At 50.5% G+C, this 95,043-nt stretch carries 83 protein-coding genes, 2 tRNA genes and 1 pseudogene (1 of these 86 cut by a window edge); 33 read left to right on the top strand and 53 right to left on the bottom strand.

Translation table 11 applies throughout. The annotated features are described in order from the left end of the window. On the top strand, window positions 1-1,194 hold a 1,194-nt coding region (locus KSO86_RS06805), incomplete at its 5' end, for a DUF5979 domain-containing protein (protein ID WP_216431964.1). 454 nt (window positions 1,195-1,648) lie between these two features. Here the strand turns inward: KSO86_RS06805 and KSO86_RS06800 are convergent. Continuing rightward, window positions 1,649-1,792, bottom strand: a pseudogene (locus KSO86_RS06800) (pyrimidine dimer DNA glycosylase/endonuclease V); the annotation flags it as partial. A gap of 122 nt (window positions 1,793-1,914) precedes the next feature. After that, window positions 1,915-1,988 (bottom strand) — tRNA-Met (locus KSO86_RS06795). A gap of 155 nt (window positions 1,989-2,143) precedes the next feature. Here KSO86_RS06795 and KSO86_RS06790 point away from each other — a divergent pair. From KSO86_RS06790 to KSO86_RS06780, 3 genes are read left to right on the top strand one after another with little or no spacing between them, the layout of a single operon-like run. After that, a complete protein-coding gene (locus KSO86_RS06790) occupies window positions 2,144-2,533 on the top strand; it encodes a GntR family transcriptional regulator (protein WP_216379224.1) in 390 nt (129 codons plus the stop codon). Continuing rightward, complete coding sequence (locus KSO86_RS06785; RefSeq protein WP_216379223.1) at window positions 2,530-3,279, top strand: ATP-binding cassette domain-containing protein; 750 nt, start codon at window positions 2,530-2,532, stop codon at window positions 3,277-3,279. Before KSO86_RS06790 ends, KSO86_RS06785 begins: the two co-directional genes overlap by 4 nt. After that, entirely contained in the window at window positions 3,276-4,016 is a 741-nt protein-coding gene (locus KSO86_RS06780) for a hypothetical protein (protein ID WP_216379222.1), read from the top strand. The genes KSO86_RS06785 and KSO86_RS06780 overlap by 4 nt, the downstream gene beginning before the upstream one ends. Window positions 4,017-4,078: 62 nt before the next feature. Here the strand turns inward: KSO86_RS06780 and KSO86_RS06775 are convergent, their stop codons facing one another. Beyond that, entirely contained in the window at window positions 4,079-7,132 is a 3,054-nt protein-coding gene (locus KSO86_RS06775; protein WP_366493558.1) for a UPF0182 family membrane protein, read from the bottom strand. A gap of 141 nt (window positions 7,133-7,273) precedes the next feature. Between KSO86_RS06775 and KSO86_RS06770 the strand changes: the two genes are divergently transcribed. Beyond that, entirely contained in the window at window positions 7,274-7,822 is a 549-nt protein-coding gene (locus tag KSO86_RS06770) for a PPA1309 family protein (protein ID WP_216379220.1), read from the top strand. Window position 7,823: 1 nt separating this feature from the next. Here the strand turns inward: KSO86_RS06770 and KSO86_RS08705 are convergent, their stop codons facing one another. Further along, window positions 7,824-8,933: a YlbL family protein gene (locus tag KSO86_RS08705; RefSeq protein ID WP_216379219.1), complete on the bottom strand. Its 1,110-nt coding sequence runs from the start codon at window positions 8,931-8,933 to the stop codon at window positions 7,824-7,826. 147 nt (window positions 8,934-9,080) lie between these two features. Between KSO86_RS08705 and KSO86_RS06760 the strand changes: the two genes are divergently transcribed. After that, window positions 9,081-10,448 (top strand): zinc-dependent metalloprotease, encoded by a 1,368-nt coding sequence (locus tag KSO86_RS06760; RefSeq protein ID WP_216379218.1) that lies wholly within the window; start codon window positions 9,081-9,083, stop codon window positions 10,446-10,448. Window positions 10,449-10,525: 77 nt separating this feature from the next. After that, a complete protein-coding gene (locus KSO86_RS06755; protein WP_216379217.1) occupies window positions 10,526-11,497 on the top strand; it encodes a hypothetical protein in 972 nt (323 codons plus the stop codon). Here the strand turns inward: KSO86_RS06755 and KSO86_RS06750 are convergent. Next, on the bottom strand, window positions 11,468-13,474 hold the full coding sequence (locus tag KSO86_RS06750; protein ID WP_216379216.1) for an ATP-dependent helicase: 2,007 nt from the start codon (window positions 13,472-13,474) through the stop codon (window positions 11,468-11,470). The genes KSO86_RS06755 and KSO86_RS06750 overlap by 30 nt on opposite strands. An 87-nt stretch (window positions 13,475-13,561) precedes the next feature. Next, entirely contained in the window at window positions 13,562-14,440 is an 879-nt protein-coding gene (gene nudC, locus KSO86_RS06745) for an NAD(+) diphosphatase (protein ID WP_216379215.1), read from the bottom strand. Window positions 14,441-14,498: 58 nt separating this feature from the next. Here nudC and glgX point away from each other — a divergent pair, with 58 nt between their 5' ends. The 3 genes from glgX (at window position 14,499) to KSO86_RS06730 (ending at window position 18,178) form a co-directional block, all read left to right on the top strand. Beyond that, window positions 14,499-16,682 (top strand): glycogen debranching protein GlgX, encoded by a 2,184-nt coding sequence (glgX, locus tag KSO86_RS06740; RefSeq protein ID WP_366493554.1) that lies wholly within the window; start codon window positions 14,499-14,501, stop codon window positions 16,680-16,682. Between the two features lie 63 nt (window positions 16,683-16,745). Next, window positions 16,746-17,954, top strand: coding sequence for an MFS transporter (locus KSO86_RS06735; RefSeq protein ID WP_216379214.1), 1,209 nt, complete (start codon window positions 16,746-16,748; stop codon window positions 17,952-17,954). Between the two features lie 41 nt (window positions 17,955-17,995). After that, window positions 17,996-18,178: a hypothetical protein gene (locus KSO86_RS06730; RefSeq protein ID WP_216379213.1), complete on the top strand. Its 183-nt coding sequence runs from the start codon at window positions 17,996-17,998 to the stop codon at window positions 18,176-18,178. A gap of 206 nt (window positions 18,179-18,384) precedes the next feature. On the opposite strand, the gene KSO86_RS06725 is transcribed toward KSO86_RS06730, so the two are convergent. Together KSO86_RS06725 and KSO86_RS06720 are read right to left on the bottom strand one after the other, a co-directional pair. Next, a complete protein-coding gene (locus KSO86_RS06725) occupies window positions 18,385-18,711 on the bottom strand; it encodes a hypothetical protein (protein WP_216379212.1) in 327 nt (108 codons plus the stop codon). Between the two features lie 10 nt (window positions 18,712-18,721). Next, window positions 18,722-18,961 carry a hypothetical protein gene (locus KSO86_RS06720; RefSeq protein ID WP_216379211.1) on the bottom strand — a complete coding sequence of 80 codons (240 nt, stop codon included), beginning with the start codon at window positions 18,959-18,961 and terminating at the stop codon, window positions 18,722-18,724. 264 nt (window positions 18,962-19,225) lie between these two features. Between KSO86_RS06720 and KSO86_RS06715 the strand changes: the two genes are divergently transcribed. Together KSO86_RS06715 and KSO86_RS06710 are read left to right on the top strand one after the other, a co-directional pair. Beyond that, entirely contained in the window at window positions 19,226-20,371 is a 1,146-nt protein-coding gene (locus KSO86_RS06715; RefSeq protein ID WP_216379210.1) for a sensor histidine kinase, read from the top strand. Then, window positions 20,364-21,023 (top strand): response regulator transcription factor, encoded by a 660-nt coding sequence (locus tag KSO86_RS06710; protein WP_216379209.1) that lies wholly within the window; start codon window positions 20,364-20,366, stop codon window positions 21,021-21,023. The genes KSO86_RS06715 and KSO86_RS06710 overlap by 8 nt, the downstream gene beginning before the upstream one ends. Before the next feature lie 33 nt (window positions 21,024-21,056). Here the strand turns inward: KSO86_RS06710 and KSO86_RS06705 are convergent, their stop codons facing one another. Next, complete coding sequence (locus tag KSO86_RS06705; RefSeq protein ID WP_216379208.1) at window positions 21,057-21,266, bottom strand: hypothetical protein; 210 nt, start codon at window positions 21,264-21,266, stop codon at window positions 21,057-21,059. A 344-nt stretch (window positions 21,267-21,610) separates the two neighbouring features. Here KSO86_RS06705 and KSO86_RS06700 point away from each other — a divergent pair, with 344 nt between their 5' ends. The 8 genes from KSO86_RS06700 (at window position 21,611) to glgB (ending at window position 35,095) form a co-directional block, all read left to right on the top strand. Further along, window positions 21,611-22,981: an FtsX-like permease family protein gene (locus KSO86_RS06700; RefSeq protein ID WP_216379207.1), complete on the top strand. Its 1,371-nt coding sequence runs from the start codon at window positions 21,611-21,613 to the stop codon at window positions 22,979-22,981. A gap of 10 nt (window positions 22,982-22,991) precedes the next feature. Next, window positions 22,992-23,714, top strand: coding sequence for an ABC transporter ATP-binding protein (locus tag KSO86_RS06695; RefSeq protein ID WP_253280605.1), 723 nt, complete (start codon window positions 22,992-22,994; stop codon window positions 23,712-23,714). Window positions 23,715-23,875: 161 nt separating this feature from the next. Further along, entirely contained in the window at window positions 23,876-24,982 is a 1,107-nt protein-coding gene (gene trpS, locus KSO86_RS06690; protein WP_216379205.1) for a tryptophan--tRNA ligase, read from the top strand. 167 nt (window positions 24,983-25,149) lie between these two features. Further along, window positions 25,150-27,516, top strand: a complete 2,367-nt coding sequence (locus KSO86_RS06685; RefSeq protein ID WP_216431962.1) for a glycogen/starch/alpha-glucan phosphorylase — start codon at window positions 25,150-25,152, stop codon at window positions 27,514-27,516. A 190-nt stretch (window positions 27,517-27,706) separates the two neighbouring features. Next, window positions 27,707-29,788, top strand: coding sequence for an alpha-1,4-glucan--maltose-1-phosphate maltosyltransferase (locus KSO86_RS06680; RefSeq protein ID WP_216431960.1), 2,082 nt, complete (start codon window positions 27,707-27,709; stop codon window positions 29,786-29,788). Beyond that, entirely contained in the window at window positions 29,785-31,479 is a 1,695-nt protein-coding gene (gene treS / locus KSO86_RS06675; protein ID WP_253280604.1) for a maltose alpha-D-glucosyltransferase, read from the top strand. The genes KSO86_RS06680 and treS overlap by 4 nt, the downstream gene beginning before the upstream one ends. After that, window positions 31,476-32,873, top strand: coding sequence for a hypothetical protein (locus tag KSO86_RS06670; RefSeq protein WP_216379202.1), 1,398 nt, complete (start codon window positions 31,476-31,478; stop codon window positions 32,871-32,873). The genes treS and KSO86_RS06670 overlap by 4 nt, the downstream gene beginning before the upstream one ends. Before the next feature lie 38 nt (window positions 32,874-32,911). Next, window positions 32,912-35,095, top strand: a complete 2,184-nt coding sequence (glgB, locus tag KSO86_RS06665) for a 1,4-alpha-glucan branching protein GlgB (RefSeq protein ID WP_216379201.1) — start codon at window positions 32,912-32,914, stop codon at window positions 35,093-35,095. 151 nt (window positions 35,096-35,246) lie between these two features. On the opposite strand, the gene KSO86_RS06660 is transcribed toward glgB, so the two are convergent. The 3 genes from KSO86_RS06660 to KSO86_RS06650 form a co-directional block, all read right to left on the bottom strand. Then, a complete protein-coding gene (locus tag KSO86_RS06660) occupies window positions 35,247-36,140 on the bottom strand; it encodes a sugar ABC transporter permease (RefSeq protein WP_216379200.1) in 894 nt (297 codons plus the stop codon). A gap of 2 nt (window positions 36,141-36,142) precedes the next feature. Next, window positions 36,143-37,759: an ABC transporter permease subunit gene (locus KSO86_RS06655; protein ID WP_216379199.1), complete on the bottom strand. Its 1,617-nt coding sequence runs from the start codon at window positions 37,757-37,759 to the stop codon at window positions 36,143-36,145. Window positions 37,760-37,827: 68 nt separating this feature from the next. Next, window positions 37,828-39,060, bottom strand: a complete 1,233-nt coding sequence (locus KSO86_RS06650; protein WP_216379198.1) for a sugar ABC transporter substrate-binding protein — start codon at window positions 39,058-39,060, stop codon at window positions 37,828-37,830. Between the two features lie 319 nt (window positions 39,061-39,379). Between KSO86_RS06650 and KSO86_RS06645 the strand changes: the two genes are divergently transcribed. Next, window positions 39,380-40,390 carry a LacI family DNA-binding transcriptional regulator gene (locus tag KSO86_RS06645; protein ID WP_216379197.1) on the top strand — a complete coding sequence of 337 codons (1,011 nt, stop codon included), beginning with the start codon at window positions 39,380-39,382 and terminating at the stop codon, window positions 40,388-40,390. A 20-nt stretch (window positions 40,391-40,410) separates the two neighbouring features. Continuing rightward, entirely contained in the window at window positions 40,411-42,105 is a 1,695-nt protein-coding gene (locus KSO86_RS06640) for a glycoside hydrolase family 13 protein (protein WP_216379196.1), read from the top strand. Here KSO86_RS06640 and KSO86_RS06635 read toward each other — a convergent pair. Genes KSO86_RS06635 through KSO86_RS06625 form a run of 3 tightly spaced genes read right to left on the bottom strand, consistent with a single transcriptional unit; the run spans window position 42,102 to window position 45,076 of the window. Next, the gene (locus KSO86_RS06635) at window positions 42,102-43,031 is read right to left on the bottom strand and encodes a tetratricopeptide repeat protein (RefSeq protein WP_216379195.1); all 930 of its coding nucleotides are present in this window, start codon (window positions 43,029-43,031) and stop codon (window positions 42,102-42,104) included. The genes KSO86_RS06640 and KSO86_RS06635 overlap by 4 nt on opposite strands. Window positions 43,032-43,035: 4 nt before the next feature. Further along, entirely contained in the window at window positions 43,036-44,043 is a 1,008-nt protein-coding gene (locus KSO86_RS06630) for a DUF8094 domain-containing protein (RefSeq protein ID WP_216379194.1), read from the bottom strand. Then, window positions 44,036-45,076 carry a hypothetical protein gene (locus KSO86_RS06625; RefSeq protein WP_216379193.1) on the bottom strand — a complete coding sequence of 347 codons (1,041 nt, stop codon included), beginning with the start codon at window positions 45,074-45,076 and terminating at the stop codon, window positions 44,036-44,038. Before KSO86_RS06625 ends, KSO86_RS06630 begins: the two co-directional genes overlap by 8 nt. Window positions 45,077-45,219: 143 nt before the next feature. On the opposite strand from KSO86_RS06625, the gene KSO86_RS06620 reads away from it, so the two are divergent. Then, the gene (locus KSO86_RS06620; RefSeq protein WP_216431958.1) at window positions 45,220-46,368 is read left to right on the top strand and encodes a coiled-coil domain-containing protein; all 1,149 of its coding nucleotides are present in this window, start codon (window positions 45,220-45,222) and stop codon (window positions 46,366-46,368) included. A gap of 20 nt (window positions 46,369-46,388) precedes the next feature. Here the strand turns inward: KSO86_RS06620 and KSO86_RS06615 are convergent, their stop codons facing one another. The 21 genes from KSO86_RS06615 to argS all read right to left on the bottom strand — a co-directional run bounded on the left by KSO86_RS06615 (window position 46,389) and on the right by argS (window position 64,807). Then, a complete protein-coding gene (locus KSO86_RS06615) occupies window positions 46,389-47,177 on the bottom strand; it encodes an alpha/beta fold hydrolase (protein ID WP_216379191.1) in 789 nt (262 codons plus the stop codon). 54 nt (window positions 47,178-47,231) lie between these two features. After that, window positions 47,232-47,489 carry an Rv1322 family protein gene (locus tag KSO86_RS06610; protein WP_308164974.1) on the bottom strand — a complete coding sequence of 86 codons (258 nt, stop codon included), beginning with the start codon at window positions 47,487-47,489 and terminating at the stop codon, window positions 47,232-47,234. A gap of 29 nt (window positions 47,490-47,518) precedes the next feature. Next, the gene (gene nucS, locus KSO86_RS06605; RefSeq protein WP_216379189.1) at window positions 47,519-48,214 is read right to left on the bottom strand and encodes an endonuclease NucS; all 696 of its coding nucleotides are present in this window, start codon (window positions 48,212-48,214) and stop codon (window positions 47,519-47,521) included. A gap of 67 nt (window positions 48,215-48,281) precedes the next feature. Then, window positions 48,282-48,683, bottom strand: a complete 402-nt coding sequence (locus tag KSO86_RS06600) for a DUF2550 family protein (protein ID WP_216379188.1) — start codon at window positions 48,681-48,683, stop codon at window positions 48,282-48,284. A gap of 6 nt (window positions 48,684-48,689) precedes the next feature. Then, complete coding sequence (gene atpC, locus KSO86_RS06595; RefSeq protein ID WP_216379187.1) at window positions 48,690-48,938, bottom strand: ATP synthase F1 subunit epsilon; 249 nt, start codon at window positions 48,936-48,938, stop codon at window positions 48,690-48,692. Then, the gene (atpD, locus tag KSO86_RS06590; RefSeq protein WP_216379186.1) at window positions 48,938-50,398 is read right to left on the bottom strand and encodes a F0F1 ATP synthase subunit beta; all 1,461 of its coding nucleotides are present in this window, start codon (window positions 50,396-50,398) and stop codon (window positions 48,938-48,940) included. The genes atpC and atpD overlap by 1 nt, the downstream gene beginning before the upstream one ends. 36 nt (window positions 50,399-50,434) lie before the next feature. Beyond that, window positions 50,435-51,346: a F0F1 ATP synthase subunit gamma gene (locus tag KSO86_RS06585; RefSeq protein ID WP_216379259.1), complete on the bottom strand. Its 912-nt coding sequence runs from the start codon at window positions 51,344-51,346 to the stop codon at window positions 50,435-50,437. Between the two features lie 2 nt (window positions 51,347-51,348). Continuing rightward, complete coding sequence (atpA, locus tag KSO86_RS06580; protein ID WP_216379185.1) at window positions 51,349-52,974, bottom strand: F0F1 ATP synthase subunit alpha; 1,626 nt, start codon at window positions 52,972-52,974, stop codon at window positions 51,349-51,351. Between the two features lie 46 nt (window positions 52,975-53,020). Next, window positions 53,021-53,836 carry a F0F1 ATP synthase subunit delta gene (locus tag KSO86_RS06575; RefSeq protein ID WP_216379184.1) on the bottom strand — a complete coding sequence of 272 codons (816 nt, stop codon included), beginning with the start codon at window positions 53,834-53,836 and terminating at the stop codon, window positions 53,021-53,023. Beyond that, window positions 53,836-54,396 (bottom strand): F0F1 ATP synthase subunit B, encoded by a 561-nt coding sequence (gene atpF / locus KSO86_RS06570; protein WP_216379183.1) that lies wholly within the window; start codon window positions 54,394-54,396, stop codon window positions 53,836-53,838. Before atpF ends, KSO86_RS06575 begins: the two co-directional genes overlap by 1 nt. A 5-nt stretch (window positions 54,397-54,401) precedes the next feature. Continuing rightward, on the bottom strand, window positions 54,402-54,611 hold the full coding sequence (gene atpE / locus KSO86_RS06565; protein ID WP_216379182.1) for an ATP synthase F0 subunit C: 210 nt from the start codon (window positions 54,609-54,611) through the stop codon (window positions 54,402-54,404). A gap of 27 nt (window positions 54,612-54,638) precedes the next feature. Continuing rightward, the gene (gene atpB / locus KSO86_RS06560; RefSeq protein WP_216379181.1) at window positions 54,639-55,469 is read right to left on the bottom strand and encodes a F0F1 ATP synthase subunit A; all 831 of its coding nucleotides are present in this window, start codon (window positions 55,467-55,469) and stop codon (window positions 54,639-54,641) included. 152 nt (window positions 55,470-55,621) lie between these two features. After that, window positions 55,622-56,041 carry a hypothetical protein gene (locus KSO86_RS06555; RefSeq protein ID WP_216379180.1) on the bottom strand — a complete coding sequence of 140 codons (420 nt, stop codon included), beginning with the start codon at window positions 56,039-56,041 and terminating at the stop codon, window positions 55,622-55,624. Beyond that, window positions 56,031-57,188 (bottom strand): MraY family glycosyltransferase, encoded by a 1,158-nt coding sequence (locus KSO86_RS06550; protein ID WP_216379179.1) that lies wholly within the window; start codon window positions 57,186-57,188, stop codon window positions 56,031-56,033. The genes KSO86_RS06555 and KSO86_RS06550 overlap by 11 nt, the downstream gene beginning before the upstream one ends. Further along, window positions 57,188-57,823, bottom strand: a complete 636-nt coding sequence (locus KSO86_RS06545) for an L-threonylcarbamoyladenylate synthase (RefSeq protein ID WP_216379258.1) — start codon at window positions 57,821-57,823, stop codon at window positions 57,188-57,190. Before KSO86_RS06545 ends, KSO86_RS06550 begins: the two co-directional genes overlap by 1 nt. Window positions 57,824-57,825: 2 nt before the next feature. Then, window positions 57,826-58,662, bottom strand: coding sequence for a N5-glutamine methyltransferase family protein (locus KSO86_RS06540; RefSeq protein ID WP_216379178.1), 837 nt, complete (start codon window positions 58,660-58,662; stop codon window positions 57,826-57,828). Between the two features lie 3 nt (window positions 58,663-58,665). Continuing rightward, a complete protein-coding gene (prfA, locus tag KSO86_RS06535) occupies window positions 58,666-59,781 on the bottom strand; it encodes a peptide chain release factor 1 (protein WP_231699969.1) in 1,116 nt (371 codons plus the stop codon). Between the two features lie 135 nt (window positions 59,782-59,916). Beyond that, window positions 59,917-60,129, bottom strand: coding sequence for a 50S ribosomal protein L31 (gene rpmE, locus KSO86_RS06530; RefSeq protein ID WP_091278596.1), 213 nt, complete (start codon window positions 60,127-60,129; stop codon window positions 59,917-59,919). Window positions 60,130-60,321: 192 nt separating this feature from the next. After that, window positions 60,322-62,019, bottom strand: coding sequence for a transcription termination factor Rho (gene rho, locus KSO86_RS06525; RefSeq protein ID WP_216431968.1), 1,698 nt, complete (start codon window positions 62,017-62,019; stop codon window positions 60,322-60,324). 220 nt (window positions 62,020-62,239) lie between these two features. Further along, window positions 62,240-63,121 carry a GHMP family kinase ATP-binding protein gene (locus KSO86_RS06520; RefSeq protein ID WP_216379177.1) on the bottom strand — a complete coding sequence of 294 codons (882 nt, stop codon included), beginning with the start codon at window positions 63,119-63,121 and terminating at the stop codon, window positions 62,240-62,242. A gap of 15 nt (window positions 63,122-63,136) precedes the next feature. After that, the gene (argS, locus tag KSO86_RS06515) at window positions 63,137-64,807 is read right to left on the bottom strand and encodes an arginine--tRNA ligase (protein ID WP_216379176.1); all 1,671 of its coding nucleotides are present in this window, start codon (window positions 64,805-64,807) and stop codon (window positions 63,137-63,139) included. A 149-nt stretch (window positions 64,808-64,956) separates the two neighbouring features. Between argS and KSO86_RS06510 the strand changes: the two genes are divergently transcribed. Further along, window positions 64,957-65,032 (top strand) — tRNA-Arg (locus KSO86_RS06510). A 110-nt stretch (window positions 65,033-65,142) separates the two neighbouring features. On the opposite strand, the gene KSO86_RS06505 is transcribed toward KSO86_RS06510, so the two are convergent. The 4 genes from KSO86_RS06505 to KSO86_RS06490 form a co-directional block, all read right to left on the bottom strand. Beyond that, complete coding sequence (locus KSO86_RS06505) at window positions 65,143-65,916, bottom strand: glycerophosphodiester phosphodiesterase family protein (RefSeq protein WP_216379175.1); 774 nt, start codon at window positions 65,914-65,916, stop codon at window positions 65,143-65,145. 6 nt (window positions 65,917-65,922) lie between these two features. Then, the gene (locus KSO86_RS08700; RefSeq protein ID WP_216379174.1) at window positions 65,923-66,957 is read right to left on the bottom strand and encodes a M23 family metallopeptidase; all 1,035 of its coding nucleotides are present in this window, start codon (window positions 66,955-66,957) and stop codon (window positions 65,923-65,925) included. Between the two features lie 93 nt (window positions 66,958-67,050). Next, window positions 67,051-68,082 (bottom strand): hemolysin family protein, encoded by a 1,032-nt coding sequence (locus KSO86_RS06495; RefSeq protein WP_216379173.1) that lies wholly within the window; start codon window positions 68,080-68,082, stop codon window positions 67,051-67,053. After that, window positions 68,079-69,386 carry a hemolysin family protein gene (locus KSO86_RS06490; RefSeq protein WP_216379255.1) on the bottom strand — a complete coding sequence of 436 codons (1,308 nt, stop codon included), beginning with the start codon at window positions 69,384-69,386 and terminating at the stop codon, window positions 68,079-68,081. The genes KSO86_RS06495 and KSO86_RS06490 overlap by 4 nt, the downstream gene beginning before the upstream one ends. 203 nt (window positions 69,387-69,589) lie before the next feature. On the opposite strand from KSO86_RS06490, the gene KSO86_RS06485 reads away from it, so the two are divergent. Beyond that, a complete protein-coding gene (locus KSO86_RS06485; RefSeq protein WP_216379172.1) occupies window positions 69,590-73,303 on the top strand; it encodes a multifunctional oxoglutarate decarboxylase/oxoglutarate dehydrogenase thiamine pyrophosphate-binding subunit/dihydrolipoyllysine-residue succinyltransferase subunit in 3,714 nt (1,237 codons plus the stop codon). Between the two features lie 122 nt (window positions 73,304-73,425). Continuing rightward, window positions 73,426-74,043: a GDSL-type esterase/lipase family protein gene (locus KSO86_RS06480; protein WP_216379171.1), complete on the top strand. Its 618-nt coding sequence runs from the start codon at window positions 73,426-73,428 to the stop codon at window positions 74,041-74,043. A gap of 3 nt (window positions 74,044-74,046) precedes the next feature. Here the strand turns inward: KSO86_RS06480 and KSO86_RS06475 are convergent, their stop codons facing one another. The 4 genes from KSO86_RS06475 to KSO86_RS06460 all read right to left on the bottom strand — a co-directional run bounded on the left by KSO86_RS06475 (window position 74,047) and on the right by KSO86_RS06460 (window position 80,488). Next, entirely contained in the window at window positions 74,047-74,826 is a 780-nt protein-coding gene (locus KSO86_RS06475; protein WP_216379170.1) for a heme ABC transporter ATP-binding protein, read from the bottom strand. A gap of 1 nt (window position 74,827) precedes the next feature. Next, entirely contained in the window at window positions 74,828-75,877 is a 1,050-nt protein-coding gene (locus KSO86_RS06470) for a FecCD family ABC transporter permease (protein ID WP_216379169.1), read from the bottom strand. A 3-nt stretch (window positions 75,878-75,880) separates the two neighbouring features. Then, window positions 75,881-76,948, bottom strand: coding sequence for a heme/hemin ABC transporter substrate-binding protein (locus tag KSO86_RS06465; RefSeq protein WP_216379168.1), 1,068 nt, complete (start codon window positions 76,946-76,948; stop codon window positions 75,881-75,883). An 81-nt stretch (window positions 76,949-77,029) separates the two neighbouring features. Beyond that, window positions 77,030-80,488, bottom strand: coding sequence for an HtaA domain-containing protein (locus KSO86_RS06460; protein ID WP_216379167.1), 3,459 nt, complete (start codon window positions 80,486-80,488; stop codon window positions 77,030-77,032). A 394-nt stretch (window positions 80,489-80,882) separates the two neighbouring features. Between KSO86_RS06460 and KSO86_RS06455 the strand changes: the two genes are divergently transcribed. Beyond that, the gene (locus KSO86_RS06455) at window positions 80,883-81,947 is read left to right on the top strand and encodes a DUF5692 family protein (protein ID WP_216379166.1); all 1,065 of its coding nucleotides are present in this window, start codon (window positions 80,883-80,885) and stop codon (window positions 81,945-81,947) included. Between the two features lie 273 nt (window positions 81,948-82,220). Here KSO86_RS06455 and KSO86_RS06450 read toward each other — a convergent pair whose 3' ends face one another. Beyond that, on the bottom strand, window positions 82,221-83,261 hold the full coding sequence (locus tag KSO86_RS06450; protein WP_216379165.1) for a hypothetical protein: 1,041 nt from the start codon (window positions 83,259-83,261) through the stop codon (window positions 82,221-82,223). Window positions 83,262-83,429: 168 nt separating this feature from the next. On the opposite strand from KSO86_RS06450, the gene KSO86_RS06445 reads away from it, so the two are divergent. Together KSO86_RS06445 and KSO86_RS06440 are read left to right on the top strand one after the other, a co-directional pair. Continuing rightward, a complete protein-coding gene (locus KSO86_RS06445; protein ID WP_216379164.1) occupies window positions 83,430-84,665 on the top strand; it encodes a DUF5692 family protein in 1,236 nt (411 codons plus the stop codon). A 147-nt stretch (window positions 84,666-84,812) separates the two neighbouring features. Next, window positions 84,813-85,778, top strand: a complete 966-nt coding sequence (locus KSO86_RS06440; protein WP_216379163.1) for an SPFH domain-containing protein — start codon at window positions 84,813-84,815, stop codon at window positions 85,776-85,778. A gap of 155 nt (window positions 85,779-85,933) precedes the next feature. Here KSO86_RS06440 and KSO86_RS06435 read toward each other — a convergent pair whose 3' ends face one another. The 8 genes from KSO86_RS06435 to KSO86_RS06405 form a co-directional block, all read right to left on the bottom strand. Continuing rightward, window positions 85,934-86,515, bottom strand: coding sequence for a P-loop NTPase family protein (locus KSO86_RS06435; protein WP_216379162.1), 582 nt, complete (start codon window positions 86,513-86,515; stop codon window positions 85,934-85,936). A gap of 104 nt (window positions 86,516-86,619) precedes the next feature. After that, window positions 86,620-86,694, bottom strand: a complete 75-nt coding sequence (locus KSO86_RS08755) for a 50S ribosomal protein bL37 (protein WP_372443439.1) — start codon at window positions 86,692-86,694, stop codon at window positions 86,620-86,622. 119 nt (window positions 86,695-86,813) lie between these two features. Beyond that, complete coding sequence (locus tag KSO86_RS06430; protein WP_216379161.1) at window positions 86,814-87,095, bottom strand: hypothetical protein; 282 nt, start codon at window positions 87,093-87,095, stop codon at window positions 86,814-86,816. Then, complete coding sequence (locus tag KSO86_RS06425; protein ID WP_216379160.1) at window positions 87,092-87,700, bottom strand: sigma-70 family RNA polymerase sigma factor; 609 nt, start codon at window positions 87,698-87,700, stop codon at window positions 87,092-87,094. The genes KSO86_RS06430 and KSO86_RS06425 overlap by 4 nt, the downstream gene beginning before the upstream one ends. A gap of 113 nt (window positions 87,701-87,813) precedes the next feature. After that, window positions 87,814-88,974: an N-acetylglucosamine-6-phosphate deacetylase gene (locus KSO86_RS06420; protein WP_216379159.1), complete on the bottom strand. Its 1,161-nt coding sequence runs from the start codon at window positions 88,972-88,974 to the stop codon at window positions 87,814-87,816. Then, window positions 88,971-89,747, bottom strand: coding sequence for a glucosamine-6-phosphate deaminase (locus KSO86_RS06415; RefSeq protein ID WP_216379158.1), 777 nt, complete (start codon window positions 89,745-89,747; stop codon window positions 88,971-88,973). The genes KSO86_RS06420 and KSO86_RS06415 overlap by 4 nt, the downstream gene beginning before the upstream one ends. Window positions 89,748-89,786: 39 nt before the next feature. Continuing rightward, window positions 89,787-90,458 carry an N-acetylmannosamine-6-phosphate 2-epimerase gene (locus tag KSO86_RS06410; RefSeq protein ID WP_216379157.1) on the bottom strand — a complete coding sequence of 224 codons (672 nt, stop codon included), beginning with the start codon at window positions 90,456-90,458 and terminating at the stop codon, window positions 89,787-89,789. After that, window positions 90,458-91,378 (bottom strand): ROK family protein, encoded by a 921-nt coding sequence (locus tag KSO86_RS06405; protein ID WP_216379156.1) that lies wholly within the window; start codon window positions 91,376-91,378, stop codon window positions 90,458-90,460. The genes KSO86_RS06410 and KSO86_RS06405 overlap by 1 nt, the downstream gene beginning before the upstream one ends. Before the next feature lie 119 nt (window positions 91,379-91,497). Between KSO86_RS06405 and KSO86_RS06400 the strand changes: the two genes are divergently transcribed. The 4 genes from KSO86_RS06400 to rsgA all read left to right on the top strand — a co-directional run. Next, on the top strand, window positions 91,498-92,256 hold the full coding sequence (locus KSO86_RS06400) for a FadR/GntR family transcriptional regulator (protein WP_216379155.1): 759 nt from the start codon (window positions 91,498-91,500) through the stop codon (window positions 92,254-92,256). A 66-nt stretch (window positions 92,257-92,322) separates the two neighbouring features. Next, window positions 92,323-92,835, top strand: a complete 513-nt coding sequence (locus tag KSO86_RS06395; RefSeq protein ID WP_216379154.1) for a DoxX family protein — start codon at window positions 92,323-92,325, stop codon at window positions 92,833-92,835. Window positions 92,836-92,862: 27 nt separating this feature from the next. Continuing rightward, window positions 92,863-94,212 (top strand): 3-phosphoshikimate 1-carboxyvinyltransferase, encoded by a 1,350-nt coding sequence (gene aroA / locus KSO86_RS06390; RefSeq protein WP_253280602.1) that lies wholly within the window; start codon window positions 92,863-92,865, stop codon window positions 94,210-94,212. Between the two features lie 6 nt (window positions 94,213-94,218). After that, a protein-coding gene (rsgA, locus tag KSO86_RS06385; RefSeq protein ID WP_216379153.1) for a ribosome small subunit-dependent GTPase A crosses the window boundary here: on the top strand, window positions 94,219-95,043 show its 5' portion. Its footprint extends 201 nt past the window's final position; the window shows 825 of its 1,026 coding nt (coding positions 1-825); it begins with the start codon at window positions 94,219-94,221; its stop codon lies beyond the right edge, outside the window.

The following is a 95,043-nucleotide window of genomic DNA, read 5'->3' as shown; positions in this document are numbered from 1 at the left end:
AACATTTCTATTAATGGCAAAGTAACTGCCGGAAATGAAGTAACTTTCGCAGTTACTGATGGCGCAAAAATCGAAGTTAAGGCTGTCAACGATTACACTCTACATAAGGGCACTTTCAAGTTGGCTAAGAAGGTCACCGGTGACTACACTCCCGCTGCTGGCGAGAAGTTCAAAGCTGCTTATCAGTGTGGAGACAACGATGCTGTAACAGTTGAGTTACCTGCTGACGGCACTGAGATTGCTGGACCGGTTTTACCGGTTGGTACATCCTGCACTGTAACTGAGCTTGACGGGGCTGATCGTACTGGCTATGCTCGTTCTACTTCTTTTACCGTTAACGGCAAGAACGGAGCCATTTTCACGATTGCTAAGGATAGTAATACTAAGGCTGTTGTGGAGAACCATTACACCCGTCTAGTCGGAGGCTTCACTGTTGCCAAATCGTTCACTGGCGATGGCATGCACAAGGCTCCAGCTCAAGTTGAGTTTGAGTACAAATGTGTTGATGCAACTGGCACAAAATCAGCTTCTACTAAGAAACTAATTTTAAATGCTGATAACCACTGGACTGCATCAGTGTCCAATGTGCCAACCGGTTCTTGTACCCTAACAGAAAAGGACGCATCGGTTTCTGATACTAATTTGTCCACCAACATTTCTATTAATGGCAAAGTAACTGCCGGAAATGAAGTAACTTTCGCAGTTACTGATGGCGCAAAAATCGAAGTCGCTGTTACTAATGAGTACACGCGTCACGTAGGCTCTTTGCAGATCGAGAAAAAACTGAACGATCAAGCTCCCGCATCAGCAAAGAATCTTGAGTTCATGTTCAATTACAAGTGCACTACTGATCTGGAAGAAGAGACCCTTTCAGGCACTGTAAAGACAAAAGTTGGTAGTCCTTCTCTAATTGAGAACATACCTACTGGTGCTACTTGCGAGGTCACTGAAACTCGCGGGATGTACAGCATTGATGGCTATTCCTTAGCTTTTCCGAAGGCCCAGACAAAGCAAGTTACCAAGGTTGGAGAAACTGTTGTATTCGTGTTTACGAATACTTACATCCCAGCTCTAAAATTGCCTAAGACTGGCCTCGAAATCAGTTTCGGTATTGGTTTAGCTGGATTCTTAGTTGTTGGAGGTTTAACACTGCTAGCAGTTCGCAGACGTAAGATTACTAACCCTAACAGCTAAACCTCTGTCATTAGGAGCGATTGTCTTGTCGCACTAGTACTACGTTCCCGTGAGGAAAACATGTCACCATGTTTTCCTCACGGGAATACTTTTTATCAAGACCTAACTAATGGAAAAAAGAAACTATTTCTTTCTACAACAAGGCAAAAGAGTCTCTTACCGCTTTCCATCTGATAACTCTTGACAAGACAGTTTTAATGTGAGTTTCCTAGTTTCTGGTATACACCTTATTTATTTTCTTATCTGTGACAGATAATGCCAATCTTTTAAAGATCATCTGGATACCGATCGACCTCACAAAATTTAGCAGATTTGGGCTACCATATACTTCTTTCTCGACAGACGTAGATCTTGATTCGAAATTTCCTTGTCACGTTTAATCACCACGACTGAAATATCTGTGAAGATCAAACACAGCTATAGCCTATGGCAGTTTTCGACACATTTTATCTTGAGCCCGGAATCTCTCCAGCTGTGGATGATGCCGATACCCTTTCGTTAACCCAGCAAGCACCTTTTGGGCCAATAATCCCTCACGCCACCCAGCAATAAGCGCTGCACGATCAAGCTGACTGGGACGGATACTCCACAACCGCATAATTTCTCCCAAAATAGAGGCCTAGCGTAGCACGAGGACATCGCTCCTCGGAATAACAAACTAGCTATTTAACATAATAAAAACAAAGGGACGGAATCTTAACGATTCCGCCCCTTTACTAGTTGCGGGACCAGGATTTGAACCTGGGACCTCCGGGTTATGAGCCCGGCGAGCTACCGAACTGCTCCACCCCGCGTCGGTAGTTACTAGCTTATTGTCCATAAGGACTGAGGTCAACATGAGAGACGGTGCCATACCTCACGTCACCAAAAACTAACCAATGAGTTTAGGGTTGACAACCACTTAGTTACATGGTTAATTAGTCATGTAACTAACCAAGGAGGTGAAGGAATGAATGATGGTCAACACAACCTCATATTCAATTCCACAACCCCGATCTATCTGCAAATCGCACAACATATTCGCGAACAGATACTCGACGGGCAATTAACCGCGGGCAGCCAAATCATGTCAACAACCCAATACGCCACGACGTATCGCATCAACCCAGCAACCGCGAACAAGGCCTTCAACCTTCTCCAATCCGAAGGCCTGATATTCAAGCAACGAGGCATCGGCATGTTCGTTACCGACGACGCCGCCGCAATCCTCAAACGGCGTGGCCAAGAATCCTATCTTCGCGCCACCCTCGCCCCAGCAATAGCTGAAGGCCGATCCCTTGGATTTACTGACCAAGAAATAACAAATTTCGTCAACTCACTCCTAGAGGAGGAACAATGACACCACCATTGAAAGTGATGACCGAAAACGCCGGATATTCTTATTTCCGCCACCGCGCACTCGAATCAGTCTCAACCACATTTGAAGCCGGAACCATCACCGGCCTCCTCGGCCGCAACGGCTGCGGGAAATCCACTCTATCGATGGCGCTAGCCGGTCAACTTAAGCACACCGGCTTCGTCCAGATGCAGTGGGACGGACAAACATCGTCGTCGCCAATCTGGAACAACCGTGACCTCATGCGTCACGTTGCCCTTGTGTCTGACGAAACCTCCGTTCTCACCGAACAGAAAATGAACAACACGATTGACCTGTGGCAAGCCACCCGGCCAGACTTTGACCGCGACTTCTGCCTCGAACTTCTGGATCAATGGACGATCAACCCGAAGCGTAAGCCTAAGAAACTCTCCCGCGGCCAAAAATCGGCTTTCTTTGCTTCTCTCGGCCTTGCTTCGCGGTGCCCATTGACGATTTTCGACGAAGTACATATCGGAATGGACGCTGTTGTCCGGCAAGAATTCTACGATGCCTTATTAGCCGATTACGTCAAACATCCCCGAACTATCATCATCTCTTCACACCTCGTCAACGAAATCGAGGACATTATCGAAAACGTGGTCATCCTCGATCACGGAAAGCTCCACGAAGTCGGCAACGCGGATCACTTACGGGCAAAATACTCCACCGAATCAGGCCTGGCATCGTTAACCGATGTTCTCATCGCATCTACCCGGAGGAACTCATGAAACTCATACCACGTCTCATTTTTACTCGACAGCTACGCACAGTAACACTATGGATCGTGCTGGCTATTGTTGTCGCATATATCTATAATCTATGCGCCTTATCCGTATTCGGATTGAACAGTGGAATTGCACTCGGCGATAGATATTTTAACGTTCTTATGACCACTCCTTATTCTGCTGGCTATAGCGCCCCATCGACGATAGTCAGTTCAACATCGCTCGGACTATCCGGCGCGGTACCGTTCGTTATCGTTGGCTTGTTTATTTCTATCGTTGGAGAAAATGCCCGTGCATGGCTTGGCGCTGGTTTAGAACGACGCACAATCTTCATCGCTTATCAGACACTCATCGCACTAATAACTGTAGTAATGACTAGTGTTACAACCCTGATCATCGGTTTTGCATCGTTAACAGGCTCCGCAACAGTTAACGGTTTGTCACTCTTCACGGTGCTCTACACGTTCTTGCTCTATCTAGGAATTCTTGAGCTAGTCTTGCTAGGATGCACTATTTTTCTACGGCTCCCTTTATGGCTTGCTATAACCATAGTTCTAGGCGTGCCTTTTGCCTCAGCTTTCCTCATCGGAAACGTTGCCAGTGGAGTGCTTCATATATCCATCGATCTGGATCTATCCAATAACACCCCGCTACTGACCGTCGTGGTTCTAGGTGTCAGCCTAGTCATGGCGCTACTATCCTGGGCGTTCCTTGCTCGCCTTCCCATGCGGCGCGGATAACTAAGAGACAGAAACAAAGATGGCGAGCATTATGCTCGCCATCTTTGTTTGCTAACTACCTATCACGGTTGCTTTTGGGCATCAACCTTTTGTTGAGCTTCCGCAGCCCGGGTAATAGCTTCGTTGAGTTTCTTCTGAGCCTCACCATATGCTGCCCAGTCACCTGACTTCAATGCTACGTCTGCACTCTTAATCGCATCCTTCGCATCATTCAAAGCCGTGCTGAGATCGGCAGCTGGCGTACCAGATGGAGCCGACGGCCCAGCCGGTGCTGGCTTTACAGCTGGATCTGGCTTATCCGCATTCTTATCAGCCGGGTCTGGCTTAGCCGGAACCTTCACTTTATCGCCATCAACAGGTGCTGCCTTATCGCCAACGATATTGGCATCGCCAGCATTAACGCCCGAATCACCAGCAAAGACCATGTCGAGCGATTCTTGCAACGTTGGTGCGAAGCCTACCGAATCGCCGAACAACGTTAGTACGTACTGCAAGGTTGGATACTGAGTACCCTTCGAGGCTTGAACATAAACGGGCTGAACATAAAGCAGACCGCCGCCAACTGGCAAGGAGAGCAAGTTACCTTCGATAACCTTCGTACCACCTTGACGCAACAAGTTCAGATCTGTTGAGACCTTCGGGTTAGCAAACATCGTGTTTTGTGCCTGACCTGGGCCTGGAACAGTCAAATCACGCGGAAGTTCTAGCAACCGCAACTTGCCATATCCCGGAGCGATCTTTCCAGTCTCATTACCAGCATTCGAATCAGCAGCCAAGAAGCCCGTCATCACGTTACGCTTCGTATTTCCACCTGGAATATACGCAGTGGACAACGAGAACGACGTTTCTGTTTGACCTGGCATCTGCAGTGTCAAATAGTAAGGCGGCTGTGCTGGAGCGCTCGAATCATTTTCCGACTGTCCGGTTGGTTCACGCGGAATCTGCCAGAAGTCACCACCAGAGTAGAAGGACAATGCGTCATCTACGTGGTAGCGAGAAAGCAGGCTGCGCTGGACATTGAACAAGTCCTTCGGATAACGCACGTGTGCAATCAAATCACCTGGCATATCCTTCAGCGGTGTTACCTGACCTGGGAAAATACCTTGCCATGCCTTGAGGATCGGATCTTTTTCATCCCACTGGAACAGCGTGACTTTACCGTCATAAGCATTAACAACGGCTTTCACCGAGTTGCGAATGTAGTTGATTTCGTTTGTTCCACCAGCAACCAACGCGCCCGAACGGTTCGTGGCATCGCGTGTTGTCTCATCTAGAGTTTCACGAGCCGAGTACGGATAGTTGTTCGACGTCGTATAGCCGTCAATAATCCATACCAACTCAGATGGCGTATCTGGATTCGAATCCATATCCACTACTGCCGGAACAGCCTTGGAATCAAGGGTTAAATATGGAGCAACCTTCGCTACCCGCTTGTGCGGATCACGGTCAAACAAAATCTGGGAGTTACTAGTGACGCGATCAGAGAAGAATAATTCCGTAGAGCGATACTTGATTGCAAACATCAGCTTCGACCATACATCACCGATTGATGGTCCACCATTACCAGTGTACGTTGTATTGACCTGGCCGTTAGGAGCGTCGTCGTTCGGATAATCCAATTCCCACGGCTCGGTCTTTTCTGGCGCACCAACAATGGAGTAATCCGGAGACTGTTGACCGAAGTACACGCGCGGCTCAAACTTGCCAAGCTCACCTGTGGACGGAATACCTGCTTCCCAGAAAGCTGGATCTCCCTTGGAGGTCACTGTGTTGCCATAAGCTGCGGCAACACCGAAGCCATGGGTAAAGACAGTGTGGTCATTAACCCATGACCGGCGTTCATTATCGAGGCCTTCAAGATTCAATTCGCGAACTGCGATCACGGTGTCGCGCAGTTCGCCGTCGATCGTGTAACGGTCAACCGTTAACGGAGCCTTGAACGAATAATACTGACGGTTTTGCTGCAACTGGTTGAACGACGGATCAACGATATTCGGATCTAGTAGGCGAATCTGAGCAGTCGTCTGCGAATCTTCGCGCAACTGACCAGCTTCAACCGTTGTTCGCGCTTCATACTGCTGAGTCTCCACATCGGACAAACCATAGGCTTCTAGCGTTGCATCAATGTTTCGCTGAATATAGGTAGATTCTAGCTCGGCAGCATTCGGATCAACCTTGAACCGCTGGAGCAAAGCAGGATAAGCGAAATTCACAACTAACGCGACGGCAAATACGGATGCAATACCAACAACAGCTGGCTTCCACCGCCGAATAATTCCCGCATAGAGGAACATAACCGCAACCAGGGCTGCGGCAATAGCCAAAATAGTTAGACCAGGCTGTGAAGCGTTGATATCAGTATAGGTAGCACCAGAGAAACGTTGCTTGTTTCCTAGCAGAAGGTTGTAACGATCAATCCAGTAATTACCAGCAAACAAAAGCGCACCGATCGCTAGCAAAATTCCGGCATGGAGCTGAGCCTTGCTCTTCAAGTGTGGTTTATTTCCGCGGAACACAAATGCTCCGTTAAACCAATATCCCATCATTGATGCAACCAGCGAAAGCACTAACAACGTACTCAAGAAGCCGAGGACAATTTGTATCGCCGGCAGAGAGAAAACGAAGAATGAAACATCTAAACCATATTCTGGGTCAGTTTCACCAAACGATGTCCCGTTAAACCACAACAAGAATGTTCGCCAGCTACCCGCCAAACCGAGGCCAAAGAACAAACCAACCACCAGCGGAATCAGGACGTATGTAGTTATGGAATGGTGCCGTAACCAGTTCACGTTCTTCGCTAGTGGGTTCGTAGAGACGACGACGTCGTCAGTCGATGACGCCTTCCCTAATGCAACCCGCAGATTAATAGCAAAAACAACGGCAGCTAAGAGAGTACCAATAACCCCCAACCCAATTGCGGCGCCATACTGAGTCCAGAAGACCCGAGCCGCGCCAATCTGATTGAACCAAGCCATTTCAGTCCAAAACTCAGCAATAATGACTAGCGCAAATACAATGACAGCTAGCACAATTAACGTAGGAGTGAACGCACCGCCCGGAAGTTTGCCAGACTTAGGCGCAGGGCGCGACACATTCGGCGTCGATGATGTCACAACATTATCCTTTACAACGGTTTCCATCTGCGAGCATACGCAAATTCTACTTATAACCGTATCCTACTTACTTCTAGTTCCCAAGGGTGATTGAGATGTTACAGATATGCCGGTGGAGAACAATATGGAACAATAAAGGATATGACCAATGAATTATCTGCAGAACACCGATCATTACGAGACGCCACCCTTGACATCGAACGCCATGTGGCATCCGGTGGTTGGGATGGCCCGATTCGCATGTTTGCACTGATTCGCGCGCAAGCCGCATTAGCACAGAATCCAGAGCTGGCCAATGAATTACCGGCCGATGTACATGCCCAATCAATTACTGATCCACATCTTCTCTTCTCGGTTGAGCAAGAAGATCTGCCCCAGGCTTCCTCACTGGAAGAGTTACTAGGACAAATCGTGTGGCCCCCAGAAGTTGATGGTGCCGCGCTCGCGGTAGAACGCATCGTGCTACCGCCGTCGGCCGAAAAAGATATTCCGGAAGATCCCGCCCAGGCGCAACGCTTCCTCCAACAACATCCCGAACGCGAAGACGTGCGAATGGTAGTCGCGGCAATGCGTGACGGGGCAACATGGAGCGTTATCCGAATGCGCTCGCATGACGCAGACGCGGATGTTCTTTCTGGCGAAAACCTTGTTGAGGGCTTAACGGCCGCGTTACAAACGACTTTCGAATAGGCTACTTCGCCAGATCCATAACGGGCGCCTTAACCGCAGAGCACGGCGTCAAATCTGACGTATCTTCTTCCCCGATGGCTTTCACCGCAGCGATGGAATCATCGATTGTGCGAACAGCCCATACCCGCATTCCTGCTGGAATATGTCCACGCGTTTCGGCACAATTAGCTGCTGGTGCCAAGAAGTCATGTGCTCCGGCGTCGTGCGCGCCAACAAGCTTTTGGGCAATACCCCCGATTGGTTGAATAGATCCGTCCCAAGCTAGGGCACCCGTACCTGCAATCCGATGATCGGCTCCCAGCGACCCCGGGGTGAGCTGATCATAGATCGCAACCGAGAAAATATTTCCCGCACTCGGGCCACCGATTCCGTCTACTAGATAATGCGCTTGAGCAGGTAGGGAAACGTCTGTTACTGAAATAAAGACGCCCATCATTGAGCCAGGACGAACAGCGCCGTCGAATTCTGGCGGTCGCGCCACAGTGGTGACATGCTTATCGAGGTTCTTGCCGTTTCTTTCTACCGTGACGGCAATATCAGACCCTGGCTCGACTGTGGCGAGTATCTTGGAAAGCTGACTAAAAGAAGCAATAGCTTCTGGCTTATCCATCCCAGCAGTTCGCACTGCTTTAATGATATCGCCTTCTTCAACATCCGCATTCTTATTGGTGCTACCAGAAATCGTTAACGTCATTTTCACGTCAAGACCAGCACGTTCCATAGCAACCGCAGCAGCAGTATCTTGCGAGGATGTCATCATCTGTTTGTCACGTGAGGAGACATCGTCGTTTGTCTCCTGCGGAGCATACAAGGCACGAACCGGGAGCACCCTCGAGCCCGGATCAAATAGCGCCCGGGCAACTATTCCCCCACTAGCACCATAATCAGGATTACCGTAAGCGGACACGGTAGTCATAAAAAGATGAGTATCTGACGGATACGTTGTCTGACCAGAAACTTCCACCATGCGCTGACCGTCATACAATGCAGTCACATCGTTTGCCGGACCGGGGCCCATAACGATAAAACTTGATGGCATTACGACGGCTCCCACCGCGAATAGTCCAAAGATTACTGCGGGAACTGCTGGTGATTTTGCACGCCTGCTCACTTTTTTCACCTTACTATCATGCCTCACAATAACGAGAAGAACGACATCAAACTTTTATTCGTTCGCCCAACGCGCACCACAACCATTATCTTGTACGGATATCGTATTGCCAGTTAGGCTATAGGCAGGAATATTAAAGGAGACAATATGGCCGAGCATGATAATGAACAATGGGAAGAAATGTTGCGGGCAATCATGGGCGATGCTGCCGATGAGGTCATACGCTCTATGAAAGATTCTGGAATTGACCCGTCTGCTATGGGCATGATGGTCAGTCCAGATCAGATGCACGCTGTTACTTCCCAGCTCAAAGCTATGCTCGGTTCGTCTGGTGAAGGCCCGGTTAATTGGAAAATTGCTGAAGAAGTTGCTCGCGATACGATTATTCGCTCACATATGGATAATCTGACGGCGGCAGACGGAGACAAAATTCGTTCTGCGCTGTCGGTTGCGTCATTGTGGCTTGATGCGGTCACCGATATTGATCCGACGACGGGCCCGAACCTGGCTTGGACACGACTGGACTGGGTGGCTCATTCTCTGCCTACATTCCGCAAGCTACTAGATCCGCTAGGGACGAATATTAACCGTGCTTTTGGCGACGTTATGCGCCAACAACTGCAGCAGCTTCCTCCGGAAATGGCTGGAATGATGGGCGATCCAAGTAATTTATTGACCAATATGGTGTCCTCATTTCTTGGGATGCAATACGGCACGGCGTTAGCACAGCTGGCAGTCTCCTCGTTTGGTACGGCTGATATTGGTCTACCGTTGCTAGAAGGCTCCTCGGCTGCTCTGGTGAGCTCAAATATTGCCGATTTTGCTAGTGATCTTGAGATTTCCGACGACGACGTTCGCATGTACATTGCAGTACGCGAAGCAGCTGCAGCTCGACTCTTTACCTCAATACCTTGGCTTCGTCCACGTATTATTGACACGGTTGGCGAATACGCGCGCGGCATCGAAATCGATATGTCCTCAATTGAAGAACAGGCTCGTTCCCTAGATTTTGCTAATCCCGAGGCAATGCAGGAACTGGATTTCAGTGGCGTTTTCTCCCTCGAGCAGTCCGAATCACAAAAGGACGCATTGGCACGACTTGAACATCTTTTGTCACTCATCGACGGTTGGGTGTCTGCAGTTTCTGCCCGGGCAGTACTGGCTTATATTCCGAGTGCAGCTGCTTTGCGAGAAATGTTTGCGCGCCGAAATGCTACGTCACATCCAGCGAAGGCAGTGTGGGGTTCTCAGCTTGGTGTTGAACTAGCACCGCGTGATTTGCGTGCCGCTGTTGCTTTTTGGGAGCGGGCGACTGCTGAGCGCGGAGACCAAGGACGCGATCAGTTGTGGTCGCATCCGGATTTATTACCTTCTGCAGATGACCTACATAACCCGGATGGTTTTTTCTCTGCCGAATCGGCGGCTATCGAAGACGAGCTAGATTCATTCCTAGCGGAGTTGTTTGATGACGCCGATGGCGGTGATGATACCTCATCTCAGCAGCACGAGGACTAAGTTTTCCACCCCTGTGGACTACTTTTCTTAGCCGGTAGTTCTTCCTTTTATGCTGGTGCCAACGTTAAGGAGGCACCATGCAGATCATTCCGGGACTGCCCGTTGTGTGGCGAGAAACTGACCAGTTGCAGATCGGGTTAGACCCGCGTACCGGTATTATCCTGTCCGGACTGACCAAAAATGAGCGTACTTTCGTTGATTCATTATCAGTTCCACAATCTGATTTTGAACTGGCTAGTCGCGTCAAACGACTGAATCTAGCGTCTGCTCGGGTTAAAGAAATAATTTCTATGCTCACTAAGGCGCATGTTTTAACCACGTCAGATATGACTATTCCCGATGCCACATCCGGCGTCCGGTTGCATGGTAGCGTGCCTGATCGCCGCTGCGATGCTCATATCGTTTTTGTTCGCGGTGACTACGTGAGTATGGTGGCAGCTCTCATTATTGCCGACGCCGGTATTGGCCATATCACCTGCCGGGATTCATCTGCTGTTGCTCACCTTGATCATCCCCGATTAGCCACAAGATTTACTGGCTTGCCGCGCTATCTTGCGTGGGATAATGTGTTCCATAATCAGAATCATCAATCGCTGGCATCGTCTCAGCCTACCGCCGTGGTGATTTCTCACCCGTACGTGATCAACCCTGCCACTACTGCCGGCTGGCTTACTGCTGGTACTCCTATTGTTCATGTGTGCACCGAGGAAGTAGATCTGGTTGTTGGGCCAACAACTATTCCGCATATTTCGGCTTGTTCGTCATGCGTTTATCTACACCACGTAGATGCGGACGACGCATGGCAGCGCCTTGCGATGCAAGTGTTTGGACGCAGTGAAGTATTGGCCGATATTTCTTCTATGGAGCTAGCTGGCGCATACGTTGCCCGAGAGATTCTTGCCCTCGTTGATCAGCAAAAGCCATCCCTATTTAATGCGCTCATACGTATTGGACCACAGCCCCGATTACCACTCACCTATCAGGTTCTTCCCCATCCTGATTGTGGATGTCAGGCGGAGCTAACGGCGTCCGACACCGGAACCGAGTGAGGTGCGGTTGACGATCTCAAGAACTGCTTCACCGAAATAGGATAGCTTCATAGCGCCAACGCCTTTGACGCGTCCCAGTTCCGCCAAGTTACGCGGCTTAGCGATAGCAATATCCCGCAACACTGAATCATGGAAGATCAGATACGGCTTACGTTGAGATTCTTCGGCCACTCGAGAACGCCACTGTACAAGCTCCTCATACAGCCCCATATCTTGAGCGTGCTTCGTCTCAAATTCGCGGGCCAGCTCTGCCGACTTTTTCCGAGCCTGAGTTGCACGTGATTGTTCTTGCGGCCAGATATCGTCCAAGAACCGCGAACGCTTGCGATCTGCACGCCCGCTATTAGTACGCGCATAGGAAATCGCTAGTTCTTCTTTCGCACGAGTAATCCCGACATAGAGCAATCGGCGTTCTTCTTCGATTCCGGCCGATCCTTTCGCAAGCGAAATAGGCATCAGGCCTTCACTCATGCCCACTAAGAACACGGCTTTCCATTCCAGGCCTTTAGAGGCGTGCAACGATGCCAACGTCACTGAGTTCGATGTCGGTTCGTTCATAAGCTCAGCACGTTCGGTCATTTCAGCTAAAAATTCGCTGATCGATGCATCTCTTTTCTCTTCCATCGCAGCAGCAAGCTCACGCAGCGTATTGAGAGCATCCCAGCGTTCCCGAATTGCACCACGACCAACGGGTGGTTCAGGCCGCCAGCCTACTTGTTTGAGCGCATCAACCACGGTGTCTTCTAGACCCTTGTGCTGCGGCAACCGGGCCACTGAGCGCAAGGTAACCATTGCTTCTTTGACGTCTTTACGCTGGAAGAAACGTTCGGCGTCTTTAATCGACACCGGGATACCTGCTTCGTTCAACGCTGTTTCAAATACTGCAGACTGGGCGTTGGTTCGATAAAGGATGGCAATATCTGAATACTTCATACCGCTGGCAGCCAAAGATAAAATCTTCCCGGCGATTTCTGAGGCTTCTTCGGCATCGTCTTGGTATATCGAAAAACTCACCGGCCTTCCCGATGGCAACATGGACGTCAAATGTACTGCCCCATCTATCTGCCCGTGACTAATAACCGTATTAGCCGCCTCAACTATTTGCGGCGTCGACCGATAGTCACGGTTCAGTGTCACGATATTTGCTTGTGGGAAATGCCGTGAAAATTCCGCAAGATATGTTGATTGTGCACCCGCAAACGAGTAAATAGTCTGGGCTACATCGCCCACCACACACAGGTCTTTGCGGTCTCCTAACCACAACTGCAGCAATCGATATTGCATCGGCGAAACGTCCTGAAACTCGTCCACCACAAAATGCTGATACTGGTGCCGAATAATCGACGCTATCTCGGGCTCATCACTCATGATGCCGATCAGTAACAAAATAACATCTTCAAAATCAATAACGCCCCGCTCCGCTTTTGCTTCTTCATAGCGCGAGATCAGGTGAGCGATATCGGTGTAAGTTGTTCCTGCAATATAGTCACGTTCTTCTTCACCGGCTCGCACCACGTATTCTTCTGGTGGGCACAGTGTTACTTTCGACCACTCAATTTCGGCCGCAAAATCTCTAATCGCCGGCTTATTAGTATCAAATCCCAGCGATGCGGCAGCTCCCGATACCAGTGCCAGTTTCGATTCTTTGATCTCTGGAACATGGCCTCCGATTGCTTGGGGCCAAAAATATCTCAGCTGCGATAACGCCGCCGAGTGAAAAGTTCGAGCGTTAACCGGACGCACCCCTAAATCACGCAACCGAGTGCGCATTTCTGACGCGGCCTTGGTAGTGAACGTAACCGCAAGGATATTGCGCGGATCATAGGCACCACTGTGAACACCATAAGCAATTCGATGCGTTATAGCGCGCGTTTTACCTGTCCCAGCACCAGCCAACACCGCCATCGGCCCATGCACATGCCGAGCCACCTCGCGTTGATCAGGATCTAACGCATCAAGCAACTGTTCAACCTGCACTGGCTCTCTCCTTTTATCTACCATCCACTGACTTTGATTCTAACGGTATGCTCCGACATAAAACCCGATACACCGTCTGTCTGTGGATTACGCCAATTCTCCACCCAGCCAGTGCTCGATGAGCGCACGTCCAACTGACGCAGCTGCCGGTAAGGTTAATTCCCCACTGGACACGCGTTCACGCAACTCATCTCTATCAACAAAAAACGCTTCTGCTATTTCTTCCGCGTCCGGGCGGGGCGTCCTCTCTTGCGTCCAGCCATAAAACGCCATCATAAGCGAACGCGGGAACGGCCACGGTTGCGACCCTACGTAACGCACATCGTCGACGTCGATCCCAACCTCTTCGCGAACCTCACGTCGCACGGCTTCTTCGAGCGATTCTCCCGCTTCTACGAAACCTGCGAGAACAGAAATCCGCCCCTGCGGCCAGCGCGCATTACGCGCCACCAGCAACCGATCCGCCGGATCAAGAACGCCCATAATAACAGCCGGATCGGTACGCGGGAACACAATATGGTTGTTCGAGCACACCCGTTTGCGGCCCCAATCCACTGCCGTCAAGGGCTCGCCACACGCCTCGCAAAATCGTGTCCGCCGATGCCAAGCCGTTAACGCTAGCGCGCCCCACACCAGCGTCATCTCGTCCGTAGGCAGATCACTCACCAGCTGACGGATATCCACATAAGACACTGATTCACTTACTTGATCACTGCACCCATCGAGTCCGTCGTCGTCGATCGCAAAATAATCGTGGTCCGCATCAGATGCCAAATAGCACCAGTGAGGAACGACGTCGGCAACCGGAAACCATGCTACGTGACCCGTTCGCAACGCAATTTTGCCGTCGCACACTCTCGCAACAACAGCGCGAGTTGGATCAATTTCGTCACCTACCGACATCCATAAATCCCTGCTATACCAACGTTCTTTCAACGGATCATAGGCTCGTGTTAGTTCATCCACATCTCAAGCCTACCCCGTTAATCCCCAAAAACCCCGCAAATTTGCCACAATATAAGGCGTGACTATTACTGATATGCCATACCGCAACGCTCCATTTGCGCAGCCAGCCCGACAAACTCCACCTCGACTAGGCGCTCATGTGGTTGATGACGGTGTCGATATTGCTGTTGAAGCACCACATGCTTCGTCCGTCTGGGCGTGCTTTGTGGACCCCGAATCGGCTACCGAATACTGTGTTGCGTTGCATCGTGGCATGTACGGCGTATGGTCTGGTTACGTTGAGGGTATCCACGTCGGTCAGCTCTATGGCATCCGCGCCGACGGACGCTGGGATCCGCCAGCCGGCCACGTTTATAATCCGGCTAAGTTACTGCTTGATCCATATGCCCGCGCAGTGGGACGATCCCCGCAGTTACACCCTGCCTTGTACGGACATGTTGTTGCCGACGACGGCACACCCCACCCTACTGAGCGCGACGAACGCGACTCGGGCACATACGGCCCACTCGGGGTTATCCTGCCAGATACTCCGGCTTCGACTACTCGCCCACAGATTCCGTGGGATGAGACGGTTATTTATGAAGCTCACGTGGTGGGATTAACGAAAACGTTGCCTGGCCTGCCCGATGAACTACGTGGCACCTATGCTGGGCTTGGCCATCCCGTCACAATTGACTATCTGACGTCGTTGGGTATCACCGCAATCGAACTGTTGCCTATCCATGCCAAAATGAGCGAACCGTTCTTAACTCGCAAAGGTTTGGAAAACTATTGGGGCTACAATACGCTCGGATTTTTTGCGCCGGAGCCGAGTTACGCCACCGAAAGTAGCCAGCAGGCTGGCGGGCAAGCAGTTCTTGACGAGGTTAAGAATATGGTGGCCGCGTTACATGCGGCTGGTATCGAGGTGTTGCTCGACGTCGTCTACAACCATTCGTGTGAAGCCGGCGCAGATGGCGTCACGGTTTCGTGGCGAGGACTTGATTCGTCACTGTACTATCGCCATGATTCCGCTAATCCAGGAGCATTAAAAGACACCACTGGGTGTGGCAATTCCTTCGATTTCCGGCGTTCTGCGGTTATCCGGATGACGTTAGATTCATTGCGCTACTGGGTTGAGGTGATCGGCGTTGATGGTTTCCGTTTTGATTTGGCGGTGACGCTGGGCCGTGAGGGTGATAGTTTCAACCCGAACCATCCGTTGTATATCGCGATGGCAACCGATCCGGTACTCAGTACCGTCAAGCTAATTAACGAACCGTGGGATGTGGGCTATGGCGGTTGGCGTACCGGCCAGTTCCCGGTGCCGACAGCGGATTGGAACGACCGATTCCGCGATACGTTACGCTCATTTTGGCTCAGTGAACCGGCGGCGATCATGCACGGCGGACACGGTAGCGATCTGCGCGATTTAGCCACTCGTATGGCAGGTTCTGCTGATTTATTCGGCCACGGTCGGATTCCTGGTGGGCGCGGAGTTCATGCGTCGGTTAACTTTGTGACGGCACATGACGGTTTTTCACTCAACGATCTCACCTCCTATTCGCATAAACACAACGATGCGAACCTCGAGGATAACCGTGACGGTTCAGATAATAATTTGTCCTGGAATCATGGTGTGGAAGGTACCGCGCCTGAGAATATTTCCGCGATGCGACGTAAATCAGCACGCAATTTAATGGCCTGCTTAGTTTTGGCTGCTGGCACCCCGATGCTCACTGCTGGGGACGAAATCTTAAAAACTCAGCATGGTAACAATAATGCGTACTGCCAAAATTCGCCGTTATCGTGGCTGAATTGGGATCTTGGTGAGGATGAGGCGAATATGTTGGCAACGACGTCGTTCTTGCTGCAGCTACGTCGGGAACATGCAGTGTTCCGCCCAACCCAGTTCTTTACCGGCAGTCCACGTGAGGGCGACGCACTACGTGACATGGAATGGCTGGATGCTTCTGGCAACCAGATGCAGGACTACACATGGTTTGATCCCCAAGCCCGGTTGGTGCAAATGTTGCGCTCGGGGCGCGGAATGGGCCGCGATGCGTTGGTGATTATTAACGGCCAGGCGCAGGCTCAGCAGGTCACGCTTCCGTGGGGACGCGGTACTGATTTTGAGTTGATGTGGGCCAGCCAATGGGAACGCCCGCGCGACCACACGGAGCATATTGCACCCGGTGGGCATCTCACCCTCGCTCCGTTCTCAGTTGCAGTACTGCTAGGCGAAATACTAGAAAACAACTGAACCAATGAATAGAACGGCCCTTCGACAAATTTAACAATATCGCCAGCAAGAGGAGCGCACGCGATGCATCCAGATTTTAATAAGCTGTGGTTCGCCCGTGCCTCGTCTGATGCTGGAGAAGCACTTGCAACTGGTGCACTGTCATTGGCAGCGGTAACGCTTCTTTCAGTGTCTTCGCTTGAGCTTTCGCTACTTTCCGCAATCCCTGGCTTTATTAGCGCGTTCGTCATGATCGCTGCTGGACCGTGGCTTGAATTCAGAGCCAAACGGCCACTCATGATATGGATTGATATTTTGCGTGCAGGCATCCTCGCAACCATTCCTATCATGCTCGTTTTCCAATCGTTTTCTTACGTTCATCTACTATTTGTGGCAGTTGTGCTCTCAACGCTCTCAAGTCTTTTCTTGCCGGCTTCAATGGCACATCTCAAAGATCTTATTCCTGCTGAACAGCGCGTATCTGCCTTTAGCAAATTCGAATCAACTATCTGGATCTTCACCACGTTCGGACCAATGATCGGCGGGTTCATCACTCAGCTTCTGGGCGTTGGCATTACCCTATTATCGCAAGTCATAGGCCTGCTGGGATCAGCTTTTGGACTGAGCAAGATTACTACCCCGGAAGGGAAACCTCCGGCTCATTCAAATGCGCCTTATAAACAGCAACTCAGTGAAGGTTTTCGTTATATCGCATCAAAGCCTATACTGCTCACGCTTTTAGGAAATGCCACGTTATTTGCTGGGTTCCTTGCATTCATCTACCCGTTGGAGATCTTGCTCTTGCTAGATTCTTGGAAACTATCACCTATTGAATTTGGTATAGCTCTTACTGTTCCCGGCTTTGGCGGGATACTCGGCTCAACCTTTGCCGGACGAATAACCAACACATTAGGACAGCGGCGTGTTCTCACCTATATCGGAATGCTACGTTCGCTTCCTATCTTCGTCATTCCTTTCCTTCCTGGAACAACAGTAGGCTTCGCCATCTACTTGTGTGCGAATTTCTTCCTCATGTTTCTCGCAGCTCTCTTCCGTCCCGCATACGCTACCGTGCGGTTAACCGAAACTGACGATCACCTCATCGCGCGAGTCACTACCGTATTCAGCCTGTGCTCGAGAATCTCCGGCCCCTTACTCACAATCGCCGGCGGCATCATCGGCCAGTTCTGTGGAATCCCCACCGGAATCTTCATCGGTGCTTGTGGTTTACTGATAGCAAGCACTATCCTGCCATGGAGCACATGGCACACACCAACAACCCCGTCGTCGTAAATTCTCCCAGCCAGTAGCACAAGCCCGGAAGAGTAGTCATCATGAAAAACAATCGGCCTCAGTATATTGTGATGCGTTTCGATGACGTAGAAAACGCGGTCAGTATAGATAATCAGGAAGAGACTGTTGCAGACGATGTGATCGCTCAACTAACTCACCAGTTTGCCGACAATTACGAACAGGCACTGCGCGAACTTGCCTGTCAAAGTCCCCACCACGGATGAGAACAGCTAAGCAGTGAAAATATTCGGTAAACAAGCCAAGCCTCGCCCTATTCCCAATCACAGTACTACTAGGTCAGAATCCGGGAAATCGCGCACAAAATCTCGCCCAGCGTAACGGTGGCACTCTATATCGCGCTACCGTGCTGAATACCGAGATTTCGCCCGCCCAAACTAGCAGAGTTCACCTTCGAGCAAGCGGCTCACGCCTAATCGCTCACTAGCGCGTCTTGACGACTACGTTTAGCGAAAATATACATACCCATGATGAGGAGTACAGCAAGCCGCGTCCATGACGAGTTCTGAATGGCAACTACGCCAACAGTTCCGGTCACATAAAGTAAAGAATAGAGTAGCTCTCGTTTTTGTTCTTTCAGTCTTTCCTTGATTATCCATCCAAGGACAAGCACTAACCCGATGATTTCTGCAATAACAACCGGGTCGCTCCACCCAGTCCGCGTAACGTTCGATGACACGGAGATAAGTACCCCTGCCCACATAATTTCGGGGCCTATACTGCGCAATAGATTCGGCAACGTGCTCTCCTTATTTTTTACGCTTAGTTTTGCGCCAATGATTCTGTGCTAACGCGTTCCACCAGAATAAAATCACGCCAGAAACATATGTCAGCAAAGCAAGACCAACACCTACAGCCACTTTTAGCGCAGTTGATTGAGGTGCAGTTACCACATCCCAACTAGCCCATAAGGCCAGCGGGATCATGATCGGCATCGCAAAGAGCGAATACTTCCAATACTTCACATCAAACAAATGCAGACGACTCATGTGTTTATCCTTTCACATACATACTAGGGCGTTCAACCAATTTTGTGAACGAAGCAACCAAAATAGGCTACTGATTTAAATAAAGCATGTTACCGGATATCTATGACACCGATATTCGTCAGGGTATTGAATGACAAAACTGTCCTAGCGACGATCAGTGTTACCTTTAACTAACGTGAGCTACCAAGAATTCATCATAATCATGACGCTGCTACAGAGGTACCTGTAGCATGCTTTTATATCCGGATATGCCATAGTGTAAGAGTGCAAACACGTAAATCTTTTTATAGCATTGGGCAAATAACAGAGAATTCCACATCAGTTTCAACGCCACTACGCGCAATACATACACCGATTTATTTACTCCTGGCTACGCTTAGTGTGTTGGCAGAAATCGGATTGAACCCAGCAGTTCTTCGGCTTGACCAGCCACAGTTGTGGATCATTGTCGTTTTTGGAATTACCCTTACAGTGAGCGCGTGGAAATATTCGGCACAAATCCTTTACATACTCATTTTCCTCGCGTCATCTTTTTGGCCAGCCACATCACACCTAGCCTTACCTGCCTTGGGTGTTTATCTGATTTGTATTACTTGGATGATCCGCAAGCGGTGGATTCCAGCGCTCATCACGCTTGCATTAACCGGATGTATGTTCCTAGATTTCAGCGAGCCCCTACGCCCCCAATTCTTTCGTGAAATCGTGATGTTTGTATCGATAACATCTATTGGCACAGCCCTCTGCTTCCTAGTAAACCGGGTAAAGCTCTCTGCACAAAACCTAGAGGAAGCTCGTCAAGCAAGTGCGACTATCCGCGCAAATCTCGCTGCCGAACTTCACGACACGATCGCGAAAGATTTAGCACAGATCGCTATCACTGTACAAAACATTAGCCTGAACCATCCGCATCTAGCCCACGAGCTTGATCCCCTATCCCACATGGCACAAAACGCCGCACACCGGATCCGCCCGATAATCCTCAACCTTGACTCGCATGCACAACAGCAAAGCCTCGACGAAGCGATCACCATGTCCGCTACCATGCTCACCACTCGTTCGATCACACTCAATATCGATAGCGAATCTCACCTTGATGCCAAACTAGACCATCAAACCATCAACCTTACTTCACTATTTGTCCGTGAAGCTGCCACCAACGCACTCAAATACGCACCGCCTAACACTATCGTCGACCTCATCATCGAACTAAGCTCAAACACTATCAGCCTAACCATGCGCAACGACATCGCCGAACAGAATATCCCTACCCACCTCACCGGGGGTTATGGACTAGCAAATCTCCAACAACACATTCACACCAGTGGCGGAAACCTATCCTTCTTCCGCCACGATAACGAATGGGTTATCATCGCCACCCTCCCCCTAACCCAAGGAAATCATTATGAGTGACACTCTTCGCCTCCTGATCGCGGACGACGACGAAATAATCCGTGAAGGACTAGCAAATCTACTCGACCACCAAGAGGGTATCGCCGTCGTCGCAACCGCATCGAACGGAACTGAAGCACTTGCGACAATTGCACACACGCAACCCGATATCGCCCTCATTGACGTTGATATGCCCACCCTCGACGGAATTGAAACAGCGAAAATCTTAGCTAACGACTACCCACACATCACCGTCGTCATACTCACCGCGTTCGAACACGAAAACTCTCTCGCACAATCGCTAGCAGCAAACGTGCGCGGATTTCTCACAAAAGATATCCCAGCCCCACAACTAGCCACACTACTCAAGCAAGCACATGCAGGTATGAATGTGCTCAGCCCGCGTCCCATCCACCTGCTAACCCAAACCTATATTGAAACCCAAGCAACCCGGGAAGACTACCAAGAATTCATCGCCACAATCGAAAACCTCCCGCACTATCTCAGAGTAGTCTTCGATCTCGTTATCAAAGCAAAACCCAACAAAACAATCGCCAAAACACTCAACCTCAGCGAAGCAACCACCCGCTCCTATATCAGCGAACTATTCACCCTCACCGGTTTTAATAACCGCGGCGAACTCACCATCACCGCACTCAAAGCCGGATACTAGTAGCGCAAACCGTCAAGATAGCTATACCTCTGACTAGACGCTAGAAGCCCCAAATTTCGCTTTTCTTTTGAAATCAACAAGATAAGCAACGCAAAAAACGAGCAACGATAGATAGCCAGGCAAGCCTGTTTCAATGACGTCAAATATATAAAGCACAGAAAAAACAAAAGCGGCTAAACCTGAGAAAAACATGACGAAAGCAAGGAAAGTTTTCATTCGCTGAGAGTCCTTCTCGATCTTCACATCACTGACACTTATAGGAATATTTTATCGAAGACCGATAGAAAAGCAATATTCTCATAGAACCAGATAATAACCCAACTAGCTATGAGACACATCCATGCACAAGCAAGCACTCGCACCACAAAAGATGTACACGAGGGCTACCCATGTATTCCACCAAAAATAGGGATGAACCCCACGCAGATTCCCACCTACTTTACTGAGAAAACTGACTGTATTGGTCGGAAGTTATCTCAATGGGGGAAAATGAAGGTTGAGTCCCATTATATCGTTTCATATACTGAATAATTGACGTAAATGCACACTATGTGACAACCATAAACTTTACAACGAGGCCGGGCAATATGCTGAAAGAGATTCGCGATTTCATTCCAATGTTCGTAGCAACCCTCAGCATTTCCTCCATTTCTTGTTGCCTCATCACGCTGTCCCTGAGCACGACTATCGCAGGCGCACAGTTACCAACTGGCCTAGCTGCAGAGCAATTCTCCGTTCTTGGAGGCTTCCAGATGGCGTTGACTATTATGGCAATACTTTTCTGCGTTCCAACTATTATCCGGCTAGCGGTCGAGGAAGATTCGAGAAGAATTGCGCTATGGCAAGTCATTGGCGCTTCTCCATCTGCAGCACGATTACGGTACGTTACTTTAGCCTGCCTTGCGGCTATTATCGGCTGTGTGCTTGGCACTGTACTCGCAATGTCACTATGGGATTTCTACATAGTTCTGATTCAGAAAACTGGACTTCTCCCAGCTGATTCAGGTTACATACATCAAAGCATATGGGCAATCGTGTTCGCACCGATTACATCACTTCTCACCGTCATTCTTCCGTTAGTTTTAACGACTCGCTCTCTACTCAAACTCGATCCTGTTATCGCAGTAAATGGCCCTCTTGCGAATCCAACTGAACGCCAGTGGGTGCGCTATCTTTTCTCTTTCCTCGTGACGGGAGGAATGATCGCATCTTATATAGCAATATCAAAGGTACCTATCACCACCAGCTCTGAGATTCTTAGCGGTTTGATCAGCGCTTACTGGGGAATCGGACTTGGGCTATTACTCGCGTTTGGCATAACAAGCAAAGCGATAGTTAAGTCCACGATCACATTCATTGGACTATTCCGCCCATTTAATATTTTTGATAGCTGGATGATTGCGTTAACCTCTGCGAAGCGCCGAGCATTCCGCTCTACAGCGTTCATCACTCCGCTAGTTTTGGCAGCAACATCAGTCGGCCTAGTATTTGGCATGATCGCCCAAACACGTAACGTAATGTCCGCAATTGGAGCCTCCGAGGAGAGCCTTCAAGTCAGCCCTAGTTCCCAGATTCTATTAATTTTCAGCACACCAGTTATTCTGGCAGCGGCAAGCGGAGTATTAGCTGTCTACTTAACAAACCGTTCTCGAGTGCACGACATTGCACTACTACAGGTTCTCGGTTGCAAGCCTTCGACCATCACATTCGCAGCATTTCTAGAATCCCTTATTTATCTACTGGTCGCATCCTTAATCAGCACAGTGATCCTTTTTATCAACAGTCTAGCTATGGGTTTGGCGCTCTCGGCTGGGCCAGTTCCAGATACGCAATCGAGTGGCATACCTCTTGAAACATACATTCTTTTAACCGCTGGATTTTTACTGATAACACTTTTTACCGAAATCTCAACTCTGATTCAATCTCGCTCACTAAATATGCAAGCTATTGTCCGATAAGAGGTTTAAGATGCAACCCATAGTCCACGTAGAAGCTCTATCGAAGAGTTTCCCACTAAACAAGAATGAACCAGTACACGTGCTGAAAAACTTATCGTTCCAGGCTCAAGCAGGAGAGTTTGTGTCTATTGTTGGCCCGTCAGGGTCTGGCAAAACTACCTTTCTTTACTGCATGTCTGGACTAGAACAAGCAGATTCCGGGATAGCAAAACTATGCGGCAGCGATGTAGTGTCCGTCTCCAGAAAGGAAAGAAGCGCGATACGTCGTAAGAACGCAAGCTTCATATTTCAAGATTACAATCTGATTGACTCGATGACAGCGCTTGAAAACGTCAAACTTGGCCTTCGTTTCAATAAAAAACGACTCTCCGCAAAAGCTATCAAAAAACTATTCGACCGCTTCGGTCTTTCGGATAAGTTAGATTCTTATCCAGCACAACTCTCCGGAGGTCAACGACAGCGAGTTGCAATTGTCCGGTCTCTCGCGGTACGACCAAAAATTCTTTTTGCAGATGAGCCCTCGGGAGCACTCGATTCAGCCTCAACGCGCCTACTTCTCGATCAACTCGCCCAGTTACATAAAACTGGGACCACTGTAATCATGGTTACCCATGACCTTGCAGCTGCCGCTAGAGCAGACAGAGCCATAGTTTTACGCGATGGTATCATCCATAGCGATATACTAAGCCCCACCGCCGAACAACTATTTTCACTCATGGGTTCAACTGACTGATCTGCCCAAAAGTTGCCACTAGGAAAACCACGTCGTTTTTGACTTTAGATAACTCTTACCTGTCCGCCGTCGTAAGAACCTTCGCCAGATCTCCGTGAAACGTCACGCTTCACAACTATGTGAAACAAAAAGTCGTGGCACGGCACGCTAGACTAGATGGCATGAGTGAAAATAATGCGCAACTCGCCCTGGAGACGGCAACGTCGGATGCTTCACTCGAAGCTACCCGCCAGATGAGCGAGAAAATCAACCTAGCTATTGACGAAGATCCCTCGAAGTTCCGGGTGCTGACCGGCGCGCGGCCAACTGGGCACCTGCATATCGGCCACTATTTCGGCACCCTGCAAAACTGGCGTAAACTGCAGCAACGCGGCGTCGATACTTGGTTACTGATTGCTGATTATCAGGTGATTACGGATCGCGATGAGGCCGATTCGATCCGCGAGCGCACCATGTCCCTCCTGACCGATTATCTCGCGGTGGGCATGGATCCCGAAGAAACCGTATTCTTCGCACACTCTCAAGTCCCCGAACTCAACGAACTTGTTTTGCCATTCCTGTCGGTTGTTTCCGACGCCGAACTGCGCCGCAACCCTACAGTTAAAGCCGAGTATGAGGCAACGAACGGCCGGCCAATGTCTGGCCTACTGCTGACCTACCCGGTTCATCAGGCTGCCGATATTTTATTCTGCAAGGCTAACTTGGTTCCGGTTGGTAAAGATCAACTTCCGCATTTGGAGCAGGCCCGCGTGATTGCTGATCGTTTCGAAAAGCGTTACAACAAGGGTAAGAAGGCAAAGCGAATCTTCCCGCGCCCGCACGCACTCTTGTCCGATGCCGCACATGTGCTTGGTTTAGATGGTGAAAAGATGTCGAAGTCGCGCGGCAACACGATCGAGTTGCGAATGAGTGCCGATGAGACGGCTAAGAAGCTCAAACGCGCAGTAACCGATTCAGATCGGCATATCACCTACGATCCAGTTAATCGCCCCGAAGTTTCTAACTTGTTGCTTATTGCTTCGATGTGTACCGGGCGCGCCCCAGAAGTTATCGCCGAAGAGATTGGCGACGGCGGTGGCGGCACCTTGAAGAAGGTCGTAACCGAAGCACTCAATGAGCACCTCGCTCCTATTCGTGCGCGACGCGCTGAACTAGAGCAAGATCCTGAGTATTTGCGTAGCGTGCTGATGCGTGGCATTGAGCGTGCGCGCGAGCAGGCACAAGAGACTCTCGACGACGTCCACAACGCACTTGGCATGACCTACTAACCACCTACGCGTAGGACTTTTGAACTATAGCTGTGGTTAACTAGTACCGAAACCACTGCAAAGAATAAAAGTCCTACGTGAAAAAATTTTCGCAACGTTACATCTACGCTACGATTACGATGTAAGGAATCGGGCTAACTGCCCGCAACAGTCCTGAAAGGGAAAACATGACCCGTCCTGATACTACTTCAGCAATCGGCATGCAGATGCGTGCCGTGTCCGGTCGCAACGAGCATTCCGGAACTCCGATGGAATACTGGTCGGCTACGTCTAACGCCGTCGTCGACCGTATCGCAGACAACTGGCAGCGCACCGAAGAAACATACAACGCTACCCGTATGCAGCACTATTTCTCCGCTGAGTTCCTCATGGGCCGTGCGCTCCTGAACAACCTCACCAACCTCGGAATGGTCGATGAAGCCACCGAAGCTCTCAACGCTTTCGGGCAGAACCTTTCCGACGTTCTCGAAGAGGAACACGATGCCGCACTCGGAAACGGTGGTCTTGGCCGCCTAGCAGCATGCTTCCTTGATTCGTGTGCAACGATGGATCTGCCAGTGCGCGGCTACGGCATCCTTTACCGCTACGGCCTTTTCCGCCAGCTGTTCAATGATGGCTTCCAAGAAGAAGAGCCAGACGCATGGATGGAAGAAGGCTACCCCTTCGTTATTCGCCGTGAAGAAGAACAGCGCATCGTCAAGTACGCTGATCTCGATGTTCGCGCAATTCCTTACGACATGCCGATCACCGGCTACGGCACCAAGAACGTCAACACCTTGCGCATGTGGAAGGCTGAGCCAACCAAGGAATTCGACTACGACGCCTTCAACTCCCAGCGCTTCACCGACGCTATCGTTGAGCGCGAGCGCGTCCACGATATTTGCCGTGTTCTTTACCCGAATGACTCCACTTACGAAGGCAAGGTCTTGCGTGTTCGCCAGCAGTACTTCTTCTGCTCGGCATCATTGCAGGCAATCGTCGACAACCATCTAGCACATCACGACACCCTGGATGACTTCCACGAATTCAACTGCATCCAGCTCAATGACACCCACCCAGTTCTCGCAATTCCAGAGCTCATGCGCCTACTGCTCGACGAGCATGGATACTCTTGGGAAAAGGCATGGGATATTGTCTCCCACACCTTCGGCTACACCAACCACACCGTGTTGGCAGAAGCCCTCGAAACCTGGGAAATGACAATCTTCGATCGTCTCTTCCCACGTATCAGCGAAATCGTGCGCGAAATCGATCGCCGGTTCCGCGAGGAACTCGCTGCCGGCGGGTATCACCCGGGCAAGATCGAATACATGGCACCAATCCAGGGCAATCGTGTTCACATGGCTTGGATCGCCTGCTACGCCGCATACTCCATCAACGGTGTTGCCGCGCTGCACACCGAGATTATCAAGAAGGACACGCTCCACGACTGGCACGACATCTGGCCAGAACGGTTCAACAACAAGACCAACGGTGTTACCCCACGCCGTTGGCTCAACCAGTGCAACCCACGTCTAGCATCACTCCTGACTGAACTGCTCGGTTCAGATGCTTGGGTACGCAATCTTGATGAGCTCAAGAAGCTGGAACACTTTGGTGACGACGACGCCATCTTGGATCGCGTTAATGACATCAAGGCAGCTAATAAGGCTGATTTCGCAGCGTGGATCAAGAACCGTCAAGGCGTCAGCGTTAATCCAGATGCTATCTTCGACGTTCAGATCAAGCGCCTACACGAGTACAAGCGTCAGTTGATGAACGCACTGTACATCTTGGATCTCTACTTCCGGTTGAAGGACGATCCGACTCTTGACGTTGCCCCACGCCTGTTTATCTTCGGCGCGAAGGCAGCTCCTGGCTACGTGCGCGCTAAGGCAATCATTAAGCTCATTAATGAAATCGGCCGATTGATTAACAATGACCCAGACATGGACGGCAAGATTCAGGTTCTGTTCGTGGAAAACTACAATGTTTCGCCAGCAGAGCACATTATTCCAGCCGCTGATGTTTCCGAGCAGATTTCTACTGCCGGTAAGGAAGCATCTGGAACATCAAATATGAAGTTCATGATGAACGGTGCGTTGACGCTCGGTACTCTCGACGGCGCAAACGTTGAGATCCTTGACTCCGTAGGCGAAGAAAATGCCTACATTTTCGGTGCTAAGGAAGAAGAGCTTCCGGAGCTTCGCGCGAACTACAACCCACGCGCCACCGCAGAGCAAACCCCTGGTTTGAAGCGGGTACTGGATGCGTTTGTTGACGGCACGCTCGACGACGGCGGAACCGGAATGTTCCATGATCTGCTCAACTCGCTCTACGAGCCAAGCTGGGAGCCAGCTGACATCTACTACGTACTCGGTGATTTCGCTTCTTACCGCGAGACTCGTGACCGGATGGCTGCTGATTACCGAGATCGTCGCCACTGGGCCAAGATGACGTGGAAGAATATCGTTGAATCGGGCCGGTTCTCTTCGGACCGCACCATCGGCGATTACGCCCGCGAAGTGTGGAAGATTACGCCACACACGATCTGATTAGTTGATCTGATCAGCGCTTAAACCAATGCTGGTGGGATTGGCACAGCCAATCCCACCAGCATTTTTATGTAAAAACCAGAGCTGGGGAGAGAACACCTCGCCCTCATCAAAAGAATTTAAATATCAACCAGGCACCAAAACGTCTAATAATTTTTGAGACGTAGGTAACTAGATTAGACTAGGTGTTGTGACTACTTCGCAACGTAAAACCAGACCAGCTCGCAAGACTTCTCAGCAGCGAGTACGCGCTCCTAAGCAAACGCCAATCCCGGCTATTAGCCGCATCCCTATCGTTGAGGTAACTCCTCAGTTGCTCGATGGAACAGCTCCAGTGAAGGCGACTGTTAACGAGTCGTTCCCGGTACAAGCCACTGTTTTCCGGGAAGGACACGATAAGTTCGCAGCCGCAGTCGTCTTAGTTGACGCTAATGGGCATGTTCTTCAAGAATCTCCGATGCGTGACGTCTCCCCTGGCCTGTTCCGTTACGAGGGCTGGCTAACACCACGTGCGCCTGGTGCTCATCGCTTTTACGTTGAAGCATGGTCTGATCCGTATGCTACGTGGTTGCATAATGCAGAAATCAAAGTGCCAGCTGGAATCGATATTCCACTCGTATTCGCCGAAGCAGAACTCTTGTTCAAGAAGGCAGTTAAGGCCGCTCCGGTACGGTCTGCCGAACGCGCTGCCGTACGCGAAGCTCTGACGGTCATCTCCAAGAAACGTGCACTGCCCGAAATCAAGCTAGCTGCTGCCCGAGCGCCTGAAGTTCAAGAAGCACTAGCTAAATATCCAGTTAAAGAACTGGTGTCTCGCTCGAAAGAATATCCGCTCTTCGTAGATCGGCAGCGCGCACTTGTCGGATCATGGTATGAGATCTTTCCACGCTCTATCGGTGCTAAAAAGGATCCGGCAACCGGCAAATGGACATCGGGTACCTTGCGCACCGCGGCCACTGATCTGGATCGTATCGCCGGGATGGGCTTCGACGTCGTCTACCTAACCCCGATTCATCCAATCGGAACGTCGAATCGCAAAGGCCGCAATAACTCACTTACTGCACAACCAGGCGATCCGGGTTCACCGTATGCCATTGGGTCAGCTGACGGCGGTCACGATGCCATCGATCCGACGCTCGGCACCTTCGAGGATTTTGATGCTTTCGTAGCAAAAGCTCATAAGCTGGGCATGGAAGTTGCCATGGACGTAGCCTTGCAGTGTTCCCCGGATCATCCGTGGGTAACTGAACATCCTGAGTGGTTTACCACCCGCGCTGATGGGACGATTGCTTACGCCGAAAACCCGCCGAAGAAGTATCAAGATATCTATCCATTAAACTTTGATAATGATCCAGAAGGTATCTACCAAGAGATCAAGCGCATCCTTGAACTGTGGGTTAGCCACGGAGTTACTATCTTCCGAGTCGACAATCCGCATACCAAGCCGGTGGCATTCTGGCAGCGGCTCCTTGGCGAATTCCGCCAAAACCATCCGGACATTATTTTCCTAGCAGAAGCCTTCACCAACCCGCCGATGATGCAAACCCTTGGCACAGTCGGATTCCATCAGTCCTATACGTATTTCGCGTGGCGTAATGAACGCCAAGAAATTGAGGAATACCTCTGGGAAATCTCGCACGAGTCAGCACATCGTCTGCGCCCAGCTTTCTGGCCCACAACCCACGATATTCTCACCCCGTATATGCAACGCGGTGGAATCCCAGCGTTTGCAATCCGCGCGATTCTGGCGGCCACCGGTTCGCCAACGTGGGGAATCTACAACGGATACGAGCTCGTGGAGAATATTGCGCGCCCAGATGCCGAAGAACAGATCGACAACGAGAAATACGAGTACAAGCCCCGCAACTATGCGGTTGCTGAACATAACGGCATGTCCACATTGCTGAAACTACTCAATTCGATTCGCAACAAGCATACAGCTTTGCAGCGGTTACGCAATGTCACAATTAATGCCACCTCGAATGACAAGATCGTGTCGTTCACTAAGATTGCCCGCCCCGAGGAAACTCCGGATGGCACACTGGATGCGGTTATCGTCGTCGTCAATCTCGATCCGTACGCATCCCGGGATGCTAATGTGTATCTTGACCTCTCCCCGTTTGATATTTCGCCGCGATGGGATAACGGACCAATCCTCGAGGTTACTGACGAAATGAACGGCGAAACCTATCTGTGGAACGAAGCTCCATACGTACGTCTTGATCCGCACGGTCAAGTTGCCCATATTCTATCTGTGAAGGTGTTACCTTGACCAAATCCGCTATCAATGTGCCACCGCTCGACCGACCGGGCATCGTGCCTGATCCCAACTGGTTCCGCACCGCCGTCTTTTACGAGGTGTTGTTGCGCGCCTTCGGCGATACACACGGCACCGGAACCGGTGATTTTCGTGGTCTGATCGATCACCTCGATTACCTGCAATGGCTCGGCGTTGACGCACTGTGGATTCCACCGTTCTATCCGTCCCCGATGCGCGACGGCGGATACGATATTTCGAACTATACTGCGGTTAATTCTGAATATGGCTCGATGGAGGATTTCGCCGAGCTCGTCGAACAAGCACACGAACGCGGTATTCGGATCGTGATCGACGTCGTCGCCAACCACACATCCGATCAGCACCCGTGGTTCCAAAGCTCGCGGGCAAACCCGGACGGCCCCTACGGCGATTTTTATGTGTGGCGAGACACCGATGAGGACTACGCCGATGCGCGCATTATTTTTATCGACACCGAAGCCTCAAACTGGACGTTCGATCCGGTTCGCCGGCAATACTTCTGGCACCGGTTCTTCTCCCATCAGCCAGATCTTAATTTTGAAAACCCGGCTGTACAGGACGCCATTATCGACGTCGTTAAGTTCTGGTGCGAGATCGGCGTCGACGGATTCCGCCTAGATGCTATTCCGTATCTTTTCGAAGAAGAAGGAACGAACTGCGAAAACCTACCGCGGACACACGAATTCATTGCGCGGCTGCGGCGGGAAATCGATGAGGCCTACCCGGGGCGAATCTTCATTGCTGAAGCCAACCAGTGGCCGGAGGACGTAGTCGAATACTACGGCACCGATGAGAATCCGGAATGCCACATGTGCTTCCACTTCCCCGTCATGCCGCGAATCTACTATGCGTTACGCGACCAGCGCGCCACCGCTATTCGCGAAATCCTCAAAGCTACCCCGGATATTCCAGCCGGCGGGCAATGGGGAACGTTCTTGCGCAACCACGACGAGCTGACCTTGGAGATGGTCTCCACCGAAGAGCGCGCAAAAATGTATGGCTGGTATGCCGAAGACCCGCGTATGCGCGCGAATGTTGGTATTCGACGCCGATTGGCTCCGTTGCTGGGTAACTCCCGAGCCGAATTGGAGTTAGCGAACGCGTTGCTGCTCTCGCTGCCCGGCTCACCTTGCCTCTACTACGGCGATGAAATCGGCATGGGAGACAACATTTGGCTCCCTGACCGCGATTCCGTCCGCACCCCAATGCAGTGGACGCCCGATCGCAATGCCGGTTTTTCCGATGCTGACCCGGGTCAACTGTATTTACCGCTCGTACAATCACTTGCCTACCACTATCAAAGCACCAATGTGGAATCCCAGCTGGCGCAGTCCTCCTCGCTGTTGCATTGGATGCACGGAATGTTGCGGGTACGTTCGCAATATCCGGTCTTAGGCAATGGCTCGTTTGAGTTGCGCGATGCCGACGACGAATCCGTCCTAGCTTTCACCCGTGTGAATGACGATCAAGCAATCTTGTGCGTGATGAACTTGGCTAACACTGCCCGCGCCGCAAAGGTCACGGTTTCCGAGTTTGCTGGTTATGCGGTGCGAGACGTGTTTGGCGGGGCGCAGTTCCCTGCTATTGGCGAGGGTGGCGACTACCATATGACGCTCGGTTCTCGTGACTTTTTCTGGCTCGAGTTAACAAGGGATCCGCAATGATAATCGATTTCTCTCATGTTATTGCTGAGCTAAAGCCGTGGATCGGCGGGGCACGCTGGTTCCGCGGCTCGCAAGCCGAACAGATTACTGCACTGGCAAGCTGTGCCTTACCGTCAACTGCCGACGATTCCCAAACCATTATCCACGTGCTCGATATCGACGGCCTTGTTTTTAGCGTGCCGTTGACCTATCAAATTGGAGCCCAAGAAGGCGCCGGACTCATCGGGATAATCGATGGAGGTAACAGCGATTTCACGGCAGTGACGATATTCGATGCTACTGACCACCCCCATGGACAATCCGATCTCTACGCGTTGCTCGGTGGGACGACGGCGAACACTTCTGACCCGGCATTCACCGTGGACAATGCTGGCGAAAACCTAACACTCCGTCTCACCCCGGCCCGCGATTGCACTCAATTGCCACACCCAGTTAGTGCACACAAACTCACATCCGAGCAGTCAAATACGTCGATTATTTACCGCTACGATTCCGGTCTCTCCGGAGATCCCGTCGGCTTGATATGCAAGCTATTCCGTGTGGTCAATGCGGGACACAACCCAGATGTTGAACTACAGCAAGCCCTCGATGCTCGGGGTGTTTCCAGCGTGCCACGCCAATATGGTTCAGTTATTGGATCGTGGCCGGGCGTAGATTACGCTGATCTGTTCGTCGCCCAAGAATTCCTTGCCGGCTCAGTAGATGCTTGGCAAGTTTTCACCGACGAATTAAACACGCATGGACCGGTCATGTCTCCCCCGCAGCGAGAACGAATCACCGCACTCGGAGCCATGACTCGCGAGATTCACCAACAGTTAGCCCAACGTTTCGGAACGCGGAAGATTTCGCCTGAGTCCGTCGTCGAAACATGGAAAGAACGCGCATCCCAAGCGTTACGCGACGCCCCGCAACTCAGTAATACGCAAGCCGATATTTTTGCCGTTTACGACGACGTCGCCCACATCGATTGGCCACTCGGACAACGCATCCACGGAGACTATCACCTGGGTCAAGTCCTCGATGTTCCACACCGCGGCTGGGTGGCATTGGATTTCGAAGGCGAACCATTACGCCCCTTGGCGCAGCGGACGGAACCTGATCTGGCGTTACGCGATGTTGCCGGCATGATTCGATCGTTCCATTATGCTGCTGGGTCGGCTGCCAAATCCGGTGCTGATAAACACCAATGTGACGTGTGGGCGCACGAAGCTCGCACCGCGTTTCTGGATGGCTACGGAGTTTTAGATGCTACCGCTATGCGTCTTCTGAATGCACTCATTTTAGACAAAGCTCTCTATGAAGTCAGCTACGAAGCAATTTCACGCCCACATTGGATCGATATTCCTCTCGCCGGAGTAAAAACTGCACTTTTCTTTTCAAAACATACCGATTAATAGATGTACATCACACAAAAACATGGGAAAATAGATTTATGAACGCACAATTAGAACCAATTCATGTTGGCACCGATATCCTCGATGCCATCTCCAACGGCTACTATCACGCACCACACGATATTCTCGGACCGCATTCGGACGGCAATAACGTGACAGTGCGCGTCATTCGGCAACTAGCAGACGAAGTTACTGTTATTACTCCGAATGACGAATATCCGGCTACCCACGAATACAACGGTGTATGGGTTGCGGTATTGCCTGGAAAAGATATTCGCGACTATCGCATTCGTGCCCGCTATGGAGACTTCGATTCTATCGGCGACGATGGATATCGTTTCTTGCCAACTGTTGGTGAAATGGACATCTACCTCTTTAACGAGGGACGCCATGAGCGCCTCTGGGAAGTCATGGGTGCGCATCTACGAACCTACGAGACTTTGATGGGCCCAGTTTCTGGAACTGCCTTTGCAGTATGGGCTCCGAATGCGAAAGCTGTGCGCGTCGTCGGCGATTTCAATGCGTGGAACGGGACCGTCTCTGCCATGCGCACGATGGGCGCATCGGGCGTGTGGGAACTATTCGTCCCGGGTGCCAAAGAAGGCGCCCGCTACAAGTTTGAAATCCAATATTCGGACGGCTCCTGGCATCAGAAGGCCGATCCTTTTGCGCGCCGTACCGAGGTTCCACCGTCAACCGCATCCATCATTACGGATACCCATTTTGATTGGAACGACGACGAATGGGTCACTAAACGTGGCGAAATCGATCCACACACGGGTCCAATTTCCATTTACGAAGTACACCTCGGCTCGTGGCGGATGGGTCTCGATTTCAAAGACCTAGCAGAACAGTTGATCGGCCACGTCAAGTACTTGGGCTTCACTCACGTTGAGTTCATGCCGCTGGCAGAGCATCCGTTCGGTCCATCGTGGGGATACCAGGTTACTGGCTACTACTCCCCAACCGCTCGCTTTGGAAGCCCTGATGAGCTCCGTTATCTCATCAACGAACTACATAAGGCTGGCATCGGCGTCATCATGGACTGGGTGCCTGCCCACTTCCCGAAGGACGATTGGGCGCTGGCCCGATTCGATGGCACTCCACTGTTTGAAGATCCAAACCCGTTACGTGGCGAACATCCAGACTGGGGCACATATGTGTTCAACTTTGGACGTAACGAAGTGAAGAACTTCCTGGTAGCCAATGCGCTTTACTGGCTCGAAGAGTTCCATATCGACGGTATCCGCGTTGACGCCGTTGCATCTATGCTCTACCTTGACTACTCACGTCAAGCTGGACAATGGGAGCCGAACCAGTACGGTGGCCGAGAAAACCTCGAAGCAATTTCGTTCATTCAAGAAACGAATGCTACCGCCTACCGAAACCATCCAGGCATCATGATGATCGCAGAGGAATCCACCTCATGGGAAGGCGTCACCCGGATGACCACCGAAGGCGGACTCGGATACGGCCTAAAGTGGAATATGGGCTGGATGAATGACACCCTGCGCTACATGCAAGAAGAGCCAATCAACCGGCGCTGGCACCATGGCGAAATCACCTTCTCCTTGGTGTACGCATTCTCTGAGCAGTTCGCATTGCCTATCTCGCACGACGAAGTCGTTCACGGAAAAGGCTCTCTATACGAGAAGATGCCTGGCGACGCTTGGCAAAAGCTAGCTGGTGTACGATTGCTGTTCGGTTATCAGTGGGCGCATCCAGGCAAGCAGCTTTTGTTCATGGGTCAAGAGTTTGCTCAGATCTCGGAATGGAACGAAGGCAAGGGTCTTGATTGGTGGTTGATTGACAATCCAAATCATGACGGTGTTATGTCCTGCTTAGCTCGGTTGAACCAGGTCTACAAAGAGCATCCAGCCTTGTGGTCGGACGATTTCACTCAGCGTGGTTTCGAATGGATTGATGGATCCGACGGCGACAATAACGTCCTAACATTCATCCGTAAGTCCTCAATTGACGACGACGTCGTTGTTGCCGCGATCAACTTCGCCGGTACACCACACATGGACTACCGAATCGGCTTACCAGAAGCTGGTGAATGGGAAGAGATCGTCAACACTGACGCCCTCGAATACGGCGGTTCTGGCGTTGGGAACATGGGCGCAGTCCACACCGAAGACGTGCCGTGGAACGGCCGGGCACAGTCCGCACTAGTCCAGTTGCCACCGCTCGGCGTCGTCTATCTGACACCGAAGAAGTAACATACTAGATCAGTTGAGGGGCTCAGGTTCATTAAGAACCTGAGCCCCTCAACTATGCCATACCCCAGATACTGTCTGAGAGAATCGCTTCAGCTAAGAACATAAAATGGCGGGATGAGCGCAATGCTCATCCCGCCATTTAACTTGAGGCTTAGCCCTTCACAGCGCCACCGGTCAAACCAGAGACAATGTACTTTTGCAAGAACAAGAAGAGCAACAGAATCGGAACAGCAGCGATGATGGAACCGGCTGCGAACCAGTCCCAGTTCTTTTCGTTGCCGCCAACCCACAGGTTCATACCGACTGCTAGCGTCCAGTTCTCTTGGGAGGTGAGAATTGTACGCGCCAAGATGAAGTCGTTGAAGGAGCTAATGAAGCTCAACAACCCCACAACGGCTAGAATCGGAATTACGAGTGGCATAATGATGGTCCAGTACACCTGAGCGTGCGTAGCACCGTCAATCTTTGCAGCTTCATCTAGTTCCATCGGAATGGAATTAAAGAAGCCATACATAAGGAAGGTGTTAGCACCTAATGCACCACCGAGGTAAACACAGATCAGCGCTAACTTCGAGTCAATACCGAGTACTGGGAAAACATCTCCCAGGGTGGTTAGCAACAAGAAGATCGCAACGAAGGTCAACAGCTGAGGGAACATCTGAATAACCATCAAGGACATCAGCGTCATCCTGCGGCCGGAGAACCGGAAACGAGAGAACGCATAAGCCGCTGCGGCACCCATCAGAACTGTTCCGATAGCAGTAGAGATACCAACGATCAGAGTGTTCGAGAACCACGTCCAGAACATTGTGTCTGACAATTCAGTGAAATTTTGTGCCGACACTGATGAGAACATCTTGTTCGCACCCGTAAGAGTGGTTTTGATATTCGGATTTAGCGCTGCCGAGATAATGTACAGGATTGGAAATGCCGCATAGAGCACTGCCAAAATTGCGATGACATGCCGGAAACCAGTCTCACGGAACCATTTCCCGAACGGAACTTTATTTGCTGTTACCGCTGGAGCTACAACAGTTTTTTCCATGATCACAGCGCCTCCATCGACTTAGACTTCTTAAAGGAGTAGAGCGATACCGATCCAACGATCAAGAAGATAACTAGCGACATTGCCGCAGCCAAACCGTAATTAGGTGCGGCCTCACCGGTCAAACCGGCGATCTTGTAAACCATCGAAATCAAAATATCAGTATGTCCAACTGGAACAGACGCATCGCTCATTCGTGGGCCTCCTCCGTTCAACATGTATATCAAGTTGAAGTTGTTGAAGTTGAAGGCGAATGAAGCAATAAGGAGCGGGGTTAGCGAAATCATTAGCTGTGGCAACGTCACGTTACGCCACACCTGGAACGAGGTCGCTCCGTCTATTTTAGCTGCTTCAGTTAGCTCCCCAGGGATCGCTTGCAAAGCACCGGTAACGATCAAGAACATGTATGGGAAGCCCATCCACAAGTTGACCAGGATTACCGAAACTTTAGCCATCGTCGGATCTGTCAGCCACGGAATTTCTAGGCCAAGCATCTGGTTGAAGAAACCATAGCTACGATTCATCAAACCTGCAAACAAGAACGCCGTCATGAATGATGGGAATGCATACGGCAGTAGCAGCAATGTTCGATAAATCTTGCGTCCTTTCAATCGTTCGTCGTTCAAAACGATTGCTAAGGCCATACCCAACAAGAATGTCGTAACAACAGACATGAACGCGAAGATGACGTTCCAAACGAGAACTTGGAAGAACGGCTGAGCGTAACGGCTATCACCGAAGCCCTTGACGAAGTTATCGAATCCGACGACGACGCGCCAACCGACATTGATGGTTGATCCGTCTTCAGCTTCAAAGAAACCTGTCTCTTCATTGGCTTTAAAGACAGTTCCCGTTGATAGGTCCGTCATGGTGTCAGCGTCAGCATCATATTTCACGGTTGAAATGAACTGATAGCCAACGGTACCGGTCTGCGTTCCGATAGCTCCCTCATCAGGGTCGTTGCCGATTGGAACACGAAGCTGGGTAACCTCATCTTGCCGTGCACCAAGTTCAGATAATGGAACAAGGGTGTAGCCAGATACTTCAGTAATTTGAGTTCCGGAGAACTTTCCAGCTACTTCAGAAAGCTGCTCTTTTTCAGTTCCAGCTTTCAAGACTTTTTCTTCCGGGTCAATAACAGCGAAGCCGAGTTCCCCGTCTTTCTCGACTACTGCGAGTGGGTACTGAGGAGAATTCTCGACACGTTGAGATGAGTTTTGCAAAAGAATGGACTCGATAGCAGTCTGCTTATCCAATGTGTGCTGATGCCCGTAGTTTGTGAAGGCGATGTATGCGGTGTATACGATAACGAACGCCTGGAAGATCAGCAAGAATACGAGACCTGGAGCCAAATACTTCAATGCTAAAGTGCGGCGTGAAAAATACACCCAGTCTAAAGCAAGGAGCAAAACTACCATGAGGCTTCCAAGCGTAAGGGACCCTACGCCGAAAGCGGTGAAAATAATAAAAATACCTAGTGCGTTGACGATACCCATCAACACGAGTTTGGTTATGAAGCCAGCTCCCCATTTCGTTGCGGAAGAGTCAAGCTTGGCCCGTTCTACCCGTTGTGCTGCGCGTTTCTTCGACGCCTCGCTAGGCTTGATCATCTGCGACATCTTATTCTCCTGATAAGAGGGCGGCCTCGCCATACCATGTGACGACGAGGCCGCTACTCTTAGCTAGATCACTTCTTGGCGATCTCGGTTTCGATGTCTGAGATCATCTTTTCCCAAGTTGCGGTTGCATCTCCGCCACCCATTACCTGAGCTTCGGTTGCGCCCCAGAAGCCCCATACAGCACCCATCTGTGGGAGTGCTGGCATTGGCAGACCAGCTTCGCCAGCCTTAGCAAATCCAGCGGCTACTGGATCAGACTTGATCTTCTCTGCAGAGGCCTTAAGAGCTGGGGTACGCTGACCAGCTTGGTAAAGTGCGTCCTGAACCTCTTCGGTACCAACATAGTTGACAAGGAAGTCAGTTGCGAGGAGCTGGTTCTTGGAAGTTGCTGAAATGAAACCGCCCTGAACACCAACGAATGGAGCAGCAGGCATATCACCAGCAGATGGAATTGGATCAACAGCAACGTTCATGCCATCGAAATCGCCGAGCATCCATGGACCACCAAGAATGAATGGAACTTCGCCGTTCTTGAAGGCTTCGACGACGATATCGTAGGTCCATGCAGTAGAAAGCTCACCGGCAGCAGACTTATCTGCCAACCACTGAGCGAATGCTGCACCCTTTTCGCCACCGAGGTTAAGCTCAGGTGTGTAGTTGCCATCAGCATCGGTCTTGAATACTGGACCGGTAAAGGAGGACTCGAATGGGTACATGTGGAACGGATCGCCCTTTTCGCCAACCTGAACCATAAATGGAGTCTTAGCGCCAGTGGCCTTGCCTGCAGCAATCATTTCATCGAATGTTGCTGGAGTTGGATCCTTGGCGAGATCTGCATTGCGGATAATAGCGATGTTCTCTACTGCATAAGGAACACCGTAGGTCTTACCGTCGTACGTAAAGCCCTTAATAGCAATATCTGAGAATTCGCTTGCCTTGTCACCCAACTCAATTGGAGCAACAATACCGTTAGTAACAAATTCGCCCAACCAGTCATGTGCACCGAATGTAATATCTGGGCCCTTACCAGTTGGAACCTGGGCGGCAAACTCGGAACGGATCTGATCGTTTTCCTTAACAACCAGTTCAACCTTGTTTCCAGTAGCTTCTTCATACTTATTAGCAGCAATTTCAAATGCTGGTTTACGGTTATCATCTACCCAAACGGTAAGAGCTGCATCCGACTTACCTTCAGACGCTTTTGTCTTGCCGTCATCCTTAGCCGAATCATTGGAACCACAGGCCGCTAGACCTGCGATTGTCATTCCCGCAACTGCTACTAGTGCAATGCCACGACGCATATTAATCTCCTCAAGTGTTAAACTTTGGCATCTATAAGCTTCACGCGAGCACTTCTTAAATTGAGCGACGCTGCTCACATGCCGTGATAACAAGTATAGTGACGAATATTCCTTATGCAACATTTTGCACAGCACGTGTAAGAAAATTATTCATTTGTTATCAAAAAGTAGCTTTGCACAGTGGTTCACAAGGGGTCATTTAGGTAGAAATTCCTTGCAAAACGAGCAGTTCAACTCTGGTTGCCGGTATCGTAAGAGACCGGGTGTAAAATTATTTCTGCAAACTTTCTACCCGCAAGTCTCAAGCAAAGGAGCTCACATGGCGAAGCGGATTCGACTAGCGGATCTTGCGACTCAGGCAGGTGTATCAACAGCTACTGTTTCTCGCGTTCTTAATGGTAAACATTCAGTAGCACCTGAAACACGGCAGGCAGTACTCGCCGCACTGGACTTGCTGGGGTATGAGCGTCCTGATCAGCTCCGCGAGCGCAACGGCGGACTTATCGGTCTGATACTGCCCGAACTGACTAATCCTATTTTTCCGCAATTTGCACAGTCCCTCGAAGGTATCATGACGTTACATGGCTATACCCCACTCGTTGGGACCCAAATTGCTGGTGGTGCGACCGAAGATTCATATGTGGAAGCAATGCTAGAGCACCATGTCGATGGCTTAATATTCGTCTCTGGACTCCATGCTGACTCAACCGCCAATCTCGAACGTTACCACCGCATTACTGCCCAGGGAGTCCCCTTCGTAACTATGAACGGATACAATCCTGGACTCTCAATGCCTGATTTTTCTGCCGACGATGCTTCTGCCATCCGTCAAGCAATCCGGCATCTGGTTGGCTTAGGACACCGGAAAATAGGGTTAGCCACAGGCCCACTACGCTTCGGACCAGCTCGCACAAAAACAGAAACTTTCTTAGAAACGATGGCACGAGTTCTTCCTCATGAAACTCCCTGCCACGCTCACACCCTATTTACTGTCGAAGGCGGGTTTTCAGCCTGCGCCGAGCTCGTATCGCAAGGATGCACCGGAATCATCTTCGCTTCTGACATTATGGCTTTTGGAGCTATCCGCTACTGCCAGTCATCTGGCATGAGGATTCCAGAAGACCTATCTATCGTAGGATTCGATGATTCGCCGTTGAATGCTTTTACAAATCCTCCGTTGACAACGTTACATCAACCAGTAAAAGCCATGTGCGACGCTGCAGTCACCACTCTTCTTGGCATGATTAGTGGCACCCATTCGCCAATTGGTCCCCTACTCTTTGATCCTGAGCTCATTGTTCGTGAATCTACCGCACTCCCTCATCGATGACACTAGTTGGAAGGAAAACTGTGATAATCCATCAGCAAACAACCCCGAAACAATGGTGGCAAGACGCCGTCATTTATCAGATTTATCCGCGCTCATTTGCGTCGTCACGTGGAAGAATTGGGGATCTTGCCGGAATTAGTTCACGTCTGGAATACGTAGCTAACCTAGGGGTCGACGCGATTTGGCTTTCCCCGTTTTACCTCTCGCCTCAAAAGGACGGTGGGTACGACGTCGCAAATTATCGGTTGGTGGATCCTCTGTTCGGCACGAACGACGACGCAGCTGACCTAATCGCCACAGCTCATCGTAACAACTTGAAAATTATCGTCGATCTGGTCCCTAACCACACCTCAGACCAGCACGAGTGGTTCCAAGCGGCTCTTGCTGGTGACGAAGTTGCCCGAGCTTGCTACTACTTCCGCGATAGCGCAGACGGCAATCCACCAAACGATTGGATCTCCATCTTTGGAGGTTGTGCTTGGACTCGCGTCTGTGACCGTGCAGACGCCCCTGGCAGTCCTTGGGAAAGCGATACAAGCTGGTACTTGCACCTTTTCGACTCGTCACAGCCTGACCTGAATTGGGATAACCCTGAAGTACGCGAGGAATTTGATAATATTCTGCGTTTTTGGCTCAACTTCGGAGTTGATGGTTTCCGCGTAGATGTCGCTCACGGCTTAGCTAAGGATCCAGCACTACCAAACTGGCAGTATCACTGGGATATGGTTGCCGGCGGCTCTGAGATTCCAGAAAACGTTCCCCGACCCCCAATGTGGAACCGACCCGAAGTCCATGAAATCTATCGGCGCTGGCGCTCGGTCCTTGACGAATACGGTCCAGACCGGATGCTGGTAGCTGAAGCATGGGTAGACAGCGAAGAAGACCTAGCAAAATATGTCAGGTCAGACGAGATGAGCCAAGCTTTCAACTTTGCATTCCTGCTGACTCCGTTCACTGCGCATGATCTGCGCGAAACGATTTCAACTTCCCTTGGTGCAATGGATTCGGTTGGTGCTCCAACTACCTGGGTATTATCGAATCACGACGTCGTCCGGGCCACCTCACGCCTCGGCTTGTCACACACTGGTAAAGGACCCAACGGCATTCGTTCATGGGAAGAACAACCAGACGTAGAACTCGGCCACCGGCGTGCACTTGCCGCTCACCTACTACAGGCAGCGCTACCTGGTTCAACGTATATTTATCAAGGCGAAGAGCTGTCATTGCCCGAGCACATGGATCTACCAGACAACGTTCGCGAAGATCCTGCATTTTTCCGGACGCAGGGACGTGAAGCCGGACGCGACGGCCAGCGTGTTCCAATGCCATGGGAAGCAGACCAGCCTGCATTTGGATTCTCTCCTAACGGAGAAAGCTGGCTACCGCAACCAGCTCAATGGGCAGACATTGCGGTAGATGTGCAAGCAGACCAGCCTCATTCTTCCCTCAACCATTTCAAACGTATGATTGCTCTGCGTAAAACACTCGCTATGGGGACAGCACAGCTGGTCGATCAAGAGCCACAAGCAGATTACCTGCATTACGTTTCCCAACGAAACGATCGCGCAGATATTCATATCGTCGTAGCATTTGATAATCCTGTTTCGTTACCTGAAGACGCCAATCTTCTGATCGCGACCTGTGAAATCTCGGATGGCATTCTCCCTGCTAATTCTGCCGTTTGGTTCGAACAGGACACCGAACGGGTGAATTAAAACAGTATGTTGGTCAGCGCTCTGCGAGTTTGTTGAACTAATTCAGAGTGCTGACCGACGACGTCGAACAACTCTAACAACCGGGTGCGGGCTTTATCTCGGTCATCTCCGCTAGTGGCTTTAACCACTTCAAGAATGCGAGCAAAGGCTGACGTAGCATTTCCCGAAGATAATTCCACATCAGCAAGTTGCAGGTGCACCTCAACCTCAGTAAATGGAGCTACTGTATTAGCACTATCCACAGTCGTTGCTAGTACAGAAGCCGGTGGATTGATGTCTTGTACTCGTTGCAAAAGTTCTACTTGGTGAAGAGCTACCTTGGCTTCCTCATCACCTGGGTTCTCTTTTAATGCCTTGCTATAGGCGGCGTGAGCGTCGTCGAGGCGTCCAGCTTCGAGAGCAGCAAGGCCTTCTTTGTGCAGTGGCGGGATCTCGGGTTCCGGGACAACACCCTTTGGATCCCCATCTAAAACTGCAGTTAAACCGTATTGAGTAGCCGCTTCCAGTAGTTTTGTCACAGTCGCCTTCAGTGATTGCTCATCTGGCAAGCCTTGAAACAGCGGAACTGGTTGGCCTTGTAACATAGCGATAGCGGTCGGAACGGCATTGACGCCAAAGGCCCCTGCCACTCCACGTTCCACGGAAGCATCAACCACCGCCAACTGAAGTCGTCCAGCATAACTTTCGGTCACTTGTTTCAATTGTGACACCAATGTCAGCGAATGCTCTGATTCAGGGGCCGAAAAAACGACGACGACTGGCAAACTCATCGATGTTTGTAGTACTTGTTCCAGATTCTTTTCCGTGACATCAACTACCCACGGGCCTGGAATTGTTTGCGAAGGCGATTGTGCTCCTGTTTGTTGTTTCTCTTCGTTTTTTAAGGTCGAGAGATCAAATACGCCACTAGTATCTAGCATGCTCATGTTCTTATTCTGCTTTCGTTACGCTAACTAATGCGGGTACAGAGCCGCCAATCATATGGACTGGTTCTTTTGAACCTTTTGGCGGTACATAGAACGCCACTGACGTGGAATATTGAGCAACAACTGGCTTATCCACCGTGATGACTCCGTCTTTCTTCCCTTCACTCAAAGCCCCGATCAACGATCCGAGTTTTAGTGTTGCACCATCCTTCGTACGAGTAACGGTCATGTCATAGCGCAACTCCCCAACCATCACGATTCCGCCATCTTTTGTTGACACAGCACGAATGTCTTTGTTGGGAACGGAGAATGCTATCTTCGCCTCGCCCAGCTGGTTGAGCGCCGCAGTTAAATCACTGGCTTGCTTTGCAGTCTGCTCGTATAGCGGATCGCCCTCGTTGAACTTAACGTCTCCCATTTGCCGAGCATTAGCATAGCTTGCATACGCATCAAGCACTCCTGCCGGATCAGTAACAAAATCGTCAGCATTCATAGCTAAATAGCCTTTGCTATCGTTTTGTGTATTTGTAATTTCGATCTTTGGCGGAGATGGGAACATATCAATAGCTGCCCATAGCTGGTAATTTTCTCTTGCAGTAGCTTGCTGCCATACTGCAATGGTTCCAATACCACGTGGGGTTTTACTGACATCGATCGCCATTAAAGTTCGCGGAAAAGCAACACCTGATGCCATAGTCGCTTCTTTTGGATCAAGTGCGAAAGGCGTTGGCGCAGTCGCTTCAGTTGCGCTAGCAAGGCTATATTCGGCTTTTCGCTGAGTTAGTAGCGGGCCTGCAATCCTGTTCCCTAAGGCATCCACATCATGGTTTTTATCTGCTTGAGACAGCGCCTCAGACACTTCATCAACGAGTTCAGAATATTTTTGCGCAGAAATGATATTCCCGGTTTTCGTGGCTGTCTCTGGCTCTGGTAAAGAGTTGTCCTGAGCACAACCAGTAAGACCAAGAACTCCCGCTGCAAGTAGCACAATAATTAGTCGTGAGTTACGCATTGTCTTCCTCTTTCTGTTGTGGACCCCAAGAAAAATTCCATAGCGCACGCCAATCTTGCGAATTCGTTTCATCTGAAGAACTTTGCAAGCTTTCCACTTCGGCAGGCTCATCCGGCGTATCATCTTCTCCTGTAGTTTCTGGCACTAAAGCTTGAAGATCACCTGTTTCAGTGGCAAGCAAGATGCGGTCTTTCGGATCTAGCTCCCGACTACGGAACATCTCACTATGGCTCGTTCCAGGTAGAATCGAGGCACCTAGAGCCGAACCTGTGTGCAAGCGTTGAATGTCTCGTTCGGTTTCAGGATCTGCCAAGTTTCCATCAAACGATGTCATAACTGACGGCATCCGATCCACATGAGCTCGCGAACGCAGTTTCACAGAAGACTTCTTAGTTGCTTTCCGACGAGCCAGCTCTTCTTGGTACCAATTAAGAAGCAAAAGCGATCCGATTAGGGTAATCAAAGCGCCAACAACATAGAAGACGGCAGGATTTCCAATATCGCGGACACGAACCCACTCCAAGGTAATTTTGGGAGCTTTACCGTCAGACGTCGTCGCTATCAGTGCTTTCCCGTCTATCTGCCGAGCATCTAAGATAATCTTTGCGCTATCTTCAGCTTGTCCATCTTTGCTCCACATATCCGAGCCAGCTAGAGAAAATTTTTCCGCGTTAACTGCATCTTCGACTGCCTGTGCACCTTCGTCACTACCTGCATCTGTTTTTACAGCGAGAGCATTCCATGAAGCCAGCCCAGTCACAGTAACTGAGGCCGCTTGATCAACAAACGCATCGACATCCACCGGATTCCCCAGTCCCCAGTGAATTTCACTGCCCGGCGCGTCTAAAGTGACCTTTACCTTGTCATTGACGAGCGTCAATACCCCAGGAGCAGTTTTCACGAAAACTGCAGAATCATCAGCAGTAGAAAGTTTGACATTCACCTCGTTTTGCTGAGCCATGGAGACCACAAAAGTACCAACCATCATCGCAACTCCAGCGATGAGGGCTATCATTCCAAGAATTCGCTTCATTCTTCCGCTTTCCTCGGCTACACACAGTATGTAACGATTAAATAACGATACCTTATTCGGACGACTTCGACACTCTGATGTGAGTTAAGTGACCTCCGGAAGGTAGTCTTAAGCTACAACATCTATTATATGGAGGAATTGACGTGGCAGAGGAACCTCTATTTCCAGTCGTCATGCGCGGTTATGATCGCGCACAAGTTGAAGAGCAGATTAACAGCCTAGAATCGAACCTTTCGCAGACCCGGGCTCAAGTAGCACATTTAGACGAGGAAGTTCTTAAGCTTTCAGCGCAACTTGCACAAGCTCAATCAGCACTGAAAGAAAACGATCGTCCGTCCTACTCTGGGCTCGGAACTCGCGTGGAACGTCTGCTCAAATCTACCGAAGAACAGGCACTAGATCTTATGACCCGGGCACGCAGTGAGGCCTCCGCAATCGTTTCGTCGGCCGAGGAACGTGCCGACAAGTTACGCGAAGCTGCGCAACTGGATAGCCAAAAGACCCTTTCTAAAGCACAGACCGAAGCAACTGCTGAGCTAGAAAACGCACGCGCCGAAGCCGAATCCATCACTGTGATTTCTCGCCGTACAAGCGAGGAAATCGTTTCCTCTGCAGAACGTGAAGCCGCGCGACTACGCACTCAGTCTTCTGCTGATTGTGCAGCTATGCGCTCTACTGCTGAGCATGAGGCATCGCAGATGATTGCCGATGCACAGGCAGAAGTTGCCAAGCTTCGTGGCGACACAGAAACTGAGCTTTCCGAATTGCGTGCCTCGGTGACCACCGAAATCGCCCAAGCAAAGGCAGATCTTGAGCGAGAACTGACCGAAGCCAAGGCACACAGTGAACAAACTATTGCCGATGCTCAGCAAGCTGCAGCACAAAAGCAAGCTGAGGAAAACGCCAGACTGACTGCCCAGATGAATGACATGGTGCAAAAGGCAGAAGCAGACGCTCATAGTGCTGAAGAGCGGCTCATTCAAGCGACGCAACGCACTAGCGAATTGACCGCTTCATCTGAGCATGAAGCCGCTGAACTACTGAATAACGCCCGTAATGAGGCAACTGCTATTTTGTCTGAAGCCCGCGAGGAAGCTGACCGTATTCTGTCCCAAGCGCATGAGGACAGCGCACGGAAGCTGACATCAGCTAATGATGAAATTTCAGCATTGAAAGAACAACGCGAATCACTGTCGTCTTACATCGAAGATATGCGTGCGATCTTGACTGGTTCCGAGCGATCACTCGCATTAAACGAAGTAATCGACTCGGCCACCGATAAAACTGAATGAGCTGACGTACACCACGTCATTTAGCTAGGCTGGCCCACGCGCGAAACAAACTCAGTAAGTGCCTGGGCCAGTTCTGCTGGTTTCTCATCAGCAGTAAAATGACCTGCGCCCTCAATTTCGATAATGCGAGGGTTCTTTGCTCGGAGCGATAGCTGCATGAAGTATTCCAACGAAGCCGTTGGGTCATCGGTTCCACGAATGAAATATACTGGGCCGTCAACTAGTTCTACGACGTCCGAACGATCTGAACGAGCAGCAAGCGCACGTTGAATCCAGGCTAATGCGTTCCCTGGCGCAGCTTTAAATCGAGCTTCTAACGATTCTTGAACTTGATCCGTAACGTCAGACCCTGTCATCGATTCTTTCCAGCCTTGCAAAATCTCAAAAGCACGTCCCTCTTCTGCCAAGTGGGCCATATTACGACGGAATTCCTGACGCTCCGGAGCGTCAGCACCAATGCCAGTATCCATAAGGGCTAGTCCCGCAACCATGTCGGGATACGTAGCAACAAAATCAGCTGCAACTGAGCCGCCCATTGACAGCCCACCAAGCATAATACGAGACACTCCTACGTGGTCTAGCGTCTCTTTGAGCGCTTGGACATACGTGATTGTAGACGGCTCTGAATCTGCCAATTCCTCGCCTGCTGGCGATTGGCCGAATCCAGGCGCATCCACAGTAATTACATCAATTGGTGCTAAAATTTCACGGACTTGATCCCACATAGTTGAATCCAGCGGCAAAGCATGCAATAGGACGAGTGGGCAATCAGAAACATCGCCGGTACGGCGGAAACTCAACATAGTCATGTATCCACCGTAGCACCTCACGAGATCAGGTTCGTGAGTTTACGCTAGTAGAGGTTATCGACGTCGACCACGAGCGTTCCAGCAGCCGGTATGCCAGTGGCGCCGATCCTGCTGACCAAAATCTTTTCCTAAAATATGGTCTTCAGTCCAAGCCACCTCATGCGGCTCCCCTACCCGGATTGTTCCGTAGCAACCCGGACACACATATTCCTTCGCACCAGCATTGATATGATGGACTTTAAAATCACGTCCGTCACGTCCCTGCTCAATTCGGGTGTAGCCCATTAACGCATAAGAATTGAGCTCGCGCACCGGCCGATTATATTTTTTGGACCGCCGCATCAGAACAGCCGGTCCTCTGGGTGGTCTACTCCGCGCATAGCATCATAATCTAAAATGACGCATTCAATACCGCGGTCCTCTGCCAATACACGTGCCTGCGGTTTGATTTCTTGCGCCGCAAAAATTCCACGTATAGGTTGCAACGTGGTATCACGGCCCAGTAGGTCTAAATAGCGCGTCAGTTGTTCGACGCCATCGATTTCTCCTCGCCGCTTCACTTCGACGGCGATGTGTCCACCAGCAGCGTCAAGTAACATCAGATCGACCGGACCGATAGGTGTCGGGTACTCGCGACGGACCAGTTCTAGATTCTGTCCTAGAACATTTACCTGCTCGGCCAGCAACTTTTGTAGATGTGCCTCTACACCGTCTTTAATGAGCCCTGGCTCAACTCCAAGATCCTGGGTGAGGTCATGGATTAGTTCGTAGATATTAATACGGAGCACGTCGTTTGTTTTGTTATGCTCAATCGACCATGTTTCAACCACTCCAGCCTTGCGATCCGCGTCAGCGACGTCGACAACGCTGAATGTGGCCGGTGGAGACATCCAATTGAGTGGCTTATAGGAGCCGCCATCGGAGTGGACTAGAACTGAACCATCTTGTTTCAACATCAAAACTCGAATAGCTGGTTCTAGATGTGCATCGAGCCGACCAGAATAATCGACACTACAACGAGCGATGACAATACGCATAGATGTCTCCTCACATCCAACAGGCAACGCTGGCCGAGCACAAGGCTCGACCAGCGTTACATGTTACCTAAAACAATTCGGGTTCTTCTACTGGCGGCGCAGAATCTATCCACGAGACGATACCGGATACGGCGAGCGGAGTTGTTGCCAGGCTCCACGACTGATCTCCGCGGGTAATATGCACAACCTGGATATCGCCGGAAGCTGGCATAACCTTGAAATCAAGTTCGCCACGTTTCCATTGAACATTCGGCCATGGACTCAAGGAGTGCGTCGAATACCAATTCAGTTGGAAAGGCTCGAACACCGCTACCCCAGTTTGCCAACGCTCCTGGTTTGCTTGCCGTAAAGCCACGTGGAACGAGCCATTGCACGAAAAAAGTATCCGCAATCTTAAGAGCGAGTATATACCAACAATAATGATAAATACTGCTATGGCAACAATAGCCCACCACATGAATGACGGCATAAGTCATTACTCCTCGTGATTTTCTACGACAACCATGACCGCGTCATGATCGACTGTCAAAAACCCTTTACCAACAACAATTTCTTGCTTGTCTCCGGTTGAAGTCACAAACCGAACTGGACCAGGCATGACTACCGATAGAACCGGAGCACGTCCCGGAAGGATACCCAGTTCGCCATCATATGCTGGAACCACTATCTCGCTGACTTCTCCGGAGTACAGCACTCCAGAACGCGCAACAATATCGAGCTTCATCAGCGCATATCCTGTTGGATCTTGTGCCAGGCACGTTCGATATCTTCGATACCACCAATATTGAAGAAGGCCTGCTCTGGAATATGGTCATATTCGCCGTCGGTAATTCTCCGGAAAGCTTCAACCGTTTCAGCGATTGGAACAGTTGAGCCCTCAACACCCGTGAACTTCTTAGCAGTGTAGGTGTTTTGCGAGAGGTACTGCTCAATACGACGAGCGCGTGCCACCGTGACCTTGTCCTCTTCAGATAACTCATCAACACCAAGAATCGAGATGATGTCTTGGAGTTCCTTGTTCTTCTGCAGAATGGACTTGACCTTGGTAGCCACCTCGTAGTGTTCTTTTCCAACATATTGTGGATCCAAAATACGAGACGTCGAGGTCAACGGGTCAACTGCTGGATACAAACCACGCGATGCGATATCACGCGACAGCTCGGTAGTTGCATCCAAGTGTGCGAAGGTCGTTGCCGGGGCCGGATCGGTATAATCGTCCGCTGGCACGTAGATTGCCTGAAGCGAGGTAATCGAATGTCCACGGGTAGAAGTAATACGCTCCTGCAACGCGCCCATTTCATCAGCCAATGTTGGCTGGTAGCCCACTGCCGATGGCATACGACCCAACAACGTCGAAACCTCAGAACCTGCTTGGGTGAATCGGAAGATGTTGTCAATAAACAACAACACGTCCTGGTTTTGGACATCGCGGAAGTACTCTGCCATCGTCAAGCCAGAGAGCGCAATACGCAAGCGCACCCCTGGTGGTTCATCCATCTGGCCGAATACAAGGGCGGTCTTGTCCAACACTCCAGCATCAGCCATCTCGTGGATTAAGTCGTTACCTTCACGGGTCCGCTCGCCAACTCCTGCGAACACTGACACACCGCCGTGGTCTTGTGCCACACGCTGAATCATTTCCTGAATCAGAACAGTTTTGCCAACACCAGCACCGCCGAACAGACCGATCTTTCCACCTTGAACATAAGGAGTGAGAAGATCGATAACCTTGATGCCGGTTTCGAACATCTTAGTTTCTGGTTCTAGCTCATCGAACTGCGGTGCCTTCCGATGGATTGGCCAGCGCTCCTTGACTTCCAGCGTTTCACCTTCATCAAGATTGAGGACTTCTCCGGTCACGTTAAATACGTGTCCTTTAGTCACATCACCCACTGGCACGGTAATTGGTGCACCCGTGTCGATGACGGTCGCACCTCGCACCAAACCGTCAGTTGGTTTCATGGCGATGGTACGAACGATGCTGTTCCCTAGGTGCTGAGCGACTTCGAGAGTCATCTTCAGCTTGCTTTCGCCTTCGCCTTGACCTGACAAGTCAACCTCAGTGATGAGCGCATTGTTCAGCTGTGGCAGGGAATCTGGCGGAAACTCCACGTCCACAACGGCACCCACGACTTGGACGATACGTCCTGTGGTTACGCCCTGCATATTATCAATTGCAGTCATTGTTATTCCTTACTGTGTCCCGAGCAGAAGGGACGTTTAGCTTTTACCCAGACTGTCTGCGCCTGAGATTATTTCTGTAATTTCCGTGGTAATTTCCGCCTGGCGAGCGTTATTAGCCAGACGCGTGTAGGACTCGATCACTTCGCCCGCATTCTCAGTAGCAGAATGCATTGCTTGCTGACGTGCTGCTAGTTCCGAGGCAGCCGACATAAGCATGACGGAATGAATACGCTGACCAACGTACATCGGTAACAACTCATCAAAAACTTGCTGAGCAGACGGCTCGAATTCGTACAATGGCTCATTGTCTGCCAGAGTCTCATCGGCTACCGAAGCCTCATCGACATCGTCAACAACTTGAATCGGTAGCATACGACGAACTTGAACGGTTTGTGTCACCATGGAAACGAACCGAGTAAAGATCATGTACAGTTCTGCAACACCGCCGTCGTCAGCATCAGCCAAGAAGCGTGTCAAAAACTCAGTACTGATCTCATCCGAGGTTTCGTCGGATGGTTTGTCAGATTCCCCAGTCCATGCACGTTCTACTGGAACACCACGGAATCGGAAATAGGATGCACCACGACGTCCCGAAACATATAGAACTGGTTCTTTACCATTTTCCTTCAGTTCGCTGATGAGTCGCTCAGCTTCGCGCAATACCGACGACGAGTACGCCCCAGCCATGCCACGATCTGATGTCACAACGAAGACAATCACCCGACTAGTATCAGTTCGCTCTTTGATCAACGGATGGTCTTCGTGAGCATGAGCCGCTACTGTCCCAATCGATCGCGTCAGAGCCTGCGTGTACGGATCTTGTCCGAGCGCACGGTCACGAGCCTTGCCGATACGGGAAGCTGCAATAAGCTCCATCGCCCGGAAGACTTTTTCGAGAGTTTTCGTTGCCCGAATCTTCTGTTTATAAATCCGCTGTGCGCCTGCCATCATCAGCCTCGCTTAGGACGAACGATCTGTTCTTGAGACTGTTCAGCTTCAGGCTCTGCGTCATCTAGTTGCACCGTTCCATTGTTGGCAACAAAACCAGCGCGGAATTCCTCAACAGCAGCACGCAGTTCGTCTTCTATCTCTGGTTCCAGTTTGCCAGTCACCATCATCTTCGCAAGGACGTCACTATTGGTATGCAAGTGACGGATAAGTCCCTGTTCAAACTTCGAAACATCGGCAACGTCAATATCGTCAAGATAACCGTTAGTACCTGCCCATACGGATGCAATCTGATCCTCAACAGCATACGGGGTGTACTGTGGCTGCTTGAGCAAGGCCATCAATCTCTCACCACGGGTGAGCTGTTGGCGTGTTGTTGCATCAAGATCAGAAGCAAACATGGCAAATGCAGCTTGGGCACGATATTGAGCGAGCGTAATCTTGAGAGTTCCCGCAACCTTCTTCATCGCTTTGATCTGCGCGTCACCACCAACACGTGACACTGAAATACCAACATCAACTGCTGGACGCTGATTCGCGTTGAAGAGGTCAGACTGTAAGAAGATCTGTCCGTCAGTAATAGAAATGACATTAGTTGGGATATATGCCGAAACGTCATTTGCTTTAGTTTCAATAATCGGTAGACCGGTCATCGAACCACCACCGAGTTCGTCGGAAAGCTTGGCACAACGCTCGAGTAGACGGGAGTGCAAGTAGAACACGTCACCTGGGTATGCTTCACGCCCCGGTGGACGACGTAGCAACAATGATACTGCTCGATATGCTTCAGCTTGCTTCGATAGATCATCGAAAACAATCAGTACGTGTTTTCCGTTATACATCCAGTGCTGTCCAATAGCAGAACCGGTATATGGAGCTAGATATTTGAAACCAGCTGGATCCGATGCTGGTGACGCCACAATCGTGGTGTATTCGAGCGCACCGTTACGTTCTAGCGTTGCCCGGACTTCCGCAATGGTTGAACCCTTTTGTCCAATAGCTACGTATATACAACGTACTTGTTTCTGCGGATCCCCAGTTTCCCAGTTTGCTTTCTGGCTAAGAATCGTATCGACGGCGAGCGCAGTCTTACCTGTCTTACGGTCACCAATAATCAGCTGGCGCTGACCACGTCCAATCGGAATCATCGCATCGATAGCTTTGATACCAGTTTGTAGTGGCTCGTGAACTGACTTACGCGCCATGACGCCAGGGGCCTGAAGCTCTAGTGCACGGCGTGTGTCAATTCCATCAATCGCGCCAAGGCCGTCGATTGGAGTTCCCAATGGATCCACGACGCGACCAAGATAGCCGTCACCAACAGGCACTGATAACACTTCGCCCGTGCGGCGAACTTCCATTCCTTCATCGATGTCAGAGAAATCGCCGAGGACAACAACTCCGATTTCACGCTCTTCAAGGTTCATCGCCAAACCAAGAGTTCCGTCTTCAAACTTCAAAAGCTCATTTGCCATTGCGCCCGGTAAACCGTCAACGCGGGCAATGCCGTCTGCGCTGAGGGTGACATGACCGACTTCTTCGCTACTGGCTTTTGATGGCTCGTATGAGCTCACAAATTTGTCCAGCGCAGATCGGATGTCATCGGGCTGGATTGTCACTTCAGCCATTCATCATTCCTTCGCTCCAAGCAGCCACATGGCTGCACGTTTTATTTCAGTTAGTAAATTGCTCCCGCAACGCCGTAATTCGGCTAGCAAGAGTTCCATCGATCACATCATCACCAACATGAATTCTAATTCCTCCAATAACGGAAGGATCTAGAGTCACATGGATAGCAACAGCTGTGTTGTAAGTACGGGTAAGAATCGCAGTTAAGCGTGCTTCTTGTTCGCGAGTCAACGGAATCGCACTGGTAACCGAGGCAACGATATGGTGGTCGAGTTCGGCTGCCAGATCGAGATATATGGTTAATGCTTGGGCTAGGGTTCGCCCTCGTGCTAAACGAGCAACTGCCCTAGCTAGCAACTCTTTGGTGTAAGAGCCGTAGTTTTTGAATACTTCCCGAGCCAAATCACTTCGTTTATTAGGTTCGTAAACCAAGTTACTGAGAGTTAAACGCAGACCGCGTTGGTTGCGCAAGGTCCGCATAATGACATACAGCTCTTGTTCCACGTCAGTGAGTTGATTAGCGTTACGCGCCCCTATGAGCAACGTATGGACACCCAGATACTCAAGTGCCAGCGGAAGATCCCCGTGCTCTGACCAGTGATCGCGTGCGAGACCCATAAGAAGCTCGACGACGTGGTCACGCACTTTACCGCTGAAGATATCGCTTGCTAAGCGTGCCCGATCGTCACCTTCGCGTGCCGTATCTTCAATAGCAGCAACAACATTGGGGTTTTCATTGAGAATATCAACAACCTCAAATACTGCTTGTGCTACCTCAATTTCCGAGTTCGGGACAGCTCGTAAAACGGCTTCCCAACGGTCACGAGCACGGTCAAGAGCTGCTAGACTTCCGGAACGCATTATGCCTCCTGGTTAACGGGGATCGTGGCAGCTTCGAGCTCATCTAGGAAACGATCAGTTACCCGTTGCGCGAGCTCGGAGTCAGTGATTGCTTCGCCAACGATGCGCGCAGCTAATTCAGTAGCTAGGGTACCTACCTCAGAATGCAGACTCCGCCGCGCAGCATCTGAATCTGCTTCAATCCGGCGTTGCGCAACCTGCAGAATTTGTCCTGCTTCTGAGTGTGCTTGGGACTGTGCCTGAGCAACAATGGTTTTTGCATTGTCCGCAGCTTTTTCACGAATAAGCTCTGCCTCACGATGCGCGTCACGAAGTTGCTCATCAAGCCCAGCACGCTCCTGCGCAATCTCAGCTCGAGCAATGTCAGCAGCTTTAATGCCGTTTTCAATCTTTTCGGCGCGCTCATCAAGCGTTGCCGAAAACGAAGGCCAAGCGAACTTATAGATAGCTATTGCGACAATAAGGAAGGCGACGGTACCCCAAATAAGATCCGGCAGAGCCGGAACTAGCAGTGAGAAGGTTGAATGGCCTTCTGTTGCAAGGATAGTCGAACTTATCATACGTATCACGCAGCGAAGACGAAACCAGCCGCGAAGCCAATAAGACCAAGTGCTTCAGCGAATGCGATGGACAAGAACATGTTCACGCGCAAGAATCCCTTGAGTTCTGGCTGGCGTGCGGTTGCTTCTTGGTTCTTCGCACCGATAAGTCCAATACCAAGGCCTGGACCAATTGTTGCAATACCGTAACCGATGGTGGCGATGTTACCGATCATGGGGATTTTCCTTTGTTTGTAAGTGTCTCAGTGTGCTGAGATGGACAATGAAATGTAGGCTGCAGCAAGCATAGCGAAAATGTATGCCTGCAAGGCGCCAACAAAAAGCTCGAAGACGACGAAAACAACGCCTGCGAGAAGAGTAAGACTACCGAGTGTCGCTCCAAGTGCTCCAGAAAGTGTGAAGTACAGATACTGTGTGCCTAAGAAACACAACACTAGAATAAAGTGCCCAGCAACCATATTCGACAACAGACGGACAGTAAGAGTCAACGGCCGAAGAATGAAGGTGGACAGAAACTCTAGTGGCACCATGATGAAGTAGAGTGGCCACGGAACCCCTGGGGGCATTAGCTGTTCCCTAAAGAATCGGCCAAATCCACGAGATTTAATACCAGCAATAATGAAGCCGATGTAGACAAAAACTGCATAAATGAGCGGCATACCAATAAGTGATGTACCAGCAATCTGCAAACCTGGGATGACGCCGGTGAGATTCATGAAGAGAATACCAATAAAGACTGTGGCGATCATCGGTTGATACTTCGCTGCTTTCTCAGCACCAATAATTTCTTCACCGATTTGCACGCGAGAGAAATCTAGGATGGACTCCACAACAGCTTGTCCACGCGATGGAATCAGCTTTGCCGCCCGTGAATACCACACCATGACTGCCAATAAAACAAGCACAGCAATAAGACGAACCAGAATTAGCCGATGAATTTCAAACGGGGTTCCCCCAAACAACAACGGATCTGGATTAAATTCATGATCAAGACCGGGAGCTACAAACCCATCACCAGAGTTCGGCGCAAGCAGAATCGGCACGGTTCCTAGAGTGGTTAGCAAAGAAAGCACAGTTCTTATTTCCCTCAGTATCACGTGGATTGGAATTTGGAGCCGGGTACGAACATTCGTAGGGTCGACTTCAAGGAATGAACATAGTTAACTCTACCTGAGTTTTGAGTCCATAGCCAAAGGGCGCAAGCTCAATAGTTCACACTTTAGTCCTATTCACCAATAGGTGGTCCATCATTATGGAGAATCACGCTTGTTCCGATGAAAAGCCCTGATATTATGCCAAAAACTAAAGCGAGCGCAACGATGCGCACGTCAAAAATAGCTACCTTCACGGCCACCATATATACGAAGACTATTACTCCAATTTTTACGACATAACCGCAGACTGCTAGCATTCCTACAAGCCGGCCCCGAGATAACACGTAGCGTTCTAGTAGGAAGGAAATAACATGCATCACAGCTACGGTCGTAAATCCGAGAATAACTGACAGAACGCTTCGGGAAAGACCGCCAATTGCTAGCACAATGGAAGCCAGCATGCCCGCAATTATTAACGTCACAATATTCCACATTGTGGCGCGCGCAATAATCTCACTCGTGGCGCAGCCCCGCCCTAGCTTACGATTCATGCTCAGAGTTACCTAATCCACGGCCTGGCACTAGTCGCTTCGCTTGTGCGGTCATTAAAGCCCAACGCGCGGCAAAGACTCTCGATGTGACTATAACTGCCCCGATAATCCCCAAGATTGACACTGGCGCAACCCACTTCAGTGGAAATGCCACCGCAGCGACCGCACTAAATGAAGCGACTGCGGTCCACATATACAACACTAAAACAGCATGAGTGTGCGAATGTCCGTGACGTAGGAGCCGATGATGGAGATGGCCGGCATCTGCCGAAAATGGCGATCTTCCCTGAGCCACTCTACGAACCACACCCCAGACTAGATCAACTAATGGAATGATCAGAATCAGAAGTGGCACAATCAACGGCATATAGGCTGGAATCGCTTCTGGAGTATTCGCTGCCGCCGGATCAATTTGTCCAGTGACGACGATTGATGCGCCGGCAATAATTGTTCCGAGCATTAATGCTCCAGAATCTCCCATAAAGATTTTGGCGGGATGGAAATTATGTGGCAAGAAACCAATACAAATTCCGACCAGCGCGGCGACTAGGGCGGTTGCAACTGAGGTGAAGTCACCAGGCGAGTTTTCTCGGGTTAAATAGTAGGTGTAGGCAAAAAACGCTAACGCTGCTATGCCTACAACCCCAGCGGCTAAGCCGTCCAAACCATCAATAAAATTAACTGCGTTGACGACGACGACGACCGCAACAATTGTGACAAATAACGTTAATCGCGCTGACCCTACGGTTAAGCCCAGAAGCGGAACACTGACGAGTTGGACTCCGAACCACACCATGACTCCGGCGGCCAACATTTGCCCGGCAAGTTTGGCATACCATGACAGCTCATAGATATCGTCAATGACGCCAACACAGCAAATGATGCCGGCCCCAGCAACTACTGCCCATGCCATGGAATTATCACCCAAAACGTCATGGAAATATGGGATTTGCGAAGCGATCACTAGTGATATAACAAATCCTAAATACATCGCCACCCCGCCCAGACGAGCAATTGGCACGGTGTGAACATCGCGCGCACGAATTTCAGTAATAGCCCCACTTGCTAACGAAATTCGATGCACTAACGGAACCAATAAGTACGTTACGATTCCGGCGATAACCATAATCAGCAGATAAGCTCTCACTATGACTCCTGGAGCTTAATCACGCGCGCTAAATCTTCTCGGCTCAGCGCTCCTTGACGTAACACCTCGTATGTATCATCTTCACTGCTCCATCGAATAATCGTTGATGGAACTCCCCCAGGTGAGGTTCCGCCGTCGATATATACCGAAACAGCATCGGAAAGTTGCTCAACTGCACACGAAATATCTGTAGCCGGTTCTTGTCCAGTCTTATTTGCAGACGTTACGGCAAGCGGGCCCACTCGCCGTAGAAATTCGAGCGTCACCGCATCATCCGGCATACGCACTGCAACAGTGCCAAACGTCTCGCCTAAGTCCCAGCCTAATTCCTCGCGGGCAGGCAAAATAACGGTCAAAGCGCCAGGCCAAAACTCGGCCATGACAGCGCGTGCGCTATCGGGCAATTGCGCGACAAGAGTCTGTGCCTGTTCAACCGACGACACCAAAACTGGCGGTGGCATAGCGCGGGTACGCGACTTGGCAGCCAATAACGCGGTCACTGCATCATAAGAAAACGGGTCTGCACCAATCCCATAAACAGTGTCGGTTGGCAGACACACTATTTGACCAGTCTGAATAGCCTGTTGGGCAGTGTCTAATGCATAGTCAAGTTCTTCACTGCTAATAACAACCATCACTACTCCCCTTTTTCTGCATATAACCAGCGATCCCGACCGGTTAAATCAACCCCTGTGGCAGCGTTCAACAAACCACAGGAATACGCTTCTTGAACCAACGCTACACCCTGGTCATCCCCATGTTCCATAACAAGAGCCCCTCCTGGCTTCAATAGCGTTACCGCTCTGCGGACCAATTCGCGCGGCAAATCTAGACCATCTTCACCACCGCCGTATAACGCCATCGCTGGATCGTACGAAACATCTTGTGGCACGTTCTGTGACTGTGGAACATACGGCGGATTCGTTATAACAAGATCTACTTTTCCAGCTAGCTCTGGCAATGCAACGCGGGCGTCGTCGACAACAAAAGTTACGAGGTTGCCATATTTTTCGTTGTTTTCGCAGGCAACTTCGTAGGCAGTGTTGTCACGCTCAACACCCCACACTTTACTGGTTGACACTTCAGTTGCGATTGCCAACGCAATTGCTCCCGAGCCAGTACACAAATCGACGACTACGGGATTCGACGTCGACATTCGCGTCAAGGCATCAATACCCGCTTGCGCAACCATTTCAGTTTCCGGGCGCACAATAAACGCCCCAGGCTTACTGACTAGTTCCAAGTATCGGAACCACATGACGCCCATGATGTGCTGTACTGGTTCGTAATGCGCCCGACGGGAAACCGCTTCATCGAACTTTCGCTCAATTTCAGCCGTAACGCCCTCACTTGCCAGCGGAACATGCCCTATGCACCATTCAGCTAGCAACCGTGCATCAACGTCCGGAGACGGTAGCCCGGCGTCGGATAACAGTCCACGCGCGCCTCGTAGTTTTTCTCCCCACGTGACCATGTTCTACTTCGTCTCAGTAGCGTCCTTGGCAGCCTGCTCCAAGCGTTCCGATTCATCCATCAACCGCAATGACTCGATAACTGGCGCTAAATCACCGTTAAGTACCGCGTCAAGATTATGTGCCTTGTAACCGGTGCGATGATCTGCAATACGGTTTTCCGGGAAGTTGTAGGTTCGTACTCGCTCTGACCGGTCCACAGTTCGTACCTGAGAGCGACGCTGATCAGCTTCTTTGGCAGCTTGTTCTTCTAACTGCAGCTGGCGCAACCGGGCCAACAACACGCGCATAGCTGCTTCCCTATTCTTGATCTGCGACTTCTCATCCTGCATCGACACCGTAATTCCGGTAGGCAAATGGGTGATTCGAACAGCTGAATCAGTTGTGTTCACCGACTGTCCACCCGGGCCAGAAGACCGAAAGACGTCGATGCGTAGTTCGTTGTCATTAACTTGAACTTCTTCTGGCTCATCAACTTCTGCAAAAACCAAAACTCCAGCCGCAGAGGTATGAATACGTCCTTGAGATTCAGTGGTTGGCACGCGCTGTACTCGGTGGACTCCCGCTTCATATTTCAGATGCGCCCAGACGCCTTCTGCTGGATCTTCTGGAATAGAGGAGGCTTTCACTGCCATCTGGATATCTTTATACCCGCCCAATTCGGTTGGCGTAGCTGACAGAGTTTGTACGCTCCACCCTTTGGATTCTGCATAACGCTGATACATCCGGACGAGGTCAGCAGCGAACAGCGCTGATTCTTCGCCGCCTTCACCAGCTTTCACTTCCACAATCGCATCACGCGAATCATCTGGGTCACGTGGAATAAGCGCATCACGCAAACTGTTCGCAGCAGCAGCTTCCTCCGCTTCCAGCCTTGGTAGCTCGGATTCGAACAGTTCGCCGTCTTCACCACCAAGCTCAACTATTTCACGTAAATCGGCAAGATCTGCACGCGCTTTTTCCCACGTCCGGTAGCGGCTAACAACACGACCGAGCTGCGCATAGCGGCGTCCCAGACTCCGTAACTTCTCCGGACGGGATAATACTTCCGGTGAAGACATCTGGTTTTCAATCTCTTGATATTCAGCTACCATCGCATCAGCGGCGGGAAATGCGCTCATTATCATCCTTATACGTTACCGGCCAGAGCCGTAGTTTTTACCGGCGACGACGTGTCACCGTATTTCATTGTCTGCTGTATTTAAGTGTAAAACAAACGCCGGTACGACGAATCGTACCGGCGTTTGGGCATGAAGCTACTTGGTGCGCTTACCGTAGCGTGCTTCGAATCGAGCCACACGACCACCGGTGTCAAGAATCTTCTGCTTACCGGTGTAGAACGGATGGCATGCCGAGCATACGTCTACACGCAACTCTCCACCTTGAATGGTGGAGCGGGTTTCAAATTCGTTACCGCAGGTGCATGTTACGTGCACTGGTGCGTATTCTGGGTGAACACCCTTTTTCATAGGAAATCTCCTTGGATCGTTTTACGCCCTGGGTCCACATCGCACTCGCAAAATATGGATTCTGCGCAGTTTGCTGACAATGTTGTTACATCCAGCGGCCATGTGGTGAACCAAAAGCCGACGCATTATTACATCATACTAGCCATGATTTTTCTCCCTAAAGTGAGAAAAATCATGGCTAATATGGATGAGCTATTCGTCTAAGCCAGCGCCTTGCACGCCACGAACAATAGACATGAGAAGAGCAGAATTGGATTCGGTCTTTCGCATTCGGCCAAGGAGCTGATCGGACGCTTCTTGAACATCCATCTGTCCCAAACCACGACGCAAATGCCACATAATCTTGAGCTCCTCTGGGGAAAGTAACTGTTCTTCACGGCGAGTTCCAGAAGCGTTGATGTCGACCGCTGGGAAAATACGCCGATCAGCAAGCTGACGCGACAGACGCAATTCCATATTGCCGGTGCCCTTGAACTCTTCGAAGATAACTTCATCCATCTTCGAGCCAGTCTCCACCAATGCCGATGCAATGATGGTAAGCGAACCGCCGTTTTCAATGTTACGTGCCGCTCCAAAGAACTTCTTTGGCGGGTATAGCGCACCTGCATCGACTCCGCCGGAAAGAATACGACCAGAGGCCGGAGCAGCGAGGTTGTAGGCACGCGACAACCGAGTCAAGGAATCGAGCAAAATAACAACGTCTTGACCCAGTTCGACCAAGCGCTTAGCACGTTCAACCGCTAGTTCGGCGACGATCGTATGGTCGGTAGCCGGGCGATCGAAGGTCGAAGCGATAACTTCGCCCTTGACCAAGCGTTGCATATCGGTAACTTCTTCTGGACGCTCGTCAACCAAAACAACCATCAAGTGGACATTTGGGTTATTGTTAGCAATCGCCATTGCGATTTGCTGCATAACTACTGTTTTTCCAGCCTTGGGCGGAGAAACAATCAAACCACGCTGACCCTTACCAATTGGTGCTACCAGATCGATCATGCGAGTGGTGAGTGCCTTCTGAGTAGTCTCAAGACGCAACATCTCTTGGGGATAAAGCGGTGTCAGTTTGTTGAACTCCGGACGCAACTCAGCTTCTTCAATGCTCAAACCGTTAATTGTTTGAACGTCAACCAACGGATTGTACTTATGCTGACGACCACGTGAGTTTTCCGCGTGCGGCCGAACTGAGCCTTGAATAGCGTCACCACGGCGCAGTCCGAAACGACGAATTGTTTGCGATGACACATACGCGTCATTCTTGCCCGGTAGATAACCACCGGTACGCAAGTATGCGTTATTGCCATCAATATCAAGGATTCCAGCTACCGGAATCAGTACTTCTTCAGTAGCTTGCTGTTCTTGGTTCGAATCAGCATCTTGGTTATCGTTGGTGCGATCTTGGTTACGATCACGACGATTCTGATTGCGATCACGACGATTACGGTTGCGATCACGACGGTTTTGGTTGCGATCACGACGGTTTTGGTTACGATTATCTTCGTCGTCGTTATCGTTATGCGACCCACGTCCCTCTTCAGCACGCCGTTCGGCAGCTTCACTAAGCGCGGCTAGGGCAGCTGCTTTTTCTACGTCACTCATCTTCGCTTTACTGGAGCGCCGATCGTTGTTCCGATCGCGGCGATTACGGCCACGGCTATTTTCTTGTGGAAGCTCAATATCGATCTTGGATGAGTCGTTTTCTTCAGCAGATACTGCCGACTCTTGCTTCGGCTGAGACGCCGAATCCTTTGTATTAACTTGCTTATTTGTACGTGCTGTCTTTTTCGACGACGTAACACTTCGAATCGCCGCAATATAATCAGCTTTACGCGACTTTGGGGGCATTTCAATCCCCATTGACGTAGCGAGTTCTTTGAGTTCCGGTAGCCGCATAGTTGATAATGCGGGCTTACGACCAGTAGTTGTTTCGCTCACGAGGTTCCTTCCTCGGCGGCCACAAGGACCTTCTAGACATAACCAAGCCTCAGGGGCTTCAGGATCATTAAGGATTAACGGCGAGATAATTCATCAGCCGCGCGGAATTTGACTCTACCAGAGACACAATACAGCCAGATGCGACTGCCCGCTCTTCTTATTGTACACTGTCGACAACTTATCCGCCACGTTCAACATTATTTTGTGCACTAATAACTGTTGCACCGCTACTAATTCGAGCATAGGAAGCGGTGAAACCGTATTGGCTAAAGATCTCTGCCATATCATTTTGCACACGGGCACACACAACAATTGCTGGCCCAGAACCAAGCATCAATGCCGGCCAGCGAGACTTATGCAAGGCCAAAAGTAGGTGGATACTATCAGAAACAGCGCGATCCGGAGAGTCACTATAGCTGAAACTAGGACATACACTTGGTAGCAGATTCGGCTCAGTCACTAACGCATGCAGTAGCGTTGCCAGTGGACCTGAAACGCACTGCTCGCCGTCGGATTCACGATGGGAACGTGGAATCAAAACCGTAAAGTCACTAGTCCCTTGCTGAGAAATTTGCTGTGATCGCACTAATCGATCATGTTTCCAATGCAAACTAATACCACCATGAAGCGCTGCATAAGCCCGGTCAGGCGCTACTCCTAGCGACACCGCCAGATTCACGGCTTCAGAATCAGAAAAGTTTGTCGGATTCCCCAGCAAATGTCTAACGAGGATTATTCCGGCCATAACTGCTGCGGTACGCGCTCCAAGACCAACAGCTGGTGGAATAGTTGTTTGCGCAATTAGTGTGACACCCGCGCGGGGTGCTTGCATGGCGTCCAACGTCGCATACATTGCTTGGATTGTTGGATGGTTATAATCACGCGGCGCAATATCTCTGCTGGGGCCAGTAACTGTAGCTCGCGTTTCTCCAGTGGTTATCGTCGCCGCAAAATCATCCCAATAATCAAATGCAAGAACCACGCGTTCATTGTCCCGGCTACCACCAACACGTGCGGTAGCCGGGACTCGAATACGTGCGTAGTCACTGACCAAACGCATGACGCTAGACTCGTCTCACATCTTTTCCGGAGCGCTAACTCCAAGAAGCGACAAGCCATTAGCTAACACCTGTCCAGCTGCATCATTTAACCAAAGGCGTGTGCGATGCGTATCTGATACTGGTTCGTCACCACGTGGTGTAACTCGCGATACCCCGTACCAAGCGTGGTATGCGCCAGCTAGATCTTCCAAATAACGCGCCACTCGATGAGGTTCGCGCAACTGTGCAGATTGAGCAACAATTTCGGGGAATTGTGCCAGCTTAGCTACTAGCTCACCATCTGCCGGCGTATCAAGCAAAGCCGGGTCAAAAGCATCACGAGTGACTCCGTGCGATACTGCATTAGCGTCCACAGATTTTGTCCGCGCATGAGCATACTGGACATAGTAAACAGGATTTTCATTAGTTCGTGAGGAAATTAAACCAAGGTCAATCTCCAACGTTGTATCCATGGCAGCGCGAACTAGCGAGTAACGAGCAGCATCCACGCCTGCAGCTTCCACCAAGTCAGACAGCACCACGATTGTGCCGGCTCGCTTAGACATCCGAACCGGCTGACCATTCTTCACTAGATTTACCAGCTGGCCAATCAACAGTTCAAGATTCTCGCCCTTGCCCGCGGTATCGCCGAAAGCACGGGCCATGGCGTACATTCGGCCAATGTAGCCGTGATGATCGGCACCGAGCATGATAATGACATGGTCTGCGCCGCGCTCGCGTTTATTGAGGTAGTAAGCAATATCGCCAGCAAAGTATGCGGCGTTACCATCAGATTTAATGATGACGCGATCTTTATCATCACCAAAGTCAGTTGAGCGTAACCAAGTAGCGCCTTCATTTTCGTATATGACGCCCTTATCGCGTAAGTCAGCGATAGATTGATCTACAGCTCCTGATTCGTGAAGTGAATCTTCATGGAAGAAAACATCAAACTCTACCCGGAAATCAGCTAGCTCTTTTTTGATTTCGCCAAACATACGAGTGACGCCGTGCTCCCGGAAGAACTCCTGCGCGGCGGAATCATCGAGTTTTAGTGGATCTACACTAGCATTCTCAGCCATCACTGCATTTGCAATGTCTTCGATGTACTGTCCGCCATATCCATCTTCCGGAGCTTCTAGGCCACGAGCTCGGGCAAGGAGAGACTTGGCGAAACGATCAATTTGTGAACCGTGATCGTTGAAATAGTACTCGCGAACAACACGCGCTCCAGATGCTTCCAAGATTCTAGCCAGAGAGTCACCGACTGCAGCCCATCGAGCACCGCCAATGTGGATTGGCCCAGTTGGATTAGCTGAAACATATTCAAGATTAACAACTTCACCAGCCAGCGCAGAACTGCGCCCGTATTGCACACCTTGTTCCAGAATGGTTCGAGCTAGTTCCCCAGCCGCTGCTGCATTAACAGTGATGTTGATAAAGCCTGGGCCGGCAACTTCGGCATGATCTACACCTTTGTCTGCAACGAGTTTTTCCACAACAAGTTGCGCAAAATCGCGAGGATTCATGCCAGCTTTCTTTCCCAGCTGCATCGCAACATTTGTTGCCCAGTCGCCATGTTCGCGTACCCGCGGCCGTTCTACCTTTACTTCTGGTATTGCGTTAGGATCTAACTCAATTGCACCGGAAATTGCTGCGTCGTGAATGATATTAAAGATAAGTTCTTTGAGTTGTTCTGGAGTCATAGTTTAAGTGTATCTGGCAATGCCACCAATTTTTAGTCACAGGATACTCAGCTCTCATGTGCTTGGACACATTCAAGGGTGATTTTTACCGCGTAAGCTCATTATTATTTTTCTTAAATCAGGAATCCTGCTAAGCTAATTAAGTCTGAGCCCCGATAGCTCAGGGGATAGAGCGTCTGCCTCCGGAGCAGAAGGCCGCTGGTTCGAATCCAGTTCGGGGCACCAAAAGAAAACCGCTCCGGCACAACAAAAGCTGGAAGCGGTTATTTTTATGCTTTTTATTGACTCCCCCTATTGGCACCCGCAGGTTATGGTGGGGACTTGCATTTTTGCCCTTACACAGTAAGGCCAGATTGAATAGCTGATGGAACATCGGTGATAATTCCATCTACTCCGTAACTAAGAAGCCTGCTAGCCGTTGGAACATCATTAATAGTCCATACATGGACTGCCCAACCTTGACGATGCGCAAAATCAACAAACTCTTCATCCACGATACGAATACCAGTCATTCGTTCTGGGACCTGCACAGCTTGCACTCCATCTTTCCGGCTAGGAAGCGTACCTAAAATTGCTTGCTGGATTCGTGCGGGGCTTTTTGACGCGAGCAATAATTTAGCTACCGCAGCTCCACCAATTGATGAAGCTACATGCGGCAATGCGCGTCGCAGTTGTTTGAGGCGCTTTTCTGAAAATGACGCTAGAGAAACTCGATCGTAGGCTTGAGCATTGTTGATTGCCGCAATAAGGGGTTTGATAACGCGAGATTCTTTTGCGTCTATGTTAAAAACTGTGTCGGGAAAGTCTCGCAACACTTCGTCAAGACGCATGAACGAGCCATTTTCATGATGTCGAATACGAGAAAGCTCCGCCCACGTGTAACGATTAAGCGGCCCACGGCCATCAGATACCCGATCTATCTTACGGTCATGGAGAATAACGGCAACCCCGTCTTTGGTTGATCGCACATCTGTTTCAATAAATGAAAAACCGCGATCGCACATTAGTTCAAAGGCAATGCGCGAATTTTCTGGAGCTTCGAGCCCACCCCCACGGTGAGCGATCATCACTGGATCACTTCCGTAATTCCACACCTGGGAATGCCTCATGTTTTCTCACTTAGTTCCGCATACTTCGTTGATATCAACAGCGCCATGTTCTTTTAAGAATGGCTCTGGATCAATCGCTGAAGAAATTTCGAGTCCACTGAACGTACCAGGGTGTATTTCGAGATGGAGGTGTGGACCAGTAGAATGCCCAGAGCTGCCAACATCAGCAATATGTTGCCCTAATCGTACTTCATCGCCTTCTTTAACGTGTACCCCAGTACTAAACGAATGCCAATACCACGAAGTGAAGGCAGTACCGTCAATCTCATGCTGGATAGCTACTACGTGAGCACCAAGAGTTCGAGGGCTAGTGCCAGAATAAACAACTTTGCCATCAGCAACCGCATAGATTGGAGTCCCTAGAGCCCCAGCAAAATCAACGCCAGAATGCAGTGCTGACGATCCGTATATGGGGTCTACTCGATAGCCGAAAGGAGACGTTCGGGTGTAAGTTCCGGCGGCCATTGGGTAGATAAGTTTATCTACTTTATCGCGTAAATCAGCTGTCAACGAGTTAGCGCTGGCCGTGGTTTGACACGCCACAGGCTTCCCGGAAAACTGCTCTTCATAAGCCTGATATCGCGCTGAATCAGCAGCACCAGTAAAAGCTCTTAAGCGACTTGGCGTCTGGCTACCTTCAGCCTCAATACCATGTAAAACACTATCATCTTCATGAGCTATAGCGGAGCTACCAAAAACGAAAGATCCAAGTCCAATCCCACCAGTCACCGCAAGTGCGAATGCGCATCCCACCGAAGCCACAGTTTTCACCATTCCATGGCTTTTAGCAAGCGTCTTCATAGAAGATATTGGGCAGAAAAGTCTACGACGATGTGTGTTTTTCAATTCAACTTGAGCAACGCTATCTTCAGTCTTTTCCGAACACGAATTTTGCTCAGCCAGCGGAAGCACGACTGTTTCTTTGGTTTCCACCGAATCAACATCTGGCACCATATTCGAAAGTGCTGCAACCTGAGCCTGTTGCGCTTGCCGCGCAAGCCGCAAATCGCGACGCGATGGTCGAGTTCTGATCTCGCTCACGCTGCTCCTTAAGTTGAATGTATCGTAGATAAATTAATGATAACGGTTTGATAACAATTAAGCTACGCGTCCGAGGGTGACCACAGCCACAGCTCAACGCTGCATTGCGTCCCGGACTTCCCCGATGAGCTCCTCTAAAACATCCTCAAGGAAAATAACACCTTGCGATCCGTCTTTGAGATTAACCTCAGCCATATGCGCGCCAGCCTTTTGCATCACCCGCATCGCGGTTTCAATCTCATCGTCCGGATCAACAGTGACTAATCGGCGAATCTTCCACCCGGGGATTGGATCGAATCGTTTATCCGGACTGATGTCAAGAATATCTTTCACATGAACATAACCGATAAGAACCCCATTAGAAGCCACAACAGGGAAACGTGAATATCCTGTGTGAGCTACTCGATCTTCGAGCTCATGTGGGGTCAACGAATCAGGAACAGTTTCCAAGTCCTCTTCTTTGATCATGAGTTCACGTGCAGTTTGCTCGGAAAACTCAATAGCCGACGAAATTAAGCCAACATCAGCGTCCAGCACCCCGGCAGCTTTGGATACTTCCACGATCGAAGCCACTTCGTCCGCAGTAAAAGCAGAAGCGACCTCATTTTTTGGTTCAAAACCGAATAGCCGAATCACATGGTTCGACACCCAGTTCATTGACGCCACAACCGGATAGAAGATTTTTGAGATGAAAACTAACGGCGGACCCAAAATCAACGCAGTAGTTTCCGGATTGGTCACTGCTAAATTTTTTGGAACCATCTCTCCGATAACAACGTGTGCAAACACCACAATCGCGAGCGCGATAACTATGGCAATCGGATGCGTCATCGACAGCGGAACACCCAGCCGCCCCAATGGACCAGCAATTGAATGAGCAATCGCTGGCTCAGCAACCGCGCCAAGGGCAACCGATGCAATCGTTACTCCTAGCTGGCATGTCGCTAGCATCAAGGTGACGTGTTCAAGTGCGTACAACACAGTCTTTGCACTCTTTTTCCCATTATCTGCAAGCGGCTCGATCCGGGATCGACGCGATCCCATCACCGCAAATTCAGCAGCTACAAAATACGCATTGACCGCTAACAACCCACACGTTGCTGCAATAGCCGGAGCTAAATTCATTCTTCTTCCTCCAGCTGTTCATGTTCAACGGTTAATCGCACTGTCTCAACGCGCCTACCATCCATTTTTTCGACTCGTGCAGTGATACCCGACTCCGTGTATTCATCTCCGACTTCAGGTATTTTGCCAAGTCCAGCCATCATCCAGCCGCCAAGCGTTTCCCAAGGACCGTCGTCGGGCACATCAATATGAAATTCTCGGCTGATCTCATCCGGACGCATCAGCCCCGGAACGATCGTTTCACCGGTCGCCAAAACGCGGGAACGCGTCCGACGTCGATCATGTTCGTCCGCAACATCACCAACGATTTCCTCGATAACATCTTCTAGCGTAACGATTCCTGAAACCCCGCCGTATTCGTCGATAACGACGGCGACTTGGGAACCAGACGCTCGCAGACGCACCAGTAACGGGGCGAGTTCGAGCGTTTCCGGAACGCGCGGAACTGGAATCATGAGCGACGACGACGTCACGCTCACATCAGACCGCCGCTCGTATGGAATTGCAATAGCTCGACGCAGGTTGACGATGCCACGAATATCATCCATGTCTTCCCCAATAATCGGGAATCGGGAATGACCGGTTGCGCGGGCAAGATCGACGATGTCTTCGGCTGTTTGGTTAACATTCAGATGTTGCACCCGGCCCCGATCCGTCATTACATCAACTGCAGTCAACGCACCGATATCAATAGAGCGCGTAAGCAGGCGTGCGGTCGAAACGTCGAGGGTTCCTTGTTCGGCAGAGCGGCGCACAAGCGCCGATAATTCGGTCGCCGACCGAGCTCCCGAAAGTTCTTCAGCTGCTTCAATTCCAAATCGGTGTAAAACCCAGTTAGCTGAGTTATTCAGCCCAACCACGACAGGCTTGAAAACAGCGGTGAAAACACGCAATGGCAACGACACAATTGCCGCAGTGCGCAGCGGTTCTGCCAGTGCCATATTCTTTGGAACGAGCTCACCGAATACCATGGAAAAAAGATTAACGACGACGAACGCGGCTGCGATGCCAGTAGCTAATGCTGCCGGGTACGCAAGCGAGGTACGCCCCAGAAGCTTGACGAACATATCTTGTAACGGTGCTTGGGCAACATAACCGAGAAGGATAGTCGTCAAAGTGATGCCTACTTGGCACGAAGACAGTTGTAGCGATAGCCGATGCAAAGCTTTTGTGACTTTCTTTGCCTGATGATCGCCGTTTTCAGCTTTTGCGTCTACCGTCGCCGGGTCGAGGGCAACGAGCGAAAATTCAGCTGCCACGAACACGGCTGTGCCAATTGTGAGTAAGACACCTATGCCAAGCATGATGAGATCTACTAGCACAACCTATCACCAACATCGTTATTCATACCTCATATGTTATCGCAGGGTTTAGACATTCCTCTTATCATGTGTTGGCCTTCATCTCAGATCGCTAAAACCACAGCTTGTAGGACTGAAAAATTCGCCCAATTCACGTATAGTTTGAAGCTAAGATAACTCAACGATCGGCTAGCGAGGCAACGACAGTGACGTCATCTCAATCAGAGGAATTTGGAGCAAACCAAAACTTCATCGAAGATCTATACACCGCTTATCTTCAGGACCCACAAAGCGTTGGCCCGCAATGGAAAGAGATGTTCCGAGAGTGGAAAGTTGCCGGCCGAAAACCGATGTCAACACCACCTATTTCCGAACAAACCCAAGACGCGCAACGTTCAGTACATTCGTCGCACAGTCGGAAAGCTACTGCATCCACCAACGTAACCCGTTCCGATCTACCGCCACAGCCCCGATCGGCAGCTCAGCCAGCAAAAACCCCATATGCAGCTAAGTTTGATCTCAAACCGAAGATCGACGAGATTTTCGAAAATGACCAAACCGAATACGTACAGCTTAAAGGCGCAGATCGTGGGCTAGTGAAGAACATGGATGCTTCCCTCGAGCTACCTACTGCTACCACAGTTCGCGCACTGCCTGCGCGCGTCATGTTCGACAATCGAACAGTGATCAATAAGTACCTTGCTGCTACGCGCGGCGGAAAGATCTCCTTCACCCATCTGATTGCTTATGCAATGGTCGAAGCTCTTTCTGAGATGCCGGAGATGAACTACTCCTACGAGGTGAACGAGGCAGGTAAACCAACTCTCGTTAAGCCAACATCGGTCAACCTTGGAATTGCCATCGACGTAGCTAGGCCTAACGGCGAACGCACCCTAGTTGTGCCTTCTATCAAGGGTGCCGAGCACATGACGTTTTCGGAATTCTTGGCCGCATACGAAGATCTGATCAAGCGCGGTCGTGATAATGCATTATCGATCGATGATTATCAAGGAACAACAGCATCACTCACAAATCCAGGCGGTTTCGGGACTACCCATTCCATTCCGCGCCTCATGAAAGGCCAAGGTCTGATCATTGGCGTTGGTGCAATGGTCTATCCACCAGCTTTTGCGGGAACTGCGGAAGCACAGCTTGCCCGCATGGGTGTATCTAAAGTTGTTCACATTACCTCGACTTACGATCACCGAGTTATTCAAGGGGCAACCTCGGGACGGTTCTTACGATTACTCGAACATAAGCTCTTGGGGCTTGACGGATTCTATGATCGCGTTTATGTTGCGTTACATATCCCCTACAAGCCATTTGTGTGGGAAACCGACGTCGAATACGATGCGGAACGCGAACTTGGCAAACCTGCGCGTATCGCTGAGCTTATCCACGCTTATCGTTCGCGCGGACACCTTATTGCGGACACTGATCCACTATCGTTCCATATTCGTCGCCATCCTGACCTCGAAATCCGTTCATACGGGTTGACGCTCTGGGATCTAGACCGATCATTCCCGACCGGTGGCTTCGCTCATTCATCTCACCTGACACTGCGGGAAATCCTGGACCAACTCCGCGAAGCTTACTGCCGTACTGTTGGTATTGAATACATGCATATCGTCGATCCAGCGCAGCGTCGTTGGTTCCAAGATCGGCTAGAGCGGCCAGCCCAACCGGCAACCGCGGAGCAACGTCGTCGGATCTTAACGAAACTCAACCAAGCCGAAGCATTCGAAACATTCCTGCAAACCAAGTACGTCGGCCAAAAGCGCTTCTCGCTTGAAGGCGGCGAATCGTTGATCCCGGCACTCGACGCTATTTTGGAAGGCGCCGCCGCTTCTGGCTTGTCGGATGTTGCTATCTGTATGGCACACCGTGGGCGCCTCAACGTTTTAACCAATATCGCGGGTAAATCCTATGGCCAAGTGTTCAACGAATTCGACGGAAGAATCGATCCGACAACAGTCCAAGGATCTGGTGACGTTAAATACCACCTCGGAACTGAAGGCGTATACACCTCCCCCGACGGTCAAGAAGTTGGCGTATACCTAGCTGCGAACCCGTCCCACTTGGAAGCAGCCGACGGCGTACTCCAAGGTATTGTGCGCGGCAAACATGACCGAATCGGCTTCGATGATTCGTTCTACCCCGTCTTGCCAATCCTTATTCATGGTGATGCCGCTCTGTCCGGCCAAGGCGTGGTGTGGGAGGTCTTCAATCTCTCCCAGCTTCCGGCCTACAAGAACGGCGGCACAATCCACATCGTGGTTAATAACCAGATTGGATTCACGACAGCTCCATCCCTTGGACGCTCTTCGCGATACACAACAGATATCGCAAAAGGTCTACAGATCCCCATTTTCCATGTCAATGGCGATGATCCCGAAGCTGTTGCACGCGTGGCTCGTATGGCACAAGAATATCGCGAAGCTTTCCATAAAGATGTCATTATCGATCTCACCTGTTACCGCCGTCGCGGACACAACGAAGGCGACGATCCGTCAATGACTCAGCCGGTCATGTATTCCCTCGTAGAGTCGAAGCGAACAACGCGACGCATCTACGCCGAAGCGCTCGTAGGCCGTGGCGATATGACTGCAGAGGAAGTCATCGAGCTGGAGTCGACGTATCATCAAACGCTTGACGAAGCTCTCAGCTCAGTCCGCAACTCTGCCAATACCCGCACGGAATCTGAAGAACAAGCTGCTGAGTCTCTTGGGATACCACAGTCGCAAGCTGATGACGCAGGCGACATGCTCGGCTGGCAAACCGCAACTACCCCTGATGTGTTAGCACGGATCGGCGCCGCACATGTGCAAGTTCCGGAAGGATTCACCCCACATAAAAAGATCATGCAGCTGTTCACAAAACGCGCTCGCATGGCGACCGAGGGAAACATCGACTGGGGATTTGGCGAATTGCTTGCATTCGGGTCCCTCCTTATTGAAGGCGTTCCAGTACGAATGTCTGGCCAAGACGTTCGACGCGGCACGTTCGTACAGCGTCATGCAACTGCACACGGCGTTGGAACCGGTACCGAATGGACGCCGCTACAGCATCTGACTGAACACCAAGCTGAGCTGAATATCTACGACTCTGCTTTATCAGAGTACTCCGTGATGGCATTCGAGTACGGATACTCAGTCGAGCGGCCGGACGCGCTTGTTGTGTGGGAGGCTCAGTTCGGTGACTTTGCTAATGGCGCACAGACCGTCGTCGACGAATTTATTTCCTCCGCAGAACAAAAGTGGAATCAAAAGTCCTCACTGGTACTCATGCTGCCTCACGGCTACGAAGGCCAAGGACCAGACCATTCCTCGGCTCGCATCGAGCGCTATCTGCAACTGTGTGCGGAAAACAATATGATCGTAGCTCAGCCGTCAACCCCGGCCAACCACTTCCATATGTTGCGCCGCCAAGCCTACCAACGTCCGCGTAAGCCATTGATTGCTCTCACGCCAAAGCAACTTTTGCGACGCAAGGGAGCTACCTCGCCGGTTGAGGCGTTTACCTCTGGAACATTCCAGCCAGTAATCGGGGAACATCGTACTGATTTGAACGTGACCCGCGTGATTATGTGTACCGGTCGTCTTTACTACGATCTGCTAGAACGGCGCGATAACGACGGCGATACCTCGGTAGCAATTATTCGTCTCGAACAACTCTATCCACATCCAGTGGCTGAGTTGCAGGCTGAGCTAGCTAAGTATCCAGGAGCGGAACTGCTGTGGGTTCAAGACGAGCCGGCTAACCAAGGCGCATGGCCGCACTTAGCACTCGAAATGTTCTTGCCGATGGGTTTGCAAGTACGGCGAGTATCCCGCCCGGCCGCTGCCTCAACAGCAACTGGTTTGGCAAAGATTCATCAAGCTCAAGCAACTACGCTTATTAACGAAGCGTTTGCTCGATAGGATGTGTGCGCCACAAACACGTACAGAATACGATTTGTGGCGCACTCAATCCACGTTTTCCTGATATTCCAACTAAGATAGGGCAGTAGAAAACAGCTGAGAACAATTTTCGGAGAATGGTCATGACCAGAGACAGCATAGAACATCCGACGCGCATCCTATTCGTCGGTGACGAACTCGTTGCCGGATTTAGTGATGCCCGCGCCCTAGGGTGGACAGGTCGGGTCATGGCACGCACTGCCTGCGAACCGCCACTCATGGCGTTAACACTCGCCACCCCAGGCGAAGGCACCGAAGCACTTGCAGCTCGCTGGGAAAACGACGTCGTTACCCGAATGGATCGTGGCGGAGACAATCGGCTTGTGCTTGGTCTGGGTTCACATGACCTCGACCACGGCTTGTCACTTGCCCGCTCCCGGCTCTATGTTGCCAACATTTTAGATAATGCAATGAGTTTAGGATTAGCGCCGTTCGTCGTCGGACCACCGCCACGAAACGATCAGCCGCAACGTAACCAACACGATCTCAGCCAAGCATTTGCTGATGTATGCACCCGTCGCAACGTGCCATTCGTCGATTGCTTCACGCCGCTCTACAATCACGAGCAGTGGATAACCGACATGTCAATGACTGCAACCTATACCCCGCGACAAGCAGGATACGGGCTTATGGCATGGCTCGTGTTACACAAAGGCTGGCATTCTTGGCTCGGAATTACCTCGCCAGAACAAATGGCGTAAGAGTTATTCTGGCAAAATAACTAACCGGCCGTCAGCTACTCGTGCTACTGTGATCGGCCAATCGTATACGCGCGAAAGTAACTCACTGTTGAGCACGACGTCTGGACTATCATAGGCGGCAATCGAGCCGGAGCTCATCAGCGCAATTCGGTCGCAGTGCGCTGCAGCTAGTTGCAGATCGTGCATAACCGCGATCACCGCATGGCCAGCTGCTGCCAGTTCCCGGCAAATTTTCATTGTGCGTTCTTGGTGAGCAATATCTAATGCTGCCGTTGGCTCATCCAAAAATACGACGCTTGCCTCTTGCGCGAGCACACGAGCTAAGGTCACTCGCGCCTTCTCGCCGCCAGATAGCCGAGTGACATCGCGGGTTTCAAAGCCGCCCACATCGGTGCAGATGAGTGACTGGGTAACAATCTCATGGTCTTTGTCTGGATCTGGATCCCAACATTGACGGCCCATCGCAACAATGTCATGGACCATATAGGAGAACGGAAATTCGACTGTTTGTGGCATGACTGAGCGGGTCTGAGCCAATTCGCGACGCGCAAAGTCCGTCAGATCTTTACCGTGATAGGCCACCGATCCGGACTGCGGTTCGAGATCGCCTGCCATAATACCCACTAGTGTGGATTTTCCGGTGCCGTTGGGGCCAAGCAAACCAACTACTTCACCATAATTTACGGTAAGTGACACATCGTCGAGAATAGTGCGAGTGCCATAAGAAAAACGGATGCCGGAAACACTAATGGCGGTCGTGCCATGGCGAGATGAAGAAGTCATATTATCGTCCCATCCGTAGTCGGGTACGTAGCAAAATAAAGAACGTTGGGCCACCAACAAGTGCAGTGAAAATACCGATAGGGAGATCAGCAAATGGGATGATTGTGCGTGCCGCTAAATCCGAAAGAGTTATCAGAAGTGCACCGGCAAACATCGATGCCGGAAGCAAGACCCGATTAACTGGGCCGAGAGCTAGCCGCATCACATGTGGGACAATCAGGCCAACGAAGGCAATCACACCAGCATAGGAAACCGCGGCAGCTGTTAAGAGCGTCGCTAAGGTGATTGCGGCTAACCGCAACCCTTGGACGTTGATTCCCACATGCCCGGCTGCTCGTTCCCCTAGTGATAGCGTATCGAGTTTTTGAGAAAGCGTCAACGACAGCGCAATTCCGATAACGACGACGACGGCAACGATCCATACATGCGACCAGACAGTTCCGTTCAGCGATCCCATCTGCCAGAAAACGATGTGGTCGCGGGCCGTCGTCGGCGCAATATAGGTAGCAATTGACGCGAGTGCCGTGCATACTGCGGTAACCGCAATACCGGTTAAAACCAGCACAATCACATCTGCTTTGCCCTGCGAGCGAGCCAGCATGTAAACGATCGTTGCTGCAGCGAGTCCAGAAGCAAAAGCAGCCAATGGGACTGAAAAGCCTGCTAAAGCGTTGGGCGCAAAAACGAGTGCAAGTGCCGCGCCCACCGACGCTCCAGATGACACACCGATAATTCCAGGTTCGGCAAGCGGATTGGAGAAGACCGCTTGCATAACAGCACCTGCCACAGCGAGCGCCGCTCCCACCAACAATCCCAGGCAAATACGTGGAAAACGAATATTCCACAGTGTTGAGAAAACTAGCGGATCTTGGGGATAGTCAGTTAAGCCAATTGGCGCAAGAAGCGACCGGAAGACATCACTGACGCTGATCGCGTACTGTCCCAACAGCGCTGATAATAGGGTGGATAAACATAGAGCGATAATAACAATTCCGAAACTGATCGTTATTCTCATTTTGCGTCGGGCAAATCCCGCTGCGGCAGATACCATAGTTTACTTAACTCCGTATAGGGCGCGGGCTACCGCCAAAAGCGTTTGCCCGGTTTGGGGTCCGAAAGATAATGATAACCCGTCTGGGATCGCGATAACACGTTGTTTTTGGCCGGCACGTGTTTCGGAAACTCCAGGCCGAGCAAGGAAGCCATCCATACCTTCAGTAGATTCCAACCCTGCACTCATCGTGAAAATGACTTCTGGGTTGAGCGACACCAGCGCTTCAGCATTCGCTGGGGTCACACCAGTAATGCCCTGTTCACTTGCTAGGTCTTTTGCGCCAACTGCCGAAATAAGTTCGGTGGCTCCTTCTTTCGTTCCCAGGATAAAGAATACGCCACCAGTTCCACGCACATACAAGAATGCAGCTTCTAATGGTTTCTCAGGTATCCACTGCTTAATCTGCTCTAGGGCCTCATTCGTTTCTTTTTCGGTGCGTTCTGCTAATGCCTTTCCTGCGGCTTCGTTTCCGAGCGCCCGCGCAATAGACATAATTAACGGCGTGTTCTTATCTATTCCACGCTCCGCATCGATCAGTACTAGTGGAATACCTGATGCCCGTAATTGATCGATTGCTTCTGGCGGACCAACACTGCGATCAGCCAGGATAACTGTAGGCTCGAGCGACAAAATTGCCTCAGTATTCAAGGTATGCCCATTTTGGGTCACAACCGGAAGCTCGGCAAGCTGTTTTTCCGTAGAAGAGACAGTGCGTCCAACTAAGTTTTTCCCGTAGCCAAGCGCGATAACTGTTCGGCTCAATGTTCCAGGCAAGTCCATAGCTAGGATCCGGGACGTATCAGTAATAGTTACCTCGTTCCCTTCAGCATCTGTGACAGTTACCGGAAGCTTTTGCGTGAATTTACCTTCAATAGGCTCGGGATCCTCAATATCAGGCACAACCGTAAGACCGGTTAGGTCATGAGGATTTGGAAGATCAACAGATTGACTCGGTTGCGTTTGTGATGGTTGTTGTTCTTTGGCAGCTTCACTGGGATGTACCGGTGTAGAACACGCGGTCAACGACAGAGCTAGCGCTGCTAGGACAGCAGTAACTTTTATTTTCATAACTTTCTCACGGGACGGCGGTGTGGAGTACAAGATCTGTACTCCACACCGCTGGTTTGGTTAGCTATTCGGATGTTCCGTTTACTTTTGGTCAACACCGGATACGACGTCGAACGCGTGACGACGGCGTAGCCCGATCATTCCCATGCCTGCAAACAAGACGAGAATCGACACCGCAAGCAAGCCTTGAGCATCCAGTCCGGTTTGTGCCAAGTTGCCACCGAATGCATCATATTCGATGAGTTCACCTGTTTCCGGGTCGCAGGCGGTAGCGGGAACAAGCTTAACGCTTGAAGACATCGGCGCTAGTTGTTCGCCTGCTTTGTAGAACCCTGCGAATGCCTTTGCTCCAGCATCGGTTAAGTTAACTGATGCACCGCTAAAGCTCAGTGCGCCGTCGGCAACATTAACGCCGTTGAATGTAACGGTTGCGAAGTTAACGCGACCAAGGTTGAACTTCTTGCCGCTCATATCGGAACCAGAAACGGTCATGTACAACGATCCACGATTTCCGTTGATAGCGATGCTCGGGTTACTAATCGTCATGTCGAGGATGCCATCGTGGCCAGTGAAATGGACTGTTCCACTGTAGTAGATGTTTCCAGTGCGGGTTGATGTGTTGAAGAGACCACCAGTTGCTGGGAAATTGAAGTTCGCTCCATCCCATGAGGCTCCGCCACCGAGTGTCCAACCACCGTGTGCGATGGATCCACGAATATAAGTGGTGAACGAGCTACGCAACGCCCAGGAGAGATTACCCGATGTGATGCGCTTCTTGTTTGGGTCTACCGCACACTTCTTGATCTGCTTAGCGTCTTGTCCCTTGTTTGCATCAGAATTCGATGACTTATCGTCTGAAGACTTGGTTTGGGAGTCCGAAGAATTCTCATCGGACTTCTTGTCGCTGTTGCCATCAGGCTTAGTCTGATCATCATCTGGCTTGGCCTGGTTGTCGTCTGGCTTAGCCTGGTTGTCATTTCCTGTTGAATCGTTGTTATTTGGAGTCGGAACATCTGACTTCTTGACGTACTTGGACTTCACTGTGACCTCGATTGGGTCAATAACCTGTCCAGACTTATAGAAGTCAGAGAAGGCACGCGCACCTTCGGCAGTTAGAGTTACTGTCCCGAACTTGAGCGTTGCCTCTTCTGCAACGGCCTTCTTTGGGGCTATCAACGCTGTTGCCATCGGCTCAGCGGAATCACTCTTGACAACGCGTTCTGGTTCAGAGAGGGTCGCAATAGCCACTCGAACCGTTTGCAATTCTCCGGACGGCTTGAACGCACCTGGATTCATCATCGCTTTTGGCACATCATTCTTGTCAAATGGACGAGACGTAACAGTAGCGTATAGTTTCCACTGTCCGTTCTCATTCTTGATAGTTGGATCGGAGATCTTTAGATCAAGTAAGCCGTGGTGTCCTGTGAAGTGTACCTTTCCACCAAAATTAGCTTCAGTAAAATCTGATGGCATAAAGTTTTGACCAGACTTGAGCGGGAACTTGAATGTGCCTGTGGCGCCTTCAGATAGTTCCCACTTACCGTTGGCGATTCCTCCACTGATGTAGTTGCGGAACGATTCCTTAACACCCCAGTTGAGGTCTCCAGTGACAATCTTAACGAGTTGGTTTGCCTCTTCTTCGGCCTTACGAGCCTCCTCTTCAGCCTTCCGCTTCTCCTCAGCCTTACGAGCCTCCTCAGCCTTACGAGCCTCCTCAGCCTTGCGCTTTGCTTCTACCTCAGCCTTACGAGCCTGAGCCTCGGCCATATCTAACTTTTTACGCTCTTCAATAAAGCTCGCTATTTCGATATCTTCCAATTCATTTGCTTTTACAATTTGCTCAATAGTTTTGGAATTAACATATGCTTTTGGATTTGAAGAATACTTCTCGTAATCTCTCATAGCATTAACTGTGTCACCATTTAAATCTTCAAAAGATGTCAATGCTTTAATATCCTGCCAGTTCTCAAAAAGATTGAAAGCTACATCCATCTTCTTCAATGCATACGATTGTCTCCCGGTAGCCCAGGATTTGAACGGAGTAATGTCCTTAATAAAATTATTCTCTAGATCTAATTCTTCTATAGCCAATTTCGCAGGAAGCATACCAAGTTCACCGATGAGATTGTGTGAGAGGTTCACTTTCCTTGCAAGTGGAGTCTTGTCAAATAGATTTAAATCTGCAATTCTGTTATGCGAAAGATCAAATATGCTCATTCGGTCTTCCGTGGTCCAAATAAGCTGATTCAAGTCAGCAATTCTGTTATGAGAAAGCTTCAAAGAAACAAGGTCTGGAAAATTCTTGACAACAGACACATCATTCAAATAATTATTTTCCGCATTCAATTGTTGCAATTTTACTGATCCTTGCAGACCCTGCAAGGAAACCAGCCTATTGTTTGATACGTCAACATCTTTCAGCTTTGAAAGCTCCGATAAAGGTAATAAATCAACCAATTGGTTTTGATACATGTTCAACGTACTCAAGTTAATCGCATACTCAAGTCCCTTGAGGGACTTAATATCAAAAGCCTGGCACTTCAGGCTCTGCATTCCTTCGAGTACCTTATTCGTCATAGGTACTCGTGGGGCAACATCATTCCACTTTCGTATACATTTTTCGAGATTCGCATCATAAATTACCACCTCTTTAAGTGGCTCGTCAGAGTATACTGGCCCAGTTTTAGGATTTTTAAATTTCTGTGGGAACAATTCCCACAGAACGGGTAATGGGAGCTCTTTACTTTCATTTTTGTCAACCATAACGGTGATGACAATAGGAGCACCTTTCTCATTCTGGTAAAGACCCACAAGATCTTTCACTCGTTCAGTAAAGACTGGTTCAAGAGACGAGACAACAATATAGTCCCCTTTGTCCTCGACCTTCAAATCTGCTAGATCAGCTAAAGGCTCTTGCTCAAAATGCACTTCACCTTCACGAGCCATAGTGCCCTTGGTGTAACCATCGACAAGTAATTGCTTTTTATCGAAGTCAATGGTTGGATTAGAAATTTTCACATCTAAAATTCCGCCATACTTAAGCCACGCGACTTTTCCGCTGAAGCGGAGTTTACCACGTCCACCGGTTCGCTCTATTGTCTGATTCGGGCTAGCACTCCACAATAAGTTACTCCCCTTTTCTAACAAACCGACGTGTTCTCTAGTTTCGCCTTCGACCCCAACATACTCACGGAAAGACTTACGGAAATCCCAGTTAGCATAGGCTTCTTTAACCTCAACCAATCCATCTTTAACGTCGGATTTTTCAACTGGCTTTTCCTCAGCCAGTTCTTTTTCGGGAGCTTTCTGAGCCAGCTTTTCCTCTGACTTGCTTTCATTCGCGGCTGGAGCCGCTTGAACAGCGGCAGGTTCTTCTGCGACTTCTTCAGTTTGTAGACTAGCTTCCGAAGCTTCCTTGCTTTCTGAAGTGACAGCTGTTTCAGTCGGATTGCCAGGTTCTTGGTCGGCCGCAAATGCAGGCACAGCATTTGCGAACATTAATGCCGTAGCCAACGCAGTGGACACGAACATCTTTCTCATAGTGGAGCCCATTAGTGAACTATTCTCCTATAATCAGGCGACAGATACATCAGTATCTTAGTGACAGAAACATGTTACTTAGGCACACCTAATTAATCAAGACGCTAACTATCGCTTGTCAGACATGTAATAAACGGCATAAGAACAAGAAATTGTTAGGGACACATGCGATTTAGGATGTCCTAAACTTTCAGGTTCCTGAAGTCATAATTTTAAAATTTCCCGGACTGAAATCTACTGTCTACGCTCAACAATTTGCACGACCAGAAATTGACACCCTATATAATTTCGCCGTTCACCACTGAACAAAGTCCTACGTTAAACACATACCTAGGGATACAATGGATAAATATGTTACACGTAACACATTTCCGCACAAAGAATTAGGGTGACTATGTTTACTGAAATCCCAGCTCTGGATTATCCCGTGCTATTTGCCTTTGAAGTTGGCGAATGGCAAGACTATCTGATGCTTATCGTCGTTACTTCCGCTTTGGCTTTAACAGCTTGGTTAGCCCAGCGCAATAAGTGGGTTGTCCTTGCCGTTTTCGTTATTGCACCAGTTCTACTCACTATTTTCTGGTGGCCATACTCTACTCAGGGCACGAGAGCAGAGGGATGGTTCCCGATTGTTAAGCAATACTCAGCGCTAGCTGGTTCTCTATCTCTCGTCGGTTTACAGTATTCACAGAAGCTTCGTAAGAACCAGTGGTACCTAATGATTCCACCAATTATTCTTGCGATCAATATTCTTGAAGCTGTTATTCGCGATTTCCAATGCGCAAATATTCATGGCCTGGATTCGGCAACCGGATTAACCATTTCCGGCGGAACCTGGAACTATATGAATGGCATCGCTGGCATTCTCAACCTTCTAGCTATCTCTGGTTGGGTTGGAATTTTCGTGGCCAGCAACAAGAGCAAAGCAATCATGTGGGGCGACTTAACCCTGGGATGGATTATTGCTTATGACCTCTGGAATTTCGCTTACGTCTACAACTGCTTGCCCGATCGAGCTTGGTACTCCGGACTTGCACTGCTAGCTTCGTGTACGATTCCAGCCCTATTCCCTCGCATGCGTGGTTCATGGATTCAGTTCCGTGCCTATACGTTAACTCTTTGGTCCGCGGTTGTTCTTACATTCCCGCATTTTATGCACGACTCGACGTTTGCTCACCGTTCAAGCTACAACGATACTGCGCTGTTCATCTTCTCGTTCCTCGCACTGGTCGTAAACATCATTGTCTTCGGCTACCACATCTACCGGATTACCACATTTAAGCGCAATCCATTCAAGGTAGAGATCTACTCCGATACACCGGAATACATTCGCATGGTACGCAAGAATGCTTCCGATGAAGACAAGATTGCTATTGCAGCCCGTCTTGGCAAAACTCCAGAGCAACTTGGATACAGTCGCGCGCCAAAGCGACACAAGGGTCTACGCACGAAGCACTGATCAACTAAACCATTAAAGTCAGCGGGGCAATCCTAGAGGGATTGCCCCGCTAATCATTTCGAATTAATTATTATTGACAATTTCCTTTACTTTTTCTAACGCACCTTACATGTTCATTCTCCCAGTTGCCTTATATTCCGACGACGACGTTTAGCGACTCATGCAAGTATTCATCTATAAATAAGAATCTCTGCTACACAACTAAGTTAGGACTCAAATACGGAAAGAGGGGCGACGCCTTTTACCGGCGCCGCCCCTCTGCACTATTCCAGATTACTTGTCGTTAGCTGGCTTCTTCTTTCCCCAGTTCTTGAGGTAAGTCTTTTCCTTCTTCTGGCGAATCTGCTCATCCCAGGAGAATTCTGGCTCTTCCCAATCAGTGTAGTAATCTTCATCAATAATGTCAGCCCACGGAGTTCCCGGACCTGTCGGTGGCCAGTTCGGGTTATCAGTCACTGGTTCACGAATCTCAGCAACTGCTGGAGCCTGGCGGCCATATCGCATCCACTGCGTGTAGGTTTCTTCGAACAACGGTGTACCGTCCCAACGACCAGCTGGCGTGCCGGTCTTAAACCAACGTCCGCCTAGAATTCCACGCATAGCTTTTCCAGTGTGTTGTTGCTTCTTACGGAATTCCATAACTCGCTTCACATATATGTTCTGCAAGTGCGTCATAACTCCACCAATTAATTCGATATTGATCCAGTTAATTGCTGAAATAGTCGGATTATCTGGCTCGAAACCAATACGCCAGTGGTTAATTAACCGGCAGCGATCGCCCTTAAGTGGAACGAAATAGAAACACCACGCAGCAGCGAAGTGCTTCATGAATGGGAAACGGAAAGCATAGGACCCTGGTGCGGCTGGTGGATTCTTAGTATCAACCCACTGAACCATGTACTTACCTGGCACAACGTCTGCCCATTCCATAGACATACCGTGGAAATCAAATGCTGCAATATCGCCAGGCATCATCGAATCGGGTTGCTGGAACTCTTCTTGAATTTCGTAAGAATTGAAGAATGATAAACGCGCGAAGGTACGCTCCAAAAACTCGGAACTGAACGATCCCGACTTTTCTGCACCAATCTGCTTGAAAAGACGATACACAGCATAAGCTGGAGCATCAATATCGATAGCATAAGTTGAGGAGTAACCGTTCTTATAATTGGCGTCGATCAAATCGTCACCCGGGTACACCCATTCCTGTTCTTCTTTCGTAGCTTTGCCCGTCAGTTGGCTGAATGCCACCATACCAGCGAGGCCTCCGGTTGCAACAACACCGCCGAGCTTTGCCAATGTCGATCGTTTCATTGATCCCCCTTCTCGTTTTAGCCAAGTTTTATGGCCAGCCACTTCTCTGTGACGTTAGTCTCCAGTATCTCAGATTTTTATCGGTAACATTGAGGAGAAAGTCCCAACCTAGACACATCGTCAAGGTTGAGAATCATTCTTTCCGCAAAAACACTCGAAGGAATACTCATGTCATCACTTTTCTTGTGGGAAATCGGCACCCCAACGGTCTATATCGCCTGGGTTATCGTACTTCTCGCTCAAATTGCTATCGCCGAAATCAATCGCCGATGGAACTGGACGATTTTTACCCTATGGACAATCGCTGGCATTGCCGTTATCCCATACGTCATTATTCACGGCGTCCCAATGGTGGGCTGGTTCCCGTTCGGCAAGTTCGTCATTATGATTGCCACCGCAACTATGACTGGATACCTACTGGTATACGGAAAGCGTCACCCAGAAAAGGCTCGTAAGTATGCCATCTGGATGGGTGTCGCGCTATGGCTCGGCCTATCAATTAACATCATGGAAGCAAATATCCGCGATGTTACCATCTTCTTCCAAGCCGACGAATACTACGCTTGCGCTGCCAGCGCTGACTGCCTACAAGGCATCAACGCGACACACTCTATTGATGTTCTCAATGGGTTGCCAGAGTCTCGTAACATTACTGCCCCACTCCATTCGGTCGAATGGTACCAGGCACTTGCTTCTAATTTTGAGGCAAACCACGTAGGTATTGATCCAGCAACTGGCTTCCGTACCATTGGCGGTCATTGGAACCTTGTTTCAGCGCTAGCTGGCCTCTTGAACATCATCACAATCACTGGGCTTGGCAAGATTTTTGTTACCTCAGAATCTAAGGCTAAGACCGCAGATGGTAAGAGTCGCGTTCGCGGTCTTATCTGGGTTGACATGGTGTGGCCATGGGTTATCGCTTACGACTTGTGGAATCACGCTTTCCTCTACAACGCTCTGGCTGATTACACTTGGTACTGCACATTTGCACTGTTGCTCGCTTGTACAATCCCAGCATTCACTTGGGCAAAAGGTCAGTGGATTTGGTTCCGTTGCTTCACGCTCATGTTCTGGATCGCAGCAAACAACCTTCTGCCTGAGCTACTCGTCAAGCCAAGCTCGATGACGAACTATGCCACCATGAATCCAGTTGCTAATATCGTCTGTGCATGGGCGGCACTGATTTTCAATGTTGGATTGTTCATCTACTGGCTCTACAAGATCATCAAGCACAAGCGCAACCCAATCAAGAACTGCCTGTACTTCGAAATGAACGAATTCCGCACTATCGTGAACCAGCACGCCGATGAGGACACCGCACGTTGGTTGACAAGCGATATTCCAGAAACGGCTGAGGAGCTAGGATTCATCGAATCGTCCGGTCGGGCTAAGCACAAGAAGTAAATCGGCTACGTTGGGGTTTCCGCATATCTCACATACGCCACACAGAATAGTGTGGCAATGAGAAGGAAACGGAAACTCAAACCCTTTCACCTAACCTCTAAAAAGTGATATCATTTTTATATCACTTTTTAGAGGTTAGGACTTTATATGGACACATCATCACCAGTCACAGTAGCCGCTGATCCAGTCGGACACTCTGGCATTCGGGTAGATATAACAGAAAAGAAAGCATGGGCACTAGGATCAGCTGGAACGATCCTTCTCTTTTTCAGCATCTTGGCAGCTATCGGGCTCGCCTCATGGTTCTTCATCCAAGGTGTTATTGCGCAAGATAATGGCACTGCCACCACTCAGACAAATATCGTCATGGCCATATGCGGCGTCGTCTTTTTGCTGGTATTTGTTCTATTCACTGGCTTCACGATTGTTTCCCCTGGTGAATCGCGCGTTATTCAACTTTTTGGAACCTATATGGGAACAATTCGCAGTACTGGTTTCAGCTACACCATCCCATTTACCAATCGCAAAAAGGTTTCAGTGCGGGTACGCAACTTTGAAACCAACGAGACGAAGGTTAACGACTACTCTGGAAACCCTATTAATATCGCTGCAATTGTTGTCTGGCAGGTCGCAGACACCGCAAAGGCTCAGTTCTCCGTTGAAAACTATGAGGACTTCATTAAGTCCCAATCTGAATCAGCACTCCGCCATATAGCAACTCAACATCCTTACGACTTTCCAGTTGATGGGCGTTCCTCACTGCGCGGATCAACCGAAGATATCAGCATCGAACTAGCTAACGAAGTTGCCGAGCGAGTGAGCGTTGCCGGCTTAGAAATCGTGGAGACCCGCATTTCGTCCTTGTCTTATGCCCCGGAAATCGCCCAAGCAATGCTACAGCGTCAGCAGGCTGCAGCAATCGTGGATGCTCGCGAAACAATCGTTGACGGCGCCGTCTCCATGGTTGAGATGGCACTCGATCAGCTCGAACAGAAAAGCATTGTGGATCTTGATCCAGAACGACGGGCCGCAATGGTATCCAACCTACTCGTAGTTCTGTGTTCTGATGGACAGACACAACCGGTCATTAATGCTGGAGGTCTTTACCAGTAAGCTTATGACACCCCGCAAAGCTATTTCGTTACGCCTCGACCCAGCGGTTCACGATGCCGTTGCCCGCTGGGCCGAGGACGATTTGCGCTCAGTTAATGCGCAAATTGAAGTCATTCTTCGAGATGGGTTACGAAGAGCTGGCCGACTCCCTGGCACTACCGGTCAGTTACCGAAACGCGGACGGCCGCCAAAAAAGCCTCCGCAGCAGACGGGGACGTAAGGCGCACTACAGGTATCCCAGTACTCCTGTTCTCCTGCTCTCGCATCCATTGGCGCTTTCGTGAAAACGAAAGGAAATGCCAACGAATAATCGATTCGGAGTTAAATAAACGTCTCCACGTTTCGATATTCCCATTGCATACATGCTCGCGCCTAATCACTCGTTTAATTGAGCGTTTAGTCAAGCGCCAGAGTGAGACGTACCGCGGATAGTCAAGAGCTACTAACAAATCTGCGCGCGAAAAAATGACATCTTTGAATTTTCCCCACGCTGAATCGCATACCCATTCGGGTAATTGCGTGAACTGATCTGCCAACGCACGCATCTCATTTTCGTCCCGATTTTGCCATACCGCTTCCGAAGCTGGCACAAAACCAATTTGTTCGTCAACAAGACACAGCGGATAGTGACGGAGTTGCGCAAATTCCCGAGCTAACGTTGACTTTCCGCTTCCAGTAACACCATAAAACAGCACTCGCCGAGCTGACACGATCTCATGTTCATGTGCTATTGGCATTGGATACGCACCTTTCTCGTACAAACGTATGACAAATAAAAGAGAGCGACTAAAAGTCGCCCTCTTTTATTCGGATCTGTGATCCTCAAGCTTCGGACCCAAAATCAGGTGTTGGGACGCTTGCCGTGGTTAGAACCGCGCTTCTTGCGGTCACGGCGCTTACGCGAACGCTTCGACATTGTGTACTCCTTAACCTTCGGCCGTATTTTTACGGCACGACAAGACTATATTGTACCGGGTAATAACTCATCCCGTCACATCTATACATGATGTAACGACTCACGCCCAAACGACGACGTTATCCACAGATCACCTGAACAATTTTGGCACGTAATTCGGCCGGAGCAATATCTCCGTGGCATGACCGCTGTAACGCCAGCCGTACCCGTATTTCGCTCCGTATTGCTTCACCACAGTGATCACACGCCGCGCTATGTTGCAGAAGCCGCTCAGCTTGACTTGTTGGCATACCTGCATCAACTAATTCAAATAAGTGTGTGAGGACTTCGGAGCAATCACATTCGATATCAGCACAGTGACACTCATCTAGTTGCGCCAATAATTCATCGAAACGTTTCATTTTGTCTCCTTAGCCTTCTGCTTCACTTTATACCCCAACCCATGGGCATAGTCACGGAGAATCTCTCTGAGCTGAGTTCTCCCCCGATGAAGCCGCGACATAACAGTCCCGATAGGAACTCCAACAATATCGGCTATCTCTTGGTACGAGAATCCTTCAATATCAGCCAAATAAACAACTGCACGCCGATCATCAGACAGCTGTTCCAGAGCTTCTTTGATCTCTGAATCCGGCATGTTTTCTAAGGCCTCAGCTTCTGCCGACATCATGCCACGCGAATCATGGCTAGCGGCCGCAAACTCTTGCCAATCTTCTACTTGATCCGAATCGGCCTCTTTAGGACGACGTTGAGCCTTACGATAGTTCGAAATAAAAGCATTGTTGAGGATGCGGTACAACCATGCTTTTAGGTTAGTCCCCTGCTTAAACTGATGAAACGCCGCAAAAGCTTTCGCATACGTTTCTTGCACCAGATCTTCTGCATCTTGCGGGTTGCGAGTTAGACGAAGTGCGGCACCATACAACTGATCGAGAAGTGGCAACGCCTGCTCCTCGAATTGGTGCGATAACAGCTTACGATCTTGGACTGAGACTACATCGTTCATCAGGAGATAGTTTACCGTAGAACGCCAATCCAATTCGCATCACAGTCCCCGCGATAAGAAAAACGGGTTATCAACACACTAAAGTGCCGATAACCCGTTTTACAGTAAGAGTACTATGCGCGCTGATAATGCACCATATTGAGGTCGCCATCAAACGCCACAAAGTTTGGTTTCTCGCCCTCAACAAAATCAACCGTCACACCTGGCTCGTCACCACGTAACGCGAGCGCACGAACTGGTCCAGCCACGCAACAACGGACAGCGGATTCCATGCTCAAATGGCCGCCGCCCACCATGCGCTGAATTTCTTCAGCTAGCCGTGCCGTACCACCAGCGATAGCGCCACCATCAGTTAACCGGGCAACCCCATCCACGATAGTGACTGCCAGCGAGCCGAGCACGTAATCACCATCTGGCATTCCTGCACCAGCCATTGCATCGGTCACAAACACAACGCCATTCATTTGACCAGAGTTTTCGATCACTCGAACCACATCGGCCGCTAGATCAGGATGCACGTGAATCGTGTCTGCCACAAGCTCAACAACAGTTTCACCGCGGCACGCTGACGAAATCAGTTCGCGCACCGGACCTGGCTCACGATGAGCAAGCGTTGGCATAGCGTTAAACAAATGGGTGGCTGTTTGCGGTACGTCGATTCCCTTAGCACGACCGTATTCAGCAGTACGGGCAATCAACTCGCGTGCCTGCGCCGTCGTCCCGCTGGTGTGACCCCACGAAGGCAACGCACCAAAATCAAGTAGCAGGCATGCTGCCTCAAAAGCGTTATCAACTTCCGGTGCAATTGTCATAGTTTTGATCCAGCCCTTGCCAGCTTCCAACCATGTACGCAATTCGGCCAAATCTGGGTTGCGCACTGCAGCCGGATTCTGGGCGCCGCACTTGTGCGGGGAGATATACGGGCCTTCCATGTGAATACCCAGCAATTCGCCGGCTTCGCACGCTTTCACCAGATTCTTGATGGCTGGTAACGGATCAACCATGGATACGGTCGACGCAATCATTGCGGTAGTGCCCATGCGTCGGTGTGCCTCAATCGCCGTGTAGACGCCCTCAAGGTCAGTCTCATCTGGGAACGAAGCTCCGCCACCACCGTGGTTGTGAATATCAATCAGACCCGGCGTAATCCAGCCGGCAGGTAGTGTCTCCCCTACTGGTAGGACGCGGACGAGGACGCCGTCGTCGTCCACTTCCAAACCGGCGCCAACAAGTTCACCTTGACCGTTTAGAACCTTGCCTTCAAAGATGCTCATCGTAGCGACTCCCAACGTTCCATGTAGAAGTCCTTCAATTCAAGCTTGGCTGCGGCGGCTTCGTCTAAGAAAACCACAGCTTCTTGGTGCATCTGCAAAATTGTTGCTGGCCACTTTGCCGAGACGCCGCCTTCAACGAGCTCGCGGACTGCGTCCGCTTTGCCAGCGCCGGTAGCAATCAGCAATGGAACGCCACATTCCATGATTGTGCCAAGACCTTGGGTGATGCATCGAGTAGGAACCTTCGAGAGGTCATCATCGAAGAAACGAGCGTTATCTTCACGGGTTTGAGCCGTCAACGCTTCGACGTGCGTACGGGAAGTTAATGCGCCGCCCGGCTCATTGAAGCCGATGTGCCCGTCGGAACCGATGCCCAGAATCTGAACGACGATACCACCCGATTCCTTGATTGCCTTGTCGTATGCCTGAGCAGCCGCATATGGGTCTTCCGCAGAGCCATCTGGCGTGTTGAGATCTTCTTCGCGCAAGCCGGTACGCTCATCACCAACGAGCTGGGTACGCAACACATTGCGGTAACGCTCTGGATGCTCAGGGTCAATGCCAATGTACTCATCGAGTGCAAAAGCCTTGAAACCTTCGAGCGAGAAAGTGCCGGCAGCGTGCGCATCGCGCAATTCCCTATACAGTGGCAGTGGCGTTGACCCGGTTGCTACTCCAACGACTTTTCGATCGGATTCGTTGAGCTTGGTCATGACATATTCCGCAGCTGCTTTTGCCAGCGTTTCTTCATCTTTAAAAATACCGACGTACATATTCGTCTTCTTTCAGTTGTGCAGTAATTGAGTGAAATATTATTTTGTTGCGTTGATGAACCAGGATGTGATCGAGGTTGGGTGAGTAATGGCAGTTCCGACGACGGCGGCAAACGCACCTGCTTCGAGGACCTGTCGTGCTTGGTCTGGGGTGTGGATCCGTCCCTCGCAGATGACTGGCATATCCGGGAAGGCCGAAACCATCTGAGCAAGGAGTTCAAAATCTGGACCATCAGTTTTCGGACGATCTCCCGTGTAGCCGGCGAGCGTGGTTGAGATGATGTCAGTACCAGCTTCTACCGCACGCTGAGCATCTTCGAACGACCCGCAGTCTGCCATGGTCAAGATTCCGTCTTTTTTCAGCTCAGCAATGGTTTGGGCGTAGGTTAATCCGTCTGGACGAGGCCGACCCGTTGCGTCAATGGCAACAATGTCAGCACCTGCCATGGAGCAGGCGCGGGCATGGCGCAATGTTGGGGTAATGTAGACACCTTCATCGCCTTCTTTCCACAAACCAATAATTGGAAGTTTTACCCGGCCTTTAATTGCCGAAATATCTGCTAAACCTTGACACCGGATTGCAGAGGTTCCGCCTAGTTCAGCTGCCCGTGCCATCTGTGCCATGGTTTCGGGGTGACGCAACGGTTCACCAGGATAGGCCTGCACTGAAACAATAACAGTGCCCCGTAACGATTCGATGAGCTGATTCATCAGTAATTCTCCCTTGAATAGTAATAGAGGGCGGCGCCGAATAATGGGGCGTCTGATCCTAATTCACCGTTGCGTAGCTCAAGGCCCGCAACGAAATCCATAGCACTAGCACGATATCCGCGCCGCACTTCTTTCCACCACAGGTCCCCGGATTTTGTCATTGATCCAGAAAGGACGACGACGGAGGGGTCAATCGCGTTGGCTAAGGAACCAAGCACCTCACCGAGGGCATATCCGGACTCCGCGAAGGTGGCAATGGCTAATTCGTTTCCACTTTCAGCTAAGTCTTGGAGTTCGCGCCCATTAGCTACGGTTATCCCGTCGGCACGCGAATTAAACCAGTCAGTTATTCCTGAGCCTGAGCAAATGGCTTCGATATGGCCTTCACGCCCACATGAACACGGATGCCCGGCGGCATAGTGGTGGTGAATATGGCCGAAATGGCCAGCTAAGTTATGATCCCCGAATACAATATGGCCATCAACAATATGTGCACCGCCAATTCCCGTGCCCACCGCGCATGCCAGAACGGATCTGAATCCGCGGCCAGAGCCTAGGAGTGACTCACCTAGCCCATGAGCGTGAACATCATTAATAACCCAAACGGGCTTACTGGTTAGTTCACGAAGCATGAGTCCCAACGGCGTTCCACCCCACCCTGGCATGGTGCCAGTTGCTGAGACAATTGCACCAGTTTCTGGATCTACTACGCCGGCTGATGCTACAGCTACGCCGTCGACGTCGTACCGGGAGACAAGTTCGGCTGCTAACTCACCGATGCGCTGAGCTACTCGTGGACCGCCGTCAAAAGCTTGAGTTGGGATTGACCCACGTTCTGCTACTGATAACGAGTCTGGTTGTCCGGTAACAATGGCCCAGCCAACTTTGGTTCCGCCAATATCTAAAGAAAGAAGAACCACCTTTGCTCCTGTACTTCCTCGTCACATTACACACCGTTCCAACACAATGCGCTAAACTTGTTAGCACATTCTGTTAAATAACAGGGCAACGTTGCCTTGTGTTCGTTACAATTAAGCCTATGTTGTCAGACAAATCATTGCAAGCGATTCTCGATAAATACAGTACTCCGTCATCGAACGAAAACACGATGATCGGTACCGTTATGCGCTCAACCGCCACTATGGACGCCATTAAAGGTTACATTCTCAACCATCGATTGAAGCCAGGCGATCCGCTTCCTACCGAAGCAGAGTTGTGCGCAGATCTAGGAGTTTCTCGTTCTTCGGTGCGCGAGGCTCTCCGCCAGCTCGCTGCACTTGATATAGTCACCGTACAACAAGGTCGTGGTTCTTTCGTTGGAGCAATGTCGCTCGAACCATTGATTCAGACGTTGATTTTGCGTAACGCTCTCGATCAAACATCAGGAAAAGCTAGCTTGCGGCAGGTTGTTGCTACCCGGAAAGTTTTAGACTTGGGCATTGCCGACGACGTCGTCACGCATTTTACTGGCACGCATAATCCGAAACTCCACGCGCTTGTTGATGCGATGGTCGAGCATGCAACTCACGGTCAGACATACCTCGATGAAGACATCGCCTTTCACGAAGCCCTGACCGAGTTCGCTGGGGATTCGCTTATTTCGCAGCTGATGAGCGCGATGTGGCTTGTGCATCAAGCATTCATCCCCGGTCTTGAGGCACCGGCAACAGATGAATTGACTGCCACCGCGCATGCCCACCGCGACATGTTGGAGGCAGCCGAAGCTGGCGATGTGGAAGCCTACAAGCGGGCAGTTGATGCACACTACGGGCCACTGGCTAGAATTATTGACCTGTAACTTCATTTTCAGCGCAATTTTCGCTGTTCGCCAGACTATGGTGGACGTGGACGGTAAGCTGTAAGCATGGCTATTGTAAATAAACTTGCTCGTCCATTACTCGCAGCTCCGTTCATTGTTGCTGGGCTCGATGCTTTAACTAAGCCTCAAGGACATCGTGCGCCAGCGCGCAAGCTTTGGGGATTAGCTCAAAAGTGCGGAATTGATCGTAAACTCGGTATCAGCGAACCAACTGATGACACTCTTGACCTTCTGACTCGTTCGTGCGGTGCTGTGGTCACCGTTGCCGGTGCCCAGCTTGCTCGTTCCCGTGCTCCACGTTCTACCGCTCTCATTTTGGGATTAACCCAAATCCCACTTGCACTGGCAAATAACCCGGTGTGGGAGAATAAATCTTACACAGAGCGCAAGAAGGATGTTTCCGGATTGTTAGCTGCAGCTGGACTCATCGGTGGTGCCCTCATCGCTTCTATGGACCGTTCTGGTAAACCATCGGTGGGCTGGCGTGCGGCTCGGCTAAGTGAGCGTGCCGTTGAAAACGCTTCCCAGCGTTTCGATCAATTATCGGCAGGACGCTAGGTCGCGAGGCTTCATGAGTATTCGCTCATGAATAAAATATCTGAATGTCGTGACGTAGCCTGGTGGCAGGCTCCGGCTTTGCCACCGTCTGCGCATATGTCTAGCACGGTTCGACTACCCGGTTCTAAATCACTAACTGCACGCTGGATGCTACTAGCGGCAATAAGTACCCAGACAACTCGCCTTATCGGTGCTCTCGACTCAGCCGACACCCGGGCAATGGGCCGCGCACTGGCACAGCTTGGTGCTCGCGTGCATTGGAATCTCGACGCTTGCGTCATAAAACCATTTCCGCGTAACAGTGCTGGAGAGCTCATCATTCGTGGCGGGGTACAAATTAACGCCGGTCAGTCTGGCACCGTCATGCGTTTTATTTTGCCATTGACCGCAATGGCACACGGCACGGTGACGGTTGATTGTTCCGATAATGCGCGCCATCGTCCCATCGGCGGACTTGTTACAGCACTAGGCGAGCTTGGCGTTTCCATCGCTTCGCAGTCAGCCAATCCGGCCGGCTTCCCGCTAACTATTCACGGGAAAGGCCAGCTTCCCGGCGGTACAGTTACAGTTGATGCACGGGCATCTTCACAATATATTTCAGCCTTGTTGTTGGCTGCCCCACTCATGAAAAATGGACTCACCATCCATCTTGCACATCACGAACTGCCGTCAGCTCCCCATGTGGAGATGACGGTTCGCGTGCTGCAAAGCTGCGGGATCGACGTCGTCGTCAGTGACGGATCGTGGGCAATTCAACCACCGGATTCTTCTCGGATCATCCTCCCCCACGACGTTACAATCGAACCTGATCTTTCAAATGCCGGCCCATTCCTCGCAGCCGCGATGGTCGCAGGCGGGACTGTCACAATAGAAAACTGGCCAGCTTACTCACAACAACCAGGCACGGCCTACCTCGCGTTACTTCACCGCGCCGGCGCAACATTCGCTGAGAAATCCCCCGGTAACCTCACATGTCACGGACCGGCCATTATCAGGCCGCTTTCGGTTGATATGCACGACGTCGGCGAACTCGTCCCAACTATTGCTGCAATATGTGCATTCGCAGATGGGCAAAGCCGCTTATCCAATATCGGACACCTGCGCGGACATGAAACAGACCGGCTACAGGCCATTACCAAAGAGTTGAGTAAACTCGGTATTTCCGCAACCGCCACCACAGATGACCTGATCATTAACGGGCATCCGCGAGCGCTCCACGGCACAGACCTCGATTCATACGCCGATCACCGGATGGCAACATTCGGCGCAATTCTTGGATTACGTGTTCCCGGCATTCGAGTTGCTAATATGGAAACAACGGCAAAAACATTCCCGCAATTTGTCAGCATGTGGGAAACAATGGTCACGAATGGATGAGCATAGGTGAGTAGACGCGATATTGGTACTGATGATTACCGGGTAAAAGTACGTCCGGGTAAGCCTTCACGCCCACGCACTAAAATTCGTCCAGACTATTCGGCAGCGCCACGCGGACGCGTCTACCGCGTTGATCGGGGACGCTACCATGTACGAATGCTGGAAGACGGCACGAACGTTGTGGCGGTAAAAGCGCGTGAACTAGGCCGGCGCGGAATCGTCGTCGGCGATATATGTGCGATGGTTGGTGATTTGTCCGGCCGAAAAGATACGCTGGCACGCATTGCCGAAGTTGATGAACGCCAAACCGTGCTACGCCGTGTGGGTGAAGAAGGTGAAGCCGCTGGAAACGAACGTATTATCGTTGCCAACGCGAATCAGTTGGTCATCGTAGCTGCGTTAGCTCAACCAGAACCACGCACGGGCATGATTGACCGGTGTGTGGTTGCCGCCTATGACGCTGGCATGGACGTTATTTTAGTGCTGACCAAATCTGATTTGGCGCCGGCAGACGAGTTACGTGCAATCTACGAACCGATGGGTTTAGATATTGTGGTTACCAGCGTGGTCGACGACGCTGAGTCCGACGACGGTTTAGCTCGCCTGCGCGAGGAGCTAGCTGGTCGTGTCTCGGTATTGGTTGGCCATTCCGGGGTGGGCAAGTCAACGTTAATCAACGCGCTGATTCCGCAAGCCACCCGAGAAACTGGACACGTTAACGAGGTGACTGGCCGCGGCCGGCACACCTCGACGTCGGCGATGGCATTCGATTACCTTGGCAATGGAACTGTTATTGATACCCCCGGAGTGCGCACATTTGGGTTAGCACAC

Origin of the sequence: Arcanobacterium phocae (assembly GCF_018913465.1) — a bacterium.
Taxonomy (GTDB): domain Bacteria; phylum Actinomycetota; class Actinomycetes; order Actinomycetales; family Actinomycetaceae; genus Arcanobacterium; species Arcanobacterium phocae_A.
The sequence above is the reverse complement of the archived record's forward strand: the minus strand, read 5'-3'. Positions and strand labels throughout refer to the sequence as shown.

Bases quoted from the DNA above. Each gene is read 5' to 3' on its own strand.
- KSO86_RS06760 (WP_216379218.1), top strand. From the start codon at position 9,081: ATGGCCGAGCATGATAATGAACAATGGGAAGAAATGTTGCGGGCAATC.
- KSO86_RS06720 (WP_216379211.1), bottom strand. From the start codon at position 18,961: ATGAGTCGTCTGCATTTGTTTGATGTGAAGTATTGGAAGTATTCGCTC.
- KSO86_RS06700 (WP_216379207.1), top strand. From the start codon at position 21,611: ATGCTGAAAGAGATTCGCGATTTCATTCCAATGTTCGTAGCAACCCTC.
- KSO86_RS06635 (WP_216379195.1), bottom strand. From the start codon at position 43,031: ATGAGCATGCTAGATACTAGTGGCGTATTTGATCTCTCGACCTTAAAA.
- KSO86_RS06630 (WP_216379194.1), bottom strand. From the start codon at position 44,043: ATGCGTAACTCACGACTAATTATTGTGCTACTTGCAGCGGGAGTTCTT.
- KSO86_RS06615 (WP_216379191.1), bottom strand. From the start codon at position 47,177: ATGACTATGTTGAGTTTCCGCCGTACCGGCGATGTTTCTGATTGCCCA.
- argS (WP_216379176.1), bottom strand. From the start codon at position 64,807: ATGACTCCAGAACAACTCAAAGAACTTATCTTTAATATCATTCACGAC.
- KSO86_RS06730 (WP_216379213.1), top strand. From the start codon at position 17,996: ATGAAAAACAATCGGCCTCAGTATATTGTGATGCGTTTCGATGACGTA.
- KSO86_RS06545 (WP_216379258.1), bottom strand. From the start codon at position 57,823: ATGGTTGTTATTAGCAGTGAAGAACTTGACTATGCATTAGACACTGCC.
- KSO86_RS06410 (WP_216379157.1), bottom strand. From the start codon at position 90,458: ATGAATCAGCTCATCGAATCGTTACGGGGCACTGTTATTGTTTCAGTG.
- KSO86_RS06430 (WP_216379161.1), bottom strand. From the start codon at position 87,095: ATGAAACGTTTCGATGAATTATTGGCGCAACTAGATGAGTGTCACTGT.
- atpF (WP_216379183.1), bottom strand. From the start codon at position 54,396: ATGATAAGTTCGACTATCCTTGCAACAGAAGGCCATTCAACCTTCTCA.
- glgB (WP_216379201.1), top strand. From the start codon at position 32,912: ATGAACGCACAATTAGAACCAATTCATGTTGGCACCGATATCCTCGAT.
- KSO86_RS06710 (WP_216379209.1), top strand. From the start codon at position 20,364: ATGAGTGACACTCTTCGCCTCCTGATCGCGGACGACGACGAAATAATC.
- KSO86_RS06735 (WP_216379214.1), top strand. From the start codon at position 16,746: ATGCATCCAGATTTTAATAAGCTGTGGTTCGCCCGTGCCTCGTCTGAT.
- atpD (WP_216379186.1), bottom strand. From the start codon at position 50,398: ATGACTGCAATTGATAATATGCAGGGCGTAACCACAGGACGTATCGTC.
- KSO86_RS06660 (WP_216379200.1), bottom strand. From the start codon at position 36,140: ATGGAAAAAACTGTTGTAGCTCCAGCGGTAACAGCAAATAAAGTTCCG.
- atpC (WP_216379187.1), bottom strand. From the start codon at position 48,938: ATGAAGCTCGATATTGTTGCGCGTTCTGGAGTGCTGTACTCCGGAGAA.
- atpE (WP_216379182.1), bottom strand. From the start codon at position 54,611: ATGATCGGTAACATCGCCACCATCGGTTACGGTATTGCAACAATTGGT.
- KSO86_RS06575 (WP_216379184.1), bottom strand. From the start codon at position 53,836: ATGCGTTCCGGAAGTCTAGCAGCTCTTGACCGTGCTCGTGACCGTTGG.
- KSO86_RS06650 (WP_216379198.1), bottom strand. From the start codon at position 39,060: ATGCGTCGTGGCATTGCACTAGTAGCAGTTGCGGGAATGACAATCGCA.
- KSO86_RS06450 (WP_216379165.1), bottom strand. From the start codon at position 83,261: ATGAAACGATCGACATTGGCAAAGCTCGGCGGTGTTGTTGCAACCGGA.
- KSO86_RS06655 (WP_216379199.1), bottom strand. From the start codon at position 37,759: ATGTCGCAGATGATCAAGCCTAGCGAGGCGTCGAAGAAACGCGCAGCA.
- rho (WP_216431968.1), bottom strand. From the start codon at position 62,019: ATGCGGCTACCGGAACTCAAAGAACTCGCTACGTCAATGGGGATTGAA.
- KSO86_RS06585 (WP_216379259.1), bottom strand. From the start codon at position 51,346: ATGGCAGGCGCACAGCGGATTTATAAACAGAAGATTCGGGCAACGAAA.
- KSO86_RS06670 (WP_216379202.1), top strand. From the start codon at position 31,476: ATGATAATCGATTTCTCTCATGTTATTGCTGAGCTAAAGCCGTGGATC.
- KSO86_RS06645 (WP_216379197.1), top strand. From the start codon at position 39,380: ATGGCGAAGCGGATTCGACTAGCGGATCTTGCGACTCAGGCAGGTGTA.
- KSO86_RS06600 (WP_216379188.1), bottom strand. From the start codon at position 48,683: ATGCCGTCATTCATGTGGTGGGCTATTGTTGCCATAGCAGTATTTATC.
- KSO86_RS06495 (WP_216379173.1), bottom strand. From the start codon at position 68,082: ATGAATTTAGCTCCGGCTATTGCAGCAACGTGTGGGTTGTTAGCGGTC.
- KSO86_RS06780 (WP_216379222.1), top strand. From the start codon at position 3,276: ATGAAACTCATACCACGTCTCATTTTTACTCGACAGCTACGCACAGTA.
- KSO86_RS06480 (WP_216379171.1), top strand. From the start codon at position 73,426: ATGACCAGAGACAGCATAGAACATCCGACGCGCATCCTATTCGTCGGT.
- KSO86_RS06770 (WP_216379220.1), top strand. From the start codon at position 7,274: ATGACCAATGAATTATCTGCAGAACACCGATCATTACGAGACGCCACC.
- prfA (WP_231699969.1), bottom strand. From the start codon at position 59,781: ATGAGCGCATTTCCCGCCGCTGATGCGATGGTAGCTGAATATCAAGAG.
- KSO86_RS06465 (WP_216379168.1), bottom strand. From the start codon at position 76,948: ATGAAAATAAAAGTTACTGCTGTCCTAGCAGCGCTAGCTCTGTCGTTG.
- KSO86_RS06490 (WP_216379255.1), bottom strand. From the start codon at position 69,386: ATGCTTGGCATAGGTGTCTTACTCACAATTGGCACAGCCGTGTTCGTG.
- KSO86_RS06505 (WP_216379175.1), bottom strand. From the start codon at position 65,916: ATGAGGCATTCCCAGGTGTGGAATTACGGAAGTGATCCAGTGATGATC.
- KSO86_RS06395 (WP_216379154.1), top strand. From the start codon at position 92,323: ATGGCTATTGTAAATAAACTTGCTCGTCCATTACTCGCAGCTCCGTTC.
- atpA (WP_216379185.1), bottom strand. From the start codon at position 52,974: ATGGCTGAAGTGACAATCCAGCCCGATGACATCCGATCTGCGCTGGAC.
- aroA (WP_253280602.1), top strand. From the start codon at position 92,863: ATGAATAAAATATCTGAATGTCGTGACGTAGCCTGGTGGCAGGCTCCG.
- KSO86_RS06785 (WP_216379223.1), top strand. From the start codon at position 2,530: ATGACACCACCATTGAAAGTGATGACCGAAAACGCCGGATATTCTTAT.
- KSO86_RS06475 (WP_216379170.1), bottom strand. From the start codon at position 74,826: ATGACTTCTTCATCTCGCCATGGCACGACCGCCATTAGTGTTTCCGGC.
- KSO86_RS06755 (WP_216379217.1), top strand. From the start codon at position 10,526: ATGCAGATCATTCCGGGACTGCCCGTTGTGTGGCGAGAAACTGACCAG.
- KSO86_RS06415 (WP_216379158.1), bottom strand. From the start codon at position 89,747: ATGTACGTCGGTATTTTTAAAGATGAAGAAACGCTGGCAAAAGCAGCT.
- KSO86_RS06455 (WP_216379166.1), top strand. From the start codon at position 80,883: ATGTTTACTGAAATCCCAGCTCTGGATTATCCCGTGCTATTTGCCTTT.
- rpmE (WP_091278596.1), bottom strand. From the start codon at position 60,129: ATGAAAAAGGGTGTTCACCCAGAATACGCACCAGTGCACGTAACATGC.
- KSO86_RS06540 (WP_216379178.1), bottom strand. From the start codon at position 58,662: ATGGTCACGTGGGGAGAAAAACTACGAGGCGCGCGTGGACTGTTATCC.
- KSO86_RS06400 (WP_216379155.1), top strand. From the start codon at position 91,498: ATGTTGTCAGACAAATCATTGCAAGCGATTCTCGATAAATACAGTACT.
- KSO86_RS06435 (WP_216379162.1), bottom strand. From the start codon at position 86,515: ATGCCAATAGCACATGAACATGAGATCGTGTCAGCTCGGCGAGTGCTG.
- KSO86_RS06445 (WP_216379164.1), top strand. From the start codon at position 83,430: ATGTCATCACTTTTCTTGTGGGAAATCGGCACCCCAACGGTCTATATC.
- KSO86_RS06440 (WP_216379163.1), top strand. From the start codon at position 84,813: ATGGACACATCATCACCAGTCACAGTAGCCGCTGATCCAGTCGGACAC.
- nucS (WP_216379189.1), bottom strand. From the start codon at position 48,214: ATGCGTATTGTCATCGCTCGTTGTAGTGTCGATTATTCTGGTCGGCTC.
- KSO86_RS06470 (WP_216379169.1), bottom strand. From the start codon at position 75,877: ATGGTATCTGCCGCAGCGGGATTTGCCCGACGCAAAATGAGAATAACG.
- KSO86_RS06790 (WP_216379224.1), top strand. From the start codon at position 2,144: ATGAATGATGGTCAACACAACCTCATATTCAATTCCACAACCCCGATC.
- KSO86_RS06685 (WP_216431962.1), top strand. From the start codon at position 25,150: ATGACCCGTCCTGATACTACTTCAGCAATCGGCATGCAGATGCGTGCC.
- KSO86_RS06625 (WP_216379193.1), bottom strand. From the start codon at position 45,076: ATGAAGCGAATTCTTGGAATGATAGCCCTCATCGCTGGAGTTGCGATG.
- KSO86_RS06520 (WP_216379177.1), bottom strand. From the start codon at position 63,121: ATGCGTTTGGTCAGTGACTACGCACGTATTCGAGTCCCGGCTACCGCA.
- KSO86_RS06555 (WP_216379180.1), bottom strand. From the start codon at position 56,041: ATGAATCGTAAGCTAGGGCGGGGCTGCGCCACGAGTGAGATTATTGCG.
- KSO86_RS06425 (WP_216379160.1), bottom strand. From the start codon at position 87,700: ATGAACGATGTAGTCTCAGTCCAAGATCGTAAGCTGTTATCGCACCAA.
- KSO86_RS06460 (WP_216379167.1), bottom strand. From the start codon at position 80,488: ATGAGAAAGATGTTCGTGTCCACTGCGTTGGCTACGGCATTAATGTTC.
- KSO86_RS06420 (WP_216379159.1), bottom strand. From the start codon at position 88,974: ATGAGCATCTTTGAAGGCAAGGTTCTAAACGGTCAAGGTGAACTTGTT.
- trpS (WP_216379205.1), top strand. From the start codon at position 23,876: ATGAGTGAAAATAATGCGCAACTCGCCCTGGAGACGGCAACGTCGGAT.
- KSO86_RS06695 (WP_253280605.1), top strand. From the start codon at position 22,992: ATGCAACCCATAGTCCACGTAGAAGCTCTATCGAAGAGTTTCCCACTA.